The organism is Saccharibacter sp. 17.LH.SD (genome assembly GCF_009834805.1).
Classification (GTDB): Bacteria; Pseudomonadota; Alphaproteobacteria; order Acetobacterales; family Acetobacteraceae; genus Saccharibacter.
Map to the genome: position 1 here is coordinate 289,572 of NZ_WVHO01000009.1, position 115,343 is coordinate 404,914.

General features: G+C 49.1%; 98 protein-coding genes, 2 tRNA genes, 1 pseudogene and 1 riboswitch (2 of these 102 cut by a window edge). Of the genes and pseudogenes, 63 read left to right on the top strand and 38 right to left on the bottom strand.

Going from position 1 to position 115,343, the window contains the following annotated elements; genetic code table 11:
- On the bottom strand, positions 1 to 525 hold the start of the coding sequence (locus GS501_RS02725; protein ID WP_160830323.1) for an aminotransferase class I/II-fold pyridoxal phosphate-dependent enzyme. It extends 681 nt beyond the left edge of the window; only the first 525 of its 1,206 coding nucleotides appear in the window; it begins with the start codon at positions 523 to 525; its stop codon lies off the left edge, out of view.
- A gap of 73 nt (positions 526 to 598) precedes the next feature.
- Positions 599 to 678: riboswitch (SAM riboswitch) on the bottom strand.
- A gap of 129 nt (positions 679 to 807) precedes the next feature.
- Here GS501_RS02725 and GS501_RS02730 point away from each other — a divergent pair.
- Positions 808 to 881: transfer RNA gene (locus GS501_RS02730), tRNA-Gly, on the top strand.
- A 135-nt stretch (positions 882 to 1,016) separates the two neighbouring features.
- Here the strand turns inward: GS501_RS02730 and GS501_RS02735 are convergent.
- The 9 genes from GS501_RS02735 to GS501_RS02775 form a co-directional block, all read right to left on the bottom strand.
- The gene (locus GS501_RS02735) at positions 1,017 to 1,292 is read right to left on the bottom strand and encodes a TRL-like family protein (RefSeq protein ID WP_202405272.1); all 276 of its coding nucleotides are present in this window, start codon (positions 1,290 to 1,292) and stop codon (positions 1,017 to 1,019) included.
- A gap of 157 nt (positions 1,293 to 1,449) precedes the next feature.
- Positions 1,450 to 2,799 (bottom strand): cytosine permease, encoded by a 1,350-nt coding sequence (locus GS501_RS02740; protein ID WP_237442373.1) that lies wholly within the window; start codon positions 2,797 to 2,799, stop codon positions 1,450 to 1,452.
- Between the two features lie 43 nt (positions 2,800 to 2,842).
- On the bottom strand, positions 2,843 to 5,287 hold the full coding sequence (locus GS501_RS02745) for a TonB-dependent siderophore receptor (protein WP_160830325.1): 2,445 nt from the start codon (positions 5,285 to 5,287) through the stop codon (positions 2,843 to 2,845).
- A 218-nt stretch (positions 5,288 to 5,505) separates the two neighbouring features.
- Positions 5,506 to 6,420, bottom strand: coding sequence for a homocysteine S-methyltransferase family protein (locus GS501_RS02750; RefSeq protein WP_237442374.1), 915 nt, complete (start codon positions 6,418 to 6,420; stop codon positions 5,506 to 5,508).
- A 54-nt stretch (positions 6,421 to 6,474) separates the two neighbouring features.
- A complete protein-coding gene (locus GS501_RS02755) occupies positions 6,475 to 7,008 on the bottom strand; it encodes a hypothetical protein (protein WP_160830327.1) in 534 nt (177 codons plus the stop codon).
- 70 nt (positions 7,009 to 7,078) lie between these two features.
- On the bottom strand, positions 7,079 to 7,819 hold the full coding sequence (locus GS501_RS02760) for a 2OG-Fe dioxygenase family protein (RefSeq protein WP_160830328.1): 741 nt from the start codon (positions 7,817 to 7,819) through the stop codon (positions 7,079 to 7,081).
- A gap of 65 nt (positions 7,820 to 7,884) precedes the next feature.
- On the bottom strand, positions 7,885 to 9,135 hold the full coding sequence (locus GS501_RS02765) for an NAD(P)/FAD-dependent oxidoreductase (protein WP_160830329.1): 1,251 nt from the start codon (positions 9,133 to 9,135) through the stop codon (positions 7,885 to 7,887).
- A 192-nt stretch (positions 9,136 to 9,327) separates the two neighbouring features.
- Positions 9,328 to 10,566 (bottom strand): bifunctional glutamate N-acetyltransferase/amino-acid acetyltransferase ArgJ, encoded by a 1,239-nt coding sequence (gene argJ, locus GS501_RS02770; RefSeq protein ID WP_160830330.1) that lies wholly within the window; start codon positions 10,564 to 10,566, stop codon positions 9,328 to 9,330.
- 2 nt (positions 10,567 to 10,568) lie between these two features.
- Positions 10,569 to 11,507 (bottom strand): peptidylprolyl isomerase, encoded by a 939-nt coding sequence (locus GS501_RS02775; RefSeq protein WP_160830331.1) that lies wholly within the window; start codon positions 11,505 to 11,507, stop codon positions 10,569 to 10,571.
- A 393-nt stretch (positions 11,508 to 11,900) separates the two neighbouring features.
- On the opposite strand from GS501_RS02775, the gene secA reads away from it, so the two are divergent.
- The 15 genes from secA (at position 11,901) to glmM (ending at position 28,078) form a co-directional block, all read left to right on the top strand.
- Entirely contained in the window at positions 11,901 to 14,561 is a 2,661-nt protein-coding gene (gene secA, locus GS501_RS02780; protein WP_160830332.1) for a preprotein translocase subunit SecA, read from the top strand.
- Between the two features lie 63 nt (positions 14,562 to 14,624).
- Positions 14,625 to 15,374, top strand: coding sequence for a YebC/PmpR family DNA-binding transcriptional regulator (locus GS501_RS02785; protein ID WP_160830333.1), 750 nt, complete (start codon positions 14,625 to 14,627; stop codon positions 15,372 to 15,374).
- On the top strand, positions 15,371 to 15,877 hold the full coding sequence (ruvC, locus tag GS501_RS02790; RefSeq protein ID WP_160830334.1) for a crossover junction endodeoxyribonuclease RuvC: 507 nt from the start codon (positions 15,371 to 15,373) through the stop codon (positions 15,875 to 15,877). Before GS501_RS02785 ends, ruvC begins: the two co-directional genes overlap by 4 nt.
- Complete coding sequence (gene ruvA / locus GS501_RS02795; RefSeq protein WP_160830335.1) at positions 15,874 to 16,491, top strand: Holliday junction branch migration protein RuvA; 618 nt, start codon at positions 15,874 to 15,876, stop codon at positions 16,489 to 16,491. Before ruvC ends, ruvA begins: the two co-directional genes overlap by 4 nt.
- 23 nt (positions 16,492 to 16,514) lie before the next feature.
- Positions 16,515 to 17,537, top strand: a complete 1,023-nt coding sequence (gene ruvB, locus GS501_RS02800; protein WP_160830336.1) for a Holliday junction branch migration DNA helicase RuvB — start codon at positions 16,515 to 16,517, stop codon at positions 17,535 to 17,537.
- Between the two features lie 10 nt (positions 17,538 to 17,547).
- Positions 17,548 to 17,976, top strand: a complete 429-nt coding sequence (locus GS501_RS02805) for a YbgC/FadM family acyl-CoA thioesterase (protein ID WP_160830337.1) — start codon at positions 17,548 to 17,550, stop codon at positions 17,974 to 17,976.
- A gap of 163 nt (positions 17,977 to 18,139) precedes the next feature.
- Positions 18,140 to 18,871 carry a protein TolQ gene (tolQ, locus tag GS501_RS02810; protein ID WP_160830338.1) on the top strand — a complete coding sequence of 244 codons (732 nt, stop codon included), beginning with the start codon at positions 18,140 to 18,142 and terminating at the stop codon, positions 18,869 to 18,871.
- A 5-nt stretch (positions 18,872 to 18,876) separates the two neighbouring features.
- Complete coding sequence (gene tolR / locus GS501_RS02815; RefSeq protein WP_160830339.1) at positions 18,877 to 19,308, top strand: protein TolR; 432 nt, start codon at positions 18,877 to 18,879, stop codon at positions 19,306 to 19,308.
- Positions 19,309 to 19,320: 12 nt separating this feature from the next.
- Positions 19,321 to 20,319 carry an energy transducer TonB gene (locus GS501_RS02820; RefSeq protein WP_370517917.1) on the top strand — a complete coding sequence of 333 codons (999 nt, stop codon included), beginning with the start codon at positions 19,321 to 19,323 and terminating at the stop codon, positions 20,317 to 20,319.
- Between the two features lie 21 nt (positions 20,320 to 20,340).
- Positions 20,341 to 21,696 carry a Tol-Pal system beta propeller repeat protein TolB gene (gene tolB, locus GS501_RS02825; RefSeq protein WP_160830340.1) on the top strand — a complete coding sequence of 452 codons (1,356 nt, stop codon included), beginning with the start codon at positions 20,341 to 20,343 and terminating at the stop codon, positions 21,694 to 21,696.
- A 75-nt stretch (positions 21,697 to 21,771) separates the two neighbouring features.
- Positions 21,772 to 22,263 carry a peptidoglycan-associated lipoprotein Pal gene (gene pal, locus GS501_RS02830; protein WP_160830341.1) on the top strand — a complete coding sequence of 164 codons (492 nt, stop codon included), beginning with the start codon at positions 21,772 to 21,774 and terminating at the stop codon, positions 22,261 to 22,263.
- A 108-nt stretch (positions 22,264 to 22,371) separates the two neighbouring features.
- On the top strand, positions 22,372 to 23,292 hold the full coding sequence (locus GS501_RS02835) for a tol-pal system YbgF family protein (protein ID WP_160830342.1): 921 nt from the start codon (positions 22,372 to 22,374) through the stop codon (positions 23,290 to 23,292).
- A complete protein-coding gene (gene tilS / locus GS501_RS02840; protein ID WP_370517918.1) occupies positions 23,270 to 24,517 on the top strand; it encodes a tRNA lysidine(34) synthetase TilS in 1,248 nt (415 codons plus the stop codon). The genes GS501_RS02835 and tilS overlap by 23 nt, the downstream gene beginning before the upstream one ends.
- A 155-nt stretch (positions 24,518 to 24,672) precedes the next feature.
- The gene (gene ftsH, locus GS501_RS02845) at positions 24,673 to 26,550 is read left to right on the top strand and encodes an ATP-dependent zinc metalloprotease FtsH (RefSeq protein ID WP_160830344.1); all 1,878 of its coding nucleotides are present in this window, start codon (positions 24,673 to 24,675) and stop codon (positions 26,548 to 26,550) included.
- A 172-nt stretch (positions 26,551 to 26,722) separates the two neighbouring features.
- Positions 26,723 to 28,078 (top strand): phosphoglucosamine mutase, encoded by a 1,356-nt coding sequence (gene glmM / locus GS501_RS02850; RefSeq protein WP_160830345.1) that lies wholly within the window; start codon positions 26,723 to 26,725, stop codon positions 28,076 to 28,078.
- 63 nt (positions 28,079 to 28,141) lie between these two features.
- On the opposite strand, the gene GS501_RS02855 is transcribed toward glmM, so the two are convergent.
- The 6 genes from GS501_RS02855 to GS501_RS02880 form a co-directional block, all read right to left on the bottom strand.
- Positions 28,142 to 28,876 (bottom strand): response regulator transcription factor, encoded by a 735-nt coding sequence (locus GS501_RS02855; protein WP_160830346.1) that lies wholly within the window; start codon positions 28,874 to 28,876, stop codon positions 28,142 to 28,144.
- A gap of 452 nt (positions 28,877 to 29,328) precedes the next feature.
- Positions 29,329 to 29,763 (bottom strand): hypothetical protein, encoded by a 435-nt coding sequence (locus GS501_RS02860; protein WP_160830347.1) that lies wholly within the window; start codon positions 29,761 to 29,763, stop codon positions 29,329 to 29,331.
- 1 nt (position 29,764) lies between these two features.
- Positions 29,765 to 31,009 (bottom strand): aminopeptidase, encoded by a 1,245-nt coding sequence (locus GS501_RS02865; protein WP_160830348.1) that lies wholly within the window; start codon positions 31,007 to 31,009, stop codon positions 29,765 to 29,767.
- Between the two features lie 100 nt (positions 31,010 to 31,109).
- Complete coding sequence (locus GS501_RS02870) at positions 31,110 to 31,349, bottom strand: hypothetical protein (protein WP_160830349.1); 240 nt, start codon at positions 31,347 to 31,349, stop codon at positions 31,110 to 31,112.
- Between the two features lie 96 nt (positions 31,350 to 31,445).
- The gene (hisC, locus tag GS501_RS02875; RefSeq protein ID WP_160830350.1) at positions 31,446 to 32,516 is read right to left on the bottom strand and encodes a histidinol-phosphate transaminase; all 1,071 of its coding nucleotides are present in this window, start codon (positions 32,514 to 32,516) and stop codon (positions 31,446 to 31,448) included.
- Positions 32,513 to 33,016 carry an ankyrin repeat domain-containing protein gene (locus GS501_RS02880; protein WP_160830351.1) on the bottom strand — a complete coding sequence of 168 codons (504 nt, stop codon included), beginning with the start codon at positions 33,014 to 33,016 and terminating at the stop codon, positions 32,513 to 32,515. Before GS501_RS02880 ends, hisC begins: the two co-directional genes overlap by 4 nt.
- 248 nt (positions 33,017 to 33,264) lie before the next feature.
- Here GS501_RS02880 and tkt point away from each other — a divergent pair, with 248 nt between their 5' ends.
- From tkt to GS501_RS02915, 7 genes are all read left to right on the top strand, one after another.
- Complete coding sequence (gene tkt / locus GS501_RS02885) at positions 33,265 to 35,325, top strand: transketolase (protein WP_160830673.1); 2,061 nt, start codon at positions 33,265 to 33,267, stop codon at positions 35,323 to 35,325.
- A gap of 25 nt (positions 35,326 to 35,350) precedes the next feature.
- Positions 35,351 to 38,200, top strand: coding sequence for a bifunctional transaldolase/phosoglucose isomerase (locus GS501_RS02890; protein ID WP_160830352.1), 2,850 nt, complete (start codon positions 35,351 to 35,353; stop codon positions 38,198 to 38,200).
- 1 nt (position 38,201) lies between these two features.
- Entirely contained in the window at positions 38,202 to 39,200 is a 999-nt protein-coding gene (gene gnd, locus GS501_RS02895) for a phosphogluconate dehydrogenase (NAD(+)-dependent, decarboxylating) (RefSeq protein ID WP_160830353.1), read from the top strand.
- 73 nt (positions 39,201 to 39,273) lie between these two features.
- Complete coding sequence (locus GS501_RS02900) at positions 39,274 to 40,119, top strand: Cof-type HAD-IIB family hydrolase (RefSeq protein WP_160830354.1); 846 nt, start codon at positions 39,274 to 39,276, stop codon at positions 40,117 to 40,119.
- 28 nt (positions 40,120 to 40,147) lie between these two features.
- Positions 40,148 to 40,888: a 6-phosphogluconolactonase gene (gene pgl / locus GS501_RS02905; RefSeq protein WP_160830355.1), complete on the top strand. Its 741-nt coding sequence runs from the start codon at positions 40,148 to 40,150 to the stop codon at positions 40,886 to 40,888.
- A complete protein-coding gene (gene rpiA, locus GS501_RS02910; RefSeq protein WP_160830356.1) occupies positions 40,885 to 41,571 on the top strand; it encodes a ribose-5-phosphate isomerase RpiA in 687 nt (228 codons plus the stop codon). Before pgl ends, rpiA begins: the two co-directional genes overlap by 4 nt.
- Entirely contained in the window at positions 41,559 to 42,128 is a 570-nt protein-coding gene (locus GS501_RS02915) for a gluconokinase (protein ID WP_160830357.1), read from the top strand. The genes rpiA and GS501_RS02915 overlap by 13 nt, the downstream gene beginning before the upstream one ends.
- Positions 42,129 to 42,209: 81 nt before the next feature.
- On the opposite strand, the gene GS501_RS02920 is transcribed toward GS501_RS02915, so the two are convergent.
- Positions 42,210 to 43,688 carry an ATP-binding protein gene (locus GS501_RS02920; protein ID WP_160830358.1) on the bottom strand — a complete coding sequence of 493 codons (1,479 nt, stop codon included), beginning with the start codon at positions 43,686 to 43,688 and terminating at the stop codon, positions 42,210 to 42,212.
- Positions 43,689 to 43,694: 6 nt separating this feature from the next.
- A complete protein-coding gene (locus tag GS501_RS02925; RefSeq protein WP_202405274.1) occupies positions 43,695 to 44,921 on the bottom strand; it encodes a TIGR03862 family flavoprotein in 1,227 nt (408 codons plus the stop codon).
- 79 nt (positions 44,922 to 45,000) lie between these two features.
- Here GS501_RS02925 and panC point away from each other — a divergent pair, with 79 nt between their 5' ends.
- The 3 genes from panC to GS501_RS02940 all read left to right on the top strand — a co-directional run bounded on the left by panC (position 45,001) and on the right by GS501_RS02940 (position 48,736).
- On the top strand, positions 45,001 to 45,843 hold the full coding sequence (gene panC / locus GS501_RS02930) for a pantoate--beta-alanine ligase (protein ID WP_160830359.1): 843 nt from the start codon (positions 45,001 to 45,003) through the stop codon (positions 45,841 to 45,843).
- A gap of 192 nt (positions 45,844 to 46,035) precedes the next feature.
- Positions 46,036 to 47,151, top strand: a complete 1,116-nt coding sequence (locus tag GS501_RS02935; RefSeq protein ID WP_160830360.1) for a glycerol dehydrogenase — start codon at positions 46,036 to 46,038, stop codon at positions 47,149 to 47,151.
- 547 nt (positions 47,152 to 47,698) lie between these two features.
- On the top strand, positions 47,699 to 48,736 hold the full coding sequence (locus GS501_RS02940; protein ID WP_160830361.1) for a DUF475 domain-containing protein: 1,038 nt from the start codon (positions 47,699 to 47,701) through the stop codon (positions 48,734 to 48,736).
- A 221-nt stretch (positions 48,737 to 48,957) separates the two neighbouring features.
- On the opposite strand, the gene GS501_RS02945 is transcribed toward GS501_RS02940, so the two are convergent.
- Positions 48,958 to 49,034: transfer RNA gene (locus GS501_RS02945), tRNA-Arg, on the bottom strand.
- 92 nt (positions 49,035 to 49,126) lie between these two features.
- A complete protein-coding gene (locus GS501_RS02950; protein ID WP_160830362.1) occupies positions 49,127 to 50,167 on the bottom strand; it encodes an alpha/beta hydrolase in 1,041 nt (346 codons plus the stop codon).
- Between the two features lie 42 nt (positions 50,168 to 50,209).
- Here GS501_RS02950 and polA point away from each other — a divergent pair, with 42 nt between their 5' ends.
- The 3 genes from polA to GS501_RS02965 are packed head-to-tail and all read left to right on the top strand — an operon-like array spanning position 50,210 to position 54,264.
- Positions 50,210 to 52,960, top strand: a complete 2,751-nt coding sequence (polA, locus tag GS501_RS02955; RefSeq protein ID WP_160830363.1) for a DNA polymerase I — start codon at positions 50,210 to 50,212, stop codon at positions 52,958 to 52,960.
- 18 nt (positions 52,961 to 52,978) lie between these two features.
- Positions 52,979 to 53,590, top strand: coding sequence for an SCO family protein (locus GS501_RS02960; RefSeq protein WP_160830364.1), 612 nt, complete (start codon positions 52,979 to 52,981; stop codon positions 53,588 to 53,590).
- A gap of 11 nt (positions 53,591 to 53,601) precedes the next feature.
- Complete coding sequence (locus GS501_RS02965; RefSeq protein WP_160830365.1) at positions 53,602 to 54,264, top strand: HAD family hydrolase; 663 nt, start codon at positions 53,602 to 53,604, stop codon at positions 54,262 to 54,264.
- A 106-nt stretch (positions 54,265 to 54,370) separates the two neighbouring features.
- Here GS501_RS02965 and GS501_RS02970 read toward each other — a convergent pair whose 3' ends face one another.
- The 3 genes from GS501_RS02970 to purD all read right to left on the bottom strand — a co-directional run bounded on the left by GS501_RS02970 (position 54,371) and on the right by purD (position 56,387).
- Positions 54,371 to 54,619 carry a hypothetical protein gene (locus GS501_RS02970; RefSeq protein WP_160830366.1) on the bottom strand — a complete coding sequence of 83 codons (249 nt, stop codon included), beginning with the start codon at positions 54,617 to 54,619 and terminating at the stop codon, positions 54,371 to 54,373.
- Positions 54,620 to 54,640: 21 nt separating this feature from the next.
- A complete protein-coding gene (locus GS501_RS10110) occupies positions 54,641 to 54,946 on the bottom strand; it encodes a glycosyltransferase (RefSeq protein WP_370517935.1) in 306 nt (101 codons plus the stop codon).
- Between the two features lie 208 nt (positions 54,947 to 55,154).
- Positions 55,155 to 56,387 carry a phosphoribosylamine--glycine ligase gene (gene purD / locus GS501_RS02980; protein ID WP_160830368.1) on the bottom strand — a complete coding sequence of 411 codons (1,233 nt, stop codon included), beginning with the start codon at positions 56,385 to 56,387 and terminating at the stop codon, positions 55,155 to 55,157.
- A 66-nt stretch (positions 56,388 to 56,453) separates the two neighbouring features.
- On the opposite strand from purD, the gene xseA reads away from it, so the two are divergent.
- Positions 56,454 to 57,977 carry an exodeoxyribonuclease VII large subunit gene (gene xseA, locus GS501_RS02985; RefSeq protein ID WP_160830369.1) on the top strand — a complete coding sequence of 508 codons (1,524 nt, stop codon included), beginning with the start codon at positions 56,454 to 56,456 and terminating at the stop codon, positions 57,975 to 57,977.
- Between the two features lie 37 nt (positions 57,978 to 58,014).
- The gene (locus tag GS501_RS02990) at positions 58,015 to 58,377 is read left to right on the top strand and encodes a hypothetical protein (protein WP_160830370.1); all 363 of its coding nucleotides are present in this window, start codon (positions 58,015 to 58,017) and stop codon (positions 58,375 to 58,377) included.
- Between the two features lie 587 nt (positions 58,378 to 58,964).
- Here GS501_RS02990 and GS501_RS02995 read toward each other — a convergent pair.
- Positions 58,965 to 61,055: pseudogene (locus tag GS501_RS02995) on the bottom strand (ribonuclease E/G); the annotation flags it as partial.
- 214 nt (positions 61,056 to 61,269) lie between these two features.
- Between GS501_RS02995 and GS501_RS03000 the strand changes: the two are divergent.
- The 10 genes from GS501_RS03000 to GS501_RS03045 all read left to right on the top strand — a co-directional run bounded on the left by GS501_RS03000 (position 61,270) and on the right by GS501_RS03045 (position 71,841).
- Positions 61,270 to 61,434, top strand: coding sequence for a hypothetical protein (locus GS501_RS03000; RefSeq protein ID WP_160830371.1), 165 nt, complete (start codon positions 61,270 to 61,272; stop codon positions 61,432 to 61,434).
- A 210-nt stretch (positions 61,435 to 61,644) separates the two neighbouring features.
- A complete protein-coding gene (locus tag GS501_RS03005) occupies positions 61,645 to 62,505 on the top strand; it encodes an N-acetylmuramoyl-L-alanine amidase (protein WP_160830372.1) in 861 nt (286 codons plus the stop codon).
- A 190-nt stretch (positions 62,506 to 62,695) separates the two neighbouring features.
- Positions 62,696 to 64,267 (top strand): 2-isopropylmalate synthase, encoded by a 1,572-nt coding sequence (locus GS501_RS03010; RefSeq protein ID WP_160830373.1) that lies wholly within the window; start codon positions 62,696 to 62,698, stop codon positions 64,265 to 64,267.
- Positions 64,268 to 64,324: 57 nt separating this feature from the next.
- Positions 64,325 to 65,092: a sulfite exporter TauE/SafE family protein gene (locus tag GS501_RS03015; RefSeq protein ID WP_160830374.1), complete on the top strand. Its 768-nt coding sequence runs from the start codon at positions 64,325 to 64,327 to the stop codon at positions 65,090 to 65,092.
- 222 nt (positions 65,093 to 65,314) lie between these two features.
- Complete coding sequence (locus tag GS501_RS03020; protein WP_160830375.1) at positions 65,315 to 66,358, top strand: rod shape-determining protein; 1,044 nt, start codon at positions 65,315 to 65,317, stop codon at positions 66,356 to 66,358.
- Positions 66,359 to 66,382: 24 nt separating this feature from the next.
- On the top strand, positions 66,383 to 67,318 hold the full coding sequence (gene mreC / locus GS501_RS03025; protein ID WP_160830376.1) for a rod shape-determining protein MreC: 936 nt from the start codon (positions 66,383 to 66,385) through the stop codon (positions 67,316 to 67,318).
- A gap of 21 nt (positions 67,319 to 67,339) precedes the next feature.
- Positions 67,340 to 67,885, top strand: a complete 546-nt coding sequence (locus GS501_RS03030) for a hypothetical protein (RefSeq protein ID WP_160830377.1) — start codon at positions 67,340 to 67,342, stop codon at positions 67,883 to 67,885.
- A gap of 201 nt (positions 67,886 to 68,086) precedes the next feature.
- Positions 68,087 to 69,943 carry a penicillin-binding protein 2 gene (mrdA, locus tag GS501_RS03035; protein ID WP_237442419.1) on the top strand — a complete coding sequence of 619 codons (1,857 nt, stop codon included), beginning with the start codon at positions 68,087 to 68,089 and terminating at the stop codon, positions 69,941 to 69,943.
- A complete protein-coding gene (rodA, locus tag GS501_RS03040; protein ID WP_160830379.1) occupies positions 69,940 to 71,106 on the top strand; it encodes a rod shape-determining protein RodA in 1,167 nt (388 codons plus the stop codon). The genes mrdA and rodA overlap by 4 nt, the downstream gene beginning before the upstream one ends.
- A 72-nt stretch (positions 71,107 to 71,178) precedes the next feature.
- Complete coding sequence (locus tag GS501_RS03045; RefSeq protein WP_160830380.1) at positions 71,179 to 71,841, top strand: LysE family translocator; 663 nt, start codon at positions 71,179 to 71,181, stop codon at positions 71,839 to 71,841.
- Between the two features lie 83 nt (positions 71,842 to 71,924).
- Here GS501_RS03045 and glyS read toward each other — a convergent pair whose 3' ends face one another.
- Entirely contained in the window at positions 71,925 to 74,036 is a 2,112-nt protein-coding gene (gene glyS, locus GS501_RS03050) for a glycine--tRNA ligase subunit beta (protein WP_160830381.1), read from the bottom strand.
- Positions 74,029 to 74,910: a glycine--tRNA ligase subunit alpha gene (locus GS501_RS03055; protein WP_160830382.1), complete on the bottom strand. Its 882-nt coding sequence runs from the start codon at positions 74,908 to 74,910 to the stop codon at positions 74,029 to 74,031. Before GS501_RS03055 ends, glyS begins: the two co-directional genes overlap by 8 nt.
- 196 nt (positions 74,911 to 75,106) lie before the next feature.
- Between GS501_RS03055 and GS501_RS03060 the strand changes: the two genes are divergently transcribed.
- From GS501_RS03060 to aspS, 3 genes are all read left to right on the top strand, one after another.
- The gene (locus GS501_RS03060; RefSeq protein ID WP_160830676.1) at positions 75,107 to 75,913 is read left to right on the top strand and encodes a DUF2076 domain-containing protein; all 807 of its coding nucleotides are present in this window, start codon (positions 75,107 to 75,109) and stop codon (positions 75,911 to 75,913) included.
- A 22-nt stretch (positions 75,914 to 75,935) separates the two neighbouring features.
- Entirely contained in the window at positions 75,936 to 77,498 is a 1,563-nt protein-coding gene (locus GS501_RS03065) for an FAD-dependent oxidoreductase (protein ID WP_160830383.1), read from the top strand.
- Between the two features lie 105 nt (positions 77,499 to 77,603).
- On the top strand, positions 77,604 to 79,397 hold the full coding sequence (gene aspS, locus GS501_RS03070; protein WP_160830384.1) for an aspartate--tRNA ligase: 1,794 nt from the start codon (positions 77,604 to 77,606) through the stop codon (positions 79,395 to 79,397).
- 161 nt (positions 79,398 to 79,558) lie between these two features.
- On the opposite strand, the gene xth is transcribed toward aspS, so the two are convergent.
- Both xth and erpA read right to left on the bottom strand, forming a co-directional pair.
- Entirely contained in the window at positions 79,559 to 80,335 is a 777-nt protein-coding gene (xth, locus tag GS501_RS03075; RefSeq protein ID WP_160830385.1) for an exodeoxyribonuclease III, read from the bottom strand.
- Positions 80,336 to 80,360: 25 nt separating this feature from the next.
- Positions 80,361 to 80,699 (bottom strand): iron-sulfur cluster insertion protein ErpA, encoded by a 339-nt coding sequence (gene erpA / locus GS501_RS03080; RefSeq protein WP_160830386.1) that lies wholly within the window; start codon positions 80,697 to 80,699, stop codon positions 80,361 to 80,363.
- A 149-nt stretch (positions 80,700 to 80,848) separates the two neighbouring features.
- Here erpA and GS501_RS03085 point away from each other — a divergent pair, with 149 nt between their 5' ends.
- The 9 genes from GS501_RS03085 (at position 80,849) to GS501_RS03125 (ending at position 90,198) form a co-directional block, all read left to right on the top strand.
- Positions 80,849 to 82,033, top strand: a complete 1,185-nt coding sequence (locus GS501_RS03085) for a deoxyguanosinetriphosphate triphosphohydrolase (protein WP_160830387.1) — start codon at positions 80,849 to 80,851, stop codon at positions 82,031 to 82,033.
- A gap of 124 nt (positions 82,034 to 82,157) precedes the next feature.
- The gene (gene argS / locus GS501_RS03090; RefSeq protein ID WP_160830388.1) at positions 82,158 to 83,969 is read left to right on the top strand and encodes an arginine--tRNA ligase; all 1,812 of its coding nucleotides are present in this window, start codon (positions 82,158 to 82,160) and stop codon (positions 83,967 to 83,969) included.
- A gap of 1 nt (position 83,970) precedes the next feature.
- Positions 83,971 to 85,044 carry an SPOR domain-containing protein gene (locus GS501_RS03095; protein ID WP_160830389.1) on the top strand — a complete coding sequence of 358 codons (1,074 nt, stop codon included), beginning with the start codon at positions 83,971 to 83,973 and terminating at the stop codon, positions 85,042 to 85,044.
- A gap of 13 nt (positions 85,045 to 85,057) precedes the next feature.
- On the top strand, positions 85,058 to 85,810 hold the full coding sequence (locus GS501_RS03100) for a ScpA family protein (protein ID WP_370517919.1): 753 nt from the start codon (positions 85,058 to 85,060) through the stop codon (positions 85,808 to 85,810).
- Positions 85,810 to 86,376 (top strand): SMC-Scp complex subunit ScpB, encoded by a 567-nt coding sequence (gene scpB, locus GS501_RS03105; protein WP_202405277.1) that lies wholly within the window; start codon positions 85,810 to 85,812, stop codon positions 86,374 to 86,376. Before GS501_RS03100 ends, scpB begins: the two co-directional genes overlap by 1 nt.
- A 17-nt stretch (positions 86,377 to 86,393) precedes the next feature.
- Positions 86,394 to 87,002, top strand: coding sequence for a Sec-independent protein translocase protein TatB (gene tatB, locus GS501_RS03110; RefSeq protein WP_160830392.1), 609 nt, complete (start codon positions 86,394 to 86,396; stop codon positions 87,000 to 87,002).
- Complete coding sequence (gene tatC / locus GS501_RS03115; protein WP_160830393.1) at positions 86,999 to 87,823, top strand: twin-arginine translocase subunit TatC; 825 nt, start codon at positions 86,999 to 87,001, stop codon at positions 87,821 to 87,823. Before tatB ends, tatC begins: the two co-directional genes overlap by 4 nt.
- Before the next feature lie 2 nt (positions 87,824 to 87,825).
- Positions 87,826 to 89,088 (top strand): serine--tRNA ligase, encoded by a 1,263-nt coding sequence (serS, locus tag GS501_RS03120; RefSeq protein ID WP_160830394.1) that lies wholly within the window; start codon positions 87,826 to 87,828, stop codon positions 89,086 to 89,088.
- 273 nt (positions 89,089 to 89,361) lie between these two features.
- Complete coding sequence (locus tag GS501_RS03125; RefSeq protein ID WP_160830395.1) at positions 89,362 to 90,198, top strand: alpha/beta fold hydrolase; 837 nt, start codon at positions 89,362 to 89,364, stop codon at positions 90,196 to 90,198.
- 122 nt (positions 90,199 to 90,320) lie between these two features.
- Here GS501_RS03125 and GS501_RS03130 read toward each other — a convergent pair whose 3' ends face one another.
- Positions 90,321 to 92,774: a helicase-related protein gene (locus GS501_RS03130; RefSeq protein ID WP_160830396.1), complete on the bottom strand. Its 2,454-nt coding sequence runs from the start codon at positions 92,772 to 92,774 to the stop codon at positions 90,321 to 90,323.
- Positions 92,775 to 92,928: 154 nt separating this feature from the next.
- Here GS501_RS03130 and GS501_RS03135 point away from each other — a divergent pair, with 154 nt between their 5' ends.
- Genes GS501_RS03135 through GS501_RS03145 form a run of 3 tightly spaced genes read left to right on the top strand, consistent with a single transcriptional unit; the run spans position 92,929 to position 97,383 of the window.
- On the top strand, positions 92,929 to 93,822 hold the full coding sequence (locus tag GS501_RS03135) for a ferredoxin--NADP reductase (RefSeq protein ID WP_160830397.1): 894 nt from the start codon (positions 92,929 to 92,931) through the stop codon (positions 93,820 to 93,822).
- Between the two features lie 22 nt (positions 93,823 to 93,844).
- Complete coding sequence (gene gorA / locus GS501_RS03140; RefSeq protein ID WP_202405278.1) at positions 93,845 to 95,254, top strand: glutathione-disulfide reductase; 1,410 nt, start codon at positions 93,845 to 93,847, stop codon at positions 95,252 to 95,254.
- 44 nt (positions 95,255 to 95,298) lie between these two features.
- Positions 95,299 to 97,383: an FUSC family protein gene (locus tag GS501_RS03145; protein ID WP_160830398.1), complete on the top strand. Its 2,085-nt coding sequence runs from the start codon at positions 95,299 to 95,301 to the stop codon at positions 97,381 to 97,383.
- Here GS501_RS03145 and GS501_RS03150 read toward each other — a convergent pair.
- Together GS501_RS03150 and GS501_RS03155 are read right to left on the bottom strand one after the other, a co-directional pair.
- Entirely contained in the window at positions 97,349 to 98,170 is an 822-nt protein-coding gene (locus tag GS501_RS03150) for an alpha/beta fold hydrolase (protein ID WP_160830399.1), read from the bottom strand. The two genes, GS501_RS03145 and GS501_RS03150, sit on opposite strands and share 35 nt — an antisense overlap.
- Before the next feature lie 56 nt (positions 98,171 to 98,226).
- A complete protein-coding gene (locus GS501_RS03155) occupies positions 98,227 to 98,649 on the bottom strand; it encodes a hypothetical protein (RefSeq protein WP_160830400.1) in 423 nt (140 codons plus the stop codon).
- A 223-nt stretch (positions 98,650 to 98,872) separates the two neighbouring features.
- Here GS501_RS03155 and GS501_RS03160 point away from each other — a divergent pair, with 223 nt between their 5' ends.
- The 4 genes from GS501_RS03160 to gltX all read left to right on the top strand — a co-directional run bounded on the left by GS501_RS03160 (position 98,873) and on the right by gltX (position 103,319).
- Positions 98,873 to 100,258: a class II 3-deoxy-7-phosphoheptulonate synthase gene (locus GS501_RS03160; RefSeq protein WP_160830401.1), complete on the top strand. Its 1,386-nt coding sequence runs from the start codon at positions 98,873 to 98,875 to the stop codon at positions 100,256 to 100,258.
- Between the two features lie 33 nt (positions 100,259 to 100,291).
- The gene (locus tag GS501_RS03165; protein WP_160830402.1) at positions 100,292 to 101,473 is read left to right on the top strand and encodes a nicotinate phosphoribosyltransferase; all 1,182 of its coding nucleotides are present in this window, start codon (positions 100,292 to 100,294) and stop codon (positions 101,471 to 101,473) included.
- Positions 101,470 to 101,895: a hypothetical protein gene (locus GS501_RS03170; RefSeq protein ID WP_160830403.1), complete on the top strand. Its 426-nt coding sequence runs from the start codon at positions 101,470 to 101,472 to the stop codon at positions 101,893 to 101,895. The genes GS501_RS03165 and GS501_RS03170 overlap by 4 nt, the downstream gene beginning before the upstream one ends.
- An 89-nt stretch (positions 101,896 to 101,984) precedes the next feature.
- A complete protein-coding gene (gene gltX / locus GS501_RS03175; protein ID WP_160830404.1) occupies positions 101,985 to 103,319 on the top strand; it encodes a glutamate--tRNA ligase in 1,335 nt (444 codons plus the stop codon).
- Here gltX and GS501_RS03180 read toward each other — a convergent pair.
- Genes GS501_RS03180 through cysS form a run of 3 tightly spaced genes read right to left on the bottom strand, consistent with a single transcriptional unit; the run spans position 103,316 to position 106,445 of the window.
- Complete coding sequence (locus tag GS501_RS03180; RefSeq protein WP_370517920.1) at positions 103,316 to 104,263, bottom strand: ion channel; 948 nt, start codon at positions 104,261 to 104,263, stop codon at positions 103,316 to 103,318. The two genes, gltX and GS501_RS03180, sit on opposite strands and share 4 nt — an antisense overlap.
- Before the next feature lie 13 nt (positions 104,264 to 104,276).
- Complete coding sequence (locus tag GS501_RS03185) at positions 104,277 to 105,059, bottom strand: RNA methyltransferase (protein WP_160830406.1); 783 nt, start codon at positions 105,057 to 105,059, stop codon at positions 104,277 to 104,279.
- Positions 105,060 to 105,065: 6 nt separating this feature from the next.
- The gene (gene cysS / locus GS501_RS03190; protein WP_370517921.1) at positions 105,066 to 106,445 is read right to left on the bottom strand and encodes a cysteine--tRNA ligase; all 1,380 of its coding nucleotides are present in this window, start codon (positions 106,443 to 106,445) and stop codon (positions 105,066 to 105,068) included.
- Positions 106,446 to 106,537: 92 nt separating this feature from the next.
- On the opposite strand from cysS, the gene GS501_RS03195 reads away from it, so the two are divergent.
- Positions 106,538 to 107,947, top strand: coding sequence for an MATE family efflux transporter (locus GS501_RS03195; RefSeq protein ID WP_160830407.1), 1,410 nt, complete (start codon positions 106,538 to 106,540; stop codon positions 107,945 to 107,947).
- Here the strand turns inward: GS501_RS03195 and GS501_RS03200 are convergent.
- Positions 107,924 to 109,123: an MFS transporter gene (locus GS501_RS03200; RefSeq protein ID WP_160830408.1), complete on the bottom strand. Its 1,200-nt coding sequence runs from the start codon at positions 109,121 to 109,123 to the stop codon at positions 107,924 to 107,926. The genes GS501_RS03195 and GS501_RS03200 overlap by 24 nt on opposite strands.
- 319 nt (positions 109,124 to 109,442) lie before the next feature.
- Here GS501_RS03200 and rpsD point away from each other — a divergent pair, with 319 nt between their 5' ends.
- Together rpsD and GS501_RS03210 are read left to right on the top strand one after the other, a co-directional pair.
- Entirely contained in the window at positions 109,443 to 110,060 is a 618-nt protein-coding gene (gene rpsD, locus GS501_RS03205; RefSeq protein ID WP_160830409.1) for a 30S ribosomal protein S4, read from the top strand.
- Positions 110,061 to 110,151: 91 nt separating this feature from the next.
- Positions 110,152 to 111,702 (top strand): peptide chain release factor 3, encoded by a 1,551-nt coding sequence (locus GS501_RS03210; RefSeq protein ID WP_160830410.1) that lies wholly within the window; start codon positions 110,152 to 110,154, stop codon positions 111,700 to 111,702.
- 68 nt (positions 111,703 to 111,770) lie between these two features.
- Here the strand turns inward: GS501_RS03210 and GS501_RS03215 are convergent, their stop codons facing one another.
- The 3 genes from GS501_RS03215 to alaS form a co-directional block, all read right to left on the bottom strand.
- Positions 111,771 to 112,607, bottom strand: a complete 837-nt coding sequence (locus GS501_RS03215; protein WP_237442375.1) for an endonuclease/exonuclease/phosphatase family protein — start codon at positions 112,605 to 112,607, stop codon at positions 111,771 to 111,773.
- A 66-nt stretch (positions 112,608 to 112,673) separates the two neighbouring features.
- Positions 112,674 to 113,357: a carbonic anhydrase gene (locus tag GS501_RS03220; RefSeq protein ID WP_160830411.1), complete on the bottom strand. Its 684-nt coding sequence runs from the start codon at positions 113,355 to 113,357 to the stop codon at positions 112,674 to 112,676.
- Between the two features lie 174 nt (positions 113,358 to 113,531).
- Positions 113,532 to 115,343, bottom strand: the 3' portion of a protein-coding gene (gene alaS / locus GS501_RS03225; RefSeq protein ID WP_160830412.1) for an alanine--tRNA ligase. The gene runs 828 nt beyond the window's last position; only the last 1,812 of its 2,640 coding nucleotides appear in the window; its start codon lies off the right edge, out of view — the gene reads right to left on this strand; it ends in the stop codon at positions 113,532 to 113,534.

A 115,343-nucleotide genomic window follows, 5' to 3' on the forward strand; every position in this document is an offset into this window, starting at 1 on the left:
ACGGTCAGCGATACGCTGGACGTCGAGCACGTCCAACATAGGGTTGGATGGGGTTTCAATCAGAACAGCAGCGGTGGGGCGTGACAGAGCTCTATCCCAGGCTTCATCATCACGGCCATCAATCATCTCTGTCTCGATGCCATAGCTTGGTAGAAGCGTGCTGAGCAGCCAGTGCGTGGAACCAAAGAGAGCTGAAGAAGCAACGATGCGATCACCGGCTTTCAGGTGAGATAATAGAGCGCAAGAGACAGCACCCATCCCGGTGGAGGTTGCGAGGCACGCTTCCGCTCCTTCAAGGAGGGCGAGACGTTCTTGTAGGGTATCAACGGTGGGGTTGCCGTAGCGAGAATATTGAAGGTGATCAATCGTTCCTTCAAAAGTCGCTGCCGCTTGCTCGGCGCTATCATAGACGAAACCAGAGGTCAGAAAGAGAGAATCTGACGTTTCGCTGTAGGGGGTGCGGTTGCGTGCTTCGTGCAGGAGACGCGTGGCTGTACGCCATGTATGTGTTGTTTGCGTGGACATGAAATCCCTCCATGAAAACCTATAGCAACAATGCTACAGACGTTATGGCGGGCCGTGGAAGTCCTGCTCTGCATGTAGAAGAAACAGGGCCTCTTTAGCGCAATTTTTTAACCTCGCCGCAAGCCGGCCGCTCAAATCACGAGGGTACCCTTTGTTCATAAAAAGGCACGGTCCGAGACTATGGAACCCTACTGTAAATGCGTCAAGAAAGTAGATTGAATTTATTGTGTTTTATGGGGGTTGCTTAACACTATAGAGTAATGATAAACGGGCGTTCACATTGCGGGTGTAGTTCAATGGTAGAACGGCAGCTTCCCAAGCTGCATACGGGGGTTCGATTCCCCTCATCCGCTCCAAGTCTTCCCGTGATTTTTAGTATTTTTGTCTACGTCGAGTCACTAGAGATGTATCCCTAGTGGGTTGTCGTTGATTGTGGTTTTCGGCAGACCTCTATTGAGGATCTGCCGAAATATGACAGGTAAGACGTATTTTTACCGGCCGTTAACGTGTGTGCAGCTTGTCTCGTAGAAGGGGAAAAGACCCTTTCTGTGTGTATCAACAGACGAGACTGTTGTTAGTCCACCGTTACGTTTTGCTGCACTGATGGAAGCATCACCGTCTGCATAGACGAAGAGAATGCTCTTGCTGCAAGCGGTACCGTTTTTGGGGCCTGTTGCGAGGGAGGTGGCGTTGACTGGCCCATGTACATTGACGCAGCCAGAGAGTGCCATAAGGACAGCGGCCATGGGGAGGGCTTTTTTCAGCATGTTCATTCCCTAATTTAAAGAAATACAAGACCTTGCAAGCGTAAATACGGGCTTTGTTGCAAAGTGAATTTATTCCTATTAAAGACTTTTCATAAATGCAACATTTAATTGTTTAAAATGACTTTATATAAAGTATAGAGAGATCAACTGGTTAATATTATTGAAATTTTCTATTCATAATAATGTAAGTTATTGATGAGCATATTAGTGAAACGAACCATGAAATATCAACATTATGTAAAGAGGCTAGGAGAGAGCCCTTATAGAAGGGAAGGTTGATAAACGGGATTTCAACTATAACTCCCAGAGAATAGCTTATCAGAGCATAGACATTAACACGCCCATATTGTCCTCCATTCGGTTGGAAAAAAGATGGTACATGGTAGTTGCCATGACGAAGAATGTAAAAATCGACAAGGTTAATGGCTGTCCAGGGTATCATGACGGCCATCAGAATATCTAATAATGCCGCGTAGGCTGTATTAAAGGCTTGTGACATAAAGAGGGCGCTACTGAGCGCAATAACTAATGTCAAAATTCCAATAGAGATTCGCATTGGGGCGCGAGGTTGCCATAGAGGTGCAAATGTATGGAAAAAAGTAATCGTTGATAGCGTGCTACAATAAAGGTCCATTGCATTGGCTAACGCAATGGAAATACCCAGAATCCCTACAATAAGAACACCCCATGCTCCCATGAGAGAATGAATAGCCTCAATGATCGTTGCCGAGGGAGATTGGGCGGCTAAAAAGGCTCCTAGGCTCATGGCGAGGACGGAGCCGCTGACGGTGCCACCATAACAGGCCCAGAATGTTGCACGATATGTTTTTGGATTAGAGGGAAGATAGCGCGAGGAGTCCGATACATAGGGCGCGTATGAAATCTGCCACAAGACAGCGATAGAAAAGGTCTGTGCAAAGCCGGCGACTGTTCCATGAAGATCAGTCATTAGGGTAGCGCCTTGGGTGACGACCCCTTGAATGAAACAAATAATGACAGCGAGGAACGTAAAAAACGTGACGGGTTTTGAGCAGGAGAGAATGAATTTATAACCAAAAATACAAGGGATAAGGCTCAGGAGAGCCATAAGGATAATCGTCGTTTTTGATGTGAAATGGGGCAGGGCGTAATGAATGGCATCACCACCGACAACGCAGTTAGAGGCAACAAAGCCCACATACATAACGATGACCATCGCAACGACTGGCAGCGCGCCCCAGCTGCCGAATTGTCCGCGGCTTTGAATCATTTGTGGCACCCCTAAGGCTGGACCCTGGGCAGCATGTAAAGCCATAAACACACCGCCGATGAGACTGCCTAGAAGGAGTGCTAGGACAGAATTGAGAAAGGATAAGTGCCCCTCCGTCGGGCCAAGAGCGCCGGTAACGACGGTTAGCAACGTCATGTTTGTGCTAAACCAGATCGTAAACTGGTCGCGTGGGCGTCCGTGGCGGCTTTGTGATGGGATTTGGTAAATTGTATGGTGTTCTAGGCTCGCACCCATCATTGTTCCTTATGTCCCAATCGTCCCACGTGGATCGTATTTCCAATTAAAGCGAGATATTGATACGTCCATAATAATATCCGCCAGTCATGGGAATACCTGACGAATTATTATCGTAATGTAACGTACCAAGATAGGAGTTTTCCGGTGGTGTGCGACGTGGGCGTACATTGAAGATATTATTGGCACCAACAGCAACATGTATGCGGCGTGTGGCCTGATAGCCGACCTCCAGATCGGTTAACCAAGCAGGGGGATTCACGAAGTGCCGAAATTGGGTTTGGGAATATTGTAAATTCGCAGGGGCTGAATCTTCATAAGTAAGGTTACTCGTGGTTTGACCATAGCGCGTTTGACGAACATTGACGTTCCATTTTCCGATCGTCCAATAGGCGTTCAGAATGATTTTGCTGCGCGGGGAAGCGGTTGTGAGATAGCCAATTTGTTGCGCATTAAGCTGAGGGTTTCCATTTCCGTCTGTGGCGATATGGTGAATGCGCGTTCTGTTGAGGTTTAAGGCAAGGCTTAGATCGAGGTTACCATAGCGGTGAAGGTGGAGTGGATAACTCGCCATAATATCCAGCCCTTGCGTGCGGGTGCTGGCGCCATTGGTGAAATAAGCCGCTGTGACATTTTGGGGGTCTAAACCACCGGGTAACGTTGCCCCTGTGAGGCCGATGGCATTTTCGGCATTTTCCCCTTGGTAGCTTCCTCCTGGGACGATGCGGTCACGAATGTTAATTTGGTAAGCGTCTATGGTGACATGCAAATGATCAATGGGTTCTAAAACAAATCCACCACTTAAATTGGTAGAGCGTTCCGGTTTCAAAGGACGGGCTCCCAATGAGCTTGCAGCCGTGGAGTTAACGGGGAGGTTTGCAGAAGCCCCGAAAGGTGTCACGTTGAGAGCGCTATAATGCTCTTCTAAAAGTGTAGGAGCACGGAAACCGTTATTGAGGGTCGCTCGTACTGCGATACGCCGATTAAAATCGTAGCGAACGGCTACTTTACCGGTCTGGCTATTTCCAACATCGGTGTAATGTTCATAGCGCCCGCCGAGATCAATATTTAATTTTCGCGTGATATGGATATTCGTATCGACATAGCCTGACCAAACGTCGCGATCCCATTTTCCAGCATTTTCAGGCATCAGGCCTGCAAAACCTTGCGTTCCGCCATCAAGATAAGAAGCAGGGTCGCCAGCGCCAATCCGATATGTATCTAAGCGATGTTGTGCACCGAACGAGAGATCGATTTTTTGCTCATTATTGAGTGAAAAATGCCGGCGAATGGCAAGGTCGTTCGTCCATTGAGCATGTCGAAACGTTTCGGTACGGACTCTGGTAGGCGTATAGCCTGTTGCTTCATAAAGAGCTGGATTCCCCGAGTTTTTGAGGCTCATATGGTCGTCATCAGCACCATAGGTGGAGCTTAAATCCCATCGGAAACCACCCCAAAAATGTCCCTTTAAGCCAAGGGTGAAAGCATAATCTTGTTCTTCGAGTGCTTCGATTGGAACAAAGCCGTCGGGGTATAGCTGTGGAAGAATATGGGGCGTTCGGTAATCTTGAAGGGATTCCCCATGGCGGTGGGCATAGGTTGCGAGGCCATATAATTGTAGGGAGGGTGTAATGTTTTTTCCAAAATTTAGACTAGTCGTTTGACGTGTTTCTTCGGCTAAACTCAGGGCCGGGTCATCCTCTTTGCCTGTGCGGTCATCAATGCCTTTTTGGATGAAATGGTCTGTATGATACATCTGTCCACTGAGGTTGATGTATCCATCATTGCCTAAAGGTAGCCCTCCATCAAAACCGAACTGATATTGCCAGCCATCGCCATTGTAAGCATTGGCCCCTGTTTGGGCATCGGCTTCAAGTTTGTTCGTGGTTTTTTTCAGAACAATATTGATCACGCCTGCAATGGCATCTGCACCATATTCAGAGCCGGAGCCATCACGGAGTACCTCAATATGATCAATCGCTTCTGCGGGGATCATATTGAGATCGACAGGGCTGGATCCTTCTTGTGGGCCTGAATCGGCGTAAATACTTGCCGTTGTATGGCGACGTTTTCCATTGATCAGCACAAGTGTGTGGTTCGGGTTAAGGCCGCGCAGTCGAATAGAAGAGGTAAAAGCGCCCGCATCCCATCCCGCCATGCCAATGGTTACAGAAGGGTTAACGCGAGCGAGGGCATCAGCCAGATTTATTTGGCCTGTACGATGAAGTTCCTTAGCCGAAATAATATCAACAGGAGAAATGCTGGCGCGTGCTCTGCGAAGGATAGAGCTATTGCGCGTTACGACCATATGTTCAGCGGAATGTGCATCAAGGGATGTACGTGGATGCTTCTTTTTTTTTAACGTCGTGGGGCGGTGAATTTTATTTTTGTTGTTATGAGTGTTGATGGATGCATGAAGAGGCATTGCATATGCGCTGGGGAATAGAGCTAACGCAACAGGAACAGCTACAACCCCGCGCAAACGACGCATATTTTCCTCCGATCGTGTGAAGCCAAAAATTATGACGTTTTTATTGCACGATAAAATAATGACAAAAAAGTCATAAAACTAAAATAAATCGTAATTTTTGAATTTGTGCGACTCTATGTGTGAAAAATGTAACGGTTAAAATCGCAGAGATTCCAAGTGTGAGAACATTAAGAAATATAATGAGAGCGTTACGTTCTTAGAAAAGAGTATTGCCTGTGTCAGAGATTATGGGAGAGCTCTTTAATATAGTCAGGACCAATTCCACAACATCCCCCTATAATCGTAGCTCCGGCTTTCTGCCATTCTTGCGCCAATTTACGATAGCGGGTTGTGGTGAGAGATGTATCAAGGGCGCTTATGACTTCATTGGCTTCGTCATGCTTCTCATGGTTATGGTCAAATGCATTAGCGTAAACACCAAGTTGAGGCTTGTGAGGTCCGGTAAATTTGGCGAAGACTTTTTGGGCTTCCTGCAAAGCAGGTAACATGACAGCAGGATCGCTACAGTTAAATAACAAAGCATCAATGCGGAGTTCCAAAGCGGCTTTAATAGCTTCATGGAGGACTTCACCTGACCTCAGTCGAAGGGGATAGGTTTCGTTTCTAGTCGTTTCTAGATGCGTGTCATCTAACGTGAAGGAAAGCCAAAAAGGACGTGGATCATTAAAACCAATAATGCGACGTGCAATACGAGCTTCAACGATGCTGCTTTGTGTTTCGGCGAGCCAGAGATCAACGAAGGGAGAAAGATTGTCTTTCAGAGTAGCAAGAATGGTCTCGGCATAGTGTTTTTGAAAGAGGTCCGGGCGGTATGATCCGCAGACAGGGGGAAGGGAGCCAGCTAAGCGGACTGATGGTTTGCGCGCTTCGGCGATGGCATCACGTGCAAGTTGTCCCGCTAATTGGATGAGATCCTTACCATGTGTCCGGAAACGTTCTTCACCAATATGATAGGGAACCACAGCATAGTTATTCGCGGTAATGACGTGCGCACCAGCTTCTATGAAAGAACGATGCGCTTTTTTTACAAAATCAGGTCCCTTGATAAGGGCGAGAGCAGACCATTCAGGTTGCCGAAAGGGGGCACCTATACGGTGTAGTTCGCGCCCCATGCCGCCATCAAGAATTGTCATGCAGGGTAACATAATAAATAAGCTCTTATTAATGTAGAAGTGCCGTATGGAGTGTTAGGGTATAGTCCCGGACGTGTCTTGGTACGAAGAGCCGTTCCAAACCCACCGATCATTCCCATCGACTAATAAATCATACATGCCGGCATGGTGTGTTGAAAGAACCGCAATGGAGCCGCTAACCGCATCCAAAATAAGCTTCCATCCGGTTTTGTCGTGATAATATACGGAAGTTGTGCAGCCACCTGCGCCACAAAGGCGGGCTGATTGAATTTGAACAAAAAGAGCTGCGTTTGTATCTTTGGTTGTAGCTGAAAGTGGTGCTGATCCAACAAGAATAATAGGCCGTTCATGGTAGCGCGCCGCATCTTTCAGCGTGTCTTTATTAAGTTTTCGGGCTGTCGCGTCGAGAGCACTATCAGGTTGCGTTGTGAGTATGACGGGGCGCGCTGTAGAAGTGTTTTTTTTCTGAGGGACGGCATGGTGGTGACGGCGATGGCGAGCAGACGCATCATGGCTGCCGAAAGTAATAAGGGATGCCGCTCCAATGTAAAGGCACAAAGTAACCCATTTGGGGGGCGCAAACGGCATGCTCGGAATCCTCATTCTATCCAGAAGACGTAGTCCTGGAGATTTTTACTCTAATGCAAGGACCACTATGCTATTCGTAACGGAGCGTTACGACAAGCACATCTCGATAGGCCGGCTTGTTAGGATCCACAGGTTCAACGGCAGTGACGCCATGATATACACGATGATCGTTGACGAAGGCAGCATCCAAAGGGTGCGCTAATGTGAAGGCACCAAGCTGTGTTTTTTGATCCAGGGCATGAATGCTGGTGACGCCTTCTCGAATATTTTCACGACGAATCATGAATACAAACACCCAGTCAACGCCATCGCGGTGCATGCCTTCGGGGGTTGGACGCCCTTGTGTATGTGGATCGGCTTCGATGCGAAATTGATGTACTTCTGCATGCCACGACTGAGGCTTGCGAGTCTCTGGAGTTAATGAATTTGCAACATGCGCTGCCGTTTTAAGAATCGCCGCGAGGGCTGAATGGTTCCCAATTGTGTCTTCAATGGGGGAAAACCAGCGCTCTATGCCGCCATTAAGGAGATTATAATCACGGCTTTGATAGTGTGGTTGATGCTTCTTTCTGGTGACGTGGTCTGTTTCTATCGAAAAAGTAGCGTAACGCCGCCGCCGATAAAGACCACCATCGGCCATATACTGATCGACGCCTAGGTGATTCCAACTATCAGAAAATTGGTCCCAATGGCTTAGGCCATAATGCTGAAGGAGCGCTACAGTCTCCGGGGCAGGAAGGAAAACATAACCTTCCTCTTTAAGCTCAGATGTCACTGTAGCGAGAAGGGATGGAAAAGAAGGAGTCGTCATGAATCTTATATGAGAAGGGAAAACTCATTTCTGCAAGAGGCAAGTTCTCCCTTCACTTTGATTCCTTAACGAGAAGAAGGTGTACCTGGAGCCACCAGGTCGGCGTGATGATAGAAATGTTCATTAAGGGTCACGCGGAGAGTTTTACAAATACCTACCAGCCCATATTGGTGCTGCCGGAAAAGCCCCTCATGGATAAAGCGTGCAAAATAGGCCCCAACACCATGACCACCGAAGCCTTTTTTGGAGGGCCACATCCCCCAGGCATTATAGTTGCCTAATGCGACAACGGCACCGCGATCCTGATACGAGAATGATGGGGGTGTTCTTCCCGTCAAAAGATAAGGCAGGGCGATGCGACCAAGATAACGTCCCTGTTGGCGAGCTGCCTGAGCCGTGGGGGCGACAGGGTCCTTCTCCATGCGAGCGCAATCACCGATGGCGAATATTGAAGGATCCTTTGTCGCCCGCAGCATTGGTGTGACCATAAGCTGCCCAGAACGGCCTAATTCCAACCCTTCAAAAAGAGATGTAGCCTGACTTGCTTTTACGCCGGCCGCCCAGATGGAAAGAGTGGAAGGAATGATACGACCACTCTTCAGGTGAATAGCGTCACCGTCAACCTGAGTGACGACATCATTAGTAATGACATCAAAGCCGAGCTTCTCCAGTTCAGCCTTAGCTTCTTCAGACACAGAGGTTGGAAACGCTGGAATGAGGCGATCCATTGCTTCAATGAGAGTGGGTCGAAGAAGAGAGTGTCGTGCCTCTACACCAAGGCCAGGAGTGCTATCGACAGCTTGACATAATTCAGCAGCAAGCTGAATACCCGTTGCCCCGCCTCCTACGATACTAAACTGAAGGGGTTTTCCCGTTTTTTTGGCATTAAGAAGACCATCACGGAAACGGGCATGCAGGGTATCTGCATCATGAAGCGTATTGAGGAACAAACAATATTCCTCTGCCCCGCGAGTACCGAAGTCGTTGGCGCGGGCACCAAGTGCGGCAATTAAATAGTCATAAGGTATGGATTGACCATTGGCTAACCGAACCTGGCGCTTATCGCGTTCTACAGCTTCAGGAGTGCTTTGGATAAAATCAAACCCGAAGCGCTTAGAGAGCTCAATGAAGGAAAACAAATTTCCACTATGTTCAATGGTGCCGGCTGCGAACTCGTGTAATGCAGGCTTCCAAATATGAACGGGGTTTTGATCAACAAGTGTAACACTAACGTTGCGCTTATGGCGTAGAGAAGTGGCAACTTCTAAACCACCGATACCCCCTCCGAGAATAACAACACGTTTATTGGCAGGCATGGATTGCTCCTCAATTTCCTTTGAACGCGACGAAGCACATTAATATATTTGTGCCTTTGCTACGGGCAGTGCAATCATATACAAACCTGATTAGTGTGATAGGAAGCACTAAATAAATTATTATATAATAGTTGCACATATTGAGATATCTCTCGACCCATTTCCTTCTGTCATGGGTCGAGGTTTTGTTTATTAGCTGCGATAAGAGCCGTTGATGTCGATATATCCGTGGGTTAGGTCACATGTCCAAACGTGGAAACGACCTTGGCCGATACCGAGGTCAGCTGTGATAACAATTTCTTGTTCACGCATATAACGTTTCAGGGCGTCTTCATCATAATCTTGGGAGACACCCCCATCTCTCGCAACCCAATATCCACCTAAAGCGATGGAGAGCTTATCCCGGTCAGCGGGTTCTCCACTTTTTCCTACGGCCATGACGACACGTCCCCAATTGGCATCTTCTCCTGCGATCGCCGTTTTTACGAGAGGAGAGTTTGCGATGGAGAGTGCAATACGGTGAGCAGAATCGTCACTTTCTGCCCCTTGGACTTCAACACGGATAAGTTTAGTCGCGCCTTCGCCATCACGGATGACAAGAAGAGCAAGCTCTTCCATGACGTCTCGGAAAGCATCTTTGAAGGCGCTAAGCTTATTATCATTAATATCTGAAATTTCAGGATGATCGGCTTGCCCCGTGGCGAATGCCATCACCATATCCGACGTGGATGTATCGGAATCGACTGTAATCGCGTTAAAGGTCGAGCCGACATATTCTGTTAGTAAGGCTTGTAGAACTGGTTGAGAGAGTTTGGCGTCTGTCGCGATATAGGACAGCATCGTTGCCATATCAGGCGCGATCATGCCTGAGCCTTTGGCGATTCCCTGAATGCAGACAGGAACATCACCAATGGTTACATCGCGCTGGGATGCCTTGGGGAAAGTATCCGTTGTCATGATCGCGTTCGCTGCGACTTCCCAATTATCCTCGTGAAGTTTTTCGACGGCCTCTGGAAGAGCTTTAAGGATTTTATGGTATGGAAGAGGCTCTCCGATGACGCCTGTTGAGGCTAGAAAAACATCTTCAACAGGACATTTTAAATGGTCAGACAGTTCTGTTGCACAGGCAACAACGGCATCATTTCCTGCTCGACCGGTGAAGACGTTTGCGTTTCCGGAGTTCACCAAAAGAGCACGGGCGTAAGGTGTGTGATCAAGCGCCTGACGGCACCAGGGGATAGGGGCCCCTGGGCAGGTGTTTTTGGTGAAAACGCCTGCGGCCGTCGTTCCAGGAGTGAACTCCATAAGCGCGAGATCTGTACGCCCTTCATAGCGAATATTAGCCGCCACACCACTGAGTCGCACCCCAGCAACTCGTGTGAGTTTTGGAAGAGAACGTGCCAAAGGGGAGCGAGGGTGTGACGTCGCCATGTTTAGTGTGCTCCGTTGCCTGTTGTGTTAACAGGGGTGTTAGGGATGGGCTGCCCCTTCTCATCGTAGTGAGTGATTTTGACCTGGCTTTCTGCGGCGTCAACGATCTTACGTGCTTCTTCACGGATCAAATCACGACGAATTTGGTCACGGACTTGATCGAAGCTCGGGACAGGTGCTGTGCGTGTGCCAAGAACCTGGATGACGTGCCAGCCAAACCGTGTGTGAACAGGCTTAGGAGAAATGGTACCAGGCTTCATAGAGAAGGCGACTTTTGTAAAGTCGGGGATCATATCTTCTCTTTTAAACCATCCAAGATCACCACCATGAACGCCGGTGCTTTTGTCCGTTGATAGCTGTGATGAAAGCTTAGCGAAGTCAGCGCCCTTATTAAGCTTCTTGATGATATCGTTCGCCTGAGCTTCGGTATCAACTAAGATATGACGTGCGTGGATCTCTTCTTCCGGCTTTTTGGAAGCATAGTGTGTTTGATAATAGTTTTTTAAAGCGGCATCATTGACGTGTGGAAGTACTTTTTCTTCCAGGTACGCGTTCTGGAGGACATTACCAGCTGCAGCATCCATCGCCGCTTTAACATCGGGTTTGTCCTGCAACTTCTCTTTTTCGGCTTCAATTTGAATAGCTTTTTGGCTAATTAATTGGTCAATCAAAAGAGGGATTAGGATGCTAGTTTGCAGCTGACGAGCTTGCGGTGGCAAGCTGGCTGCTGCACGCTGAATGTCGGATGCTGTAATTTTTTGGTCGTTAACCGTAGCGATCACCATGTTGGGATCAGTAACAGGCTGTGCTTTCGATGCAGTAGCTGGTGCCTTCGCCGCGCCGGCGGAAGACGAATCTGCATAGGCAATCTGGGATGAAGAAATAAAGGATAGCCCCCCGATGAGAGCTGTGCAGGCGAATAGAGAGCGGGGAAGCCGCATAATTTTACCTCAATGCTTACAGGTAATTAGAAAATTTAACGTGCGAGCACCATGACAAAGCCCGCCCGAGCCTGCAAGAGGGATAAGTCTGCGGCTGCGACAGTATTTTCCTAAATTTATGTCATAATAAAGATGGTCGTTTAATATCCGGAGAGAAGTCTCCCGCATAAAGGGTAACTCTTTCTAGAGCTTAGTGCTTGTTAACGGGCCTGTTTTTTCTTCAAAAAGAGAAAAGAAGAATCATCTCAATGCGGCTTTTTCATTGACCCCTTCTGGCTTGCCCCCTATCTCCTGCATACGTGGAAAATCGTGACAGCCTGCAGTAGCAGTATTTCATTTCTTGCTGATGAGAAGTGAAAACGTTGCGGTGGGGTCAATATTTCAGGGTTCATCATGTTTGCACGCCTTGCTCGCGCTCTCTTCGGTTTCGCTAATGACCGTTCTCTCAAACGGTATCAGAAGCGTGTACCTGAGATAAATGCCCTAGAGCCTGCAATCCAGGGGCTGACGGACGACCAATTGCGTCATAAGACGCAGGAGTTTCGTGATCGTCTTGGTAAGGGAGAGAGTCTTGATCAACTCCTGCCTGAGGCTTTTGCTGTCTGCCGGGAGGCATCGCGTCGTGTGTTGGGGATGCGTCATTTCGACGTGCAGCTCATCGGGGGGATGGTTCTACACGAGGGACGTATCGCAGAGATGCGAACGGGCGAGGGTAAGACGCTGGTGGCAACATTGCCAGTGTATTTGAATGCCTTAACAGGCAAAGGCGTTCATGTGGTGACGGTTAACGACTATCTGGCAAGTCGTGATGCGGCCACTATGGCTCAGCTTTATAATTTCTTGGGCCTCACGACAGGGGTAATCGTTCCTAATTTGTCCGATGAGGAGCGGCGTGCTGCTTATGGGGCAGATATTACTTACGGCACGAACAACGAATTTGGGTTCGATTACCTACGCGATAATATGAAATATTCGTTGGATGAGATGGTTCAACGGGATTTCAATTATGCGATTGTCGATGAGGTCGATAGTATCCTCATTGATGAAGCACGGACCCCGCTGATTATCTCAGGTCCTGCCGATGATAGCTCGGAGCTTTACCGTCATGTTGATGCGGTTGTCGCGAGATTGGCAAAAGAGCCTGATGTTTATGAAAAAGATGAGAAGCTTCGTACTGTTACCCTGACGGAACATGGCTCAGACCGTGCTGAAGAATTACTGAGTGAAGCCGGGGTTCTGACAAACGGTGGTTTGTACGACATTCATAATGTGGCTGTTGTTCATCACGTGCAGCAATCTTTGCGGGCTCACGTTCTCTTCTCGCGTGATGTGGACTACATCGTGCGTGACGGTAAGTTGATCCTCATTGATGAATTCACTGGCCGAATGATGGATGGCCGTCGTTACTCAGATGGATTGCATCAGGCGTTAGAGGCGAAAGAAGGCGTCGAGATTCAGCAAGAGAATCAGACGTTGGCGTCTATCACCTTCCAGAATTACTTCCGTTTATACCCCAAGCTTTCTGGTATGACCGGAACAGCGATGACGGAAGCAGACGAGTTTGCTGAAATTTACAATCTTGAGGTTGTCGAAATTCCGACCAACGTGCCGGTGCGTCGGATTGACACGGATGATGAGGTTTATCTCACCGCTGCAGAAAAATATAATGCTGTTGCGGATCTGATTGAAAAAGTTCGTGCTAAGCGGCAGCCTATTCTCGTTGGTACATCATCAATTGAGAAGAGTGAGTATCTGTCAGCACTTTTGAAGCAGCGTGGCATCCCGCATAATGTGCTGAATGCGCGGCATCATGAGCGTGAGGCGAGTATTATTGCCCAGGCTGGTGCCCCAGGGGCCATCACGATTGCCACGAATATGGCAGGCCGAGGGACTGATATTAAACTTGGCGGTAACGTTGAAATGTTGGTCGGGGAGCGCGTTGCCGAGGTTACGGATGACGCTGCCCGTGAAGCAGCGGTTGCAGAGGTGCGTCAACGTGTCGAGCACGACCATAAAGAGGTGCATGAAGCAGGCGGCCTGTACGTTATTGGGACGGAACGCCATGAAAGCCGTCGTGTTGATAATCAGCTACGCGGGCGTGCTGGGCGGCAAGGAGACCCAGGGAATTCTCATTTTTTCCTTTCCCTTGAGGATGATTTAATCCGTATTTTTGGTACCGACCGCATGGGCGGTATGATGCAGAAAATGGGCCTTAAACAAGGTGAGGCTATTGTTCATCCTTGGCTGAATAAAGCTTTGGAAAAGGCACAAAAGAAAGTTGAAGCGCGCAATTTTGACATGCGCAAGAACACGCTGAAATATGACGATGTGATGAATGATCAACGTCGTGAGGTGTATGGCCAGCGGCGTGAATATATGGCGTCAGACGATGTTTCTCCCATTATTAATGAGGCACGTCTGGCCGTTATTGAGGATATTGTTCAGACATATATTCCTGAGAATTCGTTTGCCGAAGCGTGGGATGTTGAAGGGCTTCACCAAGAAATTTTGCGTGTGTTAGTCCTTGATCTGCCATTTTCCGAGTGGGCACAGGAAGATGGGATGGATGAAGAAGGGATTACGGCACGCATTGAAGAGGAAGCCGTGAAGGCACATGCATCTCGTACGGCCAATATGGGGCCAGATATGATGCGGATGATCGAAAAACATGTGTTGCTAACGTCCTTCGATGCCGCATGGAAAGAGCATCTTCATGGGCTAGACCAGCTACGTCAGGGGATTGGGCTGCGTGCTTATGGGCAACGTGATCCATTGAATGAGTATAAGCAAGAGGCTTTCCAGATGTTTACGGCGATGTTGGCCGATATGCGTTTGCGTGTCGTCCAAACATTGGCGCATCTTCAAACAACGGCTGAGCCGCCTCAGATGCCTGAGCCTCCTGTGGTTTCAACAATGGAACCTGCTTCATTTGATGAAGATATTACCGTTGATGCGGATACATTGGCGCGTTGGAATGCCCAAACCCCTCGAAATGGTGCATGTCCTTGCGGGTCAGGTCTTAAATTTAAACATTGTCACGGTAAATTGGTCTAAATGACGGTTTGAGCGTTTGTTCACGTCAGTTTGTGTTGTGGTTGTTAAGGAGAAAAGAGGTCCATGGCAGGGCATTCGCAGTTTAAGAACATTATGCATCGTAAGGGCGCGCAGGATGCGAAGCGTGCCAAGCAATTTGCTAAGGTCATTCGTGAAATTACGGTGGCTACACGCTCGGGTTTGCCTGACCCGGATATGAACCCTCGCTTAAGAGCGGCCATTTTGGCGTCGCGCGAGGTCAATATGCCGAAGGATACGGTGGATCGTGCCATTCGGAAGGCTTCAGGGGCTGCTGGTGGAGAGGATTATGTTGAAGTTCGGTATGAAGGTTACGGTCCTGCAGGCGTTGCCATCATCATCGAAGGTTTGACAGATAATCGTAATCGAACTGCTGCTGAAGTGCGTGCTGCTTTCTCTAAACATGGTGGTTCTTTGGGTGAGACAAATTCCGTTTCTTTTGGATTCGATCGTCTTGGCGTGATTGTTTATCCGAAGGATGTAGCTTCTGAAGATGCTATGTTAGAGGCTGCGATTGAAGCTGGTGCCGATAATGTTGAAATGACTGAGGACGGGCATGAAATTTTGACATCCATGCAGTCTCTTATGAGCGTGCGTGATGAGATGGAGAAGCGCTTTGGGGAGCCACGGTCCGCTAAGCTAGATTGGCGCCCACAGACAACCGTGCCTCTTGATGAAGAACAAGCACGTTCGGTGCTTAAGCTCATTGATGTGCTTGAAGAGAATGATGACGTTCAGGCTGTTTTTGCGAACTTTGACCTCTCCGATGAGGTTGCACAGGCTCTGAGCGCTTGATTCGTTTGCTTGGTCTTGACCCCGGCCTACGTTTTATGGGCTGGGGTATTGTTGATGTTGACGGCAATCGTTTGCGCCATGTGGCCGATGGGGTGTTCGCGACAGAAAGTGGGGATAGCGTTCCACATCGGTTGCGTACTCTCCATGATGGATTGCAAAAGCTTATTGCAGATTATGCTCCAGCGGAAGCGGCTGTTGAAGAGACTTATGTTAATAAGAATGGCGCTTCGACCTTAAAGCTCGGTTATGCACGTGGCGTGGCATTATTAGTGCCGTCTCTTGCGGGTGTTAGCGTTCATGAATATGGGGCTCGGGCGGTGAAAAGAGCTGTTGTTGGCACTGGGGCTGCTGATAAAGACCAGGTTATGATGATGGTGCGTCGTCTGCTACCAGGAGCGACGTTACGGCGTGCTGATGCTGCGGATGCTTTAGCTGTGGCTATTTGTCATGCTCATCATCGCGCAAGTGCCCATCGCTTGGCCGGGGGAGTACGCATGGCATGATTGGGCAGTTAACAGGTTTAGTGACTCATATGGAGGCGGATCGCTGCCTTATTGATGTAAATGGCGTAGGATATGTGGTGCATGCGTCTACGCAGACATTAGGTCAATTGCCACGACCACCAGAGGTGGCACGTATCCTTATTGAAACTGTTGTACGAGAGGATGCCATACAGCTTTTTGGCTTTGCAGAAGCCGATGAGCAAGCCTGGTTTCGTATGTTGACAACGGTTCAAGGGGTTGGATCACGCGTTGCGCTCGGTATTCTTTCTGTGAGCCGCCCGACCTTGTTATGGCAGGCCGTGAATGCGGGTGATAAACTTCCCTTCACCCAAGCGTCTGGGGTTGGCCCACGGTTGGGGACGCGCTTGCTGACGGAGCTAAAGAGTAAAGTAGCGAAAATGCCGGCTCCAACGGGGAATGTTGGCGTTCCAGCTCAGGAGGCCTCAGCGGCAAATCAGTCTTCAGGTTTGGAAGGAGATGCGTTGATGGCTTTGGAAGGATTGGGCTTCCGAAGGGCGGAAAGTTGGCCGGTTGTCAGTCGTGTGATCTCAGAGAATGAAGCGGCAGCCCTGGATGTTATCATCCGTTTATCATTGAAGGAACTGGCACGATGATAGGATCAGAGGGGTAGGAAAAGGTGGATAAAGCCTTAGAAACGGATGCGAGTCGTTACCCTGAAGATGCCGCTGATGTTGGGTTGCGCCCTCAAACGTTGGCAGATTTTACAGGTCAAAAAGCAAGTCGTGAAAATCTATCGGTCTTTATTGAAGCAGCGAAGTCTCGAAAAGAAGCATTAGATCATGTTTTGTTACATGGCCCTCCGGGGCTCGGTAAAACGACCTTAGCACAGATTGTATCGCGTGAATTGGGTGTTGGGTTCCGGGCGACATCAGGGCCTGTTATTCAGCGGTCGGGTGATCTAGCGGCGATTTTGACCAATTTGCAGCCACGAGATGTGTTGTTTATTGATGAGATCCATCGTCTTCAGCCAGCCATTGAAGAGATTCTTTATCCAGCGATGGAAGATTTCCAACTGGATCTCGTTATCGGCGAAGGGCCGGCTGCGCGGTCTGTTAGGATTGATTTAGCACCTTTCACGCTTGTCGCGGCGACGACACGGTCGGGTCTTTTGGCAACGCCTTTGCGAGATCGCTTTGGTATTCCGTTGCGCTTAGTGTTTTATACACCGGATGAGTTACGCCAAATCGTTGCCCGTGGTGCTTCGAAGTTGGGTATGAATTTGACGGAAGAAGGGGCGCAGGAGATTGCGCGTCGGTCGCGGGGAACACCACGTATTGCAGGCCGTTTGTTGAGGCGTGTGCGTGACTTTGCCTTGGTTGCGAAGAAAGAGCAGATTGATCAACGCTTAGCCGATATTGCTTTAGCGCGACTTGAAGTGGATGCTCACGGTCTGGACGCGATGGATCGTCGTTATTTACGCCGGATTGCAGAGCACCATCACGGAGGGCCAGTGGGTGTAGAGACGCTCGCGGCTGCTCTGGCAGAAGCGCGTGATACGCTGGAAGATGTTGTCGAGCCCTATCTTATTCAGGAAGGGCTCGTCTTGCGTACGTCGCGCGGGCGTATGCTGGGTGAACCTGGGTGGCGGTATTTGGGGCTCACACCACCATCACATTCTCAATCCCCATCATTATTTTAAGGAGATAGAGGTGGGCGCTCATCAGATTCAATTTCGTGTCTATTATGAAGATACGGACGCAGGCGGCATTGTCTATCATGCACGCTATCTTGGATTTGCTGAGCGTGCTCGGGCAGAGGCTTTACGGGGTCTAGGGATTTCCGTTGGCGATTTGGCACATCGTGAGGGGATTGGTTTTGTTGTACGTCAGTTGACTGTAACGTATCACTCGCCATTGCGATTGGACGATATTTTATCTGTAGAAACGGTTCTCTTGGAATTAGGAGGAGCGCGTTTAAAACTTCGTCAGGAGATTACAAATTGTTCCCAGGGGGGACGGCGGGCTGTTGTGATTGACGTAGAGCTGGTGTGTTTGAAGCAAGAGGGAATGGTGCCTGTGCGTATTAAGCCGCATCATCGTGAGTTGTTACAGTCTCTTCGGCCTTCATCGTCTGAGTAAGAGACTGTAGAAAAAAGTTTTTGGATAAATAGAGTTAAAAAAGAAAAACAGCTTTCGCGTTGCTTTGTAGAATGTCATGAAGGGAACACACTCTACCGTGATAATTCATAGGTAGAAATCCCTTCGATTAGACCATGCAGAAACAGGATCAGGAGAGAACAGAGTGGATCAGGGTGTAAGTTCGAGTGCTCTGGGAGCTGTTGGGGCGGCGGGATTGTCGCCGATGCATCTGTTTTTGCATGCGTCGCTTGTTGTGCAGCTCGTCATGTTAGGGCTGGTGCTGTGCAGTGTGTTGGTATGGGCGATTATCGCAGAAAAGATTATTTTATTACGTCGCGTACGCCGGGAAGCAGATGCTTTTGAAGATCGTTTTTGGTCTGGCGGGTCATTAGACGATCTCTATGATAGTGAGGGGGCACGCCCGGTTCATCCAATTGCCGCTGTTTTTGGGGCAGCGATGGGGGAGTGGCGTCGTTCTTCTCGAATCGTAGGTATTGATATTGTTCATGGCGGTACAAATGAGCGTATCGACCGAGCTGTTAATATTACGATCGGGCGTGAAAGTGATCGTTTGAGCCGGTATGTTGTTTTGTTGGCAACGATCGGCCCGGTGGCTCCTTTTGTTGGATTGTTTGGGACCGTATGGGGAATCATGCACGCATTTGTATCAATTTCTGCGATGCATAATACGAATCTCTCTGTCGTGGCCCCAGGTATTTCCGAAGCATTGTTTGCGACGGCGATTGGTCTCATAACGGCCATTCCAGCTTATGTGGCATATAACTTGGTGACACGGGCACTGGATAATTTTTCAGATCGGATGGAAGCTTTTGGTGCTGAAATCACAGCGATTTTGTCGCGTCAGTCTGAAGAACGCAGTGTTGAGAGGGGCTAGCTTCAATGGCTGTCTCAAGAGGGAATAGCCGCTTGCGGCGTCGCCGTCGTCTTGCCTCTGAAATTAATGTGACACCGCTTGTCGACGTTATGTTGGTGTTGCTCATTATTTTCATGGTGACGGCACCAATGCTGACAAGTGGCATTAACGTTGATTTGCCGAAAACCAGTGCCAAGCCGGTGAATACGGATAGCAAGCCGATTACTGTATCGTTGCGAAGTGATGGTAGTCTCTTTTTAGGAGAAGATGCCGTTAGTGATGCGTCTTTGTTGGATCGTCTTAAACAGGCAGCGGGAAACGACACAGAGCGGCGTATTTTCGTACGAGCCGATGCTAAGTTAGATTATGGCCAGGTGATGCGCGTTATGGGGGAGATTACTTCAGGCGGCTTTAATCACGTGGCTTTATTAGCTCAGCAGCCGCAGAGTGGCCCGTAAGGAGTTTGAGTCGTGTTTGCTCCTCCTCCTTTTTCTGAGGTCCCGAGTTCTGCGCGTCAAGATAAAGGGGCGGCACGGGGCGGAATTGTGTTCTCCGTCTTATTGCATGGTGGGATATTAGTCGCTCTGGTGTGGCATTGGACAAAAGCGCCACCACCACTTCCTGAGCCTCCACCAGAAACACCGGTGAATATGGTGTTTGAACCTTTGCCGGCGACTTCGGCTCCTAAGGCGCAGAGAAAGAGCTCGGTTCCCGCTCCTAGAGCCCCTGTGGAAACAAAGGTGTATCATCCTTCTCCTACGCCTCCCGCTCGTAGGGCGCCTCCTCCACCTCCTCCACCTCCAGCGCAAGCTGCTCCCGTTGTGCATCATACGCCGGTGGTTGCCCCTGTCCATCAGCGGGCTGAATTGCAAGAAAAGGGTGAGGTGAGCGAGAAACCGAAGCCGAGTGTAAAAGCTCAGCCGCAGCCCGCTCAGGTTAAGGCGCCGGCAAAGAAGGTGGAAAAACCACCGCAAAAGCCGCAACCATCGCAAACAGAGCAACCGCATGAGACGCCTAAGGCGCAAGCCAATAGTCACTCTTTGTTAGCGACGCTGGATAGCTTCCGTGAGGAAGAGAATAAAACACCAGAGGTTCATAAAAAGGCCGGTCCACCACAAGGCGGCTCTCCGCGCGGGGGTGGAAGTCCTGATGCGGATACCCGCGCATTATCTCGTGGAGAGCAGTCCGCTATTGGGTCATCTGTGCAACGTTGTTATCAGGAAGATACGGCTGCACGTAATTATGCCCACTTTGAGGCGCATCTTTTAGTGACGGTTGATGCTGCGGGAGAAGCGCGTTTGGTAAGTTTTGCACCAGAGACGCGGGCTCGCATGGTGTCAGACCCGTCCTATCGTGCGCAGGCAGAGCGTGCTCGTGATGCTGTTTTGAGTCCTGTTTGCGCACGTCTGCCTATCCCTGCCCGTATGCGGGGACAGCGCCGTCAGTTTCGTTTTGTCTTCAGGCCCTGATCTTCTTTGAGGTATTCATATATGTCGCTTTTTCCTGACTCTGAGGCTGAATTCCTGAAGGCCCATTTTTCCCGTCGTTCTCTGCTTGGTGGGGTTGCGGCAGGGGGAATTATGGCTACGCCGCTAAGTGCTTTGGCACAACAAAGTGGTGGTGGAGCGGCCGAAATTACTGTTGCGAATGCACATCAAGCCCCTATTCCCATCGTGATTTCTAATTTTGGTCCTGGGATAGGAAACCAGATGTCGGAGGTTATTTCGGCTGACCTGGGTAATACGGGCCTTTTTAGAGTTATGTCGGGTGATATTCCTACAGGAATTCAGCCCGATTTTTCGGCTCTGAAGGCGCGGGGTGTTCGTGCTGTTATTGCTGGCAGTGCTACAGGGCAGGGAAGCGTCCGTGTTGAGATGCGTCTTTGGGATGTTCTGGTGCGTCAGCAACTTCAGGGGACTGCTTATACGGCGTCAGAGGGTAACTGGCGTCGGATCGCTCATAAAATCGCCGACGTTATTTATCAACGTCTGCTGGGAGAAGCAGGGTATTTTGATACGCGTATTGCGTATATTGCGCGGACAGGACCACGCCATCACCAAACAACGCGCTTGGCATTGATGGATCAGGATGGGGCTAATGCACATATTCTAACAGATGGTCGATGGCTGACGTTGGAGCCGCGTTTTAGTCCTGTCGGTCCACAAATAGCGTTTCTGTCTTATGCTGAGAATAGGCCTCGTGTTTATGTCTATGATATTGATTCGGGGCAGAGAAATATTTTGGGCTCATTCGAGGGAATTTCTTATGCGCCTCGTTTTTCTCCACAAGGTGACTCAATTATTTTATCGGTGACGACGCGTAGTGGCGGATCAGACATTTATGTGGTTGATCTGGCCTCACAGAGACGGCGGCGTTTGACAGGGTCTAGCTCTGTTATTGATACGAGCCCTTGCTTTAGCCCAGATGGACGTCAGATTGTTTTCAACTCAGATCGTGGGGGAAGCCCTCAGCTCTATATTATGAGCGCGGATGGGGGAGGTGCGCGGCGTATTTCCTACGGGTCGGGCCATTATGGGTCCCCGGTTTGGTCACCTCGTGGTGATATTATTGCCTTTACGCGGATCCATCAAGGACGCTTCTCTTTGGGCGTGATGAATCCTGATGGCACGGGGGAGCGTATTTTGACGGAAGGCTTTACGGTGGAGAGTCCAAGTTTTGCGCCAAATGGGAGAGTATTAACATTTTGCCGTCAGAGTGCTGCAGGTGTTGGGGGATCTGGTTTTAGTTCGAATCTTGGCGTGATTGATATCGCTGGTTTTAATGAACGTACGCTACCAACCAGCACAGGGGCATCAGACCCTGCATGGTCTCCGTTGCGGCGTTAATTTTCTCTGTCGATTTTTTATGCAAAGATGATATGCAGTGGGAATGCCCTAAGGGCGTAACTGAGGATAGTTAAAATGAAACTTAATACATTCGGCGCATTAGGGCTGGCGTTAGCTCTGGCTGCTTGTGCCGGGAATTCCGACCAAGGCAATACAAGTGGGACGGGCCAAGATACGTCGGCTCAACAGTCTACAAACACAGGTCCAGTTCCTGGAAGTGAGGCTGATTTAGTGGCATCAGCAGGGGATCGTGTATTTTTTCAATTGAACCAGAATCAGCTCTCAAGTGAAGCACGTGCAACGCTTGATAAGCAGGCTAGCTGGTTAGCACGCTATCCTCAGGTAAATGTTATGGTTGCAGGTAACTGTGATGACCGTGGCACCGAGGAGTATAACATTGCTCTAGGTCAACGTCGTGCGAATGCGGCTCGTGCTTATCTTGAAGCACAGGGTGTGAATGCGAGTCGGATCACGACGATTTCTTATGGTAAGGATCGTCCTTCTGTTGATGGTGATGGTGAAGACGCTTGGGCGCAGAACCGAAATGCTATCACATCGGTGCGTTGATATAAGTAGTTGATGGCTTGTTATGAGTCATTGAGATTAGCAAATCAGGCCGGGCCGGGCAGAGATAGCCTGATCCGGTCTTTTTGTTATAAAAGGGAGAAACGTCGCATGCCCCGTTATGTTGTGCCTCATATCGTGAGTAAGGTCGTGCTGAGTGCCATGATATGTACCCCTTTGTTGATATCGGCCGCGCATGCTGATGGAACGGGTCTTTCTCGCGATGAAATAATGCGTCATCATCGCCAACTTGCTCAGCAATATCAGGCACATGAGTCAAATGCAGACGGTGGCAGTGAGGCGTCTTCGAGTGGTAATGGCAGTGATGCTCCGCTTGCGGCTCCACTGTCAGCTTCTGGAGTAGGGGCGGTCGCATCACAGGGGAGTCATGGCGGCGATACTTTGGTCGCGCAATTACTGAACCGTGTGAATGACTTAGAAGGGCAGGTCAGAGAAATGCGTGGTGAGCTTGATCAGCTCACAAATCAGCAACATCAAGATGAAGCTGATATGAATAAGAAAATGAGTGATCTACAGTTTGCGATGCAAGGAAATGATGGAGGGCATTCTGCCCCAGTTCCTGCTCCTGTAGTTGCGCCGCGTAAGGCTCCTAAAGCTGAAGCGACTGAGGAGGCGTCATCGCCGCAATCGGCTGCACAAAATATTCAACAAGGTAAAGCGGCGCTCAAAGCAAAACATTACGATGAAGCTGAGAGGCAAGCTCGGGCTGCTTTGCAGACGGCTCATAGTGTATGGGGGAAGACGGAAGCTCAGTTTCTGCTAGCGCAATCTTTGGCGGGGCAGAAATCCTATCGTCAAGCGGCTGTCGCTTATTACGATGTGTATACGCAAAATCCTCATTCTGAGCGTGCCCCACAGGCTCTTTTGGGCGTGTCAGGAAGTATGTTGGCGTTGGGGAATAAAGGGGCAGCGTGTGAGGCATTAGGGACTTTAAAAGAAAAATTTCCTAATGCATCCCCTCGCGTTAAAGCTTCTGAAGAGATATTCCGTGGACGCGCTGCCTGTCACTGATCAAGAATTTGCGCAGATGATGGCTCCCTTGGGGCCATATGGTCCTGATGATGCGTCTTCTCCCGTTATGCTTGCTGTTTCGGGGGGAGCGGATTCAATGTCTTTAGCGTTGTTAGCACGGCGTTGGAGACATCATGTTCGGGCGTTGGTTGTTGACCATGCTTTGCGAGAGGAGTCAGCTGAGGAAGCTCGGATAACGTGTGCACGTTTAGCGCAGCTTAATATTACGTCGCGTATTCTGACTTTGGGACCATTAAGACTAGGTGGTGTGCAAGAGCGTGCGCGCGATGCACGGTTTGATGTTCTTGAGCAGGCCTGTGTTGAGGCGGGGGGGAGTGTCTTGTTGGTGGCTCATCATGAAGCTGACCAGGAAGAGACGCTTATGATGCGCTACCAAAAACAGAGCGGATTTCTAGGGATGAATGGCATGGCTCGGCGGAGTGTGCGTGAGCGCATTGCGGTTGTTAGGCCTCTTCTCGGAACACGTCCAGAACGCTTACGGGCGACCTTACGTCATGCTGGGATCGAGTGGTGTGAAGACCCCTCCAATCAGAAGCGTTCCTACCATCGTGTCCGGGTTCGTCAGGATATGACGTGGACAGACCGAGACACTATGCGAAAAGCTCAGGGGCAGGCACAAAATCGTCAAGTAGAGCTAGACCAGAAAATTGTGCGTTGTTTGGCTGTGTCTGCAATATGGCACCCTGAGGGATGGGTCAGTTTACGGGAAGAGACCGTCTTGATGGAGCCTGACGAGGTGCAGGATTTTCTTTTTGCTCGTCTCATTAAGTTGATTGGGGGACAGCGCTATCTTCCACGCTTACCAGCTGTGAGGGCCTTACGGGATCAAGGGGGAGGAACCTTGGGAGGGGCGTCTGTGCGACGCGTAGAAGGACGGGGTCCTAGGTGGCTTATCATGCGTGAATGTCGCGGATTGGAGGGGGCTGTTCCTGCACAATCAGGACAATGGTGGGATAGGCGTTGGCGTTATATTGGCCCTTATCAATCATCTTATTTTATTGCAGCTCTAGGGGCAAAGGCAGGCCCTAATCGTGTTGGAAGAGATGTTCCCGCTTTAGTGCTGCAAACACTTCCTGCTTTATGGTGTGGTAATGATGTTGTGGCTGTCCCTGAAGGGGTAGGAGGCGTCAGAGAATCGCTGGCGCGTTGTGCGTTCGTTTGGGAAAGTGGTGTGCCCATAACGGGGGAGCGTTCTGTTAGTTGAGCGTTTGTTTATAAATTTTGCTTTTGCTAAAGATATACAGGTTTTCTTTGCTCAAGGGGTAGGATCATCCAATGGAATGCTTATCTTTAGAGGAATGATTGTAGGCGAACGGATTGCCGGGACGAGACCGGTCGTCGTGAAAGCATGAGAGTGAAATGAACAATATTGGTCGTAATGTTACGATCTGGGCTATTATCGTCATGGCGGTTATCGTCGTGCTGACAGCGTTTCAGCCGGGGAGTAGCCGCAAGGCAGTGCAGCAGATCGCCTATTCTGATTTTGTCCATGATGTGGATCAACATGACGTTCGTTCTGTTGTGATCCGTGAGAGGAACATCTCAGGTGTTCTGACGAATGGCACATCGTTCGAGACTTATGCTCCGTATGATCCCGGACTTGTGTCTCATTTGACATCATCTGGTGTCGAGGTGTCGGCACATCCGCCGCAGAGTGATGAAAACCCCTTCATACGCTATGTTGTCGCTTATCTGCCGATCATCCTGCTTTTGGGCGTTGGTTTTATGATCTTCCGGCAGATGCAGAATGGCGCTGCGGGAGGACGTGGCGCTATGGGCTTTGGTAAGTCACGTGCAAAGCTCATGGAGAAAAAAGGGCGCGTTACATTTGCGGATGTTGCTGGGGTCGAAGAATCGAAGGAAGAGCTCGTCGAGATTGTCGACTTCTTGAAAGATCCGCAGAAATTTACGCGCCTTGGCGGTAGAATTCCAAAGGGTGTTTTGTTAACCGGGCCTCCAGGCACAGGTAAAACGCTTCTTGCGCGTTCAGTGGCCGGCGAGGCGAATGTGCCCTTCTTCAGCATTTCTGGGTCTGACTTTGTGGAAATGTTTGTTGGTGTTGGGGCGTCGCGCGTGCGTGACATGTTCGAGCAGGGCAAGAAAGCAGCGCCATGCATTATCTTTATTGATGAGATTGATGCTGTTGGTCGTAGCCGTGGCATGGGCCTTGGTGGTGGAAATGACGAGCGTGAGCAGACACTGAACCAGATGTTGGTCGAGATGGATGGGTTTGAGAGCAATGAGGGCGTGATCCTGATTGCTGCTACAAACCGTCCCGATGTGTTGGATCCTGCTTTGTTGCGTCCAGGCCGTTTTGACCGTCAGGTTGTGGTGCCGAACCCAGATGTGGAAGGTCGGGAGAAGATTCTGCGCGTGCATATGAAAAAATTGCCGCTTTCTTCTGATGTGGAGCCACGTGTTATTGCACGCGGAACACCTGGCTTCTCAGGGGCGGACCTTGCCAACCTTGTCAATGAAGCGGCTTTATTTGCTGCGCGTCAGGGGACACGTTCGGTTTCGATGGCACAGTTTGATGCTGCGAAAGATAAGGTCCTGATGGGCGCGGAACGTCGTTCTATGGTAATGACCGAGGAAGAGAAGCGTTCAACGGCTTACCATGAAGGTGGGCATGCGCTTGCTGCTTATTATACGCCAGGCTGTGATCCTATCCATAAGGCGACGATTGTTCCACGTGGACAAGCGTTGGGTATGGTTATGACGCTCCCTGAAAAAGATAATATTTCTTACAAACGTCAGTGGTGCTTGGGCAGTCTGCTCATGACCATGGGGGGGCGTGTGTCAGAAGAGATTATCTTTGGTCATGATCAAGTAAGCGCTGGGGCATCTGGTGACATTAAGGCGGCGACGAATCTTGCGCGCCACATGGTGACGAGATGGGGTATGAGTGATCGTGTTGGGATGGTTGCTTATGACGACCCCCAGATGATGTCAGGCTCCACGACGCGTGAAGTTGATGAGGAAATTCGTAAGCTTATTGAAACAGCATACGAGCAATGTCGCCAGCTCTTGCTAACGCATCTTGATGAGCTTCATCGTCTTGCTGAAGCGTTGGTTGAGTATGAAACATTGACCGGTGAAGAGGTGGGCAAGGTTATTCGAGGTGAGCCTCTGGACCGTCGTGATCATAATGATACAGGGTTTGGAGGGCGTAAGCCTTCTGTTCCATCAGGTGGGGCAGCAGCGCCTGGGGGGGTGCCGGTTCCTCAGCCGAGCTAGACCATACAGGCAATTGATTGTTTGTCATGGTACAAGCAGGCGTGTGACGTATGGTTCGTCACACGCCTGTTGTGTATAGGGCATAGGTGCAGGTCAACCAATGCTTCTGAAAATGAGCTTTATTCTGATCTATGTGTTTAAATGAGATAAGGGCGGCAAGAAGGGAATATTAATGACCGATAAGCGAATTTTCTTTGGAACCGATGGTATTCGTGGTGAAGCTAATAGTACGCCGATGACTGTGGAAATAGCTCAGAAGTTAGGTCAGGCGGCAGGAATTTATTTCGCAACGCGTCACGGGCACCGCCATACAGTCATTTTGGGGAAAGATACGCGCTTATCAGGCTATATGATCGAGTGTGCCCTTGTCTCGGGTTTCCTCTCTGCTGGTGTTGATGTGATTCTTGTTGGCCCACAGCCAACGCCGGCGGTTGCTTTCCTTACGAGGTCTCTCAGGGCAGATTTAGGGGTGATGATCTCAGCGTCGCATAACCCTTTTACAGATAACGGGATTAAGCTTTTCGGCCCGGATGGATTTAAACTTTCAGACGCGACGGAAGAAAAGATTGAATGTTTGATGCAAGAAAATGTGTCAGACCGTCTGGCATCTCCGGCCCATATTGGAAAAGCCTCGCGTCTTACGGATGCTGCTGGTCGTTATATTGAAAATGTAAAATCATCTTTCCCTCATGGGTTGCGTTTGGATGGTCTAAAAATTGTCCTCGATTGCGCCAATGGGTCAGCCTATCGTGTGGCGCCCGCAGCCTTATGGGAGTTAGGCGCGGAGGTGATTTCTATCGGATGTCAGCCTGATGGCGTGAATATTAATGATGGCGTCGGCTCTACACATCCACAGGCGATGTGTGACGCTGTGAAGAAACATGGTGCGCATTGCGGTATTGCGTTGGATGGTGATGCTGATCGTGTACTCTTTGCCGATGAAGAAGGGCATTTGATCGACGGAGACCAGATCCTTGCTTTAATTGCAACTTATTGGAAACGCCAGGGTCGGTTGCAAGGCAATGAGGTGGTTGCAACGGTCATGTCCAATATGGGGTTAGAGAAGCACCTGCAAAAGCTCGGCCTAACGCTCCATCGTACAGCGGTGGGTGACCGCTATGTGGTGGAGCGTATGCGCCAGACTGGAGCGAATGTCGGAGGCGAACAATCTGGGCATATGATCTTATCCGATTATGGTACCACGGGAGATGGGCTAATTGCGGCTCTGCAGGTTTTAGCTGTCATGGTTGATACGGCTGAACCGGCAAGTAGTGTCTGTCGTGTCTTCAACCCATACCCACAGAAGTTAGAGAATGTTCGTTATCACGGGGAAAATCCCTTGAAGCGACCAGAATCGTCTAACATCTATCAATTGGCTCAAGAGATGTTGGGTGAACAAGGAAGGCTCGTGCTGCGCGCTAGCGGGACGGAGCCTCTCATTCGTATCATGGTCGAAGCGTCAGATGAGAAACAGGTCCATGATGTGATTGCGAAGATAAAGACGATGATTTTAGAGGTTATGGGATAGTATCTAAATTTACTGCGTGTGAGCACTCTTGTTAATCATATCAAGGGTGCTCATCGTGTTAGATTAAACAGCTTCCTGTAAATCATTAGAGAAGGGAGATGTATCATCATTTTGGACGTGTAGTTTTTGATCATCGTGTAAAATATAACCACGCCCCCATACTGTAGTAATCATATGGTCTGCTCCAAAACGCTGTAATTTACGTCTGAGCTTGCATATAAAAACGTCAATAATTTTCATCTCTGGCTCATCAATACCGCCATAGAGATGATTGAGGAATGTATCCTTTGTAAGGACAGCTCCTTTTCGAATAATCAGTAATTCAAGAATGGCATATTCTTTACTGGTTAAATGAAGAAATTCACCATTAATGCTGACCATTCTATTATTGAGATCGAGCTCAATGGGGCCGACATGCAGGCGGGATGCAGATACTCCATGCGCACGTCGCATCAAAGCGCGTACACGCGCAAGAACTTCATCGTTATCATAAGGTTTTACAACATAGTCATCAGCACCAGCGGCGAAGGCCGTTACCTTAAATTGAGGTTGTGTGAGATGTGAAATGACCATAATGGGCGTCGTACTCTGGGCTTTTCTGATCCGCTGAATGACATCATGGCCGTCCATATCTTCAAGAGTTAACTCCGCAATCAGAAGGTCGTAATCATAATATTTAAGCATATTAATAGCGTCTCCTCCTGATGCTGCATGGTCGACAGTGTAGGAGACGTTACGAAGCATTTTGATAAGCGGGGAGGCGACAAAAAGGTCACTTTCGGCGATTAGAATGCGCATAGTTTTTAGCTCCCTAATTAAGGAGGTGATTAGAAGTTGTAATAGTAAAAATTGCAACCATAGATTGTTTTTCTTCCTTTTATACAACCATAAGGAGTATTATTTTGTATAAAAGGAAGCAAAACAAAACCAGTTTTTTGATGGCATAACGTAAAGCAAAAAAAACGAATTGAGATATTTATTTTGTTATGTAAATAACTTTGTGTAGAATTTCTGTATTCCATTTGTGTATTTACTGTATTTTTATTTGTATGAATGCAAAATAAAATAAAAAATAAAGATATATCCTTATAATATGTATTAAATAATAAAGGATAATTTTCTGTTACATGATATATGAAATAGAAATAAAATTAATTTTTTCAAAATAAAAATGATATAGACCATAAAAGATACTTTAGAAGAAGACTTCTTCTATAAAACCCGATTCGGGAGAAGAAGTCTTCAACGTATCAGTGGGTTGCTCTATCGGAGGCACCATGAAGCAGATGCTGCAGGTGTTTTGGGGTCCCGATAAGAGCACAGGCGACGTGATGAGTTTGGTCACAAACGAGCGCGAGGCGTGTTTGGGTGTTACTCGGAAAGAGGTCTGTCTCTAGCGTGTATAAGGACGCAGGCCGTTCCGTAGAGGCTTGAGCGGCTTCACCAAGGAGGCGTGCCACGCTTTGCTCGAGCGCAGGGAGAATTTTCTGTGTCGTCAAGCTTAATGGCTCACCATCACGAGCATGATGGAGAATGAGCTCATTCCAACCTTCACGCGTAATGAAGGCCGGAATTCCATTTTTTGTAGTCGTCCGTTCAGCACGAAGAATTTTCCCTGTTTGTGCTAGAGACACAATATCAAGCTTGGGGAATATTTTCGGGTTAAGCGTGATGGATTGAGGCATATTAGTCTCTTACCCATTCACCGTGGCGTAAAATCGGGGTACGTTGGCCATCTTTAAGGCCATCTACGCTGATTTTATCCGATCCGATCATCCAATCAATGTGGATAATAGAATGGTTAGCACCACGTGCGATAAGTTCTTTTTCGGTCAAGTCTTCAGGGTTTATCATGCATTTCGTATAGGCTTGGCCAAGAGCAATATGGCAGGCAGCATTTTCATCAAACAATGTATTACGGTACAGGATTCCACTGTTAGAAATAGGTGATGAATGTGGGACCAGGGCGACTTCTCCGATCCGACGTGCTCCTTCATCACTGTCGAGAATGCGTTGGAGAACCTCTTCTCCTTTTCCGGCATGAGCTTCGACAATGCGGCCATCTTCAAAGCGAACCTGGATGTCATCAATCAATGAGCCTTGATGGAATAAGGGCTTGGTGCTTGAAACGGTCCCATTGACATGCGCGCAATGTGGTGTGGTGAATACTTCTTCAGTGGGAATGTTAGGATTACAGACAACACCATTCCCAGCTTTTTCAGAACCCCCAGCCCAAAGGTGGCCATCAGCAAGCCCAATCGTGATGTTGGTGCCAGGACCTGAAAAATGGAGAGCCTCAAAGCGGTCATGATTAAGGAGTGAGGAACGGTTGTGAAGGATGCGGTTATGTTCTTTCCAAGCGCTTATGGGATCTTCCTCTGTCACACGGGAAGCGTGGAAAATACCCTGCCATAGGGCCTTCATAGCGTCTTCAACTGATAAATCAGGGAAGATTTGTTGCGCCCAAGCGGGGGTTGCACAGGCGACGATGTTCCAGTTTACGGCAAACTGGGTAATAAGCTCCATAGCAGGGCGATTGGCACGTGATGCGGCACGACTTGCACGGGAGATATGGTCCGGGTTTTGTCCATTAAGGAGTGTAGGGTTTGCTCCGGTGATAGCCATACGGGCCGCACCTTCACGAAAGGCTTTGGCGATTCCATCTGCCATCCATGTAGCAGCCGTATCAAAGCTTTCTTCTGATGCATTGGCAAAACGAGAAAGTGTCGTTTCGTCATCGCTGTAAAGCGTCGTAACAAGCGATGACCCTGCTTTGTAGGCATGGGACGTAATACGCCGGATGAGAGGGACAGCATCAAGGGGAGCTGTGATGATTAGCTGTTGACCAGGCTGAATATTGAGCCCGACTTTGACTGCAACCTCCGCAAGACGATCAAGTAGTTGTTCATGAGAAAAATGTGTAGTGGACATAAATACCTGCATTCTGGCGTCAGTGTTATATTTCGCCTTCCTATCGTGAAGACTGAGCGCCAGAAGTGCAACAGGTTAGACGGCCTTAGTGTTGTGTTCGTTAATCCGAATGGAGAACATAGGTGCGCCGAGGATGAGCGGATAAATGAGGACGCGAATCTGCACGAATTTCCTCGCGTAGTTGCGTGATTCGTCGTTGGATACTCGCACGCAGTGATGGTGTAATTTGTGGTTTTAACCGTGAAGCCGTTTCACATAGCTCACGTAACTGCTGACGTTTTTCGGCTATATTGCGGTGGATGGGGCGATGTTCGACGAGTGTTCGATAAGCGGTACGCATGATCAGACCTCCTACGAGTTTCGCTGTGTCCTTTTTTGACGAAAAGAACACCGTGACGTGCGATCATGGCGTAGGAGGTCTTACTGGCAGGTTAATTTAGTGCGATTTTTTTTCGATATCATCAAGCGCTTCTAGGAGGCGTTGACTATCGTCGTTTGTACCGATTGTGATGCGGAGCCAGTCTTTGAGGCGTGGAGAAGAGCTTTGATGGCGTACGATAATAGCGCGATCACGTAAAGCCGTCGCAAGAGCTCCGGCTTCAAAGCGAGGGTGGTGAACTAAGATAAAATTTGCTTTTGACGGAAGGACAGTCAGTCCACGAATTCGTAATTGTTCAATAAGGGTGTCTCGCGTCTGCATGATGGCGTGGGTTGTTTGTTCTAGCCATTCATGATCACGGATGGAGGCCTCGGCTCCTGCAAGAGAAAGTCGTGATAAGGGATAAGAATTAAAACTGTCTTTAACACGCGTTAAGCCTTCAATGAGCTCTGGAGAGCCAACGGCATACCCAACGCGTAATCCAGCGAGGCCGGACGATTTTGAAAATGTACGCACGACTAGCAGGTTGTCATAACGTTTTATAAGAGGAATAGCTGTCTGTGCGCCAAACTCCACATAAGCTTCGTCAACCACGACAGTCCGGTCAGGATGGCGGCTTAGGAGGGATTCAATAGCTTCTAGTGGGAGGGCCATTCCTGTATTCGCATTGGGGTTGGCTAGAATAATCCCCCCGCATGGGCCCACGTAATCTTCTTGGTGAAGTGCAAAGTCTTCACGTAGAGGAACGGTACGGTAAGGAAGATTGAATAGGCGACAGTAAATTGGATAAAAGCCATATGTAATGTCACTGAATAATACTGGAGCATCATCATGGAAAAGTGCTCTGAAGGTATGGGCCAGTACTTCGTCAGACCCATTCCCTGTGAAGACATTTTCTGAGGTAATGTCGAAACGCTCAGCAATGGCTTGGCGCAGACTGGATGACGTTGGATCTGGGTAAAGCCGTAGCGTATCAGAAGCAGCGTTACGAATGGCTTCTAAGGCGCATGGACTTGGGCCGTAAGGGGATTCATTGGTGTTGAGTTTGGTAAGGTTAGCGATTTTAGGCTGTTCACCTGGAACATAAGGCTCAAGCTTGTGGACACGAGAATTCCAGAAACGGCTCATGATGAAGTGCTTTCGTCAAAAAGTTTTAGCCCTTGGCGTGCTGCGAGCTCGCGAGCGGAAAGGCCTTCAGCATCACGAAGGTCTGGGTTGGCACCATGAGCAAGAAGTGTTCGGGCCATCTGCTCACGTCCAAACATGATCGCGAACATGAGTGGAGTACGGCCTGAATAATTAGGCTTATCGATTAAGGCCCCTTTTTCAAGAAGAAGAAGGGCAATGTCTATAAAGCCTTTGAATGCAACACCAGAAAGAGCGGTAGCGCCTTTTTCATCCACGGCATTAGGGTCTGCGCCATTGTCGAGAAGAAGGCGAGCTGTTTCCGATTGTTCATTGTAGGTTGCAACAATAAGCGGCGTATAGCCACGACTGTCTGTACAGTTTGTGGGCATTCCAGCATCGATAAATTGCTGAAGTAGGTCGGTGTCACCGCTGCGTGCGGCCTCAATAAATAATGCGGTAATTTGCTCTGGAGAGAAGCTCATAGTGCTGGGTTGTGTCATGGAAGGCTCATCATAAAATCAGGATAGTGGCTTACATAGGTAGCGACTTGTGATGCGGTGGAAAAGGTTGAGCCGGCATTCTTGTTATGAAACATCCTAAAATTAGTCATGTTTTCTACACACAAGGCATTGCGTCTGAGGAAGGATCGCGCCACTTGTGGAGGCGTTATCCCAAAGGGTGGGAAGATAATGAGGGGTTACTTCTCGGCATTTGGGAATTTGAGCAACTAAAGGACCTTTTAAAAGTGATCAATACGCTGTCAAAACTCAGCATTGATACCATCCGCACTTTGTCGATGGATGGTGTTGAGCGTGCAAAATCCGGACATCCAGGTACTGCTATGGCTTTAGCACCAGCGATGTACGCTTTTTGGCAGTATGAAATGTCTTATTATCCGGCGAACCCCCTTTGGCCGGCCCGTGATCGATTCGTCTTGTCGGGTGGTCATGCCGCTATCTTATTATATTCCATATTATATCTTGCAGATGTGTACGATGTTGAGAACGGCCAGGTGCTGGATCGACCAGCTTTAACACTGGAAGATCTTAGATCATTCCGCCGCCTTGATTCTCGTACACCGGGTCATCCTGAATACGGGCTGACGGCTGGTGTAGAGGTGACGACAGGCCCGTTAGGACAAGGCTGTGCGAATGCTGTCGGGATGGCGATGGCTCAACGCTGGCTTTCGGCAACTTATGATCGTCCGAGCTTTTCACTTTTCGATTATCATATCACAGCTTTTTGCGGTGATGGAGATATTATGGAAGGAGTGACGGCCGAGGCTGCCGCGATGGCAGGTCACCTTAAGCTCGGAAATCTAACATGGCTCTACGATTATAATTATATCTCAATCGAAGGGGCTACAAACCTCGCGCATACTGAGGATGTTGGTAAACGTTTTGAAGCTTATGGCTGGCACGTTGTTGAGGTTAAGGACGGGAATGATGTAGATGCCATTCGCCGTGCTTTACAGGCAGGGAAGGCGGAAAAAGAGCGCCCGACCTTGATTATTCTCACGACTGTTATTGGCTATGGTGCTCCGCGTAAGGCAGGAACAGCTTCCGCCCATGGTGAGCCTCTGGGGGCAGAAGAAATTTTAGGTGCTAAAAAAGCCTATGGTTGGCCAGAGGATGCAGAGCCTTTTACCGTTCCTAGGGGCGTAAAAGAGCATTTTGCGGAGGGAGCTGGCAAACGGGGAGAGAAAGCCCATAAACAGTGGCAAGATATGTTTCAGCGGTATCACGCACAATATCCTAAGGAAGCGCAGGAGCTTGATACGTTATTTGCTCATGAGTTGCCCAAGGGGTGGGATCGTGATCTGCCTGTCTACCCTGCTGATCCAGTCGGTATTGCGTCTCGTCAGAGTTCTGGTGACGTATTAAATGTTGTTGCCAAGAATGTGCCGTGGATGATCGGTGGCGCGGCGGATCTATCACCGTCGACGAAAACAACGATCAAAGGTGAGGCCTCTTTTCAAGCATCGCCAAGCCCAGTTCCATATAAAGGACGTAATATCCATTTTGGCGTGCGTGAACACGCGATGGGGGCCATTTGCAACGGAATGGCGCTAAGTGGGTTGCGTGCTTTCTGTGCAGGGTTTCTCATCTTTTCTGATTATATGAAGGCGCCTATTCGTTTGGCGGCTCTGATGCATTTGCCTGTGATTTATGTGTTCACACATGATTCTATTGGCGTGGGAGAGGATGGGCCAACACATCAGCCAGTTGAGCAATTTGCTCAATTGAGGGCTACGCCCGGTATGACCCTGATTCGTCCGTCTGATGCGAATGAGGTGTCAGAGAGTTGGCGTGCGGCGATGAATCACGCGCGGCGTGGTCCTGTGGCTTTAGCATTAAGCCGCCAAAGTTTACCGACGATTGATCGAACGATCTATGCACCAGCCTCGGGTCTGATGCGTGGGGCTTATATACTGGCAAGCAGCGAGGAGACACCCGATGTTATCCTTATCGCGTCGGGTTCTGAAGTGTCTCTTGCGGTAGGAGCCTATGAGCGTCTGACAAAGGAAGGGGTGAAAGCGCGGGTCGTATCAATGCCGAGTATGGACCTGTTCGAAGAGCAAAATAAGGTATACCGTGATTCAGTACTTCCCCCGTCCGTTACGGCACGTGTGGGAGTCGAAATGGCTTCAGGCTTTGGTTGGGACCGGTATCTTGGCCTTGCAGGTGTCATGATTGCGTTTCATTGTTTCGGGGCATCAGCTCCGGCCAGTGCGTTGATGGAAAGATTTGGATTTACGGTAGAAGCGGTCTACCAGGCCGCCAAAAAACAGCTGGATAGTCAAAATTAGAGCCCGTAGATGGGGAGTAAAGTCCATGACTAATGAAGACGCAAAAAATCCTTTAAAACAGCTTGCTGCACAAGGTGAGGCTGTATGGTTAGATTTCGTTCGTCGTGATTTCATATTGGATGGGTCACTGGCGCGACTTGTTGAGAGTGATGGGTTGCACGGTGTAACCTCTAATCCGTTGATTCTCGAGAAGTCTATTGGTCGAGGTGCTGAATACGGCGTTGAGATAAAGAATATTTTAGCAAAAGAAAGTTTGTCCGCTGGAGAGTTATACGAGCGGTTGGCCATTACAGATATTCAAAATGCTTGCGATGTTTTGGCGCCTGTTCACAAGGCAACGTCGAAACGTGATGGTCACGTTAGTTTAGAAGTGTCACCGTACGTGGCTTATGACTCTAAAGCGACACTAGAAGAGGCACGGCGTCTTTGGAAAGCTGTTGATCGTGAGAATCTCATGATCAAAATTCCATCGACAAAAGAAGGCATTGAAGCCATTCGGCATGTGATTGCTGATGGGATAAATGTTAATGTAACCGTCATTTTCTCCCAACAAGGATATAAGGATGTCCTTGAGGCGTATCTTTCTGGTTTAGAAGACCGCGTAAAGCAGGGCAAAAGCGTTGAGGGAGTTGCGAGTGTTGCCTCTCTTTTTGTCAGCCGGACAGACTCAAAAATTGATGCAGAGATCGATCGTCGTGTCGCAGCAGGGGATGCCCAGTCTGATAAATTGAAGGCGCTACGCGGCAAAGTGGCGATTGCAAATGCTAAGCTCGTTTATCAGCACTATCTTGATGTCACGAAAAGCGACCGTTGGAAGGCCTTAGAGGCGAAGGGTGCGCAGTCTCAGCGTGTGCTTTGGGCAAGTGTAAGTGTTAAGGATAAAACCTTCCACGATGTGTTGTATGTAGAGGAGCTGATCGGGAAAGATACGGTCATTACGCTTCCTCTTGCGACGATGGATGCGTTTCGGGATCATGGAAAGACCCGCCCAAGTGTGACGGAAAATGTTGCTGGTGCCCGTCAGATTGTTTCAGAGGCTAAGGCGCTTGGTCTGGATCTTGATGGGGTCACAGCATCCTTGGTCGATGAAAGTTGTGCGTCATTTTGCCGTGCGTTTGATGCCTTATTAGGGTCTGTTGCGGCACAGCGTGACGCTGCTCTTGGGGAGCGTTTGCTGACAGTATCAACAGCGGTAACCGAGGATCTAGAGAGTGCTATTGTCGCTGCTGGAAACGATTGGAGTCGCACGGGAAAGGTTCGTCGTTTATGGCAGCGCGATGCGTCTGTTTGGACCAATGGCTCTGAAAGCAAGTGGTTAGGATGGCTGACGGCTGTCAAGGACGGCTTGGATAATATAGAAGCCTATGAGCGTTTAGCGCATGACGTTAAGACGCATGGTTATAAGCATATTCTGTTGCTTGGAATGGGGGGCTCAAGCCTTGGCCCAGAGGTCTTAGAAAAGACATTTGGGCAAGTGCCAGGGGGGCCAGTCCTGCATGTGTTGGATAGTACGGATCCGCAACAAATTGCGACTTTTGAAAAAGCGGTTGATCTGAAGAACACGCTTTTCATTGTGTCGAGCAAGTCGGGCAGCACGTTAGAGCCGAATATCCTGTTTGCGTATTTTTGGGATCGTGCCGAGAAGGCGCTGGGAGCTGATCCTGGGAAGCACTTTGTTGCAGTAACGGATCCTGGCTCTTCAATGGAAAAGACAGCGCAGGAGCATGGCTTTAGCTATATTTTCCACGGGAACCCTGAGATCGGCGGACGTTACTCTGTCTTGTCAGCATTTGGTCTGACGCCCGCTTCTGCTGCTGGTTATAATGTGCGTGCTTTCTTAGAAAGTGTGCAACTTATGGTTGGGGCATGTGATGCCCTAGTTCCTCCTGCGGTTAATCCTGGCGTGCGGTTGGGCTTAGCACTTGGTGTTGCAGCGACGTCCTTTGGGCGTGACAAAGTGACTTTTGTTGCTTCTCCAAAAATCGTTTCATTGGGTGCTTGGCTTGAACAACTTTTGGCAGAAAGCACAGGCAAAAAAGGCAAGGGACTAATCCCATTTGAGGGTGAAACGTTGGGTGAGCCTGGCGTTTATGGGAAAGATCGTGTATTTGTAGAGTTGCGTCTTGGGAATGAAGTGGTTGATCCGCGGCTCAAGGCGTTGCGTGAGGCAGGTCATCCAGTGTTGGGACTTAACCTCCAAACAGTGGAACAGATCGGTCAAGCGTTCTTTGTTTTTGAGTTCGCGACGGCTGTTGCTGGATCGATTTTAGGAATCGATCCGTTTGATCAGCCTGATGTAGAATTCAGTAAAGTAGAGACGCGTAAATTGACCGCTGCTTATGCTGAAACGGGTCATTTGCCGAAGGAAGTGCCTTTTGCTTCTGATGGGTCTTTGACCTTTTATGCGGATGATAAGAACGTCGCAGTTCTTGGTAAGGGGGACGCCGCTTCTGTTCTTGGGGCACATTTTAAGCGCGTTAAAGCAGGCGATTACATTGGCCTTCTTGCTTATATTGAGCGCAACGCTGCCCATACTGCGTGGGAGCAAAAGGTGCGTCTCGCATTGAGGGACCATTTGCATGTGGCGGTAGCTGCTCAATTTGGGCCGCGTTTTCTGCATTCAACTGGGCAAGCCTACAAAGGGGGGCCAAATAGCGGTGTCTTTTTGCAAATAACAGCAGAAGATGCGGCAGATTTGTCTATTCCAGGGCATGCTTATACGTTTAGTGTTGTGAAGGCGGCTCAGGCGCGTGGAGATTTTGACGTATTATCATCGCGCGGTCGTCGTGCGCTGAGGGTGCATATTACAGGTCCTCTGAACGAAGGTTTAGATCGTCTCGCTCGAGTATTGTCTGATGTTGTGAAAGGAACTTAGGATGCGGATAGGAATTATTGGACTTGGGCGTATGGGCGGTAACATTGCTGTTCGCCTTACGCGGCATGGCCATAATGTCGTAGCATTCGACAGGACACCAGCTGTAATAGAAAAGATTGTGCAGCGCTGTGAATCCGGTCATGCTGAGGGCGCTCCAACATTTGAAGACATGGTGCACTTGCTAGAAGGTGAAGAACGGCGTGTGATTTGGTGCATGCTTCCTGCTGGTGAGGTGACAGAAAATTGTATCAAGAGGCTTACCCCTTTATTACGCAAAGGTGATATCATCATTGATGGTGGGAATACCTACTACAAAGATGATGTTCGCCGTGCTCATGAGCTTGCTGAAAAAGGCATTGATTATATTGATGTCGGGACCTCCGGTGGTGTGTGGGGGCTCGAGCGTGGCTACTGTATGATGTACGGTGGCAAGCGTGAAGCAGCAGACTATATTGACCCAATTTTGAGCGCGTTAGCGCCTGGGATTGGTGATGTACCGCGCACACCAGATCGCGATGATGGTCGTCATGATCCGCGTGCGGAGCAAGGTTACCTTTATTGTGGCCCTGCTGGGTCTGGTCACTTTGTGAAGATGATTCACAATGGGATTGAATACGGCATGATGCAGGCTTTTGCCGAAGGCTTTGATGTTCTTAAGTCTAAGAACTCTCCTGCGATGCCCGAAGATCAACGTTTTGATCTTAACCTTGCTGATGTCGCTGAAGTTTGGCGTCGTGGGAGTGTGGTCTCCTCATGGTTGTTAGATTTAACGGCTGAGGCTTTGACACGGTCACATGATCTATCTGAGTTCAGTGGTGAAGTGCAGGATTCCGGTGAGGGACGTTGGACAATCGAAGCGGCAATTGAAGAGAATGTGCCGGCTCCGGTTATGACAGCAGCGCTTTACACGCGTTTCCGTTCACGGACGGGAAATAATTTTGCAGAAAAAGCGCTTTCTGCGATGCGTTATGGCTTTGGTGGCCATGTAGAACGTAAATAATCGCAAGAGAAAAGAAACAAGCGGGGGCGTGCCGGGTCGCCACGCTCCCGGTTCTCCCCTTAGGGGAGGGATAATGGTAAGCGATCCTAATCAATATAAGCCTATCAAGCTCGTTTTATCGGATATGGATGGAACGATCCTCGCTCCGGATAAAACGTTGTCTCCGGCTACGATTAGAGCTGTTGAGCGTCTGCATCAGGCAAAGATTCCAGTATCGTTGGTGAGTGCACGGCCACCAAGAGCAATGCTGCCTTATGTTCGGCAGCTTAATCTTATGGCGCCTTGTGCAGGTTTCAATGGAGGGTTGATCTTCACTCCAGATGGACGCACGGAACGAAACGTTATTTTCTCTTCTGATATAGTGGAGCGGATCCTTCACAAATTAGAGGCACTTTCTGTTGACGTTTGGCTGCAAAATGAAAAGAACTGGTATGTTCGAGATGGACAGGCTGATTTGGTGCAGCGTGAACAGAAGATGCTTGGCTTTACGCCTCAAGAAACTAAAAACTTTCAACATCTCGCGCATGAAGTAAATCGTATCATTGTGACATGTCCAGACAAGGCGCTTATTGCGCATTTGGAAAGTCATTTTGGGCAGGTTTTTCGAACTGAAGCCAGTATATTACGTTCGACACCAATCAAACTGAATATCACGCCGATCAAAGCTACTAAAGGGCAGGCTTTAAAGGATATTGCGACTCTTTGTGAAGCTATTCCTGAAAATGTGGCGTGTCTGGGAGATGCTCCTAATGATCTACCAATGTTGCGTGAAGCGGGTCTGGCTATTGCTATGGGGCAATCGTCAGAAATTGTAAAAGAAGCTGCAACCTGCGTGACTGGCAGCAATGAAAAGGATGGCTGGGCAGAAGCGGTAGAAAAGTTCATTATACCGCGCTGTGGTACTATTGATGCCACATGATTGATTGTAGTGATTCGGGAGCAGAAAGATGACAACCGATATGCGTCATGCCCAATTTGAAACTTTGCCAGACGGTGATGCTGTTGCTGCTCGTATGGCAGAGCTCTTTATCGATGCTATTCAGAAGCGTCCAGGGGAACGTATTCGCATTGCGCTGTCGGGCGGATCTACTCCTAAAAAATTGTTTTCTATTTTGGCGAAGCCTGAAATAGCGAAGAAAGTGGATTGGAAACGGGTCGAGATTTTTTATGGCGATGAGCGCCATGTGCCCGTCGGAAATGCCGACAATAATCATACAACAGCGACCACATTATTACTCTCCAAGGTGCCTGTTCCTGATTCCCAAATTCATGCGATGCCGACGAGTGGAGAGGTGCAAGAAGATGCTGCGCAATATCAGCGCATTATGGAGGCGTCTTATGGGAATAAAACCCTTGAAAAAGGCCGTCCTTTCTTTGATCTCGTGATGCTAGGGTTGGGGACAGATGGGCATACGGCATCTCTGTTCCCGGGGGAGCCAGTATTAGATGAAAAGAGTGCGTGGGTTTCAGTCTCCAGTCCGAAGACGGCACCTCATGCGCGTTTGACGTTGACCTATCCGGCGATCGCGTCCAGCCGGGAGATTGTTTTTCTCGTGACGGGTGAAAATAAGGTTCCAATGTTGAGACGTCTGCGTGAAGGAGATAGCAGCATTCCGTCTGGACGTATTGTTTCTGAGGGGAAAATTCTGGTACTGGCAGACCGTGCCGCTACCGGAGAGCCTTCATGAATGTTGAAGAGTGTAAAAAAGTTGTTGCCCAGCATGCCGCAGCTCTTGTCGAGCCCGGTATGGTGGTTGGACTTGGGACAGGAAGTACAGCAGCTTTTATGATTGAAGCCCTTGGCAAACGTGTTGCTAAAGGCCTTGACATAGTGGGGATTCCGACGTCTGAGACGACGGAAGCTTTGGCGAGGGCTGTAGGAATACCGATTACAACTTTTGCCTCTCATCCGGTGCTGGATATGTCCATTGATGGCGCTGATGAGGTCGAGCGAGGCTCTTTGCATGTCATGAAAGGGCTTGGCGGAGCGCTCTTGCGTGAAAAAATCGTTGCGCAAGCGTCACGTCGTTTCGTTGTGATGATTGATGCGACTAAGCCGGTTGATAAATTGGGTGAGCGGGCACCGGTTCCTGTTGAGGTCACTCCGTTTGGTCGTGAATGCACGGCTGCAAGTTTAGAAAAATTGGGCGCACAGATTATTCAGCCGCGGCGTACGCTGGCGGGAGAGCTGTTCGTCACAGATAATGGAAACATGATCCTCGACTGCGTTTTCGGCCCGATTCAGAACGTGCCGGCTTTAGCGACACGCATTGACGGGACGGTTGGTGTAGTGGAACATGGGTTGTTTCCTAATATGGCAACTGATGTGCTGGTTGCAACAGAAAGGGAGGTTGAACGATGGACGCTATGACCAAGAACTCCACGGCATCTCAAAAAGAGTCCGATATTCCTCCCCATTACATCGTCGTGATGGGTGTTTCGGGGACAGGGAAGACAACAGTGGCGCAGGCGTTATCTGAGCGTCTTAACTGGCCTTTCCAAGAAGGTGATGCACTGCATCCCAAAGCCAACGTTGAAAAGATGCGTGCAGGGCATCCATTAACGGATACAGATCGTGCCCCTTGGCTAAAGCTGTGTCGTGACTGGCTGGCCAAAGAAGTAAAAGACGGTCACGGTGCCATCCTAACATGTTCTGCTCTCAAGCGCAGCTATCGTGAGATTTTGGACCACGGAATTCCCGTTCAATTTGTTTATCTTAAGGTAGATCCAAAAGTTATTGCTGATCGACTGAGTTCACGTGTTGGGCATTATATGCCGCCTTCTTTATTGCCAAGTCAGTTGGCGACGCTAGAAGAGCCAACCGACGATGAGCCAGTGATTCGTGTTCCAGGTGATGCTCCTCCAGAAGTTTTGGTCGAGCGTGTCATTGAGCGTTTGCGTGTTGTTCCGCCACCGACAGAATACTAAATTTGTTTCTCGCGTATGTAGAAGCGTGTGATGCATTATAAGGGCGATGAAGCTAGACACGGCTTCACCGCCCTTGTCGGTTTATAGAGCTGTTTGCCATCCAGGGCCGATGATGGCTACACGGCGTTGACGGCCATGAGTTTGCAACACAATAGCTTCGCATTCTTCTAGATAAGTCAGTTGGCGGCGTGCTCGCCCAAGAGAGTGTGTGCCATAAGCGCGGGCTAAGGCCGTATCGTCAGGGCATGGCAGGCCATCCAATGCCGCTCGGGCAAGTAAAAAGAAAACACTTTGGAGATCTTCAGGCAGTCGGGCAGCGCGCTCTTGAATATCTTGCCATTCTGGGCTTTCAGCGCGTTCACGACCAATACCGCATCGTATTGTGTCTAAAAGCCGACGAAACTCCGTCATATCAAGGAGATTTCGGGAGAATCCTTTGAGGCGCGCTCGCAACTGAAAATCTTGATAAAGCGTTGAGATCGGTTGGTAATCAGCATCCTTCTCTTGAAGAATGTCCGTAACCAGTTGCCACATTTGTTCAGCGTCAGGAATGGATGATTGTTGGGCGTCTTGTGGCAACGTCATGTTTTCTTCAGAAGCACGTTGTGTCCCATAATTCTCCAATTGTGTGAGTAGATCCGGCTTTGGAGGCGATGTATTACGGCGAGGGCGAGCAGGTGCCGGTTCTGCTGAAGGTTGGAGAATAATATCGCGTAGTTCTTCAACCGGAATATCAGGTTGCTCAAGGGGAACTAGGACGGGGCTTCCTGTACGGCTGGCTGTTTTAACAGAGCCGATGGTGATTAATTGTGGGCGGCGGCAAAGAGCGGGCCCTAATGCCATAAATTGACCGCGAGAGAGATCGCGAAAAGACTCGGCAGCACGGCGTTCCATACCAAGAAGGTCAGCGGCGCGTGTCATATCGATGTCGAGAAAAGTTCGTCCCATAAGAAAATTTGATGCTTCAGCGGCAACATTTTTTGCGAGTTTGGCTAGGCGCTGTGTTGCGATGATCCCGGCAAGACCACGTTTACGACCACGACTCATCAGATTGGTCATTGCATTGAGTGAATGGCGGCGTGCTTCATCGGATGTGTCGCCACCAGCAACGGGGGCGAAAAGCTGTGCTTCATCCACGACAACAAGGACCGGGTACCAATAACGACGGTCGGCTTCAAACATTCCTGTGAGGAAGGCACCGACAGCCCGGAGCTGTGCATCAGGTTCAGAATGTTCGAGATTAAGCACAACAGAAGCGCGATGTTGCCGAACGCGTTCTCCCGCAGCGCGTAAGCTCACCTCATTTTGAGTGTCGGTATCAATGACTAAATGACCATATTCCTCGGCCAGGGTGACAAAATCCCCTTCTGGATCAATGATGATTTGCTGGACGAGTGAGGCCGTTTGTTCCAAGAGGCGCCGAAGAAGATGAGACTTTCCTGAACCTGAATTCCCCTGAACCAATAAGCGTGTGGCGAGGAGTTCTGGCAGATCAATACAGGCTTCCTGGCCCGTTCGGAGCTGGCCAAGAATAATTGGTTCGGGGGTTTTTGATGTCATAGGTGTTTATATAGAGGTCCGTGTTTCAGTAAGCCAGTGATGAACACCATCTGCACACGCTGTAGCTGTTGAAAAGCATCCTTGGAGGAGATAGCCGCCAGTTGGTGCTTCCCAATCAAGCATCTCTCCGCAGGCGAAGGTTCCTGGAAAGCGGCGTATCATGAAATCCGAGGTCAGGGCATCAAGACGAAGGCCTCCAGACGTTGAGATGGCTCGATCAAGCTCGGCGGGCTGACACAGTGTTAGAGGAAGGGCCGTTATCGCGTGGGCGAGTGCTTCAGGAGAGTGGGCATCCGGCACGATTAACTGTAATAATGCACGAGAAAAGGGTGAAAGTCCTAAGGCTTTTCGGAGGCGGTTCCCACGGCTTTCTCGCGGGCGTTGTGCCTCCAGGCGCTTTTTTATCGCAGCCATTGTCATTGTAGGGCGTAAGTTAAGCGATAGCGTAATGGGAGCGGAGGCGCGTAAATCCTCCCTTAAGAAAGAAGACAGCGCGTAGAGTGGAGCGCCCTCTAAACCCCGACGGGTGAGAATGAGATCTCCTCGTTTTTTGTGAGGACCATATTGCAAGGTAACGCCTTGCAGAATGCAGCCTTCGTTACGTGTTTGAAAATCATCTGGCCAATCTGGGATAAAACCACAATTGGAAGGACCAAATGCTGTACAGAGTTCTGGTAGGAGTGAAGACCAATGGCCGTCACTGCCAAGTCGTGACCAGCTTGCACCTCCAAGAGCGAGAATACGCGCAGGGCTCTTGATAGAGCGTAAACCGTTTGGGGTATCAAATTGAGCGCCATCATCGTTGAGTGCCACAAGGCGGTGATGTGGGGAAAAAGAAACGCCTAATGTCTGCAATCGATCAAGCCATGCACGTAGAAGAGGAGAGGCTTTGAAGCTTTTCAGAAAGATGCGTCCAGAGCTTCCTGTAAAGCAGGGTTGCCCAAGTTCTTCTGCCCATTGGCGCAGCGCGTTAGGCGGGAAAGCACGTAGTGCAGGTTCTAATAGAGAACGAGCAGCCCCATAACGCGATAAAAAATGTTCAAATGATTCACTATGGGTCAGGTTGAGGCCACTCCGGCCCGCCATAAGGAGCTTACGCCCCGGTCGTGCCATATGATCAAAAATCTGAACAGCGTAGCCGCGTTGTGCGAGGCGTTCAGCAGCGAAAAGCCCTGCTGGACCAGCGCCGATGACCATCAGCGGGATGGAGGAAGGAATAGGAATCTCGTGCATGGGAGATCATTGCCATGGTGGTGCTGTTTTGTCAGTGCGAAAACGCATATGGGTATAATTTTTCAAAAGGGGGAATGGCGTGGAAGTTTGTCAGGAAATTCAAGATGTGCGTCGTGTTCGGCAGTCATTAGGTTCCGTCGGTTTTGTCCCGACAATGGGCTTTTTACATGAGGGACATCTCTCATTGATAAAGCATGCACAGGCGAATCATGATGCTGTTGTGGTAAGCCTTTTTGTCAATCCGATGCAATTTGGGTCTCAGGATGACTTGGATCATTATCCACGCGCTTTAGAAAAAGATTTGGCTCTTTTGAGAGCCAATAATGTGGATATAGTTTTCGTTCCAGAAGTGGCGACATTGTATCCAGCGGACTTCACGACAAAAGTCACTCTCGAAGGTGTCGCCACAAAAATGGAAGGAGAGTCCCGTCCTGGGCATTTTACGGGTGTTGCGACTGTATTGACGAAATTATTTAATATTGTTCAGCCGCAAAACGCTTATTTTGGCCAGAAAGACGCTCAGCAATGTGCCGTTATTCGTCGTCTGGTGCGAGATTTGGATATTCCTGTCAATATTGTTGTCGTCCCAACGTTACGAGAAAAAGACGGATTGGCTTTCTCTAGTCGTAATGCGCGGTTAACGCCGTCACAGCGTGGACAAGCTCCTGCTCTCTATAAAGCTCTGCGACATGCTCAAATACTTTTTTCTAAAGGTGAGAGATCAGGATCTGTCTTAGAGCACGAGATTTACTCAGAATTGCAGCGTTCTGGCATTGCGCATGAACAGATTGATTATGCTGTCGTCGTGGATCCTGATCAGTTTGAACAATATGAGACAGTTCCTAATAATGCATTAGCTCTTTTAGCTGTACGACTAGGAAATGTGAGGTTAATTGATAATATGTTTCTTTCTGAACGATGAAGTAATCACCTTTAAAATCAACAAGTATTTAGCAACTAATAAATAGGAGCTAGCAACTCCTATTTATTACCTATGCAGTTAATTACAATCAGGCATGATCGAAACTTCTTTCATCAACCTAGTAAATTTCTTTTTAGCGGCGTAGGCTTCTTAGCGAATTGGGCGTTTGATATAACATTTTAGGAGGCTCCCATGGCCGCAAAAACACCACGTACCGTTTCTTCTCCTAAGAAATTTGTGATTGGCGCAGGGCTACTGGCACAGTTGCATGACTCTGTAAAAGATTTTGGCAATAATGCATTCATTATTAGTGATGAATTTATTGTTGATCGTGTGAATAAGGAATGTCTCCCCGCTTTGGAAGGGGCCGGCTTAAAGGGAAAAGCTGAGAAATTTAATTACGAGTGCACGGACGAAGAAATTAAGCGTCTGGGGACACTGGCAGGAGAACAAAAGGCAAATGTGATTGTTGGTGTCGGTGGTGGTAAGACACTCGATACAGCAAAAGCCGTAGCGCATTATTACAAAATGCCCGTTATTTTGTATCCTACAATCGCATCCAGTGACGCGCCATGTACCGCTCTTGCGGTGGTTTATAATACAGATGGCTCGTTCAATCGATATCTCTTTTTACCGCAGAATCCAGATGCTGTTATTGCAGATACGACGATTTTGACAGGGGCTCCGGCACGTTTCTTCGCAGCGGGTGTGGGTGATGCTTTAGCAACATATTTTGAAGCTCGTGCTTGCTTCCGGTCGGATGGGATTAACCTTGTCAATAAAAAGCCATCGCGTACGGGGCTAGGTATTGCTCATTTGTGCTACGAATTGCTGAAGGAAAATGTGATTGAGGCCATGGATGGTGTGCGCAATAAGGTGGCCACACGTGCTGTGGATGAAGTCATTGAAGCAACGATTTATCTAAGTGGTGTTGGTGCAGAAACAGGTGGCTTAGCGGCAGCGCATGCTATTCATAATGGTATGACGGTTATTGAGGAGCTGCACCGTGCACAACATGGTGAGAAGGTTGTGTTTGGTTTGCTGACACAGCTCGTGTTGGAAAAAGCATCAAGAAGTGAAATTGATGAGGTTATTCGTATTATCGAAGCCGCATCTTTGCCGATGACCCTCAAAGAACTTGGAGTAAAGGAATTTGTTGAGGCTGATTGGCGCAAGGTCGCTGAGTTAGCGTGCGATAAGGATGACACTATGGGGAATATGCCTTTCGAGGTGACGCCTGATGATGTTTACAATGCTCTTATTGCCGCAAATGCCATGGCTGAGCGTTACCGCAAGGCTGCGAGCTGAAATGATTAGTCTTGCTAAATAATGTGGCAGGGTAATATCGGTCCTGGGAAAGCTTTCAAAGGAACAGTTTTCTCAGGGCCTTTTTAGTTGGTATGGGTTTTCACAAAAAAATTAAGTGACTAGAAGAGGTTTCCTAATACAGACATGCTGTGCACGGTGTCATGGAAAGTACAGCCTCCAGAAACGCCAAATAGAAGTAGAAAGAAAAATTTTCCCATTAATGAAATCCTTTCTCGAGATGAGGTCCCTATGAAAGGGGGGCTATCGAGCAGATAGATAATAGTAGAATCATTGAAGCGTTCTCCTACAGAATTGAAAACATTTTATTAAGAAAATTTTTTTTCACTAGCTGGATGAGGAGTTTTTTTTATAAAAAAAACTCAATTTATTAAACACGGTTTATACGAGCTTGAGATAAATATTAAAAAAGAGGATTATTCCAAACAAAGTGAATATTCCAAGAAAATATATTGTTTTTAATGATTTTTTCTTTGCATGGCGCTAAAGGGTTGGGTCCACGCGCTTTTTATGCAGATGCAGGGATCAGATGAAGTATTTTTATCCTTCTATTGTTGTTGGTATTGTGGCGCTCATTATTGGGGGTGTTTTTGGTTATATTTCACAGCCAAGTCTTTCGGGTGTCTTACTCGGCTGTGAAGCTGTCGTCATTTTAGCGTTAATGGAAACCGCAGAGTCGATGGATAATGCCATTGTTGATGCGCGTATCCTCGCGAAAATGAGTAAAAAATGGCAAGGACGATATTTAACCTTTGGAATGCCAATTGCCGTATTTGGGATGCGTTTTTTATTTCCAATTGTTATTGTGTCGGCCATTGCGTCTGTGAATCCATGGAAGGCTCTTGTTCTTGCTTTCCAAAATCCGCAACATTATGCGGAAATAATGACCAGTGCAAAGAATAACATTTCTGCATTCGGTGGTGCATTTTTATTAATGATTTCTCTTTCTTATTTTGTTGATGAGGACAAGAAAGAACATTGGATTTCATTTGTCGAAACAAAAATTTCAAAATTAGGGGGAATAAAGGGATTCGTTCCAGGTTTGACATTGCTGGTTTTATTGTCTGTCTCTGGATTGTTAGAGACTATATCTGAGCGTTACGATGTTCTCTTATGGGGCGGGATAGGCATTGTTAGCTACATACTTATTAAAGAAACATTAGGTTGGGTTATTGGAGATAATGCTGGGACACAGACGGTTGTTCGAGGTGGGTTTTTAACATTCTGTTATTTAGAATTTATTGATGGTTCATTTAGTTTTGATTCAGTTATTTCGGCTTTTGCGATTACGAGTGATCCAGTCATCATTGCTGCAGGGCTTGGCGTTGGGGCAATGGTCGTCCGGTGTATGACTTTAGCCATGTTGCATTCTAATACGTTGACTGAATTTGCGTATGTTGAGCATGGAGCTTTTTATACAATCTTCATTTTAGCATTGCTTATGTTGGTATCCATTTTTCATGAAGTGCCAGAATGGCTAACGGGTTGTATTGGTATTGTGCTGATTGGTGGTAGTTTCATCGCGTCGGTGTGGGAGAATAAGAAGAAAGCATCTTCGCGTATTTGAGCTCATCAAACGTTATGATTAAAAAATGTCCCACATAGATAGAGTATTATTTGTGTGGGATATGAATAATCGTTCGTTACGGCTATGAGTGCAAGTGGTTTGCCACCTCTCCTTTATTCTTATGATTAAGACGAGAAACGGGGCGCACAACTACCCAAGCGCCGCGACGAGAAACGCGACGGCTGAGGCGATGATGTCTCTGATATTATACCGATTATTCCTGGTGGACCCGGCGCGATTCGAACGCGCGACCTCTGCCTTCGGAGGGCAGCGCTCTATCCAGCTGAGCTACGGGTCCCCTTTGAGGTCCTTCTAAACGTTTGTGGCTCTTTTGGCCACCCCTAGAAGGGTAAAAATCTTACTCCTGATAAGAGGGACATTGAGGATTATTTATTGGGCTGTTTCGGCCCACTCAATCGCGCGGATATCTCCTCCTGAAGGAAGAAATTTAGTTGGTGTGAGGATCCAGCTTATAATGTCTGGTGGCACTTCGTCCTGATTACGGCTTAAAAGGTGGTATCCTCCAGCGATGACATCGCGGCGGACATGTGGAGGCAGTTTTTTAAATAATAGTTCTGTTTTTGAGACAGGCACGAACTGATCATTTGTCCCGGTCATGACCAACATGGGTGTTTTGACATTATGGATTTGTGTCGAGGCGCGCTGCATAACGGTAACGAGGGCATCAAGGGCTTCTACGGTGCTGTTATGTCGGGTCAAAGGATCAAAATAGAGCCGGCGTAGGGCCTTTATATTGTGGGTCGCAATGCGGGGCCGCCCCGGAACAGCGCGTCCATCAAGCGTCATATGCGGAGAGAAGAAACTCCATGTGCTCAGGATAGCGCGCCATGGCTGGCCAATATCCATGACAGCGGGCGCCAAAAGAATTGTACCCTGAATGAAGGGAATAGTGTCAGTGGGGGCCGGTTGAGGCTGTGAAGCGACGAGAAGAGCGATAGCACCTCCCATGCTCTCGCCCATGAGATAAATAGGGGTATGCGGCCATTTGTGATGAGCCCAATCAAGCTCTTCTAGAACATCATGAACTTGTTGTGTTGGTGAGGCGGGTTGGGGAGGGGCTTGCCCAAACCCACGTAAGTCTGGTGCGACAATGAGCATATGTTGGCTTGTGATTGTGGGTGCGAGGGTCTCCCAGGCATCTCGGCTATCACCAAATCCATGAAGAGCAAGAATAACAGCATGCGGTATGGGGGAATCTGTCGATGAATAGAGACGGAGTGGAATACGGGCTCCATCTTTCATCGTTAGACAATAATCGGGTGAGATAAGGGCGGCTTCTTGCGGGGTATGTGGAAGGTTTTTGGGGGGAGAAAGCGTATGACACCCGGTGAGGGATAAAAATCCAAAGAGGGAGAGTGGGAATAAGATTGAGGAAAGGCGTTTTAAAACCGTAGGGAATGCGCGTATCATGGAGGCTTCTTTTATGGTGATGGGCGAATTAGGGGAACATGTGTGACGTCAGATCATAATCACTTGGTTTTAATCGATGGGTCTGGTTTTATCTTCAGGGCGTTTTTCGCCATTCCCCCTATGAGTAGCCCAAATGGGACCCCCGTCAATGCGGTTTATGGGTTTACCAACATGCTGTCGCGCTTGTTGAAAGAGCATGAGGACCGTCCTATCGCGGTTATTTTTGATGCGGCGCGTAAAACTTTCCGCAATGATATTTATCCTGATTATAAAGCACATCGTCCACCACCACCGGAAGATTTGCGTCCACAGTTTGAGCTTGTCCGCAAAGCAACAGAAGCTTTTGGTGTCCCGGCATTGGAACTCCCCGGGTGGGAGGCGGATGATCTTCTTGCAACCTATGCGCGGCTTGCGGTGGAGCAAGGGGGACAATGCACTATTATCTCTTCCGACAAAGATTTAATGCAGCTTGTTCGCCCGGGTGTTGTCTTAAAAGACCCTATTAAACAGAAACCAATTGACGAAGCGGCTGTGGAAGCCAAGTTCGGGGTTCATCCATCCCTTGTGGTGGATGTTCAGGCATTGATGGGAGACCCAACGGATAATGTGCCAGGTGTCCCAGGAATAGGCCCTAAGGGAGCCGCGCAGCTCATCCGAGAATATGGAAGTTTGGACGCTGTATTAGAAGCGGCACCTTCTATGAAACCTTCCAAACGGCGGCAGAATTTAATAGAGCATGCGGAAGCAGCACGTATTTCGCGTCAGCTCGTTTTATTGGCGGATCAAGTGGATGTTCCTTGTCCAGTCGGTAATTTGCGTGTGCGTGAGACGGATGCGGAGACATTACGGCAGTGGTTAGAGAGTATGGGGTTCTCCTCTATTCTCCAAAGAATGGGCTTTAATCGGAAAGGGCGTCATCCAGCTGCAGAGCCTACTCCTGTAAAAGAGCATATCCCTTCTGTCGAAGAAGTAGCTTACGGCCCGTATGAAACCGTAACATCATGGGAGTCTCTAGAACGTTGGATTACCGAAGCTCGTGAGGCAGGCGTTGTTGCGGTTGATACAGAGACGACTGGGCTCAACGCGCGTCTGGCCGAGCTTGTCGGGCTCTCTTTGGCAACGAGAGCGGGGCATGCATGTTACGTACCGTTTCGACATGAAGGAACGTTAGAAGCGCCAACGGGTGAGCAGCTGGAAGTTGATGAGACGTTACGGCGTTTAGCACCGCTATTGCGTGATGATTCAGTGCTGAAGATCTTCCAAAATGCGAAATATGACCTCACAGTATTGCGCAAGGCGGGAATTACAGAGATCGCGCCTATTGATGATACGATGCTTCTTTCATACGCTCAGTCAGCGGGGGCACATGGGCAAGGGATGGATGAGCTATCACGGCGGCATCTCAACCATCAGCCGATTACGTATGAGGACGTGACCGGGAAAGGGCGCAACAAGATACCCTTTGCTCAGGTTCCTTTGCCAAGAGCAACGGAATACGCGGCAGAAGATGCCGATGTTACATTTCGCCTTTGGGAAATATTGCGACCCAGTTTACGGGCTCATAAAGCTGTCGCTCTTTATGAGGATATGGAGCGGCCTCTGATCAAAATTCTGTCTTCTATGGAAGAGGCTGGTATTCGCGTTGATTCGGATGAATTGCGTCGCTTATCGGATGATTTTAGTCAGCGCATGAAGGAGATGGAAGCAACAATCTATGAGCGCGCTGGGCGGGAATTTAATATTGCGTCGCCTAAGCAGTTGGGAGAAATTTTATTTGATGAAATGGGTCTCCCGGGGGGGAAGCGTACTAAAACTGGGGCATGGGGGACTGATTCGAGTGTGTTGGAAGGATTGGCGGTAGAAGGCCAGGAATTGCCAAGTATGATTTTAAATTGGCGTCAGCTCTCCAAACTAAAATCAACCTATGCAGATGCTTTGCTTAAGTTGATGGATCAAGAAACGAAGCGTGTTCATACGACATTTCAAATGACGGTCACGACAACAGGTCGTTTATCGTCAAACGATCCCAACCTCCAAAATATTCCCATCCGTACAGAGGAGGGGGGGCGTATTCGGCGCGCTTTTGTAGCGCCACCTGGGCATCAAATTCTCTCAGCGGATTATAGCCAGATTGAACTACGTCTTTTAGCGCATGTTGCTCATATCGAACCCTTATTAGAGGCTTTTCGCCTCGGGCAAGATATTCATGCACGAACGGCCTCTGAAGTGTTTGGCATTCCTATTGAGGGGATGGATTCTTTAACGCGACGCCGGGCAAAGGCCATTAATTTCGGTATTATTTACGGTATTTCGGCCTTCGGTTTGGCGCGTCAGCTGCAAGTTCCACAGTCAGAAGCTAAGCGTTATATTGATGCTTATTTTGATCGCTATCCAGGGATTTTAAGTTACATGGAGCGCGTAAAAGAAGAGGCGCGCGAACATGGTTATGTGCTGACTCCGTTCGGACGACGTTGCTATGTGCCAGGTATTAAAGAGCGTCAGGCGGCACGTCGTTCTTATGCCGAACGCCAAGCAATTAATGCCCCGCTTCAGGGTGGTGCAGCGGATATTATTAAGAAAGCCATGGTGCGTCTTTCTCGCACTCTCCCAGCAAGTGGCTTGCAGGCTCGGATGATCCTTCAAGTCCATGACGAATTGCTTTTTGAAGTCGCCGATTCTGATGTGTCTGCTTTATCTGAGCTTGTAAAGCGAGAGATGGAACAAGCCGCGTCTTTAGACATTGCTTTAGCGGTAGAAACAGGATGGGGATTGAGTTGGGCTGAAGCTCATTAAAAGAAGGGAATAGAAAAAGTGGGTGAGAAAAGTCGCCAGGTTCGTGTCTGGTCGCTGGTAATTGGTGTTTTGATTATTGTGGCTGGAAGCCTCGGCTATGGCGGGTTTTACCTCGCGTCGCATGCAGGGAGTGGATTGCTTGTCCAATCAGAAGGGAACCCTGTCGGCGGTAGTTTCCGCGTTGCTTCTATGGGGGGGTCGATCGTTACTGAAGGGGACTTTCGAGGCTCTTGGTTGATTGTATGGTTTGTTGACCCGCGCTGTCCGTCAGAACGTTGTTATCCTGCTTTAAGACGACTTGATGAGACGGTGATGGCGTTACGGACTGAAGGGCGCTCAGTCACGCCACTGGTGGTCTCACTCGAGACAGGAGAAATGGATTTAGATGACTGGCAGGCCTATGTGACGCACGCAGCCCCACATATTCTTCCCTTTTATGCGAGTTATAGTATGATCAAGGCAATGACAGCGTTGTATCATGCGCCTTTCAAACAGGAAGCAGGATATTATATTCCGGCGCCTAATTTCGTTGTGATGAATCCGCAGGGGCGTTACGCGGGGAGCCTGTCAACAGATCTGGGGCAAGCGGAGTTGCTTGAGCATTTTCACGCTTTTATGATGCCTCGATAGGAGATTTTTTGATGTCACGTTTTCCCGTTTTGCTGCTTGATTATGATGGGACGCTTGCCGAAACACGACCAGCCATTTTGACGGGGTTGATTTCGGCGTTCAAAGAGCAAGGCTTTCACGCGCCGTCGCGTGAAGAGTTAGAGTTTGAGCTAGAGCAAGGAAGAACGTTAGAAGATTTTTGCAAGGAGATGGCTCCTGAGATTTCACCTGAAAAGGTCCTCGCTTTTGCACGTTCCTATCGTCATTATTACACTATTGCAGATGAAAAAGAGACGGTGTTGTTTGACGGTGTAAAAGAGATATTAGAGGCGTTGACATCACAGGGGCACAAATTGGTGTTGTTAAGTAATAAATATGCCCCATCATTAGAGAGCAGTGTAAAGCGTTTTGACTTAGGAAAATGGTTTGTGACTTATATGGGGGCAGAGGAAGGGAAACCTCGTAAACCTCAAAAAGAGGTTTTAACGGAGCGGATACGTCCATTTTTTCCAGATACCCCGTTATCTGATTTCTTGATTGTTGGTGATACAACGGCGGATCTATTATTTGCGCAGAATGCCGGGATTTCTTCTTGTTGGGTGAGTTACGGTCATGGCTCAGCGGCCTCATGTGAAGCTTTGAGGCCGAATTACCATATTGATCGGCTGTCAGAGCTTCTAAAGATTGTGGTGTAAAGAAAAGTACCTTCCTTTACGATTCCACTTTTTGGTTAAGTCGCGAATACGTTGATCAACTTGGTCAGTACTGTGGTAAATTGCGAAAGCAAGATCTCTGTTTGGATCAAGCCAAGGCTTGGTCCGCCACCATAGTGCAGAGATGCGGGTTAATGCGCTTTTCTGGATAGATGGTCTTCCATGGCTCTGGTAGATCATGAGCAAGGTGCAGAGCCTTATTCTTTAAAGACTGCGTTGAGAATGTCTTGGTCTTGCATCCATAAGCCTTGAGGAAGCATGTCAAAGCATTTTTGGATTTGGTCTTCGGTGATACGTAGGATGTTAAAAATAATGACGCCGGTTTAGAAATAATCATCAGGGTTTTCTAGCCCCAGAGCTAGTTGTTGATAATGAAGCTCTTCGATATTACTAAAGTCCTTCCCATTGGGGCCTGACATTCTTCTGGAGAGCGGTATTCTTTGAAACGAACGGCGGCAGGACGGAGTAGGTCGCGGATAGCCCCAATAGCTTTACTGTTGTCCATTTTATCAAAGAGATGTGAAATATCGTGTCGGACCACGATATCAGAATCGAGATAAAGAACGTAATGGAGTTCTTTAGAGCGGTAAGGGGATACGGAGGCGGCAATATGTTTGCCGAGAAAACCGCCACCGTGTTGGGAGATTAAGCTTTTTAAAAGTATCGCTTACATCAATGAAAGAGATTCTCGAATGTTCTGCATCAAAAAGTTAGTGGCCCAACCGTTGAACGGATGTTTCTAGTCCTTCATGCAGAACAAAAAATGAGAATTTTTTATCTGGAGCCGTGTTAAGGACTGATTGAAGGACCGTGAAACCATAGCGTGGATTTCCCTATTGTGCGAATACTATACGACTATGCCTAATCTATAGTTAAACACCAATATCACTCCGTAACATTTTATCTTTCCATTGTATCGTAGCGGCAGCTTCATAGGCGCGTGATCGTGCTTTTTCGGCTGTTTTTGCTGTTGCACAGACAGTCAAAACACGGCCACCATTGGCGACGAGATGGTCATTTTCTATTTTGGTTCCCGCTTGGAATACTTGTACACCGGGGAGACTATCGGCACGATCGACACCTGTGATGATACCGCCTTTGAGAGGCGCGTTAGGGTATCCTTTCGCAGCCAGAACGAGTGCAATAGAAGGCTCTTCTGAGAAAATAATGTTCTCTTGTGAGAGATGGCCGGAGGCGAGATTTTTGAGAATAGGGAGCAAATCGCTCTTCAGGCGGATGAGCAGTGCTTGTGCTTCTGGATCTCCAAAGCGGACATTGTATTCGATAAGTTTAGGGCCTGCATCTGTTAGCATCAGGCCCGCAAAAATCACGCCTCGGAATGGCGTACCTCTGCGTTTCATCTCAGCTAACATCGGGCGGACAGTGATATCCAATGCTTTTTCTTGAGCGTCACGGTCAAAATCAGGAGGTGGGCATATGGCGCCCATACCGCCTGTGTTAGGGCCTGTATCACCATCGCCGACGCGTTTATGGTCTCGTGCGGCACCAATGAGAACGGCATTTTCATCGGCACAAAAAGCAAAAAGAGAGACCTCTTTGCCAATAAGACATTCTTCAATGACTAAAGGAAGTCCGAGATCATGTACGGCTTTCTCAGCCTCTCCGACTGTTTGAGCGACGACAACGCCTTTCCCTCCGGCTAAGCCATCAGCTTTAATAACGATAGGGGCGCCATGCTTACGGATATAGTCTAAGGCCAGTTCTTTATCAGTATCGAAACGTTGCCACACTGCTGTAGGGATCCCTGCTGCATTGGCAATCTCTTTCGTAAATGCTTTACTGCCTTCAAGATGAGAGGCTGCTTTAGTTGGGCCAGCACAAGCAATATTCGCTTGAGCACAAGCATCTGTTAGCCCTGCGACGAGAGAGGCTTCAGGGCCTGGGACGACAAGATCAATAGCGTTTTGCTGTGCAAAAGCAACGAGGCCATCAATGTCATCAGCATGGATGTTATGGCATTCTGCAATGGCTGCCATACCTGGGTTGCCCGGTGCTGCATAAAGCTTATCCAGCTGTGGAGACCGTGCTAGAGCGACAGCAAGAGCGTGTTCACGCCCTCCAGAGCCGACAAGAAGAACACGCATGCAAGATTCCTTTTCAGAGCTTATTTCAGGCTTCGCGTGGGGGTCTTCTTAGCATAAACTGTTTCTATGATGGAGAGTGAGCATAGGTTTTCATCTGGAGATTCTGCGCAGGGTGTGTCGAATATTCCAGAATATTCAGTATCTGATATATCAGGGGCGATTAAGCGCACGTTAGAAGGGGCGTTTGGGCGTGTCCGCATTCGTGGTGAAATTACGGAGCTTAAACGTTACGCTTCTGGCCATATTTATCTTTCTCTCAAAGATGAGGGAGGTAAGATTTCGGGAGTCATCTGGCGTGGGAATGCCTCGCGCCTGAGTTTGAAACCGGAAAATGGTACGGAGGTGATCGCCACAGGGCGTATTTCCTCTTATGGCGAACGTTCGAGTTATCAACTGATTATTGACCGTATGGAGTATGCGGGTGAAGGGGCGTTGCTCGCGCGGGTGGAAAGGCTGCGTCTCCAATTGCGTGATGAGGGATTGTTCGCTGCTGAACGTAAAAAAGCTCTTCCATTTTTACCCACATGTGTGGGGGTTATTACCTCACGTTCCGGTGCTGTTTTTCACGATATTTGCACAACAATTTCTCGGCGCTTCCCGAGGGATATTTTGTTATGGCCAGTGGCTGTGCAGGGAGACGGGGCGGCACAGCAAATTGTACGGGCTATTCAAGGAATGGCGCGTTTGCCACAACCGCCAGATGTTGTGATTGTTGCACGAGGTGGGGGATCACTCGAAGATCTTATGGCTTTTAATGATGAGGCGGTTGTGCGTGCGGCAGCGGCGTGTCCATTACCTCTCATCTCAGCAGTCGGTCATGAAACGGACACGACACTGATTGATTATGCGTCAGACCGACGTGCCCCAACGCCAACCGCAGCCGCTGAATTAGCGGTTCCACTCCGGTCAGAGCTGCTGGCTGATCTGGCGCATCGTACAGCGCGTTTAACGAGTGGTTTGGCGGCTATTCTTCAAAATCAACAATTGCGATTGCAACATTGTCTTGGGCGTATGCCGGACCTACCAAGCATTTTAGATACGGCGCGTATGCGCCTAGAAGATCGCGGTCAGCGGCTTGAGCTTGCTCTTCCTTCCTTCATTATGCGTGCGCGTGCTCAGTTAGGCGCAACACAGTATCATTTGCCAGCTCCTGTGACATTATGGTCGCAACGTCGTGCGACAATTGGGGCATTGTTGTTTGGCTTGCAAGCAGGGTGGCAGAAGACATACCAATCACGTGTAATGAGTTTAGCGCGATGCCCGATAAGGATTGAGACGATTCAATCACAAATACAGCTTCAAAAAGCACGTCTTGACGGTGTAGGGCGTCACCTATTAGCGGTTTCTCCACAGGCGATTCTGCAACGCGGTTATGTTTTGGTACAGGATGGAAATGGTCATCCAGTGACGCGTTCTGATATGTTACCTCAGAGAAGCATGGTAACACTCAGTTTTGCGGATGGTAAACGCCATGCACAGTTGGATCCAACTTTTGAAAAAACATCTTCTGGTCCAAAGGTGCGGGGTAAACAACGACATGTGCCTGCAGATGATAAGGCTGCTCCTACACAAGGGAAGCTTGATATCTGAAGGTGAGAGACATATCCCGAGGGGGGAGGAAGGTATCGTGAAAATTAAGAATTCTTGGTTTCAGGCGATGGTGGTTACATCGTTCTTAGCTGTCGCAGCCTGCTCTAGCACGCCAACCTCTCAAACATCCTATGACGCTGCACGAACGGCACAGAATTTTGCGCCGAGTGCTGTGCAGGACACGCCGCGTGGTCTCACAGACAAAGAGAAGATGAATGTGCCATCGGCTCCGCTTGATACGCCTATTTGTGGTTCAGCGTTACATGAGCAGGCTCAAACAGGTGCGGCTTTATATTCACGGAGTTTAACGAGTGGTAATTCATGCACCCAGAATGCGTGTTTTCAACCGTTGACGGGTACGTTCATTGCTCAGAATGGAAATAACAGTGTGTGTCGTTAGATAAGTTTATCGTTTTGTGGTGAGGGATACGTAAAAAAGGGGCGGTCAGAATATTCTGACCGCCCCTTTTGATGACACCGAGTTAGGCTTTAGCGTTTCCACCATCCGACCCGTCGCTTGGCAGGCTTTGCCTCATCAACGTTAATGGGCTGCGGAGGACGAGGCACGGATGTTTCTGATGCTTCGACCGGTTGCTGTTCGGTTGATTTCGAGCGTGTCGTGCGACGCCGACGAACAGGCTTCTCTTTTTCTTCAGAAGGTTCTGATGTGTTTTGAGGCTCCGAATTGTCTGAAGAGACCGTTGTTTCTATTGATGTTCCCTGCTCATTGCTCTTTCGGCTACGCCGGCGGCGGCGAGGGGCCTTCGGCGTGTCGAGGGCTTCAACATCAACAGGGTGTTCGTTTCCTGATATATGGCGATCCGTCGGCTCTATTGCTGTCTTTTTAGCGGTAAACGCAGCTGATTTTTCCGACGGTATGTCAGATATGTCTCGTGACTGAATGAAGGTCGCATCATTCTGTTCGATGAGATCGAAAATATCAAACCCTTGGAAAGGATCTGCCGGAGTAGGGCGCTGTTGCTGTGGTGGTGAAGAAGGGATATTTCCTTTCTTTTCAAATTTACGGCTACGTGCTGGCTTTTCCGGGATTGTATCCTCATTTTTTTGCGGGAGGACCCGTCGAACACGTGTTCTCCGACGGCCAGGCATTAATCCTTCTTCAGCAGAGTGCGGTTCTTCTGGTGTTGCAGGAACTCGGAATTCCTCATTCTCACTATCGTGTGAAGCCGTCTCATAATCGCGGTCCTGACCACGGCGGCGGCCTCTGCGGCGACGGCGGCGAGAAGAGTTATTTTCTTGCGTGTCGTCTGATGGGAAGGATTGCTGTTCTTTAGAAGACGGAACAGGAGCCTCTCCCGCGACGATATCAATCGTGCGTACCGTATCCGGGGCTTTCTCTGGAGCAGGTGCAGCAAGAGGAGCTGCCTGTGTCTGTCGAGACTGAATACGGTCAATTCGGATATCCGAACCAACAAGACTGTCGTCAGTTTGGAAGGAAATCTTTAACTGATGACGTTGTTCTATCGCAGCCAATGAATCGCGCTTGCTGTTGAGAAGGTAGAGAATAATGCTTGGTGCGATATAGACATTGATTGCTGAGGCAAGTTGGCGGCTTGCTTCTTCTTCAATGGTGCGGAGCACATGAAGCGTTGTGCTCTCGATCCCGCGTACCAGGCCCGTTCCTTGGCAGTGTGGGCAAGGAGAAAGCATACTCTCGGCCAAAGAAGGACGAAGCCGTTGACGAGACATTTCCAAGAGGCCAAAATGGGAGATCCGTCCAACTTGGATGCGTGCACGGTCAAGGCGGAGCGCTTCTTTTAAGCGTTTTTCGACCTGGTTATTATTGCGACGACTTTCCATATCGATGAAATCGATCACGATGAGCCCGGCTAAGTCACGGAGCCTTAATTGACGTGCGACTTCTTCAGCGGCTTCGAGGTTTGTCCGAAGGGCTGTTTCTTCAATATTGCGTTGTGACGTGGCCTTGCCCGAATTGACGTCAATAGAGACTAGAGCTTCTGTCTGATTGATGACAATATAGCCGCCAGCTTCTAGGCGTACTGTTGGGGAGAACATGGCGTTGAGATGGTGCTCAACATTATAGTGTGAGAAGAGACTTTGCCCACGGTTCTGCCAAAGACGAATACGGTTGGCGTTATGGGGCATGAGAAGCCGTGTGAATTCCCGAGCATTTTTCCATGCACTTTCACCATCGACATAAACACTTTCAATGTCACGAGTGAAGAGATCACGAATGGCCCGTTTTATCAGGCTTGCTTCCTCATAAACGAGGGTAGGAGCGATAGAGGTTAGGGCATGGGAGCGTATATCGTCCCATAGTTGAAGCAAATAATCGCAATCACGAACAATTTCTGTTTCAGGCCGTCCTGCACCAGCTGTGCGGATGATCATTGCCATGGAACGGGGTAAATTGAGATGCGATACAATATCACGCAGGCGCTTACGGTCTGTGTCAGATGTGATTTTGCGAGACACTCCACCACCACGCATAGCGTTGGGCATGAGGACTCCGTATCGGCCAGCAAGAGAGATATAAGTGGTGAGGGCCGCTCCTTTATTGCCGCGCTCTTCTTTGACAACCTGAACTAGGATGACCTGGCGACGTCGAATGACTTCTTGAATGCGGTAATTACGTAAAAAGCGTGCCATGCGGCGGTTGGCGGTTTGCTCATCGCCAGTATCGTGCTCTCCGCTGACAATTTCGGGGCGGTGCTGTGCATGTTCATCTTGGTCTTCTTGAACGTTGGCATCAGCACTATCACCATCATCAACGTCGTCATCCCCCAGAGCCTGCTGCTCGGTGGCGTATTCTTCTTCTTGAAGGGCAAGAAGTTTTTCGCGATCAGCGACTGGGATTTGAAAATAGTCAGGGTGGATTTCACTGAAGGCTAAAAAGCCATGCCGATTGCCGCCATAATCAACGAAAGCGGCCTGTAGGCTTGGTTCAACGCGGATTATTTTAGCGAGATAAATATTGCCTTTAAGTTGACGCCGAGCAGACGTTTCAACGTCATAATCCTCAATGCGTTTTTCGTTCATGACAACGACACGTGTTTCCTCAGCGTGTGTTGCGTCAATGAGCATATGTTTTGTCATGGAAGACTAAACTCCGTGGCGTATCCATGAGGTAGGCTCATCCGATGAATACGCGGATTGTCGTAACGGTCAGGGAACGGCATGGCAGGCACAGCGCACGAGGGCTGTGATAAGCGGTGGGTTAAAATCGACGCACTAAATAACATGACGCCCCTGGATAACTGGTCCGGCAGCAGCCTGAATTGCCGGGAAATGCGTTTAGCTGATATGGCATATGGCCACACAGCCAGTTGATGAGTTGGACTACTTCTATCAGGGTGCCGTAGACACATCAGAACTTGATGACGTGCTCACACCAAACGATTCAAAGTACATCACGCTAAAACCATATTGGCGGGAGCCGACAGCCTCTCCAGATTATCCCACTGGGGCTGTTTAGGATCAAACCGCTTCCAACAAGGTCTTGCGTGTCAAGATGACCCAAATATTTCATCTTGGCAAGCGGCATGATGCAGGCTGTTGTCATGTTCTGAGATAAGGTGAAAATGAAGGGTGATTATTTCTCTTATGCGTCTTAATTACCGAGGTTATTATACACTGATAATCGAGCAGTTTTGAGGGGGTTGAGGGTGTCTGAGGAGAACAGATCATGGTGCTGACGCGACGGCATTTTTTGGGTTTGTCAGCAAGTGGAGGGCTCCTCCCATATACGGCTACGGCACTCACGAATAGGAAACATTCCAGTTCTGTTATTGCGACACAGCGGGCGCCTTCTATTACCCGTCATGCCAAACCAGATTTACCAACTATTATGCTAGATCCTGGTCATGGGGGGAAGGATCCAGGTGCTATTGGTGTTTCCGGCACGTATGAGAAGCATATTGCGGAAGCTGCCGCCACAGAGTTGGCCTTTTTATTAAGGAAATCTGGGCGTTATAGTGTTGTGCTGAGCCGCGATGAGGACAAGTTTATTCCTCTTGAAGGACGTGTCGAGCTTGCACATCGTCATAAAGCGCAGCTTTTTATTTCTATGCATGCTGATGCGTTGCAACAACCGGATGTGCGTGGTGCAAGTGTGTATACGTTATCAGGTAGTGCGTCAGACCATCAAACGGCGTTGTTGGCACAAAAGGAGAATAGTGCAGACCGTTTTGCCGGCCCTGCTTTTCATGGTTTTTCCCCAGACGTACAGGAGATCTTGGGCAGTCTTGTGCACGAAGAAACACGGCACGGGTCAGCCTATATGGCATCCAGTGTTGTGCATTCTTTTCAAGACAAAATTCGGCTGTTACGCCATCCGTCGCGGCACGCTGCATTTGTTGTCTTGAAGTCGGCAGATATTCCGTCTGTTTTGGTTGAAATGGGCTTTATGTCCAATCATCTCGATGAGCTCGCTTTGAGGCAAGCACAACATCGTCAACATGTTGCCTTAGCGATGCAGCAAGCGATTGATCGTTATTTTTCTTCGCGTTTTGGTGGAGAACGTCTTGCGGGTGGGCGTTTATTATAAAATACGAACCTCTTGCGTTAGGTAAAATAATTATGTAGCGTCCGTAGTGATATGACATTCTGTTTTGCCCTTACCCTACGACTTATGGTCCCCTGAACGCTCTATGATGCGGACAGGATTGTCTGCTGCGTTCAGGGGAAGCCTTCAAGATTAAGTATTGTATTTTCGTAAGGTTAAGAGAGGTAACGCTGTGTCTTTCCAACATCCTTCTTTCGGTTCTGTTGCTGATAATCGTGTTTTCATTTTTGACACGACATTGCGCGATGGTGAGCAGTCCCCTGGCTTTTCTATGAATATAGGGGAGAAGCTGCGCATGGCGCACGCTCTGTCAGCATTAGGGGTTGATGTTATTGAAGCGGGTTTCCCCGTTGCTTCAGAAGGGGATTTTGAAAGTGTCCGCCAAATTGCCGAGAACGTGGATGGATCGGTCATCTGCGCCCTGGCTCGGAGTGGGGGGCGTGATATTGAGGCCGCAGGGGAAGCGCTAAAGAAAGCGAAACGCGGGCGTATTCATAACTTCATTTCAACATCTCCGTTACATATGAAATACAAGCTTCGTATGTCGCCGGAGCGTGTTCTGGAGCTGATTGAGTCCGGGAACAAACAGGCGCGTCATTATACAGATGATGTTGAGTGGTCCGCAGAGGATGGGTCTCGTACAGAGCCGGACTTCTTATGTCGGTGTGTCGAAACGGCCATTCGTCATGGGGCAACAACTATTAATATTCCTGATACTGTAGGGTTTGCGACACCAGAGGAAATGCGGGCGTTATTTTCTATGTTGCGAGAGCGTGTCCCCGGAGCGGATCAGGTTATTTTCTCTACCCATAATCATAATGATCTTGGATTGGCGGTTGGTAATACATTGGCGGCTGTTGAGGGGGGCGCTCGACAGATTGAGTGCACCATCAATGGGATTGGTGAGCGCGCTGGTAACGCCGCATTAGAGGAGATCGTGATGGCGTTGAAGACGCGGCATGATCGTTATGGGATGACGACAGGGATTGAGACGCCGCGTCTGTTGAGTATCTCGCGTCTTCTGGCGACCATTACGGGCTTTGATGTGCAGCCTAATAAGGCGATTGTAGGTCGTAATGCCTTTGCGCACGAAAGCGGGATCCATCAGGATGGTATTTTGAAGCACGCTGGAACGTACGAGATTATGACGCCCGAAAGTGTTGGGTGGAATAGTACGTCCTTGGTGTTGGGGAAACATTCTGGGCGTGCGGCTTTCCGGGATAAGTTGGAGAGCCTTGGTTATGGAGACATAACGGATGAGCTTGTTAATGTTGCGTTCCAACGTTTCAAGGATCTAGCCGACCAGAAGAAAGTTGTTTTTGATGACGATGTGAGAGCGTTGGTTGATGAAGAAGCGCGTGATCATGATCGTATAAAATTACAGTTTTTGGAGTTGCAAGGTGGCACGGCCCATAAAGCCCATGTGCTTTTAGGACTTGAAGTGGATGGCGTTGTGCAAGAGGCCCAGTCTGATGGGAATGGACCTGTCGATGCGGCGTTCCGGGCTATTTGTCAGGCTTTTCCGCATAAAGCGACTTTGGCCTTGTTCTCTGTTGCAAATGTAACAGAGGGAACGGATGCCCAAGCAAAGACAACTGTGCGTTTGCAAGAAGACGGCCGGCTTGTGGATGGGCAGGGAAGTGATGCCGATACAGTTGTATCAGCGGTCCGTGCTTATATTCATGCCTTGAATAAACTGTTGGTTAAACGTCAACGAAGTGCTCCGGAAGCCTTGAAAGTTTGATATCGTAACGTTCTTATTCGGGCGTATTCGCTTTAAAAGAGCTGGAGGGGGAGACCGATGGTGCATGGATGGGTTTATGTGCTTTCCGGTTTGCTTGTGGGTTTCCTGGTTGGGATGACGGGGGTCGGGGGTGGCTCTCTTATGACCCCCATCCTTATCCTCCTATGTGGAGTGAAGCCGCAAACAGCTGTTGGGACAGATTTGATTTATGCCGCTGTTACGAAGTTGGTGGGAACCACCTTTAACAGGCATCTTGGAACAATAGATTGGCGTATTGTTGGCTGGCTCATGGCTGGGAGTATACCGGGGGCTTTAATCTGTCTCATATTCTTGCATCATACAGGAAGTTCTGCGGCGGTATCCCACATAATACATGTGGCGTTGGGGATTAGCTTGCTGATTACTTCTCCCGCTATTTTGTTTCGTCCATATTTACAACGCTGGGCGTCACAGCGGGCAGTGTATGGTCGCAGGCGTGTACGCTTCCTTACTGTCGTATTGGGGCTCATTCTAGGGGGAATGGTTGCTCTTTCCTCAGTAGGTGCTGGAGCAATTGGTATGGCGGCTTTGGTCATGTTATATCCCTCAGTGCCTATGCGAACATTGGTTGCTGTTGATGTTGCGCATGCCGTTCCGTTGGCATTTGTTGCCGGGGGAGGTCATTGGCTAGAGGGAGCGCTGGATGTCAGGACGATCGCATGGCTCTTATGTGGTTCGATTCCCGGAATCTTATTGGGGACTCTGTGCGCTGGGAAATGTCATGAGGCTGTACAACGTTGGGTGTTGGGAGTTTTGCTTGCTGTGATCGGTTTGAGGATGATATAATTGATTTATGATTAGGAAAAACCTATCGTAATCCACGTGAGATAGATATCTAAAGAAACTGTCATAAAAATCCGTGGTAAGAATCGTTTTTCTTGTCCTTTATGGCCTTGCTGAAGTTGTCTTGCTTCTTATAATTTGCCGCCGGGTACGTCATTGTGTTCAGCGTGATTAATATTTTTGCCGCCTTACAATAATGTGAGGTTTTCCTGCCAGGAGTTTTGGATGTTCTCTCGTCTGCTGGGTCTCATGTCGGCTGACATGGCGATCGACCTCGGCACAGCTAATACGCTTGTCTACGTTAAAGGTCGTGGAGTTGTGTTAAGTGAGCCTTCCGTTGTAGCTGTTACTGAGGTGCGGGGGCGCCGGCAGGTTTTGGCGGTTGGGAATGAAGCTAAGCTGATGGTCGGGCGGACTCCGGGGAATATTACGGCTATCCGTCCAATGCGTGATGGGGTAATTGCGGACTTTGAGAGTGCGGAGGAAATGATCAAACATTTCATTCGCAAAGTACATAATCGGAGCTCTTATTTTAGCCCTCAGGTTGTTATCTGCGTGCCATCTGGCTCTACCGCTGTGGAGCGCCGTGCGATTCAGGAAAGCGCTGAAAGTGCTGGGGCGCGTAAAGTTTATCTCATTGAAGAGCCCATGGCCGCGGCCATTGGAGCTGGATTGTCGGTTACCGAAGCCTCTGGGAGCATGATTGTCGATATTGGTGGTGGGACAACAGAGGTAGCCGTTGTCTCATTAGGGGGAATCGTGTGTGCACGCTCTGCCAGAATTGGTGGGGACCAGATGGATGATGCGATCACCGCCTATATCCGCCGAAATTATAACTTGATGATTGGTGAAAGCTCCGCGGAGCGTATTAAAATGGAACTGGGGGCCGCATCCTTACCAGAGGATGGTGGGCCTGGCCCGACCACAACGTTGAAGGGGCGTGATCTTCTGAATGGTGTCCCGCGTGAGATTACTGTCAGTCAGGCTCAAATTTCCGAAGCCTTGGAAGAGCCTGTGAGCCATATTATTGAGGCTGTTGCTGTCGTATTGGAAAATACGCCGCCTGAATTAGCTGCTGATATTGTGGAAAAAGGGATTGTCATGTCAGGGGGCGGTGCGTTGCTGCGGCGTCTTGATGATGTGCTACGGCAAGCAACGGGTCTTCCCGTCATTGTGGCAGAGAATGCCCTCTCATGTGTGGCTTTGGGAACAGGGCGTGCGTTGGAAGAGATGCGTCAGTTAAGAGGTGTTTTGAGTAGTATGTATTAATCCCATCTCGGAGACGAATGGGATATGCTTTCAATCCATACGCGTCAGGTCTTGGCGGGCCTTGTTTTACCGATATTGATTTTTTTCGCGGTTGGACTGGCTTTTGTAGGGCAAGTCTGGCCGCAGAAGCTTGTGTCGCTTCGGCTTGCCGTCACAGGGGAGATGGCCCCTATTTATTACGGTTTGACATTTCCTCAACGTGAGGTGCGGCATTGGGAAGAGATGCTGCATGGCGTTACTGATTTAATCGCTGAAAATCAAAATTTACGTCAACAAAATAAACAACTTTATTACTGGCGTGATATGGCTACTTCCTTAAAGGCAGAGAATAAGAAGCTTAAGTCTGTACTGCATTGGGGAATTGATCCGAGTTTACGCTATGTAAGCGGGTGGGTCGTCCGGGAGGAAAGCGGCCCCTATTTACATGCTGCTTTGCTTGATGTGGGAGATCAACTATCTCCGCATATGGGAAGCCTTGCTGTTGATGATGTTGGTCTGATAGGCAGGGTGAGTGAGGTCGGGCCGCATGTGGTAAGAATATTACTCATCACAGACGCTGCAAGCCGTATTCCTGTAACAATGCTTCCCTCTGGGGGGGATGCTATGATGGTGGGAGATAGTGTTTCGCTCCCACATCTCATGTATTACGCTCAAGATACTCGTCCGGTGGAGGGTGCACGTGTGGAGACGCGCGGACAGGCTGGGATTACGGGGGGGGTTTTGATTGGGCATGTGCATTATTTATCTTCTGGGCAGCCCATTGTTATCCCCGCTGCTGATTTAAAGCATTTGGATGTCGTAAGAGTATTTGATAATGATACGGTGTTAGATCCTCCGCCTGCAGCTGGGCGTGTTAGGGAGCATGGCCCTTTGATTTCTGTGCCGCCTAAAGCTGAGGGCGAACCGAAATGGCAGGGATTAAAACGGTTCTGGCCTTTTTCTCGTATTGGGAATGGTTGATCAGAGGGAAAAAGGCGGGCAATGCGGTTACCATCTCAGCAGCAGCAAATATTATTACGATGGGCACCACAGCGTATAATGAAAGCGGTCTGGAAGAAGATTGTTCCTGGTTTGTTTATCATTTGTTGGGGGATTGTCTTATCGGCTCCTTTCGGTATTCCCGGACAGATTGAACTTCAGAGTGGCATTATTCTTGGGACTGTATGGTTTTGGGTACTATACCGTCCCCAGGTTATGTCATTGCCTTTATTGTTTTTGAGTGGGCTAATTGTAGAACTGTTTGTGGTGACGCCTCCGGGGTTCTTATTGTTGTGGATGCTGGTTGTTTATGGCGTAGCACAGGGCGTTCGTTTTCGTTTGGCTCAGGGAGGTTTCTTTCGCTCATGGGGAGTGTACGCCTTAACAGTTTTGGGAGGCGTTTTCCTTGAGTGGTGTTTGATGTCTATTCAAGCGGTGGCCATTATCTCTCCCTTTGCGATGGTTTTTCAGTGGGTCCTCACAATAGGTGTTTACCCGCTTTTACATGCGGGATTTGCGTGGGGACGCCGTATTTTTGACAATTCTTAGCGTTTTAAATGCGGTGCAGGCTTTATAGAATCTGTTATTATTTACTTGCTTCTCCACTCCTGAGCGTTATGTCGTGTCCTGATGGTATTCAAGCGTCGTGCTTCTCGTAACAATTCCTCTCAGAGGCGAGGCCCTTCATCTTCTGGAGGGAGCGGGGAAGGTGTGCCCGTTAAGAGTGGTGTTTTTACACGACGTGCTTTGATGATTATGGCTGTCCAGGCCGGTATATTGGGCACATTGGCCTATCGTTTATATGATTTGCAGGTGATCAAAGGCGGTGAGCTGAAAAAGCTTGCACAACGTAACCGTACGAGTAAGCGTTTGATCGCGCCTTCTCGTGGGACAATGTATGACCGTTGTGGTGTTCTCGTTGCTGGAAATTTTCCAAATTGGAGAGCACTCTTAATGCCGGAAGAAACAACGGATATTGCTGCCGTTATTGAGCGTTTTTCCGCCATTGTTCCATTGGATGACCGTGACCGTGCGCGCATTGAGCGCGATCGTCGGCATTTGCGTCGCTATGTTCCTCTAACATTAAAAGAATTTTTGTCATGGGATGATATGGCTCGAATTGGGCTTAATGCGCCCACTCTTCCGGGTGTTTTGGTTGATGTTGGGTCAACACGTGATTATCCCCTCAAAGAGCTGACGGCTCATATCGTTGGTTATGTTGCACCGCCTAATGAGGCTGATGCTCAAAAGGATAGCATCTTTTCGCTTCCCGGCATGAGGATTGGACGTGCTGGCTTGGAGCAAACGCAGGAGGATCGCCTGCGTGGGCAACCAGGCTCGGTTGAAATGGAGGTTAATGCGCTTGGACGTGTCATCGGTGAGATTGAGCGCGTTGATGGTTTGCCAGGGAATAAATTGGGCCTAACGATCGATACAGAGTTGCAGTCCCAGGTTCTTAGTCGCGTGGGGGATCGTATTGCGAGTGCTGTTGTGATGGACTGTCGCAATGGTGAGGTGATGGCGATGGTGAGTACACCTTCGTTTGACCCTTCTTTATTTGATTCCGGTGTCAGCCACGCACAGTGGAATGCATGGATGAGTGACTCACGTACTCCTCTTGTCGATAAAGCTGTTTCGGGTCTTTATCCGCCTGGATCGACATTTAAGCCAGCTGTTGCTATGGCGGCTTTGACATCAAAAGCGGTTTCTCCGGGAGAGCGTTTTTCGTGCCCGGGTTATTATGATCTGGGGGGGGTACGCTTCCATTGTTGGAATCGTTATGGGCACGGTTCCATTAATATGCATCAAGCGTTGAAATATTCGTGTGATGTCTATTTTTACCAAGTAGCGCGGCGTTGCGGTATTGAGGCCATCCAAAAATCAGGAAATCTCTTTGGATTGGGAACAAAGCTTGACATTGAGCTTCCCCATACACGTGCGGGGTCTATTCCGACGCCAGCGGAGCGGCGCAAACATGGTTTCCACTGGAATGGGGGTGATACGGTCAATGCTGGAATTGGTCAGGGATTGGTACAGGTTACGCCTTTAGCCTTGGCCACTTATGCGTCGCGTCTAGCGTCTGGGCGTATGATTAGCCCACATTTAATACGCAGCATTAACGACCAAACTTTACCACAGAGTACCTTTAATGTTGCCGAGGAAATGCCGTTCGCACGTTCAGATTTGGATGTGGTGAGAGGGGGCATGTTTGCTGTTGTTAATGAACCTCAAGGAACGGCTCCAGCAGCGCGTCTTAGTATTCCTGGTGTTCAGATGGCGGGGAAGACGGGTTCTGCCCAGGTGCGACGTGTTCCGCGTGCTTTGCGTGAAAGTGGGCACTTTAATTCGATGAATTTGCCCTGGGAATATCGTCCCCATGCGTTGTTTATTTGTTATGCGCCTTATGACAACCCACGTTATTCTGTCGCTGTTATTGTAGAGCACGGAAATGCAGGAGCAACTGAAGCAGCTCCGCTTGCGGCACGCATTATGACAGACACATTATTGCGTGATCCGGCAAGTCGAACGCCATTATCACGCAATACGGTGGCATCAGCCGATATGACCATGTCACAGCAAGGTGGGATGGAAGATAAGATCCCATGAATAATGATACAGTTGTTCCTAAAGTTGCGCGGCGTCTTTTAAGAACCGAACCCAATTTCCGGATGTTCTCGCGTTTATGGCGGGTTAACTGGTTTTTTGTATTGTTAATCTGTGTTCTGGCGGGCATTGGGTACGTCGCTCTTTATTCTGCAGGAGGAGGAAAGCCTGTTCCATTTGCCGAGCCTCAACTCATTCGGTTTGGGTTCGGGCTCATCATTATGATTGTAGTTGCGCTTCTTAGCCCACGTGTTCTGCGCCTCATGTCCGTCCCCATTTATATTATCGCGATTTTGATGTTGGGGCTTGTGTTGAAGATCGGTCATGTTGGCAAAGGGGCCGAGAGGTGGATCAATTTAGGGTTCTTTCAGTTTCAACCCTCTGAATTTGCAAAAATTGCCTTAGTTCTGATGTTGGCGACGTGGTTTCATAGAGTCGGACGCGAGAAAATGGGCAATCCGTTGCGTCTTATTATTCCCGCATTACTGACATTGCTTCCTGTCGTTCTTGTTCTTAAAGAACCCAATCTTGGAACGGCTACAATTGTCGGCATGATTGGCGCCTCTTTGTTTTTTGCGGCGGGAATGCGCTGGTGGCAAATTGTTATCTTGGTGGCGCCGGTCCCGTTCCTAGGGAATGTCATTTATAGCCATCTTCATGACTATCAGAAGGCGCGTATCGATACATTTTTGCATCCTGAACATGATCCGTTAGGGGCAGGATATAATATCATTCAATCAAAGATCGCTCTGGGGTCAGGAGGGATGTGGGGAGAAGGATATCTTCATGGAAGCCAAGGGCAATTGAACTTCCTCCCAGAGAAGCAAACAGATTTTATTTTTACGATGATTGGCGAGGAATGGGGATACGCTGGTGGCGTTGTGGTGATTGGTATTCTAACCCTTATTGTCATCAGCGGTATGCTGATGTCGTTGCGTTGCCGGAATAGGTTTGGACGGCTTGTAGGGCTAGGGATATCCGTAGATTTTTTCCTTTATTGTGTTGTGAACTTATCCATGGTGATGGGAGTCATTCCGGTTGGTGGGGTGCCGTTGCCGTTAATCTCTTATGGTGGTTCGGCCATGCTCACCATGATGTTCGGTTTTGGTTTGCTCCTCTCTACTTGGGTCTATCGTGATGAAGTCGATTCAGGTGGTGATGGGTAGAGAGTCGGAATAGTGATAAAATGTATAAGATGGTGAGATTCCGCATACATCATTGAAGAGAACATTTGTGTCATGGCGTCTGTTTATATTTTTCATCTCATAACATTTTTTATCGCAGTATCTATTTTTACAGTGACGCCAGGGCTCGATACAGCCGTCGTGTTAAGGATGGCCGCTTCATCGGGACGTCGCGGCGGAGCCGGTGCCGTTTTGGGTATTCTTGCTGGGATAAGTGTGTGGGGTGTGGGGGCCATGCTTGGCTTAACGGAGCTATTAGCTGCTTCACATTCTGCTTTTATGGCCGTGAAGTTTATCGGGGCTCTCTATCTTATCTGGATGGGGCTGCGTATGATGTGGCAGCCTCGTTCCTTCTTAGCAGATGCAGACAATGATACGGATTTGCTTATTTCATCAAAGGAATCGGATATATTACGAGCGGGGTTTTTGAAGGGCTTTTTGACAAACATCCTTAACCCTAAAGTTGGGATATTTGTTATCACGTTCTTTCCGCAATTTATCCCTCAGCATGTCGATATAAAGATATTTACTTTATTACAAGTTGTTATTCAGATCATGTTGTCAGCTGTATGGCTAGGGATATTGGTCATGATGACAACGCAGTTTGAAGCTTTCCTCAGTCGTCCTGCAGTGATGCGCTGCATCGACCGCTTGACGGGCGGGATATTTGTCGTTTTTGGAATGAAGCTTTTTATGACGCAGTCACCTTCTCCTTAAGAATAAGGTGACTGAGCAATCCTCTCGAAAGAGGTCAATATCGAGGCGGGTTGCTCAGTATAAGAGAATCGGTAACAGGTTCGTTACGATATGTTTTCAATGCGTCCGAAGTCGGCAATCATACGTGCTGTATGGCTGAATGTAGCCAGTAGACGGAGACGATTTAAACGCTGTTCTGCTTGGTCGGCATTAACGGTAACTTTTTCGAAGAAACGATCCATTACAGGGCGTAATGTTGCCAGACTTTGCATGGCCGCAGTGAAGTTATCTTCATGCAAGCTTTGATGGAGTTGCGGGGTGACGCGGTGGAGCGCTTCGCCCAACGCATTTTCCTCTTCTTGAACATAAAGAGATGCATTGGGCTCATCTTTATGGGGCCCATCTTTTTGATCCTCAATTTTGAGAATGTTGGTTGCACGACGATAAGCAGCAAGAAGGTTTTGGCCGTCTTCCGTGTCGATCATGTCTGATAGGGCTTCCACACGGGCTAGTAGGCGGACAAAATCTCCATCAAGATGATGAGTGAAGAGCGTTTTGTGGCGTTGTGCTGAGTTGACGGCAAGGGTTGCATCTAACACGTCATGCCGGCGTCCTTCACTACGGAGTTGCACCTTGAGGCGATCGGTAAAGAAGTTCTCAAGCGTATAGAGTGCTTGTTGCTCGTCAATGATCCCTTCAAAAGGTTCTGTCGCTTTGAGGAGTAGAGCGCCAACGTCTATCCGAAGATGATTATCACGGATGGTACGAATGATTCCTAAAGCAGCGCGGCGAAGCGAATAGGGATCTCCCGACCCACTTGGTGTTTCTCCGATCGCAAAGAAACCCGTCAGCATATCGAAGCGATCGGCAAGGGCGACAGCAACGGAAACGGGTGCTCGGGCTGTATCATCATGCTGCCCGCGAGGTAAATAATGCTCACTGATCGCTTGGCTAATAGCGGCCTCTTCGCCATCATGGGCCGCGTAATACCCGCCCATGATCCCTTGAAGTTCGGGAAACTCTCCAACCATTCCTGTTGTTAAGTCGGCCTTAGCCAGGAGACCAGCACGTTTTGCTTGGGTGATTTGCGCGTCGCATAGTTTCATTGCACGCGCAACTTCCCCTGCGAGTGAGGCAATGCGCTGGGCGCGCTGTTCTTGCGTGCCAAGTTTGGCATGGAATGTGACAGACTTCAGAGCGTCAACGCGCTTGATAAGCGGTGTTTTTCGGTCCAAATCCCAGAAATGGCGTGCATCAGAAAAACGCGCACTTAAAACACGTTCATTCCCAGCAATACATAAAGCACCATTATCGGCAAAGGTTCGGTTCGCAATAAAAGCGAAATAAGGTGCGGCTTTGCCATCGGCAGTTCTTAGGGCAAAATAGCGCTGGTTGACGCGCATTGACACCTGCATGACTTCTGGGGGCAGTGTCATGAAGCGTTTACTAATTTTCCCGAGAAGAGGAACAGGATATTCAACGAGTCCGCTGATTTCTCTTACAAGCCCATCATCTTCGACTAACTGAAGCTCTTTCTCTTGTGCAAGCTTTTGAACGCCTTGAAGGATCAAGTCTTGACGTTTTTCATCATCAATTATGACATGACGGCTGGCGAGTTCATCAAGCCATTGTTGGGAGCTTTGAACGGTGAAAGTGCCAGGTGAGAGAAAACGATGTCCTTCCGTAATATTAGAGGATGTTAATCCATGGGCATTATCATCACCGCGAGAGAGCGAGAAAGGGACAAGCTCTCCATCTAGCAAACAAACAATATGATGGAGTGGACGCACCCATGAGAAATGAGATCCATTGCCCCATCTCATGGCTTTAGGCCAAGGAAATTTCCATAGAATTTCAGGCAAAATTTCTGCAATACGTGACTGAGCCGTCACAGGAGGAAGGTCACGTTTATAAATCCAGAAACCATTTTCCTTGGTGAGTTGATCGGGTGTGATGCCATGCTTGCGTGAAAATCCAGCGAGTGCTTTTTCAGGGGCAGTTTCACGCGGGCCACGCTCAGAGAGCGTCCGAGCGGGGGTAGCGGCATCCATGTCTAAAATCAGTGCAATATGACGCGCTCCGCAAAAAGAGCGTATATTGCTGGGGTTGAAATCGGTAAATGCCTGGGAAAGAAGACGTGCAAGATCATCAGCAGCGCGTGCTTGCATGCCAGAAGGAATTTCTTCGCAGAAGAGGTCAAGAAGCAATTCAGCCACGATGATGATTCTCCTCTTCGCCGGCAAGCCATGCTTCACAGGCGGCTTTTGCTAAAGTGCGTACGCGTCCGATATAGGATGCGCGCTCGGAAACAGAAATGACCCCGCGCGCATCAAGTAAATTGAATGTATGAGATGCTTTCAGACACTGGTCATAAGCAGGTTGAGCGATACCGGCTTCTGCCAAACGAAGGGCCTCTTGCTCAGCATCTTTGAAATGCGCCAGAAGGGTCTGCGTGTCAGCAAGCTCGAAATTATAGCGAGAATAGTCTCTCTCAGCTCGGAGAAAAACATCCCCATAGGTGAGACCGCGCCCATTAAAATCGAGATCGTAAACATTCTCAACGCCTTGCACATACATCGCAAGACGTTCTAGCCCATATGTAAGCTCAGTAGAGGGAACAACAGTCGGAATGCCGCCTACTTGCTGGAAATAGGTAAATTGTGTGACTTCCATGCCATCACACCAGACCTCCCAGCCTAGTCCCCACGCGCCAATCGTTGGGTTTTCCCAATCATCTTCAACAAAACGAATATCATGTTTATCAGGGTCAATGCCAATGGCACGATAGCTTTCGAGAAGCAGCTCCTGACTATTTGCAGGGGTTGGTTTTAGAAGAACCTGATACTGGTAATAATGCTGGAGACGGTTGGGGTTTTCCCCATAGCGTCCGTCGGATGGACGGCGACATGGTTGGACATAAGCAGCGGCCCATGGTGTGTGGCCAAGGGCACGGAGCGTCGTATGAGGAGAAAGTGTACCCGCACCAAGTTCTGTGTCGTATGGTTGCAAAATGGCACAGCCCTTCTGCGACCAAAATTGATGAAGGCGTAGGATTAAATCTTGGAAGCTGGGAGGCCGGGTCACAGACAATTCATTAGGCTCCGATAGAACAAATGATCGTTACGCATCTTATCGAATGATGTCACGCGTCTCTAGAGTGTGTTGTTATATAGAAATGGCAGAAGAGGAAACCCTTGCGAGAGTAAGAATGTCGCATCATATTTAACCGAGTTGAGATATGGCCGATAAGAGTGGCTCTGAGCAAAGCGTAAAGGACAGCACGACGATGAATTCCGAAGAACGGGACGTAATCAGCCGTTTCTTTGCCCGCGTTGGTGGCGGTCAAAACGGGGATGGAACACAAGCTAATCTTCCAGCGATTGACCCTGAGGCGGATCGGTTTATTGCTGAGAACTTCCAGCAATATCCTGCAGCGCGTTATCGTGTGACGCAGCTTGCCGTTGTGCAGGAAGCGGCCTTAGCACAAGCGCAAAACCGCATTCGGGATTTAGAAATGCAGTTGCAGCAAGCACGGAGCCAGCAAGCGCAAGCGAGCCAAAGTTCCGGTGGCTTTTTGTCCAATATGTTCGGGCGCCCTAGCCAGCCTCAGCAACCACGGAGTTCTGCATTGCCGCCTGGATGGGGGCCTGCAGCAGGGGCGGGTGCTCCTGGTGTTGCTGCTGGCAGTTATAACGCTGCGGCACCCAGTAGCGCGCCATCCGGTATGTTTGCTCGTTCGGGCTCAGGCTTCTTAGGGTCAGCTTTGTCAACGGCGGCGGGGGTCGCTGGTGGTATGATGGCGGCTAATGCTTTGGAAGGCCTCTTTTCTGACCATCATGGGCATGATGGTGGAGCTGGTGCAGATGCGCAGAACCAAGGCGATACCTTTATTACCAATAACTATGGTGACACCTTTGGTGGGGCTTCTTCTGGGGATCAGGGAGGAGACCCATTTGGAGGCAGTGGAACGGACGCGAGTGGCTTCACACCGCAAGATTTCGGTGGGCAGGATACTGTAGCCCCTGAAGATACGGGGGGTGGAGATAGTGGCGGCTTTGATGGTGGTGGGTTTGATGATAACTCATCCTTTTAACGGTTGAGGGGTTGCCGCAATAATGCCTGTATCCGAGCCGCAGCAGAGCTTTCACGATGTCGCTTCCGTTGATGAGATCGAGGAAGGTCGTGTTAAGGCCGTTACAGTAGGCAAGCATAATGTCGTATTAATGCGGCATGGTGATACGCTTCATGCTTTAGGTGGGCGCTGTCCGCACAAAGGGGCCCCCCTGGGACGGGGGGCCTACTGTAAAAGTGCTACTTATGGGGCGGTCTTGGTTTGTCCATGGCACAAGGCTGTATTTAGTGCTGAAACGGGTGCTGTGGTTGAGCCGATTGCTTTTGAAGCATTGCCTCGTTACCCCGTGGAAGTTGTGCAGGGGCGTGTCATCGTTGGTGAAGTTCCGATTTCGATTCCTGTTTCACCGCCTTCCTTGTCGCAGGGTGACGATGCGCATGTTGTGATTCTTGGTGGAGGTGCGGCTGCAGCGAGCGCGATTTATACGTTCGGCGTAGAAGGGTTCTCAGGAAAGATAACCCTGATTGGCGATGAAGAGAGTGCACCGTATGATCGCACGATGTTGAGTAAATCGTTCTTGCTGGGTGATCCCTCTCGAACGCGTGCACCTTTACTGTTGCAAGAAGGCTATTACCGTAAACACAATATCGAGCGTTTACATGGGCGCGTTGTCTCTTTGGATCACCAAGAACGTCGCGTGACATTGGAAGATGGTCGTTCCATCCAAGGAAGTCATATCTTGGTCGCAACGGGTGGTCGTCCACGCGGTATTGATATCCCTGGAGCGACGCTTGATGGTGTTATGAGTCTGCATAATCAGGCGGATGCGTTGCAGATTGCGGAAAAAGTGTCTCCCGATCAGACGGTTGTTCTGGTGGGTGGTGGGCTTATTGGCCTCGAAGTCGCGTCATCTTTGCGTCAAAAAGGGGTGGGGGTGATCGTTGTGATGGGTGAGCCCATCCCCATGGAAGCGCAGTTGGGTCGTGAGGTGGGGATACGTCTTTTGCAATTACATGAGGAAAATAGCGTCGCGTTTATTTCTGATGCGCAGATAACGGAGATTTATGGCCGTGAGCGTGTTGAGGGCGTGACGCTTGATGATGGTACAAGTTTGCCTTGCACTCATGTTGTGGTGGCGACGGGTGTACGTCCTCAAAGTGATTTTGTTGATGGTTTGCCGCAAGGGCCGGAAGGGAGTCTCCTGACAAATGAAACGATGTGTGTTTCTCCGGGGATTTATGCGGCGGGTGATGTCTCTGCCTTAAAGTCGAGAGGGCACATTTGGCGAATCGAGCATTGGCGGCATGCTCAAGCACAAGGGCGTATTGCAGCTCGGAGTATTATGGGGCTGACGCCAGGGAAAGTGCCGGTGCCGTGGTTCTGGACACAGCAATTTGGTAGAAAAATTGAATATCTTGGATGGGGAGAGCCTTTTGATCATGTTATGGTGGAAGGCGATTTGAGAGAATTTAATTTTTTTGCGACTTATGTCCTGCGCGATAGGGTCGTCGCTCTTGCCGGCTCTGGTTATGCATCGCAGATGGCACGCGCTGCGGTTGATTTTGAGCAATTTGTGAAACAAGAAGTCTCAAATAACTTAGTATAAAGCATTCCTGTAGGGGGTAAGGTCTTGACAGGGGGGGACGTCTCGGCTTCCTGCCTTGTATCGATCGATAAGAATTTAACCGTTAAACATGACGAGGTAGTCTCCATGCACCAGTACCGTACTCACACTTGCAGCGCTTTGCGTGCCAATGAGGCAGGCGAAACCGTACGGCTTTCTGGTTGGATCCATAGTAAGCGCGATCATGGTGGGTTGTTGTTTATTGACCTTCGTGATCATCATGGTGTGACGCAGATTGTTGTGCCTGACGGAGGTGAGCTGCTTGAAAAGGCTGAGCGCCTGCGTGTGGAGAGTGTTATTACGGTAACGGGAAAGGTTGTTCTACGTGAAGAAGGGCAACGCAACCCAGCTCTGCCAACAGGGGATATTGAGGTGCGTGCAGAGCAGATGGAGGTTCAATCCAGTGCTGCTGTGCTGCCTTTCCAGGTTGCTGGTCAAGAGCATTATCCAGAAGATTTACGCTTAAAATATCGTTATCTCGACCTACGTCGTGAGAAAATGCACGCTAATATCATGCTACGCAGCAAGGTCATTGCGAGCATGCGTCGACGGATGGTGGAGCAGGGTTTTACAGAATTCCAAACTCCAATTTTAACAGCTTCGTCTCCTGAAGGAGCACGTGATTTCCTTGTGCCATCACGTTTGCATCCAGGAAAATTTTATGCGCTGCCGCAGGCCCCGCAGCAGTTTAAGCAGCTTGCTATGGTGGCAGGTTTTGAGCGTTATTTCCAAATTGCTCCCTGTTTCCGTGATGAGGCATCACGCGCTGATCGTAGCCCTGGCGAGTTTTATCAGCTCGATTTTGAAATGGCTTTTGCCACGCAGGAAGATATTTTCGGCGTGCTTGAGCCTGTTTTAGCGGGGCTTTTTGATGAATTTACGCCAGCTGGTTGGAAGATCACGGAAGGGGCTTTCCCACGCATTCCCTATGCGGACGCGATGCGCGATTATGGATCAGATAAGCCCGATTTACGTAATCCGCTGATTATTAAAGATGTGACAGACGCTTTTGCTGATTCAGGCTTTGGCCTATTTGCAAAGATTGCGGCTTCTGGTGGGCGTGTGCGTGCCATTCCAGCGCCGGGCGCTGGGGGGCGTCCGCGTGGCTTCTTTGATAAACTCAATAGTTGGGCACGTGAGCAGGGTGCTGGCGGATTGGGCTATATTATCTTCGATGGAGAAGGTGGTAAGGGGCCCATTGCAAAGAATCTTGAGGCAGATCGAGTCGAGAGCATTCGTCAAATATGCGGATTGAAGGCCGGAGATGCCGTCTTCTTTGCCGCTGGGAAAGGCGATGATGTTGTCAAATTCTCTGGTGTCGTGCGTACCAAGGTCGCAACAGATCTGGATCTTATCGAGAAAAATGCTTTCCGTTTCTGCTGGATTGTTGACTTTCCCATGTATGAGCGGAACGAAGAGACGGGCGAAATCGACTTTTCCCATAATCCGTTCTCTATGCCGCAAGGTGGCCTCGAAGCGCTTAACACACAGGATCCACTGACCATTAATGCGTATCAATATGATATCGTGTGCAATGGTGTAGAGCTTTCTTCCGGCGCTGTGCGTAATCATCTTCCTGAGGTGATGTTGAAGGCTTTTGAAATTGCAGGTTATGGTCCAGAAGTTGTGGAAGAGCGTTTTGGTGGGATGCTGAATGCCTTCCGTTATGGGGCGCCGCCGCATGGAGGGGCAGCTCCTGGTGTGGATCGTATCGTGATGCTTTTGGCTGATGAGCCCAATATTCGCGAAGTGATTTTGTTCCCATTAAACCAGAATGGCTCTGATCTGATGATGGATGCGCCAGCGGCTGTTGAACCAGCGCGTTTAAAAGAGCTATCACTTAAGTTGGATCTTCCCAAACCGAAGGGGACTTCGAAGTAAAAAGATTTTCCAGGGCATGTGAAAGGAAATCCCTTCGCATGCCTTATAAGGTAAATTTTTGGTGAACTGTCACAGAAGCACTGCATGATGAGATGATCATGCAGTGCTTTTTTAGGCATATGTCACGTTTAGTATTTTTGAAAATATTCTTGATCGTAAATTTAGGGGGCCTCTAATTTTATGATCAAAGGAACGTGATCGGAAGGTTTTTCTCGTCCACGTTCATCACGATCAATGATAACTTCTTGTAGGCAATCAGCTAGGCGGGGAGAGAGGAGAGCGTGATCAATGCGGAGCCCCGAATTGCGTTGGTAAGCTCCAGCCTGGTAATCCCAAAATGTGTAGTGCGGTCCATGTGGGTAGCATGCTCTGACGGCGTCCGTCAGACCGCTCCAAAGGAGACGTCTAAAAGCTGCCCGTGTTTCTGGACGGATGAGAGCATCACTTTCTGACAGAGCTTTTGGGGCAAAGTCCTCCTCTGTGGGGCATACATTATAATCCCCCATAAACAGATAAGGCTTTTCTGCAAGACGAAGTGTTTCATCACGTCTTAACAAGCTGTCGAAGAAATCTAATTTAGTCTGGAACCCCTTTTCTCCCCCAGAGTTTCCGTTGGGGAGGTACAGATTTCCAACGACAATGCCGTCATACTCACATTCAATATAACGGGCTGCGGGATCTTTAAAACCGGGAAGGTGATCCGTCGTAATCGTCAACGGGGATCGACTGATAAAGGCAACCCCATTATAGGCTTTTTGCCCGACGACAGAGACGTGAAACCCGGCTTCTTCAAAGAGTGTTGGGAATTGGTGCGCCTCACATTTAATCTCTTGTAGCCCTAAGAGGTTACATTTGGGATGCTGTTCTAACCAGTCCTTTACCAGATGAGCGCGTGCACGGATGGAGTTAATATTCCAGCTGGCAAAGGTTAAAGTCATAAATAAAGTAATTCCGTTAGAAATTTTAGACGATCGAGAAACTGCTACCGCAGCCACAGGCAGAAGCTGCGTTCGGATTAGAAATGGTGAAATGAGCACCCATTAACTTGTCAACGAACTCCAACTCAGCGCCTTCAAGAAGCTCAAGACTTTCTGGATCAATCAGCACACGTGCATTGTCTTGCTCAATGATATGATCATCAGGGTGTTGTTCCCCGTCGAGTTTGAATTGATATTGAAACCCGTTGCACCCACCTGCGAGGACAGACACACGCAACGCAAGGGCATCGGGGTTGGGTTGAGCCTTAACAATCTCAACGATCCGAGCAGCGGCAGCCGAAGAAATACGGAAAGAGGGAGTCATAAACCCTTCCAAATTTGAAAATTCCTCCGAGGAGGAGTGTCGGTAGTGTTGACTATATAGGAAGCACGCGTGAGAATCGAAGGGAAAGAGAGGATGGTAAAGCCATCTTTTTATGGGCATGACGTCCGATAAGGGAGAATAGAGCTGAAATGATGGCTTGCTATGCAGTACAGCGTGAAAATGCTCGTGGGCGTCAATTCTCAGAACAAGAGAGTGAGACGCGCTCTCCCTGGCAGCGGGATCGTGACCGTGTTTTGCACTCTGCTGGGTTTCGGACACTTCAATATAAAACACAGGTTTTTCTCAATCATGAGGGCGATTTTTTCCGAACGCGCCTTACCCATTCGCTAGAAGTTGCCCAAATTTCTCGTTCCATTGCCCGTGCTTTGGGGGTGAATGAAGATTTGGCAGAAGTGGTTTCTTTGGCGCATGACTTGGGGCACACCCCTTTTGGGCATGCGGGTGAAGATGCTTTGAAGAAAGCCATGAAAAAATGGGGTGGCTTTGACCACAATATTCAGTCGCTCCGTCAAGTGACTGAAATTGAAGCGCGCTATCAAGCATTTGATGGGCTTAATCTGACATGGGAAACTCTGGAAGGGTTGGCCAAGCATCATGGGCCTGTGAAGCGTCCCTTAGAGTGGTTAGCCGGTTTTGACCAACGCTACCCTTTAGAGGGTGGGCTGCTTTTGAAGAAGCGTGCCTCTGTTGAAGCACAGCTTGCCGCTATTTGTGATGATATCGCCTATCACGGGCATGATTTAGATGATGGCCTTAAAGCCGGTCTTCTTCATTTTAGTGATATTGAAGAGGTTCCGCTTTTGCAGGAATGCTTGACTGAAGCGCGTCATCTTGATTGGTCCCAGCATGAGCCTTACGAGCGTGAGCAGCGTATCCGTCATGAAACCGTAAGACGCGTTATTAATCGTTTAGTACGGGATTTGACGGCCCAGACACGACGTAACTTGGAAGAGCTGGCTCCACAGAGCGCTGATGATGTGCGCAATGCTAAGCGAGATGTTGTTGCTTTCTCCCCTAAGGTGGCGCGGCAAAATAAGGAAATAAAGAAATTTCTCTATAAACGTATGTATTACCATTGGCGTGTCGTGCGGATGACCCGTAAGGCACGTCTCGCTGTTGAAAAAATCTGCGATATTTTAGGGGATGATCCACAATTAATGCCGCCCCCTTGGCGAGACAGGGCGCTACGCTCCCAAAAACAAGGCGATAAAGAAGCATCTTGGCGGGTTGTTGCCGATTATATTGCGGGGATGACAGACCGTTTCGCGATGGAAGAGCATCGCCGTCTGATGGATCTTTCTGTTTTAGGATGATTTTATATAGACCTATGACAGAAAAAGGGGTGAGACGCTTTCCCAAAAGGGGCCTGCCCTTCTATAACCGCAATCACCATTAATGAATCGTCCTTCAGCAGGAATAGACAGGAATAAAGCAACCATGGCCGGTTTCTCTGCGACCACCACTTCTCCCGACTGCCTCTTTGCTCAGGTGCTTGCAAAGGTTTGCACGGCGTTAAAAGTGGTTCTGCCAGATGTCTCTGATGATGTTTTGGCGCGCGTGGAGGTGACCCCAACGCGAGATCCGTCTCATGGTGATATGGCGACGAACGCTGCCTTATTGGTCGCAAAGCCAGCACGTCGTAAGCCCTTTGAGATTGCAAAAGAGCTTGTCGAGCAGCTTTCTGCCCTTCCTGAGATGGAGAAGGTTGAGTCCGCTGGGCCTGGCTTTGTGAATATGACGTTAAAGCCAGAGCTCTTCCAGCATGTGGCCGCGGCGGTGTTGAAGCGTGGAGAGCGTTTTGGTCATTCCACGCTGGGTAGTGGGAAGCGTGTTAACATCGAATATGTGTCAACCAACCCAACAGGGCCGGTGCATGTTGGGCATTGCCGTGGTGCTGTTGTGGGGGATGCTCTTGCGAATTTGATGCAGGCTGCGGGCTATCAGGTGACGAAAGAATATTACGTTAATGATGCCGGTAATCAGGTTGTTGCGCTGACATGGGCAACATATTGGCGTTATTTGCAAGCTATTGGGACGTCTATCGACGCGGAGATTTTTAGCGAAAAAACGCCGACTGGACTGCAATATCAGGGTGCTTATCTCATCCCAGTTGGAGAGGCGTTGGCGAAGGAACATGGCCGTAGCCTAGCAACCCCTGATGGTGGAATTGCGCCGGAGGAACAATGGTTTTCCATCGTGCGGCATACTGCACTCACGCATATGATGGCGATGATCAAGGAAGATCTTGCGGCACTTGGCATTCATCATGAGATTTTTAGTAGTGAAGCAGAGATTCTGAAAAGTGGGCAGGTAGAGAAGGCCATTGCTCATCTTGAAGGAAAAAGTTTGCTATATGAAGGCGTTTTGGAACCTCCTAAAGGGAAGAAATTAGACGACTGGGAAGCGCGCCCACAGACATTGTTCCGTTCTACCGACTTCGGTGATGATGCTGACCGGCCCTTAAAAAAATCGGATGGGTCGAACACATATTTCGCGAATGATATCGGGTATCATGCACATAAGGCGAGCCGGTCGGACCTTCTTATCGATGTATTGGGCGCGGATCATGGCGGATATGTTTCGCGCATGCGCGCTGCCATCTCCGCATTAACAGATGGGAAGACAGCATTTGAAGTTGTCTTGTGTCAGATCGTCCGTATTGTGAAGGATGGTGAGCCCGTGCGGATGTCAAAACGGGCGGGAACATTTGTCACATTGCGTGATCTCCTGGATGAAGTCGGGCGTGATGCCGTCCGCTTTACAATGTTGACACGTAAAGCCGATGCGCAAATGGAGTTTGATCTGAATGCTGTGGTCGCTCAAACGCGTGATAATCCGGTATTCTATGTTAACTATGCTCATGCACGCTGCCGTTCTGTCCTCCGTCTTGGTGCAGAAAAATATGGCTCGGAGGCTGTGACGGATGCTGCTTTGGCAGCACAAGACCTTTCAGACTTAACCGCGCCGGAAGAACTCGCTGTGTTGCGGCGTATTGCAGGTTTCCCGCGTCAGATTGAGGCGGCCGCTCAAGCGCGTGAGCCTCATCGCATTGCGACATATTGTATTGATCTGTCTTCTGATTTTCATGCGCTGTGGAATCGTGGCCGGGAAGAAGCGAGTTTGCGGTTTATCCAAGATCATTCACCTGAAGCGACGATGGCACGCTTGGCATTGGTTGCGGCTATTGCCATGACGCTGCGAGCAGGGTTAGCTATTCTTGGCGTCGAGCCAGTAGAGGAAATGCGTTGATATGCCCAGACAGGATGATGACTTTCCAGAGGGTCCCCCAGCCTCTCATTATGGAGAGCATCTCGACGGACGTAATTATGCAGATGGTCCGCGTGCGCGCTTAGGCCAGTCTTCGGCTCATTATACAGGGGCTGAAGACCGTTCGACGCGTGGTGGGGGAGGTTTTTTATCTTCTCTTTTGGGGCATGATCCTGTCACACGAAAGTTAATGAGTGTTGCTCTAGCGATTGTTGTGGTTCTCCTTTCAGTCTTGGGTGGATGGTTTCTCTTAGGCCATAAAAACCAGGATATTGCAGTCATTGGCCCGCCAGAATTCCCCGTCAAAGAACGCCCTGCGGATCCAGGGGGAATGCAAATCATGAGTGATGATACAGCCAATAGTGATGTGACTGGAAAAGGGACGGTGCATCTCGCTCCCCCACCAGAACAGCCTGATGCACGCGTTATAGCGCGTCGGGAGGAGGAGGATGCCAAGGCGGCTAAGGCTGCGAGTGCTTCGGCTTCTGCGGCACAGGCCACATCACACGTAAATAATAAAGTGTCTGTTCCTCAATCTGATGTGAAATCGACTTCTCCTGCAGTCACGTCTGCACCGAGCACGCCTCCTGTGAAGCAAGAGTCTCAGTCCTCTCCTGGAAAATTGAATCATGCAGAGGATGATGCCTCTGATACAGATGAAGAACCCTCTAAGAAGCCTGCAAAACACGTTGTTTCGGAACGTCCTTTAGCCCTTAAGAAAGATGGTGCTATGGCATCACCACATCATGATGTGCTTCCCCCTCCTGTGGCACAGGCCGCGTCAGAAGATGATTCTTCTAAGGAGATCCATGGCAGTTATCAGGTGCAGTTGGCGGCTCTGGATAGTGAGGCACAGGCGGCGCATGCGTGGAAAACATTCTCAGCCAAAGCGCCGGACGTTCTCACAGGGCATCAGCCCCATTATCAGAAAATCGTTCGAAATGGGCGTATGTTTGTTCGTTTAAGAGTGGGAGGTTTCCACGATTTGAAGGCTGCTCGTTTGTTCTGTGCACGTCTTCATGCACAGTCCATGGCGTGTTCGCCAGTGGCCCACTAAGAGAAGAGCGCGTGTGGTAAACGAGGTACTCCATCTCCATTTAGATGGATTTGACGGGCCATTGGACTTGCTGCTTGAGTTAGCACGAACACAGAATGTTGATTTGAGCCGCATTTCTATTCTCCAGCTCGCTGAGCAGTATCTTGCTGTAGTGGAAAAATTCCGCCAGGAAGCCAAAACGGTTCGCTTGGAGTTGGCCGCAGATTGGTTAGTGATGGCGGCGTGGCTTGCGTGGCTTAAATCGAGATTGCTTCTACCAGCTACACGAGATGGGGATAAAGAAGCTGAGGAGGCTGCAGGCTTATTACAAGAGCGTTTGATCGAGCTTGAGGCGATGCGCGCGGCGGCATCATGGCTTTCTGCGCGGCCACGGTTGAATCAAACGGTTTTCGAGCGTCCAGTTGCAGAGAACCATACCCGAATAGATCGTTCTTTATTGAGAGTGGATCTATCGGGGGTCGTCTTGGCGTATTTGAGGGCGCGTCAGCGTGGAGGGCGCAAGCGCGTCTATGCGCCACGGGTGATCCGTTATTGGAGTGCACATCAAGCACGTGCCGCATTGGGGCGTCTTTTAGGGTGTCAGTCTCCTGTAGGGTGGCGTTATCTCCATAGCATTTTACCTGACCTGCATGGGGAGCCCCCTGTGGGGCGTAAGGCCGCTTTAGCGGGAGCCTTGATGGCTGGATTAGAGATGGCGAAAGGGGGGCAATTGGAGCTCCGGCAAGAGCAGCATTTTGGTGAGATTGAGTGGCGGGAAAAAGAATAATGGCGGAAGAAGATTTTTTTGAAAAAGCAGTCTCACTGGTTGAAGCTCTAATTTTTGCGAGTGCCTCTCCTGTTAAACCGCAAGCGATGAAGGATCTTCTTGTGTCGCAGGATTTAGCGGAGTGGGGAGAGCAATTAGACATCGTTCTTACAGAGGTTGCCCATCGTTATGCAGATCATGCGATTGCGCTTTATGCGATTGCAGGGGGATGGCAATTTCGTACACGTGAAGATGTTGCGCCTGCATTGCAAAAAATTGTGGAAAAGCCCCGCCGTTTGAGCCGAAGTGCCATGGAAACATTGGCCGTTGTGGCGTACCACCAACCATGTACACGAGCAGAGGTTGAAGCTATTCGTGGAGTGAGTCTTGGTCAAAATGTTCTGGATAGCCTCCTTGAAGAAGGGCTTCTGATGCCAAAAGGCCGAAAGGAAGTGCCAGGCCGACCTGTTTTATGGGCAACGACACCGATGTTTCTGAGTGTCTTTGGTTTGAATACGCTCGCAGATTTGCCACGTCGTGATGAGCTTGTGGCGGAAGAAAGTATTGGTGATGAAGGTGCCTCATAGGTTGAAAGGAAAGGGCGATGTTTGATTTAAGCTGGACAGAGATTGCCCTTCTCGTCGTCGTGGCACTTATTTTTATCGGTCCGAAGGATCTTCCCATTGCGATGCGAACCCTGTCTCGAGGGATTAAAGCTGTGCGGCGGATGGCAAATGAATTTCAGCAACATCTTGATGAGATGGTACGTGAAGCTGATTTGTCGGAAGCGCGTGATCAGTTACGGGAAATTCGTCAGTTTGACCTAAGGGGTCAGGTGCGCCGGATGATCGACCCTGAGCCAGAGGCGGCGCAGAATTCGTTAGTTGAGGAGCGCTTGCCTCAGGATAGTCTTCCACGGGCGCCTGCGCCGCCAGAACCCCCGGCGTTTGAGTATGGGAAAGAGGAAGAGCTGCCCTATAATGCTCGGATGAAAGCGCGCCTCGAGGCATTGGAAAAGGCACCGATGCTTCTTCCTCCTGCGACGGCATTACGTTTGATTGAGGAGTTTCCACATTGTAAGCGTCCTTCCGTGCTTCCGCCTGAAATTTCCTTACATCAGGGGCGGCGTGTCCCCATCATAACCGATGCGCCTGCAGAGGTGCCGCGTGAATCGGCAGCGATGGTAGCGGAACAGACAGAGGATAAGGCATGACAGAGCATGATGCGATCAATGACAAGCCGATGCCTTTGCTTGATCATTTAATGGAGTTACGCCGTCGTCTTATTTGGTCCATTGCGACGTTTTTGGTAGCTTTTGGTATTTGTTATCACTTTTCGGGGGATATCTATCGCTTTCTGGCCGAACCCTTAGCAGAGATTATGCGTCAGAAGCATGAGCAGCCTCATTTGATCTATACGGCTCTCTACGAAGCTTTTTTTACATATATTCGTGTGGCCGTCTTTGGGGCTATTTTCCTGTCATTCCCTATGATCGCTATTCAAGCGTGGATCTTCATTGCGCCAGGGTTATATCGTAACGAAAAGCGCGCTTTTGCCCCATTCTTAATTGCGACGCCAATCTTGTTTCTTATGGGAGCTGCGTTGGCTTACTATCTCGTCTTTCCAATGGCGTGGAAGTTCTTTCTCTCTTTTCAGCAAGCTGGTGGTTCCTCGGATATGGGGATTCAGCTTCAGGCGCGTGTGTCAGAATATCTCAACCTTGTGACGAAAATGATTTTGGCATTTGGTACATGCTTTGAACTGCCTGTGGCGATTACGCTTTTGGTGAGAGTAGGGCTTGTGGGCACGGCGTTGTTACGCCGTATTCGTCGCTACGCGTATGTTGGTGCTTTTGCTGTGTCCGCTATTATTGCGCCGCCTGATGCAATTACGATGTTGAGCCTTGCCGTCCCCTTAGTGCTTTTGTACGAAATTTCCATTCTGGCGGCTCGTTTAGTGGAGCCCCGTCGAGAGGATAACTCGGAAGAAGACACCGCCAATGCACACTCTAAGACGACTGATGGAGTTTCCTAACAATGCATGATCTTAAAGCCTTACGTAATGACCCTACTGGATTTGATGCTGCTTTAGCGCGTCGTGGTTTAGAGCCTGTGGCAATGATGCTGGTGGAAGAAGATGAACAGCGCCGGGCAGCTCTTGCTGAGTTACAAGAGGCGCAAAGTCAGCGTAAAAAAATTGCACGAGACATTGGGCAGGCCAAACGGCAGGGGCAGGATACAACAGAGATTGAAGCACGTGGTGGTGCTCTCCGTGAGCAGATTTCGTTATTGGAAGCGCGTGCCAATACTATTCAGCAGCGTATTCAGGAAATATTGGAATGTTTGCCTAATCAACTTGATCCTTCCGTTCCGGAAGGGCGTGATGAGAATGATAACGTTGTCGTACATCAGAAGGGAACGGTACCGTCTTTCGACTTTACGCCAAAGCAGCATTTTGAGTTAGGTGAAGCTCTCGGCTTAATGGACTTTGCGGCGGCCGGGAAGTTAGCCGGCTCACGTTTCGTTGTGTTACGGGGTGCATTAGCGCGCCTGGAGCGTGCGTTGGGTCAGTTTATGCTGGATACGCATGCAGGTGAGTTTGGGTATCAGGAAATGACAGTGCCTCTCCTGGTGAATGACGATGCGATGTATGGTACTGACAAACTTCCTAAATTTGCTGAAGATTCTTTCAAAACAGAAGATGGGCGTTGGTTGATCCCGACAGGGGAAGTTCCGTTGACGGCGACAGTGATGAAAGAAATCTTAGACGCTGAACGTCTGCCTGTGCGCATGACAACGCTTTCATCATGTTTCCGTTCAGAGGCTGGTTCTGCGGGGCGAGATGTACGCGGAATGTTGCGTCAGCATCAATTCACCAAATGTGAGCTTGTGTCGGTTGTTGCTCCTGAGGAGAGTGATGCAGAACATGAGCGCATGACGCGAGCAGCAGAGACTGTTCTTGAGCGTTTGGGGCTCCCTTTCCGTCGTGTTCTCCTCTGTGCTGGCGATACGGGCTTCGGGGCAGCGAAAACGTTTGATTTGGAAGCATGGCTGCCTGGGCAGCAAGCATGGCGTGAGGTGTCATCATGTTCAAACACACGTGACTTCCAAGCACGTCGCATGAATGCGCGGTATCGCGGTGAGAATGGTCCAGCTTTTGTTCATACGTTAAATGGATCGGGTCTTGCTGTTGGGCGTGTGATGATTGCCTTGATGGAAGTCTATCAGAACGAACAAGGGCAGATTACGGTGCCAGAGGTCTTACGTCCTTATATGGGTGGCCTTGAGCAGATTGGTTGATTCTGTATCGCGGGGTAATTTTTGATAATTACCCCACTTAAAGTGGCGACGGGATTTCTCAGAGAGAGATCAGTTTGTTGTCCTATCTTGAATAATAGATTAAACTCCGCTCAGCAGTCATTGTTATGGTAGCTACTGAGTATTGTTTTGCTCTTTAGAGTAAAACTTTCATAAAATTTCTATGATGTTAGTAAATGTGTCTTTTCTTTAGAGGGCAAGACAATTGGCTCTCTAGAATGGCTTTTCTATCCAAATTAGGTAAAGGAACGTATCATGTCATTTGTGACAACATCTGATGGTGTGCAGATCTTCTATAAAGATTGGGGATCGAAAGAAGCTCAGCCGATCGTTTTCCATCATGGTTGGCCTTTGAGTGCGGATGACTGGGATGCTCAAATGTTGTTTTTCTTGAGCAAAGGCTTCCGTGTTATCGCGCATGATCGCCGTGGGCATGGGCGTTCTTCACAGGTCAGTGATGGCCATGACATGGATCATTATGCAGCGGATGTCTCCGCCATTGTAGAACATCTTAATCTGAAAAATACAATTCACATTGGGCATTCAACGGGTGGTGGAGAGGTCGCTCGTTATGTTGCACATCATGGCCAGCCGCAGGGTCGTGTGGCAAAAGCTGTTCTCGTTAGTGCAGTCCCGCCTTTGATGCTAAAGACGTCTCAAAGCCCAGAAGGTGCGCCACGTGAGGTGCTTGACGGGCTGCGTAAGGCTTTGGCAGCTAATCGAGCACAGTTCTTTTTAGATATTCCAAGTGGGCCGTTCTATGGCTTTAACCGTGATGGTGTCGAGGCTGTTGAAGGAACAATTCGCAATTGGTGGCGCCAGGGGATGATGGGGAGCGCTAAGGCTCATTATGAAGGTATTAAAGCTTTTTCCGAAACAGATCAGACAGAAGATTTGAAGGCGATCACGGTGCCTACGCTTGTTTTGCAAGGTGACGACGATCAGGTTGTTCCTTACAAAAATGCAGCTCTTCTTCAAGCGCAGTTACTGCAAAAGAGCATATTGAAAATTTATCCTGGTTATTCGCATGGGATGCATACAACGCATGCGGATGTTATTAATGCGGATATTTTGGATTTTATTCGCACATAAAACGCGTTGTCGTTAAGTATTGAAGATTAATAAGGCGGGTAAAGGGGCTTATCTCTTTGCCCGCCTTTTGTGATTATGAAAAGGGAAGCAGCATCACGGAGTAAGTAATTATAGTATCCCGATTAGCGTTGCTTCTTTTTGAGGATTTTTTTCTTTTTATCATCAGGAGATGAGGATCGTGATTTTTTCTTCTCCCACGGTGTATGCCGTTTGCCTTGTTGGCGGCGCGTATTCTCGCGCATACGGCTCTGAGTACGGAGAACCTGCTCAATCCACTCATCTAGGATAGCGGCGTTACGCTCAGCTAGTTCGAGGTCCGGATATGCTTCAGGAAAGCGCATAGCGAGCCAGCGCCAAGCGACAAGGCGGCGATGCCTCTTTTCAGCCCGTTCAAGTTCTTCTCGGCTTGCTGTAGCAGAGGCGGGGAGGCGCCCCGTCCCTGGGGGGTGGATATGTTGTTTACGCGCATGAATGGAGGCCCATTCGACCAGGCGAGGGATTCCATTGTCACGCGTGTTGATAGGGCACATGGCATAAGTCCACCGTGTCAAAAGGTCGAGCTCTTCGACCCCCTCGAGGGCGGCGGCAATTTCAAGTGCTTGTTCCATATCCGCTAGACGATAGTTAGGATCGTCAGGGCGTAAAACGGCGCGTTTAATACGGGTCAGAACACCGTAGAGGCTATCAGAATGAATTTCGCGCGCGACAGCCTGAACAATATCCGAATCAGGTTGGACGAGAGGTCTTAATTCTTTGATCGGTTCTGGCGGGGCTTCGAGCATTTGGCGAATGAAATGAGGGCTTCCAGCGCCTTCAAGGACGCAAACAAGACCTTGCTCATGTTTTCCGAAGCGACCAGCGCGACCGCCAATTTGTTTTATCTCTTGTGTTGTGAGGCTACGTGTTTGGCGCCCATCGTATTTTCGAAGCGTACTAAACACAACGCGTCGAATAGAGAGATTGAGTCCCATACCAATGGCATCAGTCGCAATAAGAATATCTGCTTGGCCTTGATTGAAACGTGCAGCCTCAGCACGGCGAACCTCAGGGCTAAGAGCGCCATAAATCACGGCAACACGCTTGTTATGGGCCATGAGTTCAGCCCGCAAATCCAGCACCTCACGGCGCGAGAAGGCGATCAATGCATCACCGCTGCGGAGGTCACTAAGGCTTAGGGCACCGCCTGCTTTAAGGGGGCTTTTGCGCTCTAGATGGATCTCATCGACCGGATCATCGCATAAATCGGCAATACGTTTGACGAGTGGGATACAATCTGCGGCACCTAGAATAAAGACGTGGCGCGCTGGAACCCCCATGATCGCTGCTGTCCAGGCGGCTCCGCGGTCAGGGTCGCTGAGCATCTGAGCTTCGTCAATAATGGCGACGTCTACAGGGTTGTGGAACGGGCACATTTCGACGGTCGCGGCAAGGTGACGTGCCGTAGGGTCGATAATACGTTCTTCACCGGTTGTGAGAGAGGCGGGCACCCCATGTTTCAGCATGGATTCATGAAATTCATGCGCAAGAAGACGTAGTGGAGCGAGAGCCAAGCCGCTTTCAGCCTCGGTAAGGGCTTTAAGAGCTGTATAGGATTTACCAGAATTGGTTGGCCCTGTGACGAGTGTAATACGCCGTTTGAGGGAGCGTGCAGTACGGAAATGTGCAGCGAAGCGGTCTAAAGCCGCAACGCGGGCAATTGCTGCATTCCCGCGTCGGGTTTGGATACTGTCATCCTGAGGGAGTTCATCCCGTCCAGAAAGCCCTTTTCGCCATGCATTAACGAGAGGGCGACATTTTTTGAGTTCGACGGGGTCAAAGAAGAAAATCTCTAACCCATCAGGCTGTGTTTCACGTTTAGCAATAGGAAGACGGTTTTCGGCGATCCATCGTAAGACTTCACGCCGAGAACAGCGCAAAATAGCGGGAATCTCTTCGAACCCGACAAGTGTGTTTTCCCATTGTTTCAGGCGTTCCATTTCACGAGAACGCCGCTCTTCGGCACGACGACGAATATCTTCTTGTTCACGTGCACGGCGTTCTTCTTCGATGATCAGATCATCTTCAAAACCGAGATCAACACCGCCGAAAGCACTGGCAATGCTATGCGATAGGCGTTCAATTTGACCACTTGAGAGGAACGTGCCGGCATCGGCGAGGTCTGCACGAATCTCTTCCATGACTTGGTGTGGGCTATCGGCGATGTCGCGCCAACGCTCTTCTAGGACGACATTAAGCGTTTCTTTAAGGGCTTCTTCGGAAATAAGGGGGTCATTAATCCGTTCTGCCGCTGTTAGGACGTCTGCCTTGCGGACCCAGACTTCTCCAGCACGATGGGCGATATTCATAAGGCTATTTGCCCAACTACGTCGCCGTACTTGGCATACTGCCTGGAGAAGCTCCAATTCGCTCAAGCTCGTTTTATCGCTCGTTAAACGTCGAGCGGTTTGGCGTACAAGAGCGGAATGCTCTCGCGATGTAATGTTAAGATGTGCCCCGAAATCTTGTTTAGCTTGCTCTAAAGCAGCTTCTGCAGGAGAAAGAGGGCGGTCAGACGAAGACATGGAAGGATCACTCATATCCCTGTTGTGAGCGATTCTTGCAGAAGCTTCAATCCATCTAGGTTTCCGTCTGACGTGATAATGCGATAGAAGACGGGCATGGTGCGAAATTGCATCTTGTTGTTGATGACGTTCTTATCTGTTCTTTACACATTGGAGACATGAGACAGACATGACCACGCCTTACCCGGAAATTTCCGCTCCCACTCCAACAATCGATCATCCGCTTACTGGCTTGGTCCCTTACGAGGGGCATGCAGGGCAATATCGTCTTGAGAAGCCGAGCAAAGAATATGGCCATTTATATCCGGCTGAGGTGAAACAGGTTCATCATTGGACCAATCGTTTGTTTAGTTTCACAACGACTCGTGATCCTGGATTGCGTTTCTCAAACGGGCAGTTCGCGATGATCGGGATCGAAGTAGAAGGGAAGCCTCTTCTGCGTGCTTATTCTCTGGCATCAGCTAATTATGAAGATCAGATGGAGTTTCTCTCCATTGCCGTAGAGGACGGGCCTCTCACATCGCGCTTGCGCCATGTGAAAGTTGGAGACACGGTTTTAATCGGCCGCAAACCGGTAGGAACATTGCTGCTGGATAATTTAAAACCTGGTCGGAACTTGTATTTCTTGTCAACCGGGACAGGATTGGCACCGTTTATGAGCCTGATTAAGGATCCTGATGCTTATGATCGCTATCAGAATGTCATTTTGACGCATACGGTGCGTGAGCGTGGCGAGTTGGCTTATAAAGATTTGATTGAGAAGATTCTGCCGGAACATGAGTTCTTGGGAGAGGATATCAAAGCGAAATTAAAGTATTACCCAGCTGTGACACGTGAGGAATTCCCAGTACGTGAGCGGATTACCGCTCTCATCAATAGTGGGCGTATCTTTAAAGATTTGAACATTGATGAGCTGGACCCAGAACATGACCGGGTGATGATCTGTGGATCGCCTGAAATGTTGGCAGACACGCAGAAGCTTTTGGAAGAACGTGGTTTCCAGGAAGGTAATATGAGCCGTCAGGGCTCTTATGTCGTTGAGAAAGCCTTTGCAGAGCGTTAATCACTACTAGGGAAGGCCAGGAATGATGCAGGAATTTGATCTATTCATCATTGGAGCAGGTTCTGGAGGCGTGCGTTGTGCACGGATTGCTGCCCAGCATGGTGCGCGTGTTGCGGTCGCAGAGCGGCGCCATTGGGGTGGAACCTGTGTCAATCTTGGCTGTGTTCCTAAAAAACTTATGGTTTATGCGGCTGATACAGGTCGCTTGATTGATGATGCGCCTGGTTATGGGTGGGATGTGACACGCTCTCCTCATCATTGGGCGCGTTTTATGGAAGCAAAAGACCAGGAGATTACACGTCTCAATGGTATTTATGTTTCCATGCTTGAGAAGGCAGGGGTGACGCTTTTTACGGGGGATGCACGTCTCTGTGATGCGGAGACGATTGAGATTGGCCCCTCAACTTTGGCCCCGGATGCTCCTGTCCAGCGCGTTAAAGCTAAAAAGATTGTTCTTGCGACAGGGTCCGTTCCCGTAAAGTTAGATATTCCTGGGGCAGAGTTTGCCATAACCTCAGATGAGGTTTTCCATCTTGCCCAACGCCCAGAAAGAATTGCCGTTATTGGGAGCGGTTATATTGGCGTTGAATTTGCCGGTATTTTTTCTGGTTTAGGATCAAAGGTTGATCTGGTTTATCGTCAGTCTCTTCCCTTACGTGGTTTTGATCATGAAGTGCGTGAGCATCTGAGTGAGGGGATTGACCTTTATGATATCACCCGTCACGCGGGGTGTTCTCCTACTAAGATTGAGAAGAATGCAGACGGGCTCTGCCTGACGCTTGATAATGGTCAGACATTGGAGGTTGATGCTGTTCTTATGGCGACAGGACGGCGACCTTCTGTTGATAAGTTAGGCCTTGATGCGGCAGGGGTAAGGACCGAGAAAGGTCGAGTCGTCGTGGATGCACAGTCAGCCACCAATGTCGCGTCGATCTATGCGATTGGTGATATTACGGATCAGTATAATCTGACGCCGACAGCCATTGCAGAAGGGCATTTGCTTGCTGAGCGTTTATACGCTCCACAAGGGCGAGAATGGTCTTTTGAAACAACCCCTAAAGCTGTTTTCTTTGCGTCTCCGGTTGCGACTGTGGGCATGACTGAGGAGGAAGCAGCGAGAGAGCATGATATAACAGTCTACACGACCCGTTTTACAGCGATGCGTCAGGTTTTACCTAAGCGCTCAGGTAAAATTTTCATGAAACTCGTGATTGATCAGAAGAGCGATGTCGTGCTCGGGGCTCATATGGTTGGGCCGGATGCTCCAGAAATTATTCAAATGCTTGCGATTGCTGTAAGTGCTCGATTGACAAAAAAACAGATTGATCGAACGATTTCCCTTCATCCGACTTCGGCAGAAGAATTTGTGACAATGCGTACACCAACACGCCATGTTAGGCGTGGGATGAGCGGCCCTCTTTCTAAAAACTAGGAAATTTGAAGGAAGGTGTGAATAACGGGAAAAGGGGGGATGGAGTGAGTAAGCTAACTTTCACACCCTCTTTTACGCGTGCCGCATTCTTTTCCCTGCGTACGACTATTGCTTCACTGGTTGCTTTGGCAATTGCTTTCTGGATGGAGCTTGGAGAGCCGCAATGGGCGGCCATGACAGTCTGGATTGTTGCACAAAATTCGCGCGGTATGAGCCTTTCTAAAGGGCGCTGGCGTGTCGTTGGGACCTTAGCGGGGATGGTTGCCGCGATTGTATTAATTGCGGCGTTTCCGCAATCAACATGGTTGTTTTTCCCTGCATTAGCGTTGTGGCTCGGTTTATGTGCTGGGCTTGCATCTATGACACAAAATTTCCGTGGCTATGCTTTAGTTCTAGCCGGCTATACGGGGGCTATTATCGCTATTAGTGCGGCAGAGCAGCCCGATAATATTTTTTATATTGCCGTCGCACGTGGCACGTATATTTTGCTTGGGGTTGTGTGTGAGATGGTTGCTGGGATGATTTTCGTTCCGGGAGCAGCCCGGAAGGCACGAGAAGACCTCCAAAAAAAGCTTTCTCATACGATGAGCTCGTCGGCTTTGGCCCTGGGGGCTATTATGCGGGGTGAGCCAGAGGCGGTTGATCGGCTTTGTACGCAGCTTGGGTCCCTGCAGTCATTTAATGACCAGCTAGAATTTATCCGTATCGATATGCATGACGAGGGACGTGACGTTAATCGGGCTTATGTGACACTGGGCGGGGTTGCCGTTGTCTTGTCTCGTGGGTTGGGATTACGGTCACGTATGGCGTCGGTCGGGGTATTGGCGTCAGCATTGCGGGAAGATTTGACTCATTTTGCTGATGGGATAACGGAGTTAGCTTCTTTATTATCGGTTGAAGCAAAGGCCGCTGCGCAAGCTCTTGAAAAAGGGGAGGAGCTTCTTAAATTTTGCCGACAAAAAATGGCTGTTTATTTGCCTCGTAACGACCAGACGGCGATCCAGGAAGGGATTGTTTTAACGGGGGTCGAGGTGCTTTTAGAGGATATGTGCGCTGTCTTATCGTCACATTTAGCAGGTGTGCAGCGTATTGGTATGCCAGAGCATCATCGTTTGCACCGACGTGCAGATATAAAAATGGCGTTTCTTAATGCCATTCGTACAATGGCGGCTATTTTGTTTGGTGCCTTTATTTGGGAGATCACCGCATGGCCGCATGGAACATTATACGTTATCTTTATTGCATTGGTCTGTGCACGCTTCTCGACTTTTGATAACTCAGTTCTTATTAGTCGTCATTTCTTTTATGGTGCCGTTTGGGCTGTGATTGCAGGGATTGTTCCTGTTTTTGTCGTTATGCCCATAACATCCAGTTATACGGTGTTATCCTTAGTTCTTGGTACGTTGATGTTCTTGGGAGGGGTCGCCTTGCGCTATCCGCCCACGGCGGTGATGGCAGCGTCTTATGTTAACTTTCTTCCATGGGTCTTGGGGTTGGATAATCAGGGACGCGTAAGCGAACTTGAATGGTTCAATGTGTGCCTGGCGCTTTTGTTAGCCTTATGGAGTGGCGTACTAGTCTTCCAAATCGTGCTGCCGTTTTCATTACGACATGCTTGGGACCTTTTAAGGCGTCAATTACTTGCAGGCTTGCGGCATATTGGCGAGCGAAAGGAAAGCATGCGCCAATATGACTGGGTTGATGATACGACACAACGTATGGAACAGGCTTTTCGCTTTGCAGGTCAGTTACCGAAAGAGCAGGTAGATCGTATGATTCACGGCACTCTTTCTGTTGTGACCGTCGGGCGTAATCTTTTGATGTTGAGAAAATTGACCCAAGATGGGCGCTTACCAAGAGAAGCTGTCAGTGAGGGAGAGGAACTCATTGAAGCATTGACGCGCCCAGGTGCTGGGGAACATCATTTCAGCCCAGAGGCATCCATGGAATTTCGTGCTGAACAAGATTCCTTGGGGCAGTTATTCTTAAAGACAAAAGATTTGGCTGTTCGTCGAGACCTGGCATTGGCAATGGGTGCGTTGCGTATTATGCGTTTCGAATTGCCAATAGGTCAGGCATTTCTTAATGAGCCGCTTATCCTTTCAGGAAAGACAGAAGGTCTTGGTTAAGGCGGTGGGCAAATGTCACGAACAGGCCGTGACCGGCGCCGTCATATTCTTTGTAGGTTGACTTAGAGAGTGCCTGCGCTGTTAGGCGGCCAGATACAGTGACAGGGACGGTTTCATCAGCAGCGCCATGGACGACGATACTTGGAATTTTTAGAGATGCTAAATCAGGACGAAAATCTGTCTTGCTCCAGGCATCAACACACGCCAATGTCGCTACGGGGCTGGCTTGGCTTGCCATGAGGAATGTCCAATCGAGAACACCGTTACTGACATCGTCGCCAGCTTCTTTCTGACCATAAAAGGTCGGAGCAAAACTTCTAAGAAAAGCAAATCGATCGATCCGAATTTGTGTTTTGATTTCTTCAAAAATTTCGCTGTCGATGCCGTCAGGATTATCCTTCGTTTTGAGAAGGAATGGAGGAACCGCACCAATAAATCCAGCCTGCTTGATACGGTCATGGCCATGGCGGGCAATGTAGCGTGCGACTTCGCCCCCGCCCATGGAAAAACCAATTAATGTAGCGTCTCGTAAGTTAAGCTCTTTAACGATGGCGTCGAGGTCATCAGACAGTGTATCGTAATCATACCCTGTTGCAGCATGATCTGATAAACCAAAACCACGGCGGTCATACGTAATGACGCGGTATCCAGCGTCGAGTAACGCAGGGATTTGGAAGGACCACATATCCCCATTGAGTGGCCAACCATGAATAAGGATAACCGGTCGCCCCCGTCCCATATCGCGAACATGGAGTGCAGTGCCGTCAGAGGTATAAACGAAAGGCATAAAACTGTCCTATGTTGCTGTTGCTATCGAACAGGGGGAGTTTAAGGTGACCGATCTTACCATCCATTACCGCGAGGGCTGACCCAACCATTTCCTGTTGCATCACCAAGTTGGCCTGTTCGTACAGGGTTGCTGTCTTGATAGGCTGTACCGAAAGCACCTAGGTTGCTGCCCGTAACGGAGTCACGATGAGACTTCACCATCGCCTGGTGGTCAGGGTCCGGCCCGTTTTGGAAATCAGGAGATGGTGCGTCTTGATAGCCGGGAGGCGGAGAACGATGACCTTGTGCATGGAAGTGCTCCCCATCGCGGCGTTTCGCCTTATATTGTGGAGCTGGGTTATCATTCGTGTCGCCCTGGTAAGCTTGGCCAAAACGGACGCTTTGCGCAACAGCCGGCATTGTTGTGCCGAGTAGGGCGCATGCAGCTCCCATTAACGCAACGCTTTTAAAACGAAAAACAAATGAGGTCGAAGGCATTATTGTACTTTTCCTGACCAAAGAGTGATCTCACTGCTCCTTATCATCGGCCTACTACTTGTTATGTTCAAGTCCTTCTGAAAAATTGTTGGATGATGACGGGATTAATTTTGGGAAGAAGCCTACCATTTCCATCTTGTTTCGCGCATAGTGGGGATAGCTCTTATTCTTCTGTAGTGATACGAAGAACCCTTGTTTTCCTAACTCTTTCTGGAGACTGAAGATGCATCCCTCGGTTGGATCGCAGGCTATTTCCCAGACCCCATGGTCACCATCCACTTGGCGTTCGCGGCCAATTCGTCAAGCTCCAACCTATGCGGATCAGGCGGCGTTAGAGGCTGTAGAGGCGCGTCTTCATCGATATCCACCTTTGGTGTTTGCTAGCGAGGCAGAGCGTTTAAAGGCGCGTCTTGCGGCCGCATCACGGGGAGAGGCTTTTGTTCTACAGGGAGGAGCCTGTGCTGAAAGCTTCCGTGATTTCACGGGAGATGTTGTGCAGGACACGTTTCGCGTTTTGTTACAAATGTCTGCTTTGTTGGCATTTGCGACGAAAGTTCCTGTCGTCAAAATTGGGCGTATGGCTGGGCAATATGCTAAGCCGCGTTCATCACCGACAGAAAAGCGTGATGGTGTAGAACTCCCCTGTTATCGCGGTGACGTTATCAATGGATACGAGTTTACCGCTGAAGCGCGTGAGCCTGATCCAAAACGTATGGAAATAGGATATTTTCAGGCTGCAGGGGTTTTAAATCTATTGCGTGCTATGGCGCGTGGTGAGGAGGCTAACCTGCATGCGATTCATCGTTGGAACGTGGATTTCGTAGAGCGGTTGCGGAAGATTCCTCGTTATCGTGAGCTCGAAGATCAAATCGGTGACAGCCTGACCTTTATGCAGGCATGCGGCGTGCGGGCTGATTCAGCTCAGCTTAGAGAGACAGAATTTTATACCTCTCATGAGGCACTTTTATTGCCTTATGAGGAAGCGTTAACACGCATTGATAGCACAACGGGTGAGTATTACGATCACTCAGCACATTTCATTTGGATTGGCGATAGGACACGTCAGCCTGAGGGAGCCCATGTTGAGTTTTTGCGTGGTGTTCGTAATCCAATCGGCATTAAGGTTGGTCCGACGACACGTATTGATGAATTGCTCAGTTTGCTCGAAATTCTTAATCCGCAGGATGAGGCTGGGCGCATCACATTGATATCGCGTATGGGTTCCAAAAAGGTGCGCGAACTTCTTCCTCCACTTTTGGATGCGGTTCACAAATCTGGACGTTGTGTAACGTGGCTGTGTGATCCGATGCATGGCAATACGACGACAGCCTCCAATAAGCTCAAAACACGTGCATTTGATGATGTGTTTGATGAGATTATAGGCTTTTTTGAGGTGTTTAGAAAAGCGGGTCTACCAGCTGGGGGTATTCATCTGGAGATGACAGGGCGTGATGTGACGGAGTGCACAGGCGGCTCACAATGTCTGACAGACGATAACTTGCCCGAGCGATATGAGACATTTTGTGATCCTCGGCTAAATGGAGAGCAATCAATGGAGATTGCCTTTAAACTGGCGGACGCTTTAATTAAAACACCGTTGGTGAAATGAGAGAGGCGACTGTACTCTAGGGAAAGACGTGTTATGACAACACCACAACAGGCTCTTGAGCACTCACATGCCTCGCAAGATCCACTCGATGAAGCGACAATTCTTGCGCGGACAGATGCGTATTTTGTCCGAACACGCGACATTGTGCGCCATTTCGGTGATAGCCAGGTTACGTATGCTGTTTTTATTCGTCGTCCTGTAATTGCCGCATGTGGGTTGGCACTACGATGGTTACGTAATGTCGCAAAGAAGCAGGGCTTTGAGATTGATTGTCGTGAAGTCTATCCCGAGGGGACATGGGTTGGTGCCGGTGAGCCCCTTTTTTATCTCACGGGTTCTTTTGCTGATTTAGCACCGTTAGAGACGTTGTTTCTACAGAAGCTAGGGGCTGTGTGTGTGGCGGCGCATAATGCCTATCAAATGGCATTGGCCCTCCCAAAAGTTCCTTTCCTGGCAATGGACGCGCGGCATTCTGCCGGTGAAGAAATGCAGGAACAGATGGCTTACGCGGCTTCTGTTGGCTCACGTGCAGCACAGAAGGAAGGCGCAACCGGTTTTATCGGTAATGCGAACGATGCCACAGCGGGCTTTTTTGGTCTTGAACACGGGCTAGGCACGATGCCGCACGCGTTGGTTGGTTACGCAGGCTCGACGTTACGCGCGGCGCAAATGTACGCTGAGTTATATCCTGATCAACCTTTGTCTGTGTTGGTGGATTATTTTGGTCGGGAAGTGAGTGATGCCGTGGAAGTCTGCCGTTATTTCAAAGAGAGGGCGGCTACGGGTGAGGTCAGTGTGCGTTTGGATACGCATGGTGGGCGTTTCTTAGAAGGGCTTGATCCGCAAAGTTCCTACGATGTGTTAGAGCGTTATGCGCCAGGGGCCATTCGTCGTTATCGTTCGGAAAAGGAGTTGCGTTATCTCGTTGGAACAGGTGTTTCAGCTGCGGCTATTTGGCGGATGCGGGAGGCCCTGGATGAAGCTGATTTCCCCAAAGTTAAAATTGTTGTTTCTTCCGGTTTTAACGTAGCAAAATGTACGGCGATTTATGATGCAGATGCACCGGTTGATGTGGTGGGGACTGGATCATTTTTGCCAGATTCATGGTCTGAGACATATGCGACGGCTGATATTGTTGCCTATGATGGTGAGCCGCGTGTTAAAATAGGCCGCGAATTCTTGCTCAAAAATTTCAGAAAAGACGGTCATTCATGAGTGATACAGAGAAAAATATTCCCGAAAAAGGTTGGACGGTTCGAATCATTGATCAATCCGGCGCAACGGATGATGGGATGGTAGAAGAAGTTAGCGGCTTTATTGATTTGTTGCATGCGAATGCTTTTGCGCGTGCCTATGTGCGTGACAGTATTGAGCGTTGTCGTGTCCCAGGGGCTACGGATCGTGAGGTGCTCGAAAGTTGGTTTTCTTTCGGAGAAAGTGCTGAGATACCAGATGCTGGCGATGAGGGGTGGAAGGTTAATACGGAATTGGATGAGTTTGTGTCCACTCCTGCGACGCCGATGGAAAGAGATTGGCGCAGCATCGATCCCCGGCGCTTGGTGGATGAAGATGAAATTATTGGCCCTCCTGATGATGACGAGGATGATGCGTCACAATCAGAGGTTATTCGCCATTAGAGAAGAGGGGAACGGTTGCTGTTATTGATGGATATAGCAATGTCGTTTTCTAAAGAGACCATTACCTAAGAGTGAGAATACCAGTTAGTATGAAATTACGTTTTGCCCCCTCTCCAACTGGCTCCCTTCATGTGGGGAATGCCCGTTTGGCCGTAGCGAATTTTCTGTTTGCTCGGCGTAGTAATGGCACCTTCCTTCTGCGTATTGACGATACAGATACGCAACGAGGAAAGAAGGAATATGAGGATGGTATTCGCCGTGATTTAACATGGCTTGGTTTGTTGTGGGACGAAGAAGCGCGTCAGACTGAGCGGTTAGAGCGTTATGCGGAGGTAATTGAACATCTTAAGGCGACTGGGCGTCTTTATCCGTGTTTTGAGAGTGAATTAGAACTCAAATATAAACGTGAGCAGCGGCTGCGTGCGGGTAAACCGCCAATTTATGATCGTGCCATGTTGAAAATGACCGATGAGCAGCGCGCTCGGGCTGAAGCGAATGGTAAGGTCCCTTATTGGCGCTTCAAATTGAGTGATTCACAGCGCCAATGGCGTGACTTGGTAATGGGGGATTGCACGGTCAAGCTCACAGCAATCTCTGATCCTGTATTAGTGCGTGCAGATGGTAGTGTTCTCTATACCTTAGCGTCGATCATTGATGATATTGATATGGGGGTCACTCATATCATGCGCGGAGAAGATCACGTCACGAATACGGGCGTTCAGCTCGATATTGCGGAGGCGTTAGGAGCAAAACCAGGGCATTTCACTTTTGCTCACCTCCCTTTGCTGTTGGGCGAAGATGGTGGGAAATTGTCGAAGCGCTTAGGGGGGCTAGCCCTTTCAACATTGCGTCATGACGGGATCGAGCCTCGTGCTTTGGTCGGCTATCTTGCTCGGTTAGGGACGTCGGATGACCCACAGCCAGCACAGATGGATGAGATTATCGCGTCTTACGATATTTCGCATGTTTCGAAATCCGCTGCGCGTTTTGATCCAACACAGCTTTTGGCTTTAAATCGGCGTTTGTTGCATACTTTGTCTTATCAAGACGTTAAGGAGCGCTTGCCGCAGGGGGCGACAGAGGCGTTTTGGTTGGCCGTTCGTGGTAATATTGACCTAATGTCCGAGGTTTCGCACTGGTGGGATGTTATTAACGGGCATGTTGTCCCGCCAACACAGCCAGAAGAGCGTGAGTTTCTCTCTCAAGCGCAACAGTGTTTGCCAGAAGATCCATGGGATGAGACGACGTGGAAAAACTGGATTGCGGCTTTAAAGACAGAAACAGGCCGAAAAGGTAAGAAACTTTTCATGCCGTTGCGTCTTGCTTTGACGGGTGAGGATGCTGGCCCGGAGCTGGCTGTCCTATTGCCACTCATGGGGCGTGCGCGTGTTATGCAACGTTTAGAGGAAGCGCGTAAGTCTTAGTTGAGGGGCTCTTTGAGCGTAGAGTCGGTAGCATGGAAGAGGCCAAAATCTGCGACCATGCTGCCATCTGGACGTGGCTGTATAATATTACGAAATGTAGCATCACGAATGAGGCTATCGTGATGATAGGTATGCATCGCGAAAACGCCCTGGGCGGATACTTGGTCCGTTGCAGAAAGCGTAATGATGAGCTGTGCTTTCTGAAGGGCAAGATCCTCAGTCGTTAGACCGCTCAGAGGGCTATCAGATGTGATTGTATGGGAGATCACCCAGCTAACTGGAAGCAAGGGCAGGTGATTATTTTGGAGTTGAATACGGTCAATGTGAAGGGAAGGTTCGCCGTTCTCATCAATAGGGCTATGTATCATAATCGCTTCTACATTAAGATCGATAAGAGCTGTTTTACGTAGATTTCCGATACGGATGTTTAAAAATGGTAGCTCACTATTGCCGGAGATGGTGGCGACTTTACTGAAGAGCACACGAGCATGTGGTCGTGAGAAGCGAGAAAAAATCAAACCGGTTACCAGGGATGTAAAGATCATGCTGGCGAAGGTTTCAACAGTGACGACGGTGTTAGCAAGTTTACCTACTGGGGCAGCACCGCCATAACCGACCGTTGAGAGGGTTTGTACACTAAAGAAAAAATCATCCCAAAAATCATAAGGCGCAACATTCGTCACACTATTGGGGATGACCATATAAATTATGCCAAAGATGAAATTTATAAAAAGATAGAATCCCGCCACAAGCAAAAAGAAACGCGGCCATTTCATTGTTAAGAGTTGGTGGTAAAAGTCGCTGAATATATGGTTTTGTAAGCCGACTGTTTGCATATGGTGAAATGTATTTTCACCAGCGAGCAATATTTTATCATTTTTGTGACGTGAGAAAGATTGCCTCACATTTTTCTTATACCGAGATAAAGAGAAATGTTGTTTCATAATCTAGCTTCTATCATGACGATTGTTGTGTATGGCGCCCATGTGAAAGCTCACGCACAACACCATGTAAAGTCCGTAGTTCCTGCTCTGTGACTTGTCCGCGAGTAAAGAGATGGCGCAAGTTTCGAACCATACCGGGGGCTTTTTGTTCATTCCTCAGGAAACCACATTCTTGAAGATCGCGCAAAAGATGGGATATGAAATTCTCAAGCTCTCCCTTGGTCGCGATATGTGTTTCATTAGTCATGAGAGAGTGCTCAGGTACCATATTTTCTGTGAGGTACCACTCATAGGCCATGACCAAAACGGCTTGGGCGAGATTGAGTGACATGAAATCAGGATTAAGCGGATAACGAACGAGCGTATCGGCTCGGGCCATATCTTCATTATCAAGCCCTGCCCGCTCCGGGCCGAATAAGATCCCTGTTTTGAGGTGTTGTGCACTGATGGTCCGCATTTCAGCGGCCGCTCCACGGGCTGTCATGACGGGTTTGATAACATGACGTGGGCGCGGACATGTCGCAAAAACACGATGTAGATCGGAGATGGCGTCATCAACTGTTTCATGAACTGTTGCAGCCTCTAGGATGCGGTCTGCTCCTGAAGAGGTATTCCAAGCTCTTTCTTGTGGCCAACCATCACGCGGGGCGACAAGGCGAAGATGAAACAAGCCACCATTCGCCATAGCGCGTGCGGTAGTTCCAATATTTTCAGCAAGCTGTGGGCGAACCAAAATGACCACAGGATCAAAAGGGCTAAGAGGCGCTAAGTTGGCCCCACCATCACGTCCAGTCATAAGAATTTAAGCCTTTCGCCATGTTGTGCCGTTGGGGCCATCTTCGAGAAGAATACCTTGCTCGGCGAGCTGATCACGAATGGCATCGGCTTTTGCAAAGTCTTTTGCTTTGCGTGCGGCAAGACGTTCTTCAATTTTCTGTTCGATTTTAGAGGTGTCTAAAGAAGCCGTATCTCCTTGGAACCATTCCCCTGGTGTTGAGGCGAAGAGGCCTAAAAGTTGTCCTGCTGCGTAGAGATGGTCTGCGGCGTCTTGCTGGCCAGTCATTGCAGCGTCAGCAAATTGATGAAGTTCGGTCAGAGCTAACGGCGTATTCAGATCATCACTCAAGGCATGTATGATCGCCCCAGGTGGTGGGGTATTTTTATGGGGCGGTGTTTTCTCAAGTGCTCTATAGAAGCGATCCATAATGCGACGTGCTTCATCGAGCTTTTCCCACGTGAAGTCCAACATTGATCTATAGTGGGAGCTTAGATACAGCAGACGCAAAGCCTCTGCCGGTGCGTGATCGAGAGCATCGCGGATTGTATGGAAATTCCCCAAAGATTTGGACATTTTCTCACTATTGGATAGCAACATACCAACATGGAGCCAATGGCGAGCAAACTCATTTTTGGGAGCACAGCAGAGAGACTGAGCACGCTCGTTTTCATGGTGTGGGAAGAGGAGATCACTTCCGCCACCATGAATATCAAAGCTATCGCCTAAATAGTGTTGAGACATCGCCGAGCATTCAATATGCCAACCAGGCCGACCACGACCATAAGGGCTCTCCCAGCCAGGTTCTCCAGGTGGGGAGGGCTTCCACAAAACAAAATCACCTGGATCACGCTTATAGGAGGCGACATCTATGCGTGTTCCTGCGCGCAAGCTATCGAGAGACCGTCCAGATAAAGCTCCATAGCTGGGGAAAGAGCGAACATCGAAAAGGACATTCCCTTCAGCTACATAGGCATGTCCACGATTGATTAATTGTTCAATCATGTGGAGCATGGCTTCAATATGCTGCGTCGCACGTGGCTCAATATCGGGTGGAAGGATATTGAGTGCTGCTAGATCTTCATGGAAGTCTTCAATCGTGCGGTGTGTAAGAGCCTCGATGGGTTCCTGATTTTCATGTGCTCGGATGATAATTTTATCGTCAATATCCGTGATATTGCGTACGTAGGTAACGCGCGGATAGCGAGCACGGAGAAAACGAATAAGGATATCGGCACAGAGCATAGAGCGCAGATTTCCTAAGTGAACCCGGTCATATACCGTAGGGCCACAAAAATAGACCCGAAAATTATCGGGAGTAATAGGGGTAACGACCTCCAAAGAACGCGTGTGGCTGTTATGGAGTCGTAAGGGAGGTAAATGGCTCATTTTGCTCTGTGTACTCATATTTTGATGAATGCGTCAGAGATGCGTTTCGTGCAACAGGGGATTACGGCTTGTGCCCTTGTTTTATGTATATTGATTGTTATGAGAAGACCATGGCGCTATTCTCATCCCCATCATCTTCGTCCCAGACGAGCTTTTCCTCTCATGCATCCTCATTGATTCGTGTTGGGTTGCCCCTAGCGTTGTCTCAGCTTTCTGAAATGGCAATGGGTGTAACCGATACGGTTCTTTTGGGTGGATTAGGGGTTGAGGCATTAGCGGTTGGCGGAATTGTAAATAATTTCTTTTTTACAATTATGATTATGTTCCAGGCCATCCTAGGTGGTGTGGGGGTTATGTTATCGCATGGCCGCGGGGCACAAGAACATGGCCGTGATGTAAAGCATGATGGGCGTAGTATTGTAAGCGCGGGGTTTGTTTTAGCGGTAATCGTTTTTATCCCATGTTTCATTATATTATTGTGCGCAGGATATCTTTTTACGCTTATTGGTGAACCTACGGAAGTTATTCGGCAGGGTAACCGATTTATTCATATTTTACTGGTGTCGTTATTCCCAGACTTAGTGCTGATTGGGCTTTGTCGTGTTGCGTTGCCGTCGCTTGGCTATGAGCGGATTTTGCTCTGGACGATGCCGGTAATGGCCGTGTTGAATGGGTTTACGAATGCCACCTTCATTCATGGGTGGTTAGGATTTCCAGCCTATGGATTATTTGGCTCAGCACGTGCGACGACTCTAACAGGGTGGATCATTGGGATAGCTTTGGTTGTGATATGTTTATGTCACGCAGTAATTCGACCTGTTATGTGCCCTGTTCGCGTGCGGTGGGTTGTGTTGAAGGAGTTGTTAAAGCTTGGCTTGCCGATGATGGCGTCAGCGGGAGCTGAGCTCCTATTGTTTCAAATTGCAACATTACAAGCGGGACGGCTTGGCACACATAGTCTGGCGGCACATCAAATTGCTCTCAATACGTCGTCACTTTTATTTATGGTCTGTTTGGCGATTGGACAGGCAGCGAATGTTCGCGTTTCTTATTGGTTTGGTGCGGGGAAAAAAGACCAAGCACTGCGTTCAGCCATGGCGGCTTTGAGCTTGGTTCTGATGTGGACATTTGCGACTGGGTTGGTGTTGTTTTTTGTCCCTGGCAGCATTGCTCGCCTCTATTATACGGGCGCTCCTCCCGATGCAGAAACATTTGCGACAACGATCATTTTGCTGCGCATTGCTGGGATTTTCCAGATTGTTGACGGTATTCAGACAGTGTGTGGTGGGGCGTTACGTGGTTGCGGCGATGTCTTGGCTCCCATGCTGATTGGTGTATGCAGTTATGGGGTTTTGGGGGTTGGTTTGGGAAGTTGGTTGGCCTTCCACTGTCATTATGGTGTGGAAGGCCTATGGATCGGTCTAGCCTCAGGCTTAGGCGGGACTGCCTGTGCGTTGGGGATAAGGCTTTATCGTCTATTTTATTGTGGCGAGCCTCTAAACGCTAGTACGTCGCGCTAGTGCGATGGTTATCAGATAAATAATTAAGCCACTAACAGAGAAAATAGCGCCTCCCCAGCCAACAGCAGGTAGGCCCAGATGGGCATCAACCAGCATGGCGCCGAACCAAGCTCCTAAAGCGTTGGCCACATTGAAAGCGGAGTGATTGAGTGACGCGGCGAGCGTTTGGGCATTTCCGGCGTAATCAATAAGGCGAGATTGCATCGCCGGGCTCAGGATGATTGTTGCGGCGGGCAGGAAAAAACAAATAAAGAGCATCGCTCCTGCAGAGGGGAGAAAAATCCAGAAGCCGAGCATGAAGACGGTGCTCGCAACTAGCCCCCAGATTGTGGTGCGATCAAGGTTGCGGTCAATCATGGCACCGCCGAAAGCGTTACCAGCCACCATGCCACAGCCCCATATGACTTGGTAAAGTGTTATATACCAGTGACTGAGATGCGTTACACTTCCTAACGCGGAGGTCAAGAATGTATAAACGCCGAAGAGTCCTCCAAAGCCAATAGCTCCAGTGAGGAGTGTAAGAAGGACTTGAGGACGTGTAACAGCGTTTAGTTCAGAGAGAATATGAACATTTTTGTTGGGTTCATCGGCAGGGACGAAGATGTAAATGCCGAGAATACAAATAACCCCGAGCACGGCGAGTGTTGCGTAAACAACCTGCCAACTGAGATATTGGGTTGCGAATGTGCAAAGTGGGGAACCAATAACAGTCGAGATCATAATACCTGATAGAACTTGCCCGATAGCGCGTCCGCGGCGCGCCCGTTCTACCATGGAGGCTCCTGTAAGAGCTGCGATCCCAAAATAAGCACCGTGTGGTAGCCCCGTAATAAAACGCATGATCTCAATGGGGCCGAGCGTTGAACACAAAATCGTGCCGATATTCCCTATAATGAAAATAGCGAGGAGCCATAGGAGTAAGGTGCGGCGCGGGAGCCTCGCACCAATAACGGCCATCAAAGGAGCGCCGATCACAACTCCAAGAGCATAAGCTGAAATGACAGAGCTAGCTTTTGCAATCGGGAGGTTGAGTGAATGAGAAAAAGCAGGCAGCAAGCCCATCATCCCAAATTCGCCAGTACCAATTGTGAAGGTACCCAACATAAGGGCTAAAATAGCGGGCCTAATTCCATGAGGGGGGCGGAGGCGTTCGACTTCAATGGGTGGGGTGCTCATACGTATATATCCGAAATTGTCCGAGTGGTAATCTCTCAAGAGACCTTTAACGATGTGGTAGGGGGACTTCTCCGGTCCTATTCTTTTCTATGTGTGCATAAAGGATGAATGGTTGACAGAAAAGGGGGAGGCGTGTAACCGCGGAAGCACTGCTGGGAAAGTTGGGTTCCTGATGAGATCTAGGCATGTGCTGTGTATGTTTCTAGAATGTCTATAGGGGGTCCCGTTCTCTTTGATTTTTCAAAGGGAGCCTACCGGTGCAACAAAAGACTCACTGTGCAGCAAGGAGTGGGTCGGATCGAGAAATGCGGGTAAACCCATGTCGAAACGTATTCAGAGCAAATACAAAATTAACCGCCGCTTAGGCGTTAACTTGTGGGGGCGTGCGAAGTCTCCAGTAACACGCCGTGAGTATGGCCCTGGTCAGCACGGTCAGCGTCGTCGTCAGAAGCCCTCTGACTATTCTATTCAGTTGATGGCGAAGCAGAAGCTGAAGGGTTACTACGGTAACATTAGCGAGAAGCAGTTCCGTCGTTATTATGATGAGGCTGTGCGTCGTAAGGGCGATACGTCTGAGAATCTTATTGGTTTGCTAGAGCGTCGTTTGGATGCGGTTATCTACCGCCTGAAATTTGCTATGACGCCATTTGCCGCTCGCCAATTTGTGAGCCATGGTCATGTAACGGTGAATGGTCAGCGCGTTAACATTCCGTCTTACCTTGTCAAAGAAGGTGACGTGATTGAAGTACGCGAGAAGTCCAAGCAGTTAGCGGTTGTTCTGGATTCTGTTCAGAGCGCTGAGCGTGATGTTCCAGACTATATTGAAGTCGATCACCGCCAGATGAAGGGTACTTTCATCCGTACGCCGCTATTGTCTGATGTGCCTTATCCGGTGCAGATGGAGCCAAATCTGGTTATTGAGTTCTATTCTCGATAATAAGAGCGGTTTTCTTTTGTCTGCCGGGGCGCCGGGCGGTTTTTTCCGTCCGGCGTTTCTTGTTTTGCGCTGTGCTTTTAGGTAGGCCTGCATGTCTGATCTTCCTCACTCTGGTGATATTACTCAAGAAGTCACTCGTCGTCGTACGTTTGCCATTATCTCTCACCCCGATGCGGGTAAAACGACCCTGACAGAGCGTATTTTGCGTGCGGGTGGTGCTATTCAGATGGCGGGGAATGTTCGGGCTAAAGGAGAGCGCCGGCGAACGCGATCAGATTGGATGGGCATTGAGCGTGATCGTGGGATCTCGGTCGTGACATCGGTGATGACATTCAATTATGGCGGGTGTGTTTTTAACCTGCTTGATACGCCGGGGCATGAGGACTTTTCAGAAGATACCTATCGTACGTTAACAGCTGTTGATTGTGCGGTTATGGTGATTGACGCAGCAAAAGGCATTGAAGCACGGACACGTAAATTGTTCGAGATTTGCCGATTGCGCGATATTCCAATCGTGACATTCATCAATAAAATGGATCGTGAAGCGCAAGATTGTTTCGCTCTTCTTGATGAGATTGCGAGTACGTTGGCGCTGGATGTGTCTCCTGCAACATGGCCTGTGGGACGTGCTGCAAGTTTTGTGGGGACGTATGATTTACGAACCAAAACGCTGCATACGAAGGAAGTACTCCCAGAAGGGGATGAGCGTTTAATCGCACTTGAAGAAGAATGTTCTCTGGTTGAAGTAGCGCTTCCTGCATTTGAAAAAGAATTTTTTGATGAGGGGCATTTAACCCCTGTTTTCTTTGGTTCTGCGATGAAGGAAATTGGGGTAACGGATTTATTAGATGCCTTAGTAGCGTATGGCCCGCCACCGCGTACCCAATCGACAGAAACCCGGTCCGTCAAAGCGACAGAAGAGGGGGTCACAGCGCTTGTGTTCAAAATTCAGGCGAATATGGACCCTAATCATCGGGACCGTATGGCTTTTGCACGCGTTTGTTCGGGTCGTTTAATGCGTGGAATGAGGCTTAAGCATGTGCGTAGCGGTAAACAATTTGCGCTGCATACACCGCAATTCTTTTTTGCGCAGGATCGTCAGCTTGTTGAGGAAGCTTTTGCGGGAGATGTTGTAGGGTTACCTAATCATGGGACATTGCGGATTGGTGACACGTTGACCGAAGGTGAAGATCTTCGTTTCACAGGGGTGCCTTATTTTGCTCCAGAGATTTTGCGTCGTGTCCGTTTAGATGATGCCATGAAAGCAAAGAAGCTTCGCCAGGCCTTGGTGCAATTGGCAGAAGAGGGGGTTGTTCAGCTTTTCCAGCCGCATGATGGTTCACCACCTATTGTCGGTGTTGTTGGAACGTTGCAGCTTGATGTTTTGCAATCGCGTCTGCAGGCTGAATATAAAGTGCCTGTCGGTTTTGAAAGCTCACCTTATACAATGGCGCGTTGGATTGTAGGGGATAAAGCCGCATTAGAGAAATTTATTGCAACCAATCGTACCGCAATGGCTGATGACTTAGATGGTGATCCGGTATTCTTGGCAAGTTCAGGCTTCATGATGAATCGTGCCGCTGAAATGAATGAAGCATTAAAATTCCATGATATTAAACAAATCGGGATGGTAGCCTCTTAATTCTTAGTAGATGGAGAGATTTTATTGTTGAGAAATCTCTCCATTTTCATTGTTGTGTCCAGACGCTCTCAAGGAAATCTCAGTAATACAGAAACAGGGCAATGGTCAGACAATGTGGCTGTGTATGGGGGGTCATCACGGTAGGTCATGACACGCAGGCTATTAGGGACAAGCCAAAAAGACGCTTGATGACCTAAAAGGATATGATCGATAAATTTTTCTCCGCCTTGGCAAGGGCTGGCGTAGCCAGCCGTTGCCAAGGTGAGAGGAGTGTCCTGCATAATATTTGTCATGAGCGGATCGTGCAGTGTAAGACGACGGTTAAAATCACCAAGTATCATAAAGGGAGTGCCGTCATCTAATCGATCTAAGATCCATTCCTCAATAATATGAAACTGTTGATAAAGGGTTGGGCAAGAATGTTTATGATCGTTAAGAGGACGTGACCAGCAGCCTGTTTTCAAATGAACAACAAGTATTCTTAATGATATCTCATTAAAATGAAATGTAATATCAAGACCACTGCGTAATGGATGATGCATTCCAGGGTGTAGGATATTAAGAGATTTAAGTTCAGGGTTGCGTGTCACGTTAAGGCCACGCCGGAAGGCTAACCCGACATGCTGAGGGATAGGATCATCCGTTAAAAAAATACGATATTGTTCTGGGTCGAAGAGACGTTGGATGGCGTCTTGGTCATCAACTTCTTGGAAAGCGATAATGTCGCTATTCAGTTTTTGTGCGTAATGGCGCAGGCGTGAAAAGTCATAGGCTGTACGAAGAGGTACATCGGGGGGCAGGGCTTCGTCACGAGGAGAGTGTGTTGTAAGCCAATCGAGATTCCACGTCGTGATTTTAAATGTGTGAGGTTCTGCATGTAGGGGGGGTGAGATACAGAGTATCAAAAAAATAAAGCCTCTCATAATGATATATAAGAGGCTCATAGGCTGAATATTATTCACTATTCAAACTTATGCATTTTTTTTGGCAGTTTTTTTTAGTTCTGCAATGACATCACTGACAGGGCGTGATGCACGGCTTTGTTCATCTAAGACAAGGATCTCGCCTTTTTTGATGTCATAATACCATCCTTGAATGGTGAGTTCACCACGCGCTAAAGCTCCTGCGACGACAGGGTGTGTGCGTAGATGTGTGAGCTGTAACAGAACGTTTGATTCTGCCAAAGACTTGATGTCGGCAGGTCCTGCATCTTCTGCTTTCAATCCACGCATAGCGGCATAGGCAGCTTCAGAATTGCGAAGCCAGCGTTTTACAGTTGGCATCTTTTCGAGTTTAGGAGAATTCAAATCAAGAAGAGCGTTCATAGCACCGCAATTAGAATGGCCACAAACAACAATATTTTTTACTTTGAGGGCACCAACGGCATATTCGATAGCCGATGATACAGCACCGATCATTTCGCCATAGGCGGGGACAATATTACCAACGTTACGAATAAGGAATAATTCGCCAGGCTCTGTTTGTGTGATCATGCTTGGGCTGATACGGCTATCAGCGCATGTTATGAACAGTGTTGGCGGGGTTTGGTCATAAGCGAGACTTTCGAAAAGATTTACATTTTCTGGGTAAACATCTTTTTCGAAAGTTTGGACACCCTCTAGGAGCTCCAAGAGTGTATTGCGGTGAAAGGACATGTTTGTGAGCCTTTGGTCAAGAGAAACATGCGTGTCTAACCATGAGATACGACACCAGTATTATTTCTTCGTGCAGTATTGTGGACAAAAAATGGCACATTAAAATAAATGTTAATGTGTGCGGAAGCCTCTTCGCGACGTTATGACTTCCGCACCATCGTGAATGGCCAGAGTTTACGAGAGCTGTGATAGCCGTTCGCGAATCATCGCGAAGACTTCTTTTTCTGCCGTATGTGCGCCACCAGCTTGAGCCATATCGGGGCGACCACCACCACCTTTTCCTCCCATGATAGGAGAAGCAGCCCGAACGAGATCCACTGCGCTGATTCGATCGGTCAGATCTTTGGTGACCGCAATCACGATATTTCCGCGGTCATTAGCTCCGCTGATAAGAGCAACCACCCCTGAGCCGATCTGCTGTGTCAAGCTGTCAGCTAACCCTTTAAGATCACGTGGGTTTACATCATCTAGCAGACGAGCGGTTAGGGTAATCCCATTGATGGTCTCATTATGACCAGCATTCGATCCCGTGGCGAGTTTATGCTGGAGAGAGGAGATTTGCGCGTTAAGGGCTTTACGCTCCTCAAGAAGAGCCACAAGTCGGTGAGGGGCTTCAGAAGGCGTTACTTTGAGAAGATCAGCCACTTCATTGAGAAGTGTTTCAGTGGTGTTGATATTCTGCTCTGCACTGCTTCCACAAACAGCTTCAATGCGTCGCACGCCAGAAGATACACCTGTTTCGGAAACAATCCGAAATAGGCCAATCTCACCGAGCCGCTCTACGTGTGTTCCACCACAAAGCTCAATAGAATAAGCCGAACGTTCGTTATCACCACGTCCCATGGAAACAACGCGCACTTCATCACCGTATTTCTCACCGAAAAGAGCCATAGCGCCTTCAGCACGCGCTTGATCAGGAGACATTAAGCGCGTTTCAACAGGACTGTTTTCACGAATGCGTGCATTTACTTCAGCTTCAATCGAGGTCAGCTCTTCCTGCGTCAGAGGGCGAGGCTGACTGATGTCAAAGCGGAGGCGATCCGGCGCATTGAGACTGCCTTTTTGCGTAACATGCTCACCGATTTGACGGCGTAAAGCTTCGTGTAACAAATGAGTGGCAGAGTGATGCGCTCGTACGGCGCTACGACGTTGATGGTTAACAGAAGCTCGGACAGTCATCCCAGGTTTTAAGGAACCTTCAACGACATGGCCGTAATGGACAATAAGATCGCCATTTTTCTTCTGAGTATCCGTAATATTAACAACGACCCCTGGTGCCGTTAAGGTGCCATGATCACCGACCTGACCGCCACTTTCACCGTAAAAAGGTGTTTGATTGAGAATGATGGTGACGTCTTGACCTTTTGGCGCCTCGGCTAGCTCATCATTGCCTCTGAAAATAGCTTGAACTTCGGCATCAGCTTCTTCAGTGACATAGCCAAAAAATTCTGTAGCGCCGAAGCGGTCACGTGCATCGAACCAAACAGTCTCAACGGTGGTATCACCAGACCCAACCCAAGCCGCACGTGCACGCTGACGTTGTTCTTTCATGGCATCTTCAAAGCCAGAAACGTCAACAAAGTGGCCACGTTCACGTAGCACGTCCTGCGTTAAATCGAGAGGGAAACCGAATGTATCATATAGTTTAAATGCAACATCCCCAGGGAGTGTTCCTTGGCTTGGGAGGTGCTCCATTTCATCATCAAGCAAGGCAAGGCCACGGGTGAGCAGCGCTGCAAAACGTTCTTCCTCACCACGCATGGTCTCGGTGATGAGTGATTGATGGCGACTCAATTCAGGATAGGCGTGGCCCATTTGCTGAATGAGTGCGGGAAGGAGCTTATAAAAAACAGGTTCTTTAGCGCCCATAATGTGGAGATGACGCATCGCACGGCGCATGATTCGCCGCAGAACGTAGCCCCGTCCTTCGCGTGAAGGAAGAACACCATCAGAGATCAGGAAAGCTGTCGAACGGAGATGATCCGC

Coding starts and splice junctions, on each gene's coding strand:
- GS501_RS02735 (WP_202405272.1), bottom strand. CDS start 1,292: ATGCTGAAAAAAGCCCTCCCCATGGCCGCTGTCCTTATGGCACTCTCT.
- GS501_RS02740 (WP_237442373.1), bottom strand. CDS start 2,799: ATGATGGGTGCGAGCCTAGAACACCATACAATTTACCAAATCCCATCA.
- GS501_RS02745 (WP_160830325.1), bottom strand. CDS start 5,287: ATGCGTCGTTTGCGCGGGGTTGTAGCTGTTCCTGTTGCGTTAGCTCTA.
- GS501_RS02750 (WP_237442374.1), bottom strand. CDS start 6,420: ATGACAATTCTTGATGGCGGCATGGGGCGCGAACTACACCGTATAGGT.
- GS501_RS02755 (WP_160830327.1), bottom strand. CDS start 7,008: ATGCCGTTTGCGCCCCCCAAATGGGTTACTTTGTGCCTTTACATTGGA.
- GS501_RS02760 (WP_160830328.1), bottom strand. CDS start 7,819: ATGACGACTCCTTCTTTTCCATCCCTTCTCGCTACAGTGACATCTGAG.
- GS501_RS02765 (WP_160830329.1), bottom strand. CDS start 9,135: ATGCCTGCCAATAAACGTGTTGTTATTCTCGGAGGGGGTATCGGTGGT.
- argJ (WP_160830330.1), bottom strand. CDS start 10,566: ATGGCGACGTCACACCCTCGCTCCCCTTTGGCACGTTCTCTTCCAAAA.
- GS501_RS02775 (WP_160830331.1), bottom strand. CDS start 11,507: ATGCGGCTTCCCCGCTCTCTATTCGCCTGCACAGCTCTCATCGGGGGG.
- secA (WP_160830332.1), top strand. CDS start 11,901: ATGTTTGCACGCCTTGCTCGCGCTCTCTTCGGTTTCGCTAATGACCGT.
- GS501_RS02785 (WP_160830333.1), top strand. CDS start 14,625: ATGGCAGGGCATTCGCAGTTTAAGAACATTATGCATCGTAAGGGCGCG.
- ruvA (WP_160830335.1), top strand. CDS start 15,874: ATGATTGGGCAGTTAACAGGTTTAGTGACTCATATGGAGGCGGATCGC.
- tolR (WP_160830339.1), top strand. CDS start 18,877: ATGGCTGTCTCAAGAGGGAATAGCCGCTTGCGGCGTCGCCGTCGTCTT.
- tolB (WP_160830340.1), top strand. CDS start 20,341: ATGTCGCTTTTTCCTGACTCTGAGGCTGAATTCCTGAAGGCCCATTTT.
- pal (WP_160830341.1), top strand. CDS start 21,772: ATGAAACTTAATACATTCGGCGCATTAGGGCTGGCGTTAGCTCTGGCT.
- GS501_RS02835 (WP_160830342.1), top strand. CDS start 22,372: ATGCCCCGTTATGTTGTGCCTCATATCGTGAGTAAGGTCGTGCTGAGT.
- ftsH (WP_160830344.1), top strand. CDS start 24,673: ATGAACAATATTGGTCGTAATGTTACGATCTGGGCTATTATCGTCATG.
- glmM (WP_160830345.1), top strand. CDS start 26,723: ATGACCGATAAGCGAATTTTCTTTGGAACCGATGGTATTCGTGGTGAA.
- GS501_RS02855 (WP_160830346.1), bottom strand. CDS start 28,876: ATGCGCATTCTAATCGCCGAAAGTGACCTTTTTGTCGCCTCCCCGCTT.
- GS501_RS02860 (WP_160830347.1), bottom strand. CDS start 29,763: ATGCCTCAATCCATCACGCTTAACCCGAAAATATTCCCCAAGCTTGAT.
- GS501_RS02865 (WP_160830348.1), bottom strand. CDS start 31,009: ATGTCCACTACACATTTTTCTCATGAACAACTACTTGATCGTCTTGCG.
- GS501_RS02870 (WP_160830349.1), bottom strand. CDS start 31,349: ATGCGTACCGCTTATCGAACACTCGTCGAACATCGCCCCATCCACCGC.
- hisC (WP_160830350.1), bottom strand. CDS start 32,516: ATGAGCCGTTTCTGGAATTCTCGTGTCCACAAGCTTGAGCCTTATGTT.
- GS501_RS02880 (WP_160830351.1), bottom strand. CDS start 33,016: ATGACACAACCCAGCACTATGAGCTTCTCTCCAGAGCAAATTACCGCA.
- GS501_RS02890 (WP_160830352.1), top strand. CDS start 35,351: ATGACTAATGAAGACGCAAAAAATCCTTTAAAACAGCTTGCTGCACAA.
- gnd (WP_160830353.1), top strand. CDS start 38,202: ATGCGGATAGGAATTATTGGACTTGGGCGTATGGGCGGTAACATTGCT.
- GS501_RS02900 (WP_160830354.1), top strand. CDS start 39,274: ATGGTAAGCGATCCTAATCAATATAAGCCTATCAAGCTCGTTTTATCG.
- pgl (WP_160830355.1), top strand. CDS start 40,148: ATGACAACCGATATGCGTCATGCCCAATTTGAAACTTTGCCAGACGGT.
- rpiA (WP_160830356.1), top strand. CDS start 40,885: ATGAATGTTGAAGAGTGTAAAAAAGTTGTTGCCCAGCATGCCGCAGCT.
- GS501_RS02915 (WP_160830357.1), top strand. CDS start 41,559: ATGGACGCTATGACCAAGAACTCCACGGCATCTCAAAAAGAGTCCGAT.
- GS501_RS02920 (WP_160830358.1), bottom strand. CDS start 43,688: ATGACATCAAAAACCCCCGAACCAATTATTCTTGGCCAGCTCCGAACG.
- GS501_RS02925 (WP_202405274.1), bottom strand. CDS start 44,921: ATGCACGAGATTCCTATTCCTTCCTCCATCCCGCTGATGGTCATCGGC.
- GS501_RS02935 (WP_160830360.1), top strand. CDS start 46,036: ATGGCCGCAAAAACACCACGTACCGTTTCTTCTCCTAAGAAATTTGTG.
- GS501_RS02940 (WP_160830361.1), top strand. CDS start 47,699: ATGAAGTATTTTTATCCTTCTATTGTTGTTGGTATTGTGGCGCTCATT.
- GS501_RS02950 (WP_160830362.1), bottom strand. CDS start 50,167: ATGATACGCGCATTCCCTACGGTTTTAAAACGCCTTTCCTCAATCTTA.
- GS501_RS02965 (WP_160830365.1), top strand. CDS start 53,602: ATGTCACGTTTTCCCGTTTTGCTGCTTGATTATGATGGGACGCTTGCC.
- GS501_RS02970 (WP_160830366.1), bottom strand. CDS start 54,619: ATGATTATTTCTAAACCGGCGTCATTATTTTTAACATCCTACGTATCA.
- purD (WP_160830368.1), bottom strand. CDS start 56,387: ATGCGTGTTCTTCTTGTCGGCTCTGGAGGGCGTGAACACGCTCTTGCT.
- xseA (WP_160830369.1), top strand. CDS start 56,454: ATGATGGAGAGTGAGCATAGGTTTTCATCTGGAGATTCTGCGCAGGGT.
- GS501_RS03000 (WP_160830371.1), top strand. CDS start 61,270: ATGGCCACACAGCCAGTTGATGAGTTGGACTACTTCTATCAGGGTGCC.
- GS501_RS03005 (WP_160830372.1), top strand. CDS start 61,645: ATGGTGCTGACGCGACGGCATTTTTTGGGTTTGTCAGCAAGTGGAGGG.
- GS501_RS03015 (WP_160830374.1), top strand. CDS start 64,325: ATGGTGCATGGATGGGTTTATGTGCTTTCCGGTTTGCTTGTGGGTTTC.
- GS501_RS03020 (WP_160830375.1), top strand. CDS start 65,315: ATGTTCTCTCGTCTGCTGGGTCTCATGTCGGCTGACATGGCGATCGAC.
- mreC (WP_160830376.1), top strand. CDS start 66,383: ATGCTTTCAATCCATACGCGTCAGGTCTTGGCGGGCCTTGTTTTACCG.
- GS501_RS03030 (WP_160830377.1), top strand. CDS start 67,340: ATGCGGTTACCATCTCAGCAGCAGCAAATATTATTACGATGGGCACCA.
- mrdA (WP_237442419.1), top strand. CDS start 68,087: ATGATTATGGCTGTCCAGGCCGGTATATTGGGCACATTGGCCTATCGT.
- rodA (WP_160830379.1), top strand. CDS start 69,940: ATGAATAATGATACAGTTGTTCCTAAAGTTGCGCGGCGTCTTTTAAGA.
- GS501_RS03045 (WP_160830380.1), top strand. CDS start 71,179: ATGGCGTCTGTTTATATTTTTCATCTCATAACATTTTTTATCGCAGTA.
- GS501_RS03060 (WP_160830676.1), top strand. CDS start 75,107: ATGAATTCCGAAGAACGGGACGTAATCAGCCGTTTCTTTGCCCGCGTT.
- GS501_RS03065 (WP_160830383.1), top strand. CDS start 75,936: ATGCCTGTATCCGAGCCGCAGCAGAGCTTTCACGATGTCGCTTCCGTT.
- aspS (WP_160830384.1), top strand. CDS start 77,604: ATGCACCAGTACCGTACTCACACTTGCAGCGCTTTGCGTGCCAATGAG.
- xth (WP_160830385.1), bottom strand. CDS start 80,335: ATGACTTTAACCTTTGCCAGCTGGAATATTAACTCCATCCGTGCACGC.
- erpA (WP_160830386.1), bottom strand. CDS start 80,699: ATGACTCCCTCTTTCCGTATTTCTTCGGCTGCCGCTGCTCGGATCGTT.
- GS501_RS03085 (WP_160830387.1), top strand. CDS start 80,849: ATGATGGCTTGCTATGCAGTACAGCGTGAAAATGCTCGTGGGCGTCAA.
- argS (WP_160830388.1), top strand. CDS start 82,158: ATGGCCGGTTTCTCTGCGACCACCACTTCTCCCGACTGCCTCTTTGCT.
- GS501_RS03095 (WP_160830389.1), top strand. CDS start 83,971: ATGCCCAGACAGGATGATGACTTTCCAGAGGGTCCCCCAGCCTCTCAT.
- scpB (WP_202405277.1), top strand. CDS start 85,810: ATGGCGGAAGAAGATTTTTTTGAAAAAGCAGTCTCACTGGTTGAAGCT.
- tatB (WP_160830392.1), top strand. CDS start 86,394: ATGTTTGATTTAAGCTGGACAGAGATTGCCCTTCTCGTCGTCGTGGCA.
- tatC (WP_160830393.1), top strand. CDS start 86,999: ATGACAGAGCATGATGCGATCAATGACAAGCCGATGCCTTTGCTTGAT.
- serS (WP_160830394.1), top strand. CDS start 87,826: ATGCATGATCTTAAAGCCTTACGTAATGACCCTACTGGATTTGATGCT.
- GS501_RS03125 (WP_160830395.1), top strand. CDS start 89,362: ATGTCATTTGTGACAACATCTGATGGTGTGCAGATCTTCTATAAAGAT.
- GS501_RS03130 (WP_160830396.1), bottom strand. CDS start 92,774: ATGAGTGATCCTTCCATGTCTTCGTCTGACCGCCCTCTTTCTCCTGCA.
- GS501_RS03135 (WP_160830397.1), top strand. CDS start 92,929: ATGACCACGCCTTACCCGGAAATTTCCGCTCCCACTCCAACAATCGAT.
- gorA (WP_202405278.1), top strand. CDS start 93,845: ATGATGCAGGAATTTGATCTATTCATCATTGGAGCAGGTTCTGGAGGC.
- GS501_RS03150 (WP_160830399.1), bottom strand. CDS start 98,170: ATGCCTTTCGTTTATACCTCTGACGGCACTGCACTCCATGTTCGCGAT.
- GS501_RS03155 (WP_160830400.1), bottom strand. CDS start 98,649: ATGCCTTCGACCTCATTTGTTTTTCGTTTTAAAAGCGTTGCGTTAATG.
- GS501_RS03160 (WP_160830401.1), top strand. CDS start 98,873: ATGCATCCCTCGGTTGGATCGCAGGCTATTTCCCAGACCCCATGGTCA.
- GS501_RS03165 (WP_160830402.1), top strand. CDS start 100,292: ATGACAACACCACAACAGGCTCTTGAGCACTCACATGCCTCGCAAGAT.
- GS501_RS03170 (WP_160830403.1), top strand. CDS start 101,470: ATGAGTGATACAGAGAAAAATATTCCCGAAAAAGGTTGGACGGTTCGA.
- gltX (WP_160830404.1), top strand. CDS start 101,985: ATGAAATTACGTTTTGCCCCCTCTCCAACTGGCTCCCTTCATGTGGGG.
- GS501_RS03180 (WP_370517920.1), bottom strand. CDS start 104,263: ATGAAACAACATTTCTCTTTATCTCGGTATAAGAAAAATGTGAGGCAA.
- GS501_RS03185 (WP_160830406.1), bottom strand. CDS start 105,059: ATGACTGGACGTGATGGTGGGGCCAACTTAGCGCCTCTTAGCCCTTTT.
- cysS (WP_370517921.1), bottom strand. CDS start 106,445: ATGAGTACACAGAGCAAAATGAGCCATTTACCTCCCTTACGACTCCAT.
- GS501_RS03195 (WP_160830407.1), top strand. CDS start 106,538: ATGGCGCTATTCTCATCCCCATCATCTTCGTCCCAGACGAGCTTTTCC.
- GS501_RS03200 (WP_160830408.1), bottom strand. CDS start 109,123: ATGAGCACCCCACCCATTGAAGTCGAACGCCTCCGCCCCCCTCATGGA.
- rpsD (WP_160830409.1), top strand. CDS start 109,443: ATGTCGAAACGTATTCAGAGCAAATACAAAATTAACCGCCGCTTAGGC.
- GS501_RS03210 (WP_160830410.1), top strand. CDS start 110,152: ATGTCTGATCTTCCTCACTCTGGTGATATTACTCAAGAAGTCACTCGT.
- GS501_RS03220 (WP_160830411.1), bottom strand. CDS start 113,357: ATGTCCTTTCACCGCAATACACTCTTGGAGCTCCTAGAGGGTGTCCAA.